Origin of the sequence: Hymenobacter mucosus (assembly GCF_900188255.1) — a bacterium.
Taxonomy (GTDB): Bacteria; Bacteroidota; Bacteroidia; order Cytophagales; family Hymenobacteraceae; genus Hymenobacter; species Hymenobacter mucosus.
This window is the reverse complement of record NZ_FZNS01000003.1, coordinates 57,545-172,887: the sequence shown is the minus strand read 5'-3', so window position 1 is coordinate 172,887 and position 115,343 is coordinate 57,545. Positions and strand designations below refer to the sequence as shown.

97 protein-coding genes (2 of these 97 running past the window's edge) are annotated in these 115,343 nt (G+C 56.6%); 49 read left to right on the top strand and 48 right to left on the bottom strand.

Going from position 1 to position 115,343, the window contains the following annotated elements; translation table 11 throughout:
• On the bottom strand, window positions 1–332 hold the start of the coding sequence (locus tag CHB83_RS07935; protein ID WP_089332232.1) for a DHH family phosphoesterase. 751 nt of this gene lie to the left of the window's left edge; the window shows 332 of its 1,083 coding nt (coding positions 1–332); it begins with the start codon at window positions 330–332; the stop codon falls past the left edge of the window.
• A 116-nt stretch (window positions 333–448) separates the two neighbouring features.
• On the bottom strand, window positions 449–1,855 hold the full coding sequence (gene fumC / locus CHB83_RS07930) for a class II fumarate hydratase (RefSeq protein WP_089332231.1): 1,407 nt from the start codon (window positions 1,853–1,855) through the stop codon (window positions 449–451).
• Window positions 1,856–2,050: 195 nt separating this feature from the next.
• On the opposite strand from fumC, the gene CHB83_RS23495 reads away from it, so the two are divergent.
• Complete coding sequence (locus CHB83_RS23495) at window positions 2,051–2,299, top strand: hypothetical protein (RefSeq protein ID WP_143437043.1); 249 nt, start codon at window positions 2,051–2,053, stop codon at window positions 2,297–2,299.
• A 138-nt stretch (window positions 2,300–2,437) separates the two neighbouring features.
• On the opposite strand, the gene CHB83_RS07920 is transcribed toward CHB83_RS23495, so the two are convergent.
• The 10 genes from CHB83_RS07920 to CHB83_RS07875 form a co-directional block, all read right to left on the bottom strand.
• Entirely contained in the window at window positions 2,438–3,850 is a 1,413-nt protein-coding gene (locus tag CHB83_RS07920; protein WP_089332230.1) for a TonB family protein, read from the bottom strand.
• The gene (locus CHB83_RS07915; RefSeq protein ID WP_089332229.1) at window positions 3,837–4,469 is read right to left on the bottom strand and encodes an RNA polymerase sigma factor; all 633 of its coding nucleotides are present in this window, start codon (window positions 4,467–4,469) and stop codon (window positions 3,837–3,839) included. Before CHB83_RS07915 ends, CHB83_RS07920 begins: the two co-directional genes overlap by 14 nt.
• A gap of 387 nt (window positions 4,470–4,856) precedes the next feature.
• Entirely contained in the window at window positions 4,857–5,630 is a 774-nt protein-coding gene (locus CHB83_RS07910; protein WP_089332228.1) for a porin family protein, read from the bottom strand.
• An 845-nt stretch (window positions 5,631–6,475) separates the two neighbouring features.
• Window positions 6,476–7,789, bottom strand: a complete 1,314-nt coding sequence (gene rimO, locus CHB83_RS07905) for a 30S ribosomal protein S12 methylthiotransferase RimO (RefSeq protein ID WP_089332536.1) — start codon at window positions 7,787–7,789, stop codon at window positions 6,476–6,478.
• Window positions 7,790–8,063: 274 nt separating this feature from the next.
• Window positions 8,064–9,041 (bottom strand): signal recognition particle-docking protein FtsY, encoded by a 978-nt coding sequence (gene ftsY, locus CHB83_RS07900; protein WP_045689233.1) that lies wholly within the window; start codon window positions 9,039–9,041, stop codon window positions 8,064–8,066.
• A 190-nt stretch (window positions 9,042–9,231) separates the two neighbouring features.
• Window positions 9,232–9,393 carry a DUF4295 domain-containing protein gene (locus CHB83_RS07895; RefSeq protein ID WP_072144823.1) on the bottom strand — a complete coding sequence of 54 codons (162 nt, stop codon included), beginning with the start codon at window positions 9,391–9,393 and terminating at the stop codon, window positions 9,232–9,234.
• A gap of 8 nt (window positions 9,394–9,401) precedes the next feature.
• Window positions 9,402–9,584, bottom strand: coding sequence for a 50S ribosomal protein L33 (gene rpmG / locus CHB83_RS07890; protein WP_045689232.1), 183 nt, complete (start codon window positions 9,582–9,584; stop codon window positions 9,402–9,404).
• A 182-nt stretch (window positions 9,585–9,766) separates the two neighbouring features.
• Complete coding sequence (locus CHB83_RS07885) at window positions 9,767–11,341, bottom strand: aminopeptidase P family protein (protein ID WP_089332227.1); 1,575 nt, start codon at window positions 11,339–11,341, stop codon at window positions 9,767–9,769.
• A 289-nt stretch (window positions 11,342–11,630) separates the two neighbouring features.
• Window positions 11,631–11,870, bottom strand: a complete 240-nt coding sequence (gene rpmB / locus CHB83_RS07880) for a 50S ribosomal protein L28 (RefSeq protein ID WP_045689230.1) — start codon at window positions 11,868–11,870, stop codon at window positions 11,631–11,633.
• 95 nt (window positions 11,871–11,965) lie between these two features.
• Window positions 11,966–12,151: a DUF5522 domain-containing protein gene (locus tag CHB83_RS07875; RefSeq protein ID WP_082455538.1), complete on the bottom strand. Its 186-nt coding sequence runs from the start codon at window positions 12,149–12,151 to the stop codon at window positions 11,966–11,968.
• Between the two features lie 14 nt (window positions 12,152–12,165).
• On the opposite strand from CHB83_RS07875, the gene CHB83_RS07870 reads away from it, so the two are divergent.
• Entirely contained in the window at window positions 12,166–12,762 is a 597-nt protein-coding gene (locus CHB83_RS07870) for a hypothetical protein (RefSeq protein ID WP_089332225.1), read from the top strand.
• A 22-nt stretch (window positions 12,763–12,784) separates the two neighbouring features.
• On the opposite strand, the gene CHB83_RS07865 is transcribed toward CHB83_RS07870, so the two are convergent.
• A complete protein-coding gene (locus tag CHB83_RS07865; protein ID WP_045689228.1) occupies window positions 12,785–13,699 on the bottom strand; it encodes an LEA type 2 family protein in 915 nt (304 codons plus the stop codon).
• A gap of 207 nt (window positions 13,700–13,906) precedes the next feature.
• Between CHB83_RS07865 and rocD the strand changes: the two genes are divergently transcribed.
• The 6 genes from rocD to CHB83_RS07835 all read left to right on the top strand — a co-directional run bounded on the left by rocD (window position 13,907) and on the right by CHB83_RS07835 (window position 19,577).
• On the top strand, window positions 13,907–15,157 hold the full coding sequence (rocD, locus tag CHB83_RS07860; RefSeq protein ID WP_089332224.1) for an ornithine--oxo-acid transaminase: 1,251 nt from the start codon (window positions 13,907–13,909) through the stop codon (window positions 15,155–15,157).
• Window positions 15,158–15,230: 73 nt separating this feature from the next.
• Entirely contained in the window at window positions 15,231–15,773 is a 543-nt protein-coding gene (locus CHB83_RS07855; RefSeq protein ID WP_143437041.1) for a hypothetical protein, read from the top strand.
• Window positions 15,774–15,943: 170 nt separating this feature from the next.
• Complete coding sequence (locus tag CHB83_RS07850; protein ID WP_143437039.1) at window positions 15,944–16,171, top strand: hypothetical protein; 228 nt, start codon at window positions 15,944–15,946, stop codon at window positions 16,169–16,171.
• A 234-nt stretch (window positions 16,172–16,405) separates the two neighbouring features.
• Complete coding sequence (gene hemB, locus CHB83_RS07845; protein WP_045689225.1) at window positions 16,406–17,398, top strand: porphobilinogen synthase; 993 nt, start codon at window positions 16,406–16,408, stop codon at window positions 17,396–17,398.
• Window positions 17,399–17,492: 94 nt separating this feature from the next.
• Complete coding sequence (locus CHB83_RS07840) at window positions 17,493–18,005, top strand: GNAT family N-acetyltransferase (protein ID WP_089332222.1); 513 nt, start codon at window positions 17,493–17,495, stop codon at window positions 18,003–18,005.
• Window positions 18,006–18,191: 186 nt separating this feature from the next.
• Window positions 18,192–19,577 (top strand): lysophospholipid acyltransferase family protein, encoded by a 1,386-nt coding sequence (locus CHB83_RS07835; RefSeq protein WP_089332221.1) that lies wholly within the window; start codon window positions 18,192–18,194, stop codon window positions 19,575–19,577.
• A gap of 20 nt (window positions 19,578–19,597) precedes the next feature.
• Here CHB83_RS07835 and CHB83_RS07830 read toward each other — a convergent pair whose 3' ends face one another.
• The 16 genes from CHB83_RS07830 to CHB83_RS07755 form a co-directional block, all read right to left on the bottom strand.
• Complete coding sequence (locus CHB83_RS07830) at window positions 19,598–20,203, bottom strand: hypothetical protein (protein WP_045689222.1); 606 nt, start codon at window positions 20,201–20,203, stop codon at window positions 19,598–19,600.
• Window positions 20,187–21,014: a metallophosphoesterase family protein gene (locus CHB83_RS07825; protein ID WP_045689254.1), complete on the bottom strand. Its 828-nt coding sequence runs from the start codon at window positions 21,012–21,014 to the stop codon at window positions 20,187–20,189. Before CHB83_RS07825 ends, CHB83_RS07830 begins: the two co-directional genes overlap by 17 nt.
• Before the next feature lie 40 nt (window positions 21,015–21,054).
• Window positions 21,055–21,708 carry a hypothetical protein gene (locus CHB83_RS07820; RefSeq protein ID WP_052695327.1) on the bottom strand — a complete coding sequence of 218 codons (654 nt, stop codon included), beginning with the start codon at window positions 21,706–21,708 and terminating at the stop codon, window positions 21,055–21,057.
• The gene (locus CHB83_RS07815) at window positions 21,708–22,538 is read right to left on the bottom strand and encodes a metallophosphoesterase family protein (RefSeq protein WP_089332535.1); all 831 of its coding nucleotides are present in this window, start codon (window positions 22,536–22,538) and stop codon (window positions 21,708–21,710) included. Before CHB83_RS07815 ends, CHB83_RS07820 begins: the two co-directional genes overlap by 1 nt.
• Before the next feature lie 308 nt (window positions 22,539–22,846).
• The gene (locus tag CHB83_RS07810) at window positions 22,847–23,443 is read right to left on the bottom strand and encodes an arylesterase (protein ID WP_089332220.1); all 597 of its coding nucleotides are present in this window, start codon (window positions 23,441–23,443) and stop codon (window positions 22,847–22,849) included.
• 149 nt (window positions 23,444–23,592) lie between these two features.
• The gene (locus CHB83_RS07805) at window positions 23,593–24,204 is read right to left on the bottom strand and encodes a TetR/AcrR family transcriptional regulator (RefSeq protein ID WP_089332219.1); all 612 of its coding nucleotides are present in this window, start codon (window positions 24,202–24,204) and stop codon (window positions 23,593–23,595) included.
• Between the two features lie 70 nt (window positions 24,205–24,274).
• Complete coding sequence (locus CHB83_RS07800) at window positions 24,275–24,955, bottom strand: carotenoid biosynthesis protein (protein ID WP_089332218.1); 681 nt, start codon at window positions 24,953–24,955, stop codon at window positions 24,275–24,277.
• A 78-nt stretch (window positions 24,956–25,033) separates the two neighbouring features.
• Entirely contained in the window at window positions 25,034–26,542 is a 1,509-nt protein-coding gene (crtD, locus tag CHB83_RS07795; RefSeq protein WP_089332217.1) for a 1-hydroxycarotenoid 3,4-desaturase CrtD, read from the bottom strand.
• 125 nt (window positions 26,543–26,667) lie between these two features.
• Complete coding sequence (locus CHB83_RS07790) at window positions 26,668–27,855, bottom strand: class I SAM-dependent rRNA methyltransferase (protein WP_055562568.1); 1,188 nt, start codon at window positions 27,853–27,855, stop codon at window positions 26,668–26,670.
• Between the two features lie 96 nt (window positions 27,856–27,951).
• The gene (locus CHB83_RS07785) at window positions 27,952–28,494 is read right to left on the bottom strand and encodes a hypothetical protein (protein ID WP_089332216.1); all 543 of its coding nucleotides are present in this window, start codon (window positions 28,492–28,494) and stop codon (window positions 27,952–27,954) included.
• Between the two features lie 76 nt (window positions 28,495–28,570).
• Window positions 28,571–29,047, bottom strand: a complete 477-nt coding sequence (locus CHB83_RS07780; protein WP_089332215.1) for an SRPBCC family protein — start codon at window positions 29,045–29,047, stop codon at window positions 28,571–28,573.
• A 305-nt stretch (window positions 29,048–29,352) separates the two neighbouring features.
• Window positions 29,353–30,015: a hypothetical protein gene (locus tag CHB83_RS07775; RefSeq protein WP_089332214.1), complete on the bottom strand. Its 663-nt coding sequence runs from the start codon at window positions 30,013–30,015 to the stop codon at window positions 29,353–29,355.
• Between the two features lie 331 nt (window positions 30,016–30,346).
• Complete coding sequence (locus CHB83_RS07770; protein WP_089332213.1) at window positions 30,347–33,310, bottom strand: DEAD/DEAH box helicase; 2,964 nt, start codon at window positions 33,308–33,310, stop codon at window positions 30,347–30,349.
• A gap of 293 nt (window positions 33,311–33,603) precedes the next feature.
• Window positions 33,604–34,833: an FtsX-like permease family protein gene (locus CHB83_RS07765; protein WP_089332212.1), complete on the bottom strand. Its 1,230-nt coding sequence runs from the start codon at window positions 34,831–34,833 to the stop codon at window positions 33,604–33,606.
• Window positions 34,834–34,925: 92 nt separating this feature from the next.
• A complete protein-coding gene (locus tag CHB83_RS07760; RefSeq protein ID WP_045689212.1) occupies window positions 34,926–35,735 on the bottom strand; it encodes a class I SAM-dependent methyltransferase in 810 nt (269 codons plus the stop codon).
• A gap of 122 nt (window positions 35,736–35,857) precedes the next feature.
• On the bottom strand, window positions 35,858–36,289 hold the full coding sequence (locus CHB83_RS07755; RefSeq protein ID WP_045689211.1) for a ribosome-binding factor A: 432 nt from the start codon (window positions 36,287–36,289) through the stop codon (window positions 35,858–35,860).
• 160 nt (window positions 36,290–36,449) lie between these two features.
• Here CHB83_RS07755 and CHB83_RS07750 point away from each other — a divergent pair, with 160 nt between their 5' ends.
• Window positions 36,450–37,871, top strand: a complete 1,422-nt coding sequence (locus CHB83_RS07750; protein WP_089332211.1) for a hypothetical protein — start codon at window positions 36,450–36,452, stop codon at window positions 37,869–37,871.
• 150 nt (window positions 37,872–38,021) lie between these two features.
• Here CHB83_RS07750 and rpiB read toward each other — a convergent pair whose 3' ends face one another.
• The 3 genes from rpiB to CHB83_RS07735 all read right to left on the bottom strand — a co-directional run bounded on the left by rpiB (window position 38,022) and on the right by CHB83_RS07735 (window position 40,885).
• Window positions 38,022–38,450, bottom strand: coding sequence for a ribose 5-phosphate isomerase B (gene rpiB / locus CHB83_RS07745; RefSeq protein ID WP_045689208.1), 429 nt, complete (start codon window positions 38,448–38,450; stop codon window positions 38,022–38,024).
• Between the two features lie 147 nt (window positions 38,451–38,597).
• The gene (gene tatC / locus CHB83_RS07740; RefSeq protein ID WP_317044784.1) at window positions 38,598–39,455 is read right to left on the bottom strand and encodes a twin-arginine translocase subunit TatC; all 858 of its coding nucleotides are present in this window, start codon (window positions 39,453–39,455) and stop codon (window positions 38,598–38,600) included.
• 137 nt (window positions 39,456–39,592) lie between these two features.
• Window positions 39,593–40,885: a serine hydroxymethyltransferase gene (locus CHB83_RS07735; protein ID WP_089332210.1), complete on the bottom strand. Its 1,293-nt coding sequence runs from the start codon at window positions 40,883–40,885 to the stop codon at window positions 39,593–39,595.
• A 531-nt stretch (window positions 40,886–41,416) separates the two neighbouring features.
• Between CHB83_RS07735 and CHB83_RS07730 the strand changes: the two genes are divergently transcribed.
• From CHB83_RS07730 to CHB83_RS07720, 3 genes are all read left to right on the top strand, one after another.
• Window positions 41,417–43,654 (top strand): beta-1,3-glucanase family protein, encoded by a 2,238-nt coding sequence (locus tag CHB83_RS07730; protein WP_089332209.1) that lies wholly within the window; start codon window positions 41,417–41,419, stop codon window positions 43,652–43,654.
• 302 nt (window positions 43,655–43,956) lie between these two features.
• Complete coding sequence (locus CHB83_RS07725; RefSeq protein WP_045689206.1) at window positions 43,957–44,466, top strand: HAD family hydrolase; 510 nt, start codon at window positions 43,957–43,959, stop codon at window positions 44,464–44,466.
• Between the two features lie 100 nt (window positions 44,467–44,566).
• Window positions 44,567–45,361 (top strand): tetratricopeptide repeat protein, encoded by a 795-nt coding sequence (locus tag CHB83_RS07720; RefSeq protein ID WP_089332208.1) that lies wholly within the window; start codon window positions 44,567–44,569, stop codon window positions 45,359–45,361.
• A gap of 6 nt (window positions 45,362–45,367) precedes the next feature.
• Here CHB83_RS07720 and CHB83_RS07715 read toward each other — a convergent pair whose 3' ends face one another.
• From CHB83_RS07715 to CHB83_RS07700, 4 genes are all read right to left on the bottom strand, one after another.
• Window positions 45,368–46,069, bottom strand: coding sequence for a metallophosphoesterase family protein (locus tag CHB83_RS07715; RefSeq protein ID WP_089332207.1), 702 nt, complete (start codon window positions 46,067–46,069; stop codon window positions 45,368–45,370).
• A gap of 84 nt (window positions 46,070–46,153) precedes the next feature.
• On the bottom strand, window positions 46,154–46,366 hold the full coding sequence (locus CHB83_RS07710) for a hypothetical protein (protein WP_089332206.1): 213 nt from the start codon (window positions 46,364–46,366) through the stop codon (window positions 46,154–46,156).
• 84 nt (window positions 46,367–46,450) lie between these two features.
• Window positions 46,451–46,666 carry a hypothetical protein gene (locus CHB83_RS07705; protein WP_045689202.1) on the bottom strand — a complete coding sequence of 72 codons (216 nt, stop codon included), beginning with the start codon at window positions 46,664–46,666 and terminating at the stop codon, window positions 46,451–46,453.
• 71 nt (window positions 46,667–46,737) lie between these two features.
• Window positions 46,738–47,238, bottom strand: a complete 501-nt coding sequence (locus CHB83_RS07700; RefSeq protein ID WP_089332205.1) for a hypothetical protein — start codon at window positions 47,236–47,238, stop codon at window positions 46,738–46,740.
• A gap of 116 nt (window positions 47,239–47,354) precedes the next feature.
• Here CHB83_RS07700 and CHB83_RS07695 point away from each other — a divergent pair, with 116 nt between their 5' ends.
• The 8 genes from CHB83_RS07695 (at window position 47,355) to CHB83_RS07660 (ending at window position 54,077) form a co-directional block, all read left to right on the top strand.
• Window positions 47,355–47,864, top strand: coding sequence for an NADAR family protein (locus tag CHB83_RS07695; RefSeq protein ID WP_089332204.1), 510 nt, complete (start codon window positions 47,355–47,357; stop codon window positions 47,862–47,864).
• 172 nt (window positions 47,865–48,036) lie between these two features.
• Window positions 48,037–48,297 (top strand): 4a-hydroxytetrahydrobiopterin dehydratase, encoded by a 261-nt coding sequence (locus CHB83_RS07690; protein ID WP_045689200.1) that lies wholly within the window; start codon window positions 48,037–48,039, stop codon window positions 48,295–48,297.
• Window positions 48,298–48,342: 45 nt separating this feature from the next.
• Window positions 48,343–49,080 (top strand): 16S rRNA (cytidine(1402)-2'-O)-methyltransferase, encoded by a 738-nt coding sequence (gene rsmI / locus CHB83_RS07685; RefSeq protein ID WP_045689199.1) that lies wholly within the window; start codon window positions 48,343–48,345, stop codon window positions 49,078–49,080.
• Window positions 49,070–50,755 (top strand): apolipoprotein N-acyltransferase, encoded by a 1,686-nt coding sequence (lnt, locus tag CHB83_RS07680; RefSeq protein ID WP_245855303.1) that lies wholly within the window; start codon window positions 49,070–49,072, stop codon window positions 50,753–50,755. Before rsmI ends, lnt begins: the two co-directional genes overlap by 11 nt.
• Window positions 50,756–51,025: 270 nt before the next feature.
• On the top strand, window positions 51,026–51,820 hold the full coding sequence (locus CHB83_RS07675) for an inositol monophosphatase family protein (protein WP_089332203.1): 795 nt from the start codon (window positions 51,026–51,028) through the stop codon (window positions 51,818–51,820).
• A 202-nt stretch (window positions 51,821–52,022) separates the two neighbouring features.
• The gene (locus CHB83_RS07670) at window positions 52,023–52,220 is read left to right on the top strand and encodes a FeoB-associated Cys-rich membrane protein (RefSeq protein WP_045689198.1); all 198 of its coding nucleotides are present in this window, start codon (window positions 52,023–52,025) and stop codon (window positions 52,218–52,220) included.
• Window positions 52,221–52,347: 127 nt separating this feature from the next.
• On the top strand, window positions 52,348–52,689 hold the full coding sequence (locus CHB83_RS07665; protein WP_045689197.1) for a hypothetical protein: 342 nt from the start codon (window positions 52,348–52,350) through the stop codon (window positions 52,687–52,689).
• A 92-nt stretch (window positions 52,690–52,781) separates the two neighbouring features.
• Window positions 52,782–54,077: an erythromycin esterase family protein gene (locus CHB83_RS07660; RefSeq protein ID WP_089332202.1), complete on the top strand. Its 1,296-nt coding sequence runs from the start codon at window positions 52,782–52,784 to the stop codon at window positions 54,075–54,077.
• A gap of 8 nt (window positions 54,078–54,085) precedes the next feature.
• On the opposite strand, the gene CHB83_RS07655 is transcribed toward CHB83_RS07660, so the two are convergent.
• From CHB83_RS07655 to CHB83_RS07645, 3 genes are all read right to left on the bottom strand, one after another.
• Entirely contained in the window at window positions 54,086–55,063 is a 978-nt protein-coding gene (locus tag CHB83_RS07655) for a hypothetical protein (protein ID WP_089332201.1), read from the bottom strand.
• A gap of 220 nt (window positions 55,064–55,283) precedes the next feature.
• Entirely contained in the window at window positions 55,284–55,901 is a 618-nt protein-coding gene (locus CHB83_RS07650) for a helix-turn-helix domain-containing protein (RefSeq protein ID WP_089332200.1), read from the bottom strand.
• Between the two features lie 74 nt (window positions 55,902–55,975).
• Window positions 55,976–56,998 (bottom strand): SPASM domain-containing protein, encoded by a 1,023-nt coding sequence (locus tag CHB83_RS07645; protein ID WP_089332199.1) that lies wholly within the window; start codon window positions 56,996–56,998, stop codon window positions 55,976–55,978.
• 272 nt (window positions 56,999–57,270) lie between these two features.
• Here CHB83_RS07645 and CHB83_RS07640 point away from each other — a divergent pair, with 272 nt between their 5' ends.
• The gene (locus tag CHB83_RS07640; RefSeq protein ID WP_045689193.1) at window positions 57,271–57,633 is read left to right on the top strand and encodes a hypothetical protein; all 363 of its coding nucleotides are present in this window, start codon (window positions 57,271–57,273) and stop codon (window positions 57,631–57,633) included.
• An 82-nt stretch (window positions 57,634–57,715) separates the two neighbouring features.
• Here the strand turns inward: CHB83_RS07640 and CHB83_RS07635 are convergent, their stop codons facing one another.
• Window positions 57,716–59,182, bottom strand: coding sequence for a TlpA family protein disulfide reductase (locus CHB83_RS07635; RefSeq protein ID WP_179225482.1), 1,467 nt, complete (start codon window positions 59,180–59,182; stop codon window positions 57,716–57,718).
• 365 nt (window positions 59,183–59,547) lie between these two features.
• Complete coding sequence (gene radA, locus CHB83_RS07630; protein ID WP_045689190.1) at window positions 59,548–60,936, bottom strand: DNA repair protein RadA; 1,389 nt, start codon at window positions 60,934–60,936, stop codon at window positions 59,548–59,550.
• Between the two features lie 469 nt (window positions 60,937–61,405).
• On the opposite strand from radA, the gene CHB83_RS07625 reads away from it, so the two are divergent.
• The 5 genes from CHB83_RS07625 (at window position 61,406) to CHB83_RS07605 (ending at window position 68,302) form a co-directional block, all read left to right on the top strand.
• On the top strand, window positions 61,406–62,779 hold the full coding sequence (locus tag CHB83_RS07625; RefSeq protein ID WP_089332197.1) for a hypothetical protein: 1,374 nt from the start codon (window positions 61,406–61,408) through the stop codon (window positions 62,777–62,779).
• Between the two features lie 26 nt (window positions 62,780–62,805).
• Window positions 62,806–63,492 (top strand): phage tail protein, encoded by a 687-nt coding sequence (locus CHB83_RS07620; RefSeq protein ID WP_089332196.1) that lies wholly within the window; start codon window positions 62,806–62,808, stop codon window positions 63,490–63,492.
• A 16-nt stretch (window positions 63,493–63,508) separates the two neighbouring features.
• The gene (locus CHB83_RS07615) at window positions 63,509–64,933 is read left to right on the top strand and encodes a T9SS type A sorting domain-containing protein (RefSeq protein ID WP_089332195.1); all 1,425 of its coding nucleotides are present in this window, start codon (window positions 63,509–63,511) and stop codon (window positions 64,931–64,933) included.
• 164 nt (window positions 64,934–65,097) lie between these two features.
• Window positions 65,098–66,492, top strand: coding sequence for a sensor histidine kinase (locus CHB83_RS07610; RefSeq protein WP_089332194.1), 1,395 nt, complete (start codon window positions 65,098–65,100; stop codon window positions 66,490–66,492).
• A 157-nt stretch (window positions 66,493–66,649) separates the two neighbouring features.
• Window positions 66,650–68,302: an FAD-dependent oxidoreductase gene (locus CHB83_RS07605; RefSeq protein WP_089332193.1), complete on the top strand. Its 1,653-nt coding sequence runs from the start codon at window positions 66,650–66,652 to the stop codon at window positions 68,300–68,302.
• 168 nt (window positions 68,303–68,470) lie between these two features.
• Here the strand turns inward: CHB83_RS07605 and glgP are convergent, their stop codons facing one another.
• Complete coding sequence (glgP, locus tag CHB83_RS07600) at window positions 68,471–70,123, bottom strand: alpha-glucan family phosphorylase (protein WP_089332192.1); 1,653 nt, start codon at window positions 70,121–70,123, stop codon at window positions 68,471–68,473.
• Between the two features lie 380 nt (window positions 70,124–70,503).
• Here glgP and CHB83_RS07595 point away from each other — a divergent pair, with 380 nt between their 5' ends.
• From CHB83_RS07595 to CHB83_RS07570, 6 genes are all read left to right on the top strand, one after another.
• Window positions 70,504–71,961 (top strand): hydrolase, encoded by a 1,458-nt coding sequence (locus tag CHB83_RS07595; RefSeq protein WP_143437038.1) that lies wholly within the window; start codon window positions 70,504–70,506, stop codon window positions 71,959–71,961.
• Window positions 71,962–72,171: 210 nt separating this feature from the next.
• The gene (locus tag CHB83_RS07590; RefSeq protein WP_089332190.1) at window positions 72,172–74,070 is read left to right on the top strand and encodes a glycoside hydrolase family 13 protein; all 1,899 of its coding nucleotides are present in this window, start codon (window positions 72,172–72,174) and stop codon (window positions 74,068–74,070) included.
• A gap of 91 nt (window positions 74,071–74,161) precedes the next feature.
• Complete coding sequence (locus CHB83_RS07585) at window positions 74,162–74,869, top strand: SDR family oxidoreductase (RefSeq protein ID WP_045689950.1); 708 nt, start codon at window positions 74,162–74,164, stop codon at window positions 74,867–74,869.
• Window positions 74,870–74,976: 107 nt separating this feature from the next.
• Window positions 74,977–76,872 carry an alpha-amylase family glycosyl hydrolase gene (locus tag CHB83_RS07580; RefSeq protein ID WP_089332189.1) on the top strand — a complete coding sequence of 632 codons (1,896 nt, stop codon included), beginning with the start codon at window positions 74,977–74,979 and terminating at the stop codon, window positions 76,870–76,872.
• A 177-nt stretch (window positions 76,873–77,049) separates the two neighbouring features.
• The gene (locus CHB83_RS07575; RefSeq protein WP_218823166.1) at window positions 77,050–78,468 is read left to right on the top strand and encodes an MFS transporter; all 1,419 of its coding nucleotides are present in this window, start codon (window positions 77,050–77,052) and stop codon (window positions 78,466–78,468) included.
• Window positions 78,469–78,720: 252 nt separating this feature from the next.
• On the top strand, window positions 78,721–79,761 hold the full coding sequence (locus CHB83_RS07570) for a glycosyltransferase (RefSeq protein ID WP_179225481.1): 1,041 nt from the start codon (window positions 78,721–78,723) through the stop codon (window positions 79,759–79,761).
• Window positions 79,762–79,770: 9 nt separating this feature from the next.
• On the opposite strand, the gene CHB83_RS07565 is transcribed toward CHB83_RS07570, so the two are convergent.
• Window positions 79,771–80,178 (bottom strand): hypothetical protein, encoded by a 408-nt coding sequence (locus CHB83_RS07565; RefSeq protein WP_089332187.1) that lies wholly within the window; start codon window positions 80,176–80,178, stop codon window positions 79,771–79,773.
• 294 nt (window positions 80,179–80,472) lie between these two features.
• Here CHB83_RS07565 and CHB83_RS07560 point away from each other — a divergent pair, with 294 nt between their 5' ends.
• From CHB83_RS07560 to CHB83_RS07515, 10 genes are all read left to right on the top strand, one after another.
• Window positions 80,473–83,532, top strand: coding sequence for a M16 family metallopeptidase (locus CHB83_RS07560; protein ID WP_089332186.1), 3,060 nt, complete (start codon window positions 80,473–80,475; stop codon window positions 83,530–83,532).
• A gap of 224 nt (window positions 83,533–83,756) precedes the next feature.
• Complete coding sequence (locus CHB83_RS07555) at window positions 83,757–87,182, top strand: DUF4175 family protein (protein WP_089332185.1); 3,426 nt, start codon at window positions 83,757–83,759, stop codon at window positions 87,180–87,182.
• A 49-nt stretch (window positions 87,183–87,231) separates the two neighbouring features.
• Window positions 87,232–87,693 carry an ATP-binding protein gene (locus CHB83_RS07550; protein ID WP_045688915.1) on the top strand — a complete coding sequence of 154 codons (462 nt, stop codon included), beginning with the start codon at window positions 87,232–87,234 and terminating at the stop codon, window positions 87,691–87,693.
• Between the two features lie 6 nt (window positions 87,694–87,699).
• A complete protein-coding gene (ybeY, locus tag CHB83_RS07545; RefSeq protein WP_082455542.1) occupies window positions 87,700–88,188 on the top strand; it encodes an rRNA maturation RNase YbeY in 489 nt (162 codons plus the stop codon).
• A gap of 177 nt (window positions 88,189–88,365) precedes the next feature.
• On the top strand, window positions 88,366–89,097 hold the full coding sequence (locus tag CHB83_RS07540) for a GNAT family N-acetyltransferase (protein WP_045688916.1): 732 nt from the start codon (window positions 88,366–88,368) through the stop codon (window positions 89,095–89,097).
• Window positions 89,098–89,432: 335 nt separating this feature from the next.
• A complete protein-coding gene (gene mnmG, locus CHB83_RS07535) occupies window positions 89,433–91,301 on the top strand; it encodes a tRNA uridine-5-carboxymethylaminomethyl(34) synthesis enzyme MnmG (protein ID WP_045688917.1) in 1,869 nt (622 codons plus the stop codon).
• A gap of 104 nt (window positions 91,302–91,405) precedes the next feature.
• Window positions 91,406–92,299, top strand: a complete 894-nt coding sequence (locus CHB83_RS07530) for a class I SAM-dependent methyltransferase (protein ID WP_045688918.1) — start codon at window positions 91,406–91,408, stop codon at window positions 92,297–92,299.
• A gap of 262 nt (window positions 92,300–92,561) precedes the next feature.
• On the top strand, window positions 92,562–94,181 hold the full coding sequence (locus CHB83_RS07525) for an Ig-like domain-containing protein (RefSeq protein WP_089332184.1): 1,620 nt from the start codon (window positions 92,562–92,564) through the stop codon (window positions 94,179–94,181).
• 958 nt (window positions 94,182–95,139) lie between these two features.
• Window positions 95,140–95,631, top strand: a complete 492-nt coding sequence (locus CHB83_RS07520; protein WP_089332183.1) for a DUF4385 domain-containing protein — start codon at window positions 95,140–95,142, stop codon at window positions 95,629–95,631.
• Between the two features lie 62 nt (window positions 95,632–95,693).
• Window positions 95,694–96,179, top strand: a complete 486-nt coding sequence (locus tag CHB83_RS07515; RefSeq protein ID WP_055562577.1) for a hypothetical protein — start codon at window positions 95,694–95,696, stop codon at window positions 96,177–96,179.
• A 202-nt stretch (window positions 96,180–96,381) separates the two neighbouring features.
• On the opposite strand, the gene CHB83_RS07510 is transcribed toward CHB83_RS07515, so the two are convergent.
• On the bottom strand, window positions 96,382–97,782 hold the full coding sequence (locus tag CHB83_RS07510; RefSeq protein WP_089332182.1) for an inorganic phosphate transporter: 1,401 nt from the start codon (window positions 97,780–97,782) through the stop codon (window positions 96,382–96,384).
• A 292-nt stretch (window positions 97,783–98,074) separates the two neighbouring features.
• Between CHB83_RS07510 and CHB83_RS07505 the strand changes: the two genes are divergently transcribed.
• Complete coding sequence (locus CHB83_RS07505) at window positions 98,075–99,592, top strand: glycine--tRNA ligase (RefSeq protein WP_045688921.1); 1,518 nt, start codon at window positions 98,075–98,077, stop codon at window positions 99,590–99,592.
• Between the two features lie 96 nt (window positions 99,593–99,688).
• On the opposite strand, the gene CHB83_RS07500 is transcribed toward CHB83_RS07505, so the two are convergent.
• Window positions 99,689–100,093, bottom strand: a complete 405-nt coding sequence (locus CHB83_RS07500) for a hypothetical protein (RefSeq protein WP_045689352.1) — start codon at window positions 100,091–100,093, stop codon at window positions 99,689–99,691.
• 226 nt (window positions 100,094–100,319) lie between these two features.
• On the opposite strand from CHB83_RS07500, the gene CHB83_RS07495 reads away from it, so the two are divergent.
• Window positions 100,320–102,758: an efflux RND transporter permease subunit gene (locus tag CHB83_RS07495; RefSeq protein WP_045689353.1), complete on the top strand. Its 2,439-nt coding sequence runs from the start codon at window positions 100,320–100,322 to the stop codon at window positions 102,756–102,758.
• 142 nt (window positions 102,759–102,900) lie between these two features.
• On the top strand, window positions 102,901–106,299 hold the full coding sequence (gene ileS, locus CHB83_RS07490) for an isoleucine--tRNA ligase (RefSeq protein WP_089332181.1): 3,399 nt from the start codon (window positions 102,901–102,903) through the stop codon (window positions 106,297–106,299).
• A gap of 196 nt (window positions 106,300–106,495) precedes the next feature.
• On the opposite strand, the gene CHB83_RS07485 is transcribed toward ileS, so the two are convergent.
• Window positions 106,496–108,289, bottom strand: a complete 1,794-nt coding sequence (locus CHB83_RS07485) for a hypothetical protein (RefSeq protein WP_089332180.1) — start codon at window positions 108,287–108,289, stop codon at window positions 106,496–106,498.
• Window positions 108,290–108,656: 367 nt separating this feature from the next.
• On the opposite strand from CHB83_RS07485, the gene CHB83_RS07480 reads away from it, so the two are divergent.
• Entirely contained in the window at window positions 108,657–109,316 is a 660-nt protein-coding gene (locus tag CHB83_RS07480; protein WP_045689365.1) for a lipoprotein signal peptidase, read from the top strand.
• 251 nt (window positions 109,317–109,567) lie between these two features.
• On the opposite strand, the gene CHB83_RS07475 is transcribed toward CHB83_RS07480, so the two are convergent.
• A complete protein-coding gene (locus CHB83_RS07475; protein ID WP_089332179.1) occupies window positions 109,568–110,554 on the bottom strand; it encodes an aldo/keto reductase in 987 nt (328 codons plus the stop codon).
• Window positions 110,555–110,729: 175 nt separating this feature from the next.
• On the opposite strand from CHB83_RS07475, the gene CHB83_RS07470 reads away from it, so the two are divergent.
• Window positions 110,730–112,736: an ABC transporter ATP-binding protein gene (locus CHB83_RS07470; protein WP_089332178.1), complete on the top strand. Its 2,007-nt coding sequence runs from the start codon at window positions 110,730–110,732 to the stop codon at window positions 112,734–112,736.
• Between the two features lie 78 nt (window positions 112,737–112,814).
• On the opposite strand, the gene CHB83_RS07465 is transcribed toward CHB83_RS07470, so the two are convergent.
• Window positions 112,815–113,312 carry a DUF2199 domain-containing protein gene (locus CHB83_RS07465; RefSeq protein ID WP_045689356.1) on the bottom strand — a complete coding sequence of 166 codons (498 nt, stop codon included), beginning with the start codon at window positions 113,310–113,312 and terminating at the stop codon, window positions 112,815–112,817.
• A gap of 32 nt (window positions 113,313–113,344) precedes the next feature.
• On the opposite strand from CHB83_RS07465, the gene CHB83_RS24365 reads away from it, so the two are divergent.
• Together CHB83_RS24365 and rnr are read left to right on the top strand one after the other, a co-directional pair.
• Window positions 113,345–113,560: an ATP-grasp domain-containing protein gene (locus CHB83_RS24365; RefSeq protein WP_179225508.1), complete on the top strand. Its 216-nt coding sequence runs from the start codon at window positions 113,345–113,347 to the stop codon at window positions 113,558–113,560.
• Window positions 113,561–113,733: 173 nt separating this feature from the next.
• On the top strand, window positions 113,734–115,343 hold the 5' portion of the coding sequence (gene rnr, locus CHB83_RS07460; RefSeq protein WP_089332177.1) for a ribonuclease R. 889 nt of this gene lie beyond the right edge of the window; only the first 1,610 of its 2,499 coding nucleotides appear in the window; its start codon is at window positions 113,734–113,736; its stop codon lies off the right edge, out of view.

Below are 115,343 nucleotides of genomic sequence, written 5' to 3'. Positions count from 1 at the left end.
TAGAGCACGGGTACTCCGTACTGCTCCAGCGTGCCGTGGGCATGCACGCCCAAGTCGGTTACAATAAGGGCGGCTGGTTGGAGGGTCAGGAGCCGCTCGTGCGCACTCGGCGTAAGAAACGCATTTTCGCCCTTACCCGACGGCACTACTTCTACCACCCAGCTTGGGTCAATTCGATTCAGCGCCCGTCCAAAGAGGGCGCCCGCCGCTAGTCCATCGGCATCGAAATGACAAAACACAACGATACGGCCACCGGCTGGCACTTGCTTTAAAAAGGCTCGGAAGGGCGCCTCAAATTGCGGATACGCGGGCATGAAACGGGCAGCCCGCATGGTAGCAGGCTGCCCGTTGTTCGTAAACTAAGCAACAGAGGTTATGTTGACGATAACCAGTACCAATATCCAGGCGCTCTTCCCTTGGTGAGAAGGAAAGCCAGGTACTACTCTTGTTACTTCTTAATCTCGCCAACCATGTCTTCGGGCTTGAGCCACTCGTTGAACTGCTCCTCAGTGAGGTAGCCCAGTTGCAGAGCCGTTTCCTTCAGAGTAGAGCCATTCTTGTGCGCCGTTTGGGCAATTTCGGCGGCTTTGTAGTACCCGATGTGGGGATTGAGGGCCGTTACCAGCATCAACGACGAATCTACGTGCTTCTTGATGTTGGCTTCCAGAGGCTCGATACCAGCCGCACACTTATCGTTGAACGACACGCACACGTCGCCGATGAGGCGAGCGGAGTGCAGGAAGTTATAGATCATCAGGGGCTTAAACACGTTTAGCTCGAAGTGGCCGTTCATGCCGCCGATGTTGATGGCTACGTCGTTGCCCATCACCTGCGCCGCTACCATGGTCATGGCCTCCGACTGGGTGGGGTTTACTTTGCCAGGCATAATGCTGGAGCCGGGCTCATTGTCAGGAATGTGCAGCTCGCCGATGCCAGCACGCGGCCCCGAAGCCAGCAGACGAATGTCGTTGGCAATCTTCATCAGGGAGGCCGCTACCGTTTTTAGGGCACCGTGGGCTTCCACAATGGCATCGTGAGCAGCCAGGGCTTCAAACTTGTTTTCGGCCGTGATGAAGGGCAGGCCGGTCAGGTCGGCAATGTGCTTAGCTACATTCTCGGAGTAGCCGGGAGGCGTATTGATGCCCGTGCCAACGGCCGTGCCACCCAGGGCTAGCTCAGAGAGGTGAGCCAGGGTGTTCTTGATGGCGCGCAGGCCGTGGTCGAGCTGAGAAACGTAGCCGCTGAACTCCTGCCCTACCGTGAGCGGGGTAGCATCCATGAGGTGGGTACGCCCAATTTTCACGATGTGCATGAACTGCTCCGACTTTGCCTTCAGCGTGTCGCGCAGCTTCTCAATGCCCGGAATGGTGTTTTCCACCAGAATCTTGTAGGCCGCAATGTGCATGGCCGTGGGGAAGGTGTCGTTCGAGCTCTGCGACTTGTTTACGTCGTCGTTGGGAGCCAGGAACTTCTTCTCGTCGGAAAGCTGCCCGCCGTTGAGCACGTGGCCGCGGTAGGCTACTACCTCGTTCACGTTCATGTTGCTCTGGGTACCCGAGCCGGTTTGCCATACCACCAGCGGAAACTCCTTATCGAGCTTGCCTTCCAGGATTTCGTCGCACACACGGCCAATCAGTTCAGCCTTTTCAGCGTCGAGCACACCGGCGTCGCGGTTGGTGAGGGCAGCGGCTTTCTTCAGGTAGGCGAAGGCGCGGATAATTTCCTTGGGCATCTTATTGATGTCCTGGGCAATCTGGAAGTTGTCGATGGAGCGCTGGGTCTGGGCGCCGTAGTAGGCGTCGGCCGGCACCTGCACGGTGCCCATGGTGTCTTTCTCCTGACGGAACTGGGTCATGATCCTTGAGGGTGAGAAGGTGATGAGGTGACAGATACGGCAGTACCCAGTGAGGTAGTCACGGGCCTGAGGTGGGGCAAAAGTACACAACGCCGTACGGCCCCGCACCGCTACCCCAAAATTCTGCCCGAGTTTGGCCCAGCCCCAGGCGGCTCGGCCCCGTATACCCAGGCTCAACCTGTAATCCCACGTGATATGAGCCCCACGAACTCTTTCGACGCCGAATCGGACGCCCTGTCTGTACAACCCGAAAAGCCAACCACCGCGCAGCCTGCCGCTACCACTACTCCCTCCTCCACCGAGGAAACACCCGTACCCGTGGCTGGCAACGGCGCCCCCGACTATAGCCACGTAGAAGTGAAAACCGAACCAGAGCTCCCCCGCGAGGTAGAGCCTGGCGGCAGCGCCACCGAACCTGAAAGCGGTGGCGGCTACAGCGGCTAGCAATATACTACCCTGCAAGGCGTGAGGTGTCTGCTTCTTGCCAAGACAGGTCCTACAACACGAAGCCCGGGCTCTTGTAGCAAGAACCCGGGCTTCGTGTTTCCTTTATCGTCAGAAAGAGGACTGAAAGCGTTCTGGCTACCGCTCCTCTATCTTAAAGGGGACACTGATTTCAACGGTACGGCTGGTGCGGCGGCCGTTTTGAATAGCCGGAAACCATGCGGGGCCTTCCTGCAGCAGCCGGATGGCTTCAGCGTCGCACTCCTCCGAGAGCTTCTTCACTACTTTGATATCCGATACTTTGCCATCGGTGCCCACCACGAAGCGCAGCTTTACGTTGCCTTCCTGCCGGTCTTCAAGGGCTTTCTCAGGGTAGTCGAGGCTGTCGCGCAGGTACTTCTTGAGGCTGGCATACCCACCGGCCGGCATGGCTCCTACCGCCATAGGGGCAGGCGGTGCATCGCGGCGCACTACCACTACCTCACTGAGTTGCCGGGAGTCGGGGGCTAATGCCAGTGCGAGGCTAGTAGGCTCTGCCGGAACGGGCACTGCCTGCGTAGCATACCCCACGGAGCTAACGACTAGATGTTTCGCCATAGCTGGCACAACTAGACTAAACGACCCATCGGCCGCCGTTACGGTGCCCGTAGTAGCGCCCTCAACTAGGATGGTAGCCCCAGCCATTCCTTCTCCCGATCTTTTATCAGTAATACGCCCTTGCACCAGCTTGGTGCCCGCTACCATTGGGGCCGCAGCCGAAGCTACGGCCGCCATTTTTTGCTTCCCCGCTGCTGGGGTAGCAGCTATGGGCATGGCGGCGGGTGGGATGACGACGGTATACTCTTTGGCTTCAGCAGGCGAGGTAGGATTGGCAGAGTCCATCAGCGCGCTCATCCTCATTATCTCACTACAATTACGTAGTTCTTCTGTATCGATATATTCAGGTTGAGGATCAGAAGCATCTTGCACGGACATCTGCTTGCGAGTCCGGCTCAGGCGCCCGGCGGAGCGCCGCGGGAGCACGAAAGCGTGGGGAGCAGAAGCAGGGCCCGGCGTAACAGCCACAACTGCCGGAATACTGGCCGCTGATTCTGGCAATACCAGTGCGGGAGCAGACGATGGAATAGGAGCCGTTGCAATTGCTTCCCGCTGCTCAGCTACCGGCTGCGAGGCCGTATTTAGTGGAACCAAGCGCAGCAGGGCAAACCACACCACGGCCGCCCCGAGGGTAAGTAAAAGAACGGCGGCGGCCGCTAGCTGCTGCCAGGCCAGCCCCAGGGCTGGCTTAGGCTTCGACTCAGTAGCCAGTTCCTCCACACGGGCCCCGAGACGCCTACGCAGGTCGCCCATACTAGCCTCAGTAACGGCAGCGGGCTGCAGCTCCAACCCTTCCAGAATATCGGCGCACCGGGCGCAGTCTAGGGCATGGGCCTCCACATGGTGCTGCTCAGCGGGTGGGAGCGTCCCGGCCACGTAACGGCGCAGCACTTCCACCGGCAGGTGCCGGCTGGCAGAAGGCATAAGCTCAGAAGTGGGGTTATGGGGACGCATTGGAGGCAGCAGTTGATTGAAGGTGGCGGCGCAGGTTGCGCTTGCCGTTTTGGATGTAGCTTTTTACCGCGTTCAGGTCGAAGCCCGTGAGGTCGGCTATGTCGCGGTAGCTTTTCTTTTCGAGGTAGAACAGCTCCAGGCATTGTCGCTGGCCGGGTGGCAGTTCAGCTAAGGCATGTTCTAGCTGCTGAAGCTGCTGTTCGTGGAGGTCGGCCTCGGCGGGGTCGTCTGTTTCCAGATGCCGAGCCACCACCGATTCCATACCGGCGGCATCCGGAAAGTGAACCACCAGCGCCCCTCCGGCCGCGGGGCCAGCCCGCTGCCGGGCCCGCAACGCCATTAGGCAGTGGTTGCGGGCAGTAGCGTGTAGCCACGGAGCAAAGTTTTCTACCTCGTGCTGACGCAACTTACTCACCAACTGCTCAAACAGTTGCATGACAGCATCCTTGGCATCGTCCTCGTCGCGCAGGTAGCGCCTTGTGATGGCCAGTACTTCCGTCATGTGGCGCTCATAAAGCGCGCCTAGGTCGTGCACATCGCCTTGGGCGTGGTAGCGCCGCAGCAGCTCCGCATCGGATAGCTCAGCAGCAGGCGCAGGACGGGAACGACGAAAAAACATGACGGAATGCAGCGCGGGAACCTGTGCAAGCTACGGCTTCAACGGCGGAAAAGCACGTGCTTCAACACGCTCAAACCAGTGCGTCGGCCGCAGTGGTATCCTTGTAAAATATTTTTTCAGTCGGTGTGGAATTCAGCTTAGCTCAGCATCTGACCAATTACCAAGGTAGCCGGATTCGGCCTGTAAGGCATCTTCTCAGGCTGCGGCGCAGGCAAGCGGTAGTTGCAGCTACTACTAAGCCCGTGGCTCACCCGGTTGCTCTGGCGTTATCACAAGTTGGCGTGTACTATCTCGTGTGCTTATTCCGTAGTGTTTGACGCAAAACAAAAGCCCCACCGAAAGTCGGTGGGGCCTTTGTGCAGGGAATAGGGGAGCAGGAGAGAGTGATTAGAACGAGTAGTTGATAGAAGCCTTGATGACGCGGTTCTGCGCATCGAAATTGTTGTTCTTGTCTAAGGAAGACAATCCGTAGTCGTAGCCAGCACTAACACCTAGGCCCGACTGAGACTGGTAACCCAAACCGCCCGTTACGGAAAAGTCTACTGGGCGGAATTGCTCTTTGATGTCGAAGTCTTGGTTGAAAGCGGAGAAGCCAAGGGCACTAGCATTCACGCGGGCCTTACCAGCTAGCAGCACGGAGGCCTGGGGCCCGGCGTAGAGGTAGAACCCATCCGTAAGGTAGGCCTTTGCTACAAGCGGAATGTCGAGGTAAGCCATGCGTGCCGTGGCCTTCACTCTGGCGTTTAAGAAGTCGAACTGCTCTAGCGGAATACGGCCCGTGAGCACGGTACCCTTCTCGGAGTAGAACACGCCGGGTTCAATGGCAAAGCGAGGCCCCAGCGGCAAAGTAGCGTACAGACCAGCATGGAAACCGGGCTTCATTTCCTTGGTTACGGCACCATTGGTATATCCGGCCAGGTCCATTACGCTGTTCACGGCGTCACCCGACCAGTCAGAAACGTTAAGACCTGCCCGAACTCCAATTTTCGCCCCGCCAGCAGCCGAGGATGAGGAGTAGGAAGTAGATGAACGAACAGGGCGAGCCTGCGCTTTGCCCGTGTAGGCAGGTACACGGTGGGGCTGAATTTGAGCTTGGGCAGAAAAGCTGGAAACAACGAGAGCAGCAGCGGCCAGAAGGCCAGCTATGCGAAAGAATTTCATATTGGAAAGGCGAAAAGGCAGAGAGAAAAAGAGCAAAACCAGCCGCCGCGTTGCGCACCGGCGAATCAGCTGGCCTCTGACCCTCACGATAAAAAAACCGTGCCAAAGCCTGTGTTCCTACCATCTCCTCATACTCGTTATCCCTATCTATGCAACGAGCTTTATTATAAGTGATTCTCAAAAAACATCAATTCCACCCACATAATTATCATAACAAAAAATATTGACTTTACCGAGTTACTTCTGCGGCCCTACAGTATAAAACAGCACCAAACGCGCTGCTGGTGTTAGCTACATTCGTTATTCTATCTTCTAAGGCGCCCCTACTGGCCGGCTAGTTTTAGGGCACTCGTCCGCACCGAAACCTACTTCCTTCGTTTGGCGGTATTGGAAAATTACTGCTTTTTCCGTTGGCGTTAGCTCTCTATTTCGCGCCCAATTCTCTGGGCTATTTCTTTCACATCTGGGGGCTTCCTACTCGTGCTTTTCTTATCCCGACTGCTGCCTTTGGGGCTGCTGGCCGGCGGCTTGTTACTGCCGCTTGTACCCAAATATACCTTTCGAGTTGCTTGCCAAGCCATTATAGCACTGCCCGAAAGTGTACTCTCTTACCTGACACCGATGTCAAAAACGAATCTACACGGCTCCCTCCCCACCACCGGGACATAGATGAGAATACTGCTGCAACAGCGGACTAGCTATATGCCGCGGTGGGAGCGGCCGGGATGGGCTGAGCATGAGTTGAAGCTGCTCAAGGCAGCGTACTTGCTATAAACTTCAAATGCCCACGCTCCTGAGTACGGAACGTGGGCATTTGAGCTAGATAAATACGTGGTTGGTCGGTCCTACACTAGTTTGCCGTACAGGTCGAAATCGGAAGCTTCCGTAATCTGCACCTGCGCGAAGTCACCGAGGCGCACAAACGTGTCTTTAGTGGCTGGCACCAGCACTTCGTTGTCTACTTCCGGCGAGTCAAACTGAGTACGGCCCACAAAGTAGCCGCTTTCCTTCCGATCAAAGAGCACCTTGTGAATCTGGCCTACTCGCTCCTCGTTCAACTCCATCGAAATACCCTGTTGCAACTCCATAATCTGGTCGGCGCGGTCCTGCTTTACATCGGCGGGCACATTGTCTTCCAGTGTGAAGGAATGCGTGTTGTCTTCGTGCGAGTAATTGAAGATGCCCAAACGGTCGAAGCGGGTGTCCTCCACGAACCGGTAGAGTTCCTCAAAATCTTGCTGAGTCTCGCCAGGATGGCCAGCAATCAGCGTGGTGCGCAAAGCAATATCGGGTACCCGCTGGCGGATAGTATCTACCAGCTCAATGGTGCGGCGCTTGGAAATACCGCGACGCATAGTTTTCAGCATGTTATCTGAAATATGCTGCAACGGCATATCCAAGTACTTGCAGATATTGGCGCGCTCGTTCATCACATCCAGCGCATCCATGGGAAACTGCGAAGGATACGCGTACTGCAACCGAATCCAGTCGATGCCGGGCACGTCGGACAAGTAACGCATCAGGTCGGCCAGCTTCCGCTCGCCATAGTGTTGCAAGCCGTAGTACGTCAGGTCCTGAGCAATGAGAATCAGCTCCTTCGTACCCATGGAGGCCAGACGTTTCGCCTCCCTTACTAAGTCTTCGATAGGCCGGTCGACGTGCTTGCCACGCATGAGCGGAATAGCGCAGAAGGAGCAAGGGCGGTTGCACCCTTCCGCAATCTTAAAGTAAGCATAGTGCGAAGGTGTCGTTAGCAAACGCTCCCCCACCAGTTCGTGCTTATAGTCGGCCTCCAGCTTCTTCATTAACTGAGGCAGCTCCAGGGTGCCGAAGTAAGCATCGACCTGCGGAATCTCCTGCTCCAGGTCGTCCTTGTAGCGCTGGGAAAGGCAGCCCGTCACGTACAATTTCTCCAAGCGGCCCGCCTCTTTTTCATCGGCGTAGCGCAGGATGGTATCAATGCTTTCCTGCTTGGCGTTATCAATGAAGCCGCACGTGTTGATAATGACGATGTTGGCGTCGCTTTGCTCGGCTTCGTGCGTCACCTGAAACTGGTTGGCGCGGAGCTGCCCCATCAACACCTCCGAATCGACGATGTTTTTGGAACAGCCCAGGGTGATGACGTTGACTTTATTAGCCTGTTGGCTTCTTACTTTCATGCTGGATTGGGTAGGCAGGCGGCCGGGCAATTTCTTAGAAGTGAGAAACTTGCCCGCTACGGCCTGCGACGAAAATCGGACCGCAAAGGTACGAATCCGGCAACACCTTTTCCTAGGGTGAATGTTCCTTTTACCACTAAGCCCCCTGCCACGTGCCCCATTAGCAACAAGAGCAGCTAGCTTCCTCATCACCATCTATTACTAGGCGGCTCATACACAAATGCCCCGCCGGAGTAATCCAGCAGGGCATTTATTGTTCTGTATACGTTACAGCTTACTTCTTGAACAGGGAGTTTACGAACGTGTGCCGATCAAATAGCTGTAAATCGGTCATTTTCTCCCCTACCCCGATGTAGCGCACCGGTACCTGAAGCTGGTCTGAGATGCCGATAACCACCCCACCCTTGGCCGTGCCGTCGAGCTTGGTAATGGCCAGCGCCGATACTTCGGTGGCTTTGGTAAACTCCTTGGCCTGTAGGAAAGCATTCTGACCAGTACTACCGTCGAGCACCAGCAACACCTCGTGGGGCGCATCGGGAATCACCTTCTGCATCACCCGCTTGATCTTGCTCAACTCATTCATTAGGTTCACTTTGTTGTGCAAACGGCCGGCCGTGTCAATAATTACTACATCGGCTTGCATCTCCACTCCCTTCCGCACGGCATCGTAAGCCACGGAGGCGGGGTCAGTGTTCATCCCGTGCGAAATGACTGGTACGCCTACCCGCTGGCCCCAAATGATCAGCTGGTCAACTGCAGCAGCACGGAATGTATCGGCGGCCCCCAGCACTACTTTCTTGCCCGCCGAATGGAAACGGTGGGCTAGCTTACCAATGGTTGTGGTTTTGCCCACGCCGTTTACCCCCACCACCATTATCACAAAGGGCTGACCGGTGTTATCCGCTCGGTCGAGGATGGCGCGGGAGCCAGTGGCACCGCTGTTACGGTCTAGCAGGTCGGCTATTTCTTCGCGCAAGATGCGGTCCAGTTCCGAGGTGCTCACGTACTTGTCGCGAGCTACCCGCTTCTCAATGCGGTCAATAACCTTCACCGTGGTATCAATGCCCACATCGGCGTGCACTAGCAAGGTTTCTAAGTCATCAAGCACGGCTTCGTCTACCGTGCTTTTGCCTACTACGGCCTTGCTGAGCTGATCAAAGAAGCTGGTTTTGGTTTTCTGCAGGCCTTCATCAAGGGCCTGCTGTTGCTCCTTGCTTTCCTTGTCCTTCTTGAAAAAATCGAAAAGTCCCATGCGGTGAGGATGTTGCGCGCAGCTCCAGCCTAGCGCGTCAATGCTGAGGTTGAACGGCTTGTGGCTGAGCGCTGGAGCGCTAGCCGTTCACCGGGGCACGCACCAGGTATGTCGTGCTAGATACAACGCAAAAAAGTCCCACGCTGGCGGGACTTCTTCACTTCAATTCGGTTGCCACAAAGGCCAGAGATTACTTAACGCCAGTGGCGATGTACTCCTGCACTTTATCAACGGGCACCATCTCTTCCTTGAAGGTGTAAGCGCCAGTTTTCTCCGATTTCACGGCACGGATGACTTTCGCCCAGTCCTTGCCGGTAGCGGTTTTCAGGGTTGCTACTACTTTCTTAGCCATTGCTCAGATTACTTGATTTCCTTGTGAACGGTCATCTTCTTGAGCACGGGGTTGAACTTCTTCAGCTCGATGCGCTCAGGAGTGTTCTTACGGTTCTTGGTGGTGATGTAGCGCGAGGTGCCCGGCTGCCCCGAGTTCTTATGCTCAGTGCATTCAAGGATTACCTGCACCCGGTTGCCTTTTTTAGCCATCTCGACGGGGGTTTGGGATTAAGGACTGCAAAGGTACAATGCTTTTGGGAATTGTCAAACAGTTAATGGACTGTTATTTAGTATTCCCCTAATCTAATACCCAGCAAAAGTTCTTTTGACGACCCTACAAGCTACTATGCACTCTGCGTAACGGCTCAAATAAAAATTTGTGGGTGGTGTATTTAACGCAAATCGGGCAGCTTAAAGTTGTCTAAGACACTGGTTTTAGCCATCATAGCTTCTACCTCTGCCACCGTACGCGGCGCCTCGCGCGACAGATTCTCATAGCCGTTTGTAGTTATTAGTATATCATCCTCAATACGTACGCCAATATTCCACCACTTCTTGTCGCAGGGGCTGCCCTCCGGAATGTAGATGCCAGGCTCCACCGTAATAACGTTGCCAGCCGTGAGCGCACCATTGCTACCCCGGTCGTGCACGTCGAGGCCCAGGTAGTGGCTGGTACCGTGGGGAAAATAGCGGCGGGCTTCATCACTCTTCGTGATGATGCCGAGCTTGATAAGGCCTTGGGCCACTACCTGCTGCGCAGCGGCGTTAGGTGCCTGAAACTCGGCGCCGGGTTTGCAGGCCGCAAAACCGGCCTCTTGGGCGGCTAACACCAGCTCGTAAATCTGGCGTTGAGCGGGGCTAAACTTGCCGGAGGGCGGTATGGTGCGGGTGACATCGGCAGTGTAGCCGTGGTATTCGGCCCCGCAATCCATGAGCAGCAAGTCATTTTTTACCTGGGGCTTGTCGTTTTGCGTGTAGTGCAGAATACAGCCATTGTTGCCAGCGCCCACAATGCTGGGGTAGCCTTCAAATTCGGCGCCGTACTTCTTGTATATGTACTCGTGCAAGCCCTGCACTTCCATCTCTCCCATGTCGGGCCGCAGGTGTTTCATCACTTCCTGCTGCCCCACGGCACTGATGCGAACGGCCCGCCGTAGTAGGGCAAGCTCTTCCGTAGTTTTCACCTCGCGCAATCGGTCCAGCGTTTCATCCAAAAGCGCCGTATCAAATCGGCTGCTGGGCTTGTCGGCAATAGCCTTTTTCCGCTGGGCTTCCGTTTTGGCAGCAAGGTAAGCCTGCACGTACGGGTCTTGTACGACGGCACTACCCATACCCGTAAGGTAAGCTTGCAGCCGATCTGCCCCCGCAAGGCCGTACTGCTGAATAAGCTTGTAGGCTTGGGCAAGGCTTGGATCGAAGTTCGACGGAATAGCAGCCTGCTCCCGGAACGCGGCTACTAAATCGTAGAGATCAGCGGGGTCTTGGGCGTCGTTGCGAACGTCGGTTGGTAGGGGCAGGAAGTGAACCTGGCTAAAGCCTGCCCATTTGATACCCGACTTCAGGAAATTCTTGTTATCGGCCACGTACTGGAGCTGCAATTGCTGTTGCACACCTTCTTTGCCCAACCGACGCCCCATCCACTGCTCGGCTTTGGGGTCACGTGGCTGCACAAACAGGGCTTCCGTTACACCCGCCTGCCCATTGATGGACTGGGGCTCCTTGAACAGCACTAGCACGGCCCCCGGCTCTTCATACCCCGTCAGATAGTAAAAGTCGGGGTGCTGGTGGTAAGTGAAGTCTACATCGTTGGCCCGGTTGCGGACGGGGGCGGCGAATAGCACGGCCACGGAACCAGGGGACAGAGCTTGGCGCACCAGCTCACGACGCTGCTTATGAAAGGCTGGGGCCAAGAAATCAGCGGGGCGGTCGGGGCCAGCGGCGCGCGGGGCTTGCGCTGAAGCGGACATCCCTGTCCCCAGCAAACTAGTGAATAGCAGGGCGGGCAGGAGTTGCCGGCAGGCAAGAGTTGGAAGCAGTTGAAGCATAACAGGACAAAGACCGCGCGCAACCGGCAGCGTTGCGCCAGTAGTCACTTATCAACCACAGAGTACAACGCCAGTACCCGCGTACCAGGACTGGTAAACGCACGTAGCGCGAAGCTTCCGCTCTGCACATCGCCCAAGTTTTCCGAGTAGAAAACCTGCTTGATGCGCTAAGCGGAAGCTTCGCGCTACATTTTTACAGCTTGTCTAAAAGCTAGTAAACGATGAAGCCCTGCTCCTTAGCCTTCTTCAGGACCGACATGATGCCGTTCTTGTTGATGGTGCGGATAGTGCTGGCAGCAACTTTCAGCGTAACCCAAGCATCCTCTTCGGGGATGTAGAAACGCTTCTTCTGCAGGTTCGGGTAGAACTTGCGCTTGGTCTTGTTATTGGCGTGCGACACGTTGTTGCCTACGCGGGTACGCTTGCCGGTCAGATCACAAACTCGGGCCATGGTATCAGGAGCTTAAGGTTTCAATGCTGGAAAAAGGGACGCAAATATCCGAAGTATTTCGATAGAAGCAAACCGAACGGCTGAAAAATAGCGGGTTAGCCCTGTTCCGGCTCGTCAGGCAACTTCTTTTTATGTTGACCACTGCGCCAGGGGCAGTGCCGACAGCCACTACCGCAGCAAGAGCCTCGCCGCAGATGATACTGTTCCGTAAATACCATGAACCCTTCGGGAGTGAAGTAGTAGTCACCGGGTTGGAGGGGTTGCGGGGTGGGGCGCGGCACGGTAGGCAAGACAAATGAAGCAGCAAGGTACGAAGGAGGTGCCGCCCGGACCAGTTGAAAACTTGTTTGGGCATTCCATTGTATCTTCCTGGAAGGGCGACTATTTGCAGGCGCCAGCCATTTTGCTTACTGCTATGCGCTACTCCCTACCCCTTTTATTGGCTGCCACGCTATCGGGCGCGGCCCTGGCCCCACAGTCGCAATCCTCAGCGGCGCTGTCGGCCTTGGTATTACAACTAGCCCAACCGCGGAAGGCGCTGCCTGATCTACCCGTGAAAGAGGCCCGCCGTACCCTCAGCCAAGCTCGGCAGCGCTACCAGCGGGGGCTACCCGCCGGCACCAACCTTTACCTCACGGCCCGCGTGCTTAACGAAGTAGCAGCCCCCGAACCAGTGCTGGTGGCAGTGGATACGTGGCAGGGCAACCATATCAGCGGCCGAATTGTGCGCACCACTGCCGATGGCCGGGCCACCACCGCTACCGACCCCGTAGATTTCGATGAGCCTGCTGTGCTAGACTGGCTGGTGCTCCGCCCCGATGGCGCGGAGGAGGGTAATTACCTTGGCAAGTTTCTGGAGTTAGAAGACCGTTTGGCTTCCCTAGAAGACTAGGCCCTGCCCTAGCTTCTGGCAATTACTCCTTATTCTTTTCCTTCTTCACTACCTCTTTCAAGTCTTTAAGCGAGCCAGAGCTGTTGAAGTTCATAGTCATATCCTTAGGATTGTGCTCACCGGCGGCAATAGTAGCTGAGCCAGTAAGAGTGTAAGGCGTCTTGGCTGCTTTAAATAACCCCTTAAAGGCCACTTTGGGCATGGCTTTCGGCTCGAAGTGCACGTGAATAGGCATCAGTTCAGCTCCTCGTTTGCGGAAAGTCACATCCTTGGTTTCCACGCCTTTCACTTCCATATCATCACTGACGCGGAAGGTGTAGGAAACTCGCCGTACCGTAACCGGAAAGGGGTTGTAGTTGATTACCCGCAGGCTCACAATGGCTTCCCCATTTTTCAGACCTAGGTCCTTCACATCTACGTCGGCTACTTCAATCTTGGGTAGTTTCGGGATGTAGACGCGCTTGGTAACGCGCACCGGAATTTTCTGTGGCCCGGCCACCGGCAAACGGGTATAGAGGTTCATCACCATTTCTACATCCACGCAATCCTGTTGGCTTGTGCGCACCTTACGCTTCAGGTTGTCTAGCTGCACCGAAACGGGTAGGGTCAGGTGCGATACGGAGTCGCCTTGCAAGACGGTTGGGCGGTCTTTGGCTCCCTTGGTTAGCAACTCGCCATCAACTCGGGTTACGTAGCTCAGACTATCAATGCGAAGGGTAACGGGCATCTGGTTGCGCAAGTCTACCTTCATCTGGGCCTTTAAGGTGCTAGATGTGATGTTGTTGACGTTGAGTGAGGCGTTTTCTAGAGTTGGCAGCAGCTCTTTGCCTTTGTCGGTTCTGAAGTACAGGAAGGCAGCTCCTGCGAGTAGCAGGGCCAAGGCTAGCAAGAGGAAGGTTACGACCGGATGCCGGCCGTAAAAAGATTGAGAAGCCATAAACACGTAGGAGGAAGCTGAGCACTAGCGCGAGGCAGGAAGCTCGACACTACAACACATTGTTTCACAATAATTTATAAACACGTACGAGCTATACCCTTCCCCTTGTTATTGTCGAGTTAGCAATTCGTGGTGGCTTACCCTACCCTAGCGTTTTTGCGTAGTTTTGAACTCCACCCAGTATTCCACCTTTTCCTTCCCTGTATCATGCAGCCCACTTCCCCTACCGCTCAGCACAGCCGCAGCCAGGAGCTAATGGCTTTAGAAGACCAGTATGGCGCTCATAACTACCACCCCCTGCCCGTGGTGCTGAGCCGCGGCGAAGGTGTGCATCTTTGGGACGTGGATGGCAAGCATTACTACGATTTTCTTTCGGCTTACTCGGCTGTAAACCAGGGCCACTGCCACCCCCGTATCATTGGGGCCCTTACCGAGCAAGCCCAGAAACTCACGCTCACCAGTCGTGCCTTTTTCAACGACCAACTGGGAGCAGCAGAAAAGCAATTGTGTGAGTTGTTTAACTACGATAAGGCGCTGCTAATGAACTCCGGGGCCGAGGCCGTAGAGACAGCGCTGAAGCTGGCGCGCAAGTGGGGCTATCAAGAGAAAGGCATTGCCCCAAACCAGGCGCTGATCCTCGTGGCCGAGCACAATTTTCACGGCCGCACCACGGGCATCATCTCCTTCTCCACCGACCCCGACTCTACCGGTGGATTCGGCCCGTATAACCCTGGCTACCAGGTAGTACCCTACAACGACCTGGAGGCGCTGGAAGAAGCCTTGAAAGACCCGCATGTATGCGGCTTCCTAGTAGAGCCCATTCAGGGGGAAGCCGGCGTGATGGTGCCCGCCGATGGCTACTTAGCCAAGGCCGCCGCCTTGTGCAAAGACCACAAAGTGCTCTTTATAGCCGATGAGATTCAAACCGGGCTGGGCCGCACCGGCGAACTGCTGGCGGTGTGCTACGAAGGGGTGCACGCCGACATTCTTATCCTGGGCAAAGCCTTAAGCGGGGGAGTACTGCCCGTATCGGCCGTGCTAGCCCGCAACGAAATCATGCTGACTATTCAGCCGGGCCAGCATGGGTCTACCTTCGGCGGCAACCCGCTGGCCAGCGTAGTACTGCGCGCCGCCCTAGACGTGTTGCTAGATGAGAAGCTGACGGCCAACGCTCGGGTTTTAGGCGAGGTATTCCGGGAGCGGATGCGCCGCGTGCAGGCCAAGCGCCCAGAGGTAGTAGAAGAGGTGCGGGGCAAGGGCTTACTCAATGCCGTTGTAATTAATCCCCACGTTGATGGCCGCACCGCCTGGGACGTGTGCGTGAGCTTGATGGAGCGTGGCGTGCTAGCCAAGCCAACTCACGGCGACATCATTCGCTTTGCGCCGCCGCTGGTCATCACCGAAGAGCAGTTGCATGAGGTGTGCGACGTGATTGAGGAAGTAATTATGGCCTTTTAGGCACTGAAACAGTGCTTTTACTTACCAAACGAGCGGACTTCCCTACCTTGGGCAGCCCGCTCATTTTTTACCCATGACGATGATGTTTCGGAAGTACTACCTAGCCCTCTGCGTTGTAGCCCTGGCCAGTTGTCGGAGTGAGCGAGTAGCCTTCCAGTTTAGCCAACCTCGCACTGCTACGGCCGCTACTACAGTTACCGAACCCACACCAGTCACTAGTCCAGTAAAACCACTCCAGGTAGAAGAAGCTCCCGCTACCAGCCCGGTGGCAAGTAGTGCACGTGCGGGGGCGCGCCCGGCGGCCCGGCACCTAGCGGCATTTCATCCAAGAAAGCATAACACCACGGCGGCTCATCGGAGCGTTCGTCCTACGGTAGTTACGCCTCCACCTCGGCAGTTTAGCCGCCCGCGGAAGGCGCTGCTGGAAAACGAAGGTGCCTTTGTGCTAGGGGCGCTGCTAGTGGTGGCGGGCATCACGGCGGGCGTGGTGCTGGGCGGTTGGTTGGGCTTTGGCGTAGGAGCCCTGGTTGTGCTCTTTGGGTACTACTTCCTGGGGGTTGGCATCGGTGGCAAGCACGCGTGGCTTGAGGTATTCCAGGAGTTCTTCAACATGTAAACACGGCCCTTCAGAGGCAGTAGGGTGCGCATCTGCTTAGGTTTTGGAGCCGCTAACCGACGAAACAGCTCGACTGACAGCGCGGGCTGCTGGGTTGACCGAGTTAGGCAGCGGCGGGTACTGAGGGACTATACTTTTGTATCATCACCTCTACCTCAATCCCAATCGTTATGCGTGCTCGTCGTCTGCTTCTGTTTTGCGGTGTAGTATCGATGCTGGCTAGCTGCCAGACCACCCGCTCGGTATTGGCTCCGCGGCCGTTTCAGTCGGTACTGTCTATGGGCAGCCACGACACCAGCGCTACGACTGTGGTACTGATGCACGATTCGCAGGGGCCCCAGGGTACCCGGGTAGTGATGAGTACAGCCGAAGCAGCCAGCTTCAGCTACCACCAATAGCAAGCCACTCCCCTACATACAGAAGGCCGTTTAGTTTTTACCTCGCTCCGGATTTTCACACACCGCCGTACGCCGGGTTGCTCCTCTTACACGGGGCAATCCGGCGTACGTGTTTGCAGTGCTTGCTAACTGCCAATTGCTTGGCTACGATTACGGGGCGTACTCAATAGCAATTTCCGCAACCTTACCTTTGCCTTGGTTGTTCTACCCCGTCTTACCAATCGAAAGCAGCTTATGCCTACTGTCCCTACGCACCGCCCGCGCCGCAACCGCAAGTCTCAGGTTATCCGCGACATGGTGCAGGAAACGCGCATTACCACGCACGATTTCATTTACCCTATTTTTCTCATCGAAGGCCAGAACCAGCAACTGGAAATTCACTCGATGCCGGGTATTCACCGTTTCACTCCCGACCGAATTATTGATGAAATTGGGCGTTGCGTGGAGTTGGGCATCAACAGCTTCGCGCCATTTCCAGCCATCAATGATGCGCTGAAGGACCGCTTAGCCAAGGAGTCGGCCAACCCGGAGGGCCTCTACCTCAAGACGGTAGCCGAAATCAAGCGCCAGTTTCCCGACGTGGTGCTCATGACTGACGTGGCCATGGACCCTTACTCCTCCGACGGGCACGACGGAATTGTAGACGCTGAGTCGGGCGAGATTCTTAATGATGCTTCTTTGGAAGTGCTGGGTCAGATGGCATTGGCACAAGCTCGCGCGGGGGCCGACATCATTGGGCCTTCGGATATGATGGACGGGCGCGTAGCCTGGATTCGTGACGTTCTCGACAGCAACGGCTTTTCCAACGTGAGCATCATGAGCTACACGGCCAAGTACGCCTCGGCTTTCTACGGTCCCTTCCGCGACGCACTCGACTCGGCACCTAAGCGCGGCGACAAGAAAACCTACCAGATGAATTACGCCAACCGGCGGGAGGCCCTGCGTGAGCTAGCTCTTGATGAGGCCGAAGGTGCGGATATGGTTATGATCAAGCCAGCCCTGAGCTACCTTGATATCATTCGGGAAGTGCGCGACAACACCCAGTTGCCCGTAACGGCCTACAATATTTCCGGTGAGTATGCTATGGTGAAAGCCGCCGCCCAAAACGGTTGGATCGACGGCGAAAAGGCCATGATGGAAGTGCTTACCAGCATTAAGCGGGCGGGCGCCGATGCTATCCTAACTTACTTTGCCAAAGAAGCCGCCGAGGTGTTGCGCCGCGGGTAGTACCTGAAAATCACCCGAGCTTTTCACCTGCTGAGTAGGAACGCGCTTCGGCGCGTTCTTTTTTTGCTACCCTTTCACCCTTCCCGTGTTTGCCATGCCGACCTTACTCCGCCTTGCCACTGCCGCTGATATCCCCGCCATTCTAAGCATTGTGCGCCGCGTGGTGCCACTGATGCAAGCCAGTGGCAACCACCAGTGGACGACGGACTACCCCAACGAGGAAGTTTTCCGGCGCGACATTGCCCAAGGTCATTTGTGGGTGGCTGAGTTAGATGGCCGGGTAGCTGCCCTTGGCGCCCTCACGCACAACGACCAGGACCCTGAATACGCGCAGGCCGACTGGGATGCCACGGAGCCGGCACTAGTTACCCACCGCCTGGCAGTAGACCCAAGCGCCCAGGGCCACGGCCTAGCGGCCGCCCTGCTACAGCAAGCCGAGGTGCTAGCGGCGGAGCAAGGGCTAAGAATGCTACGCGTTGACACGAACTCGGAAAATGCGGCTACCCAGCGGCTATTTCCCAAGTTAGGTTACCGTTTCGCCGGCGAAATCACCCTGGCTTTTCGTCCGGGTCTGCGTTTCTTCTGCTACGAAAAGCAGCTGGGGTAACTACCAGTAGAAACGGCCAATGCTCCCGAGAGCTGGTGTGAAAGCACCCAGGGTAGGCATGCGTCTAGCCTACCTAAAACCCTGGCCCAACCAGCACCGCTGAAAAGTCCTTTGTCACGCTCTTTTGGTGGCAACTTCCAGCCTAGCTCCAGAGTACAACCCCGCAAACTTGCCTTTCTTGCGGCTATGCTCTTCTACACAGTCATGAAGCCTCTGGTGCAGGTAGCTCTGCGCGTATTTTTCCGCCAACTGGAGGTGCGCCACCGTGGGCGGCTGCACATGCCGGGCCCCCTGCTCATCACCAGCAACCACCCCAACACGCTGATGGACCCTTTGGTGACGGCCATTAATCGGCGCCAGCCCATTGCGTTTCTAGCCAAGAGCACCTTTTTCAAAAATCCGATTTTGCGCGCAATTATGGAGTCGGGCAACTCCATTCCGATCTACCGGCGGCAGGACCTTGACACTGGGGCCGAGACCCTGACGCCCGCCCAGCTTGAAGCGCAGAATGAGAAAGCTTTTGGCCGCTGCTACGACTACTTTGACCGGAAGGGCACCATCATGATTTTCCCCGAGGGCACGAGCGTGAGCGAGCGACGCCTACGCCCCCTGAAAACCGGTGCCGCCCGTATTGCCCTAGGCGCAGAGGCTCGGCATAACTTCCAGTTGGGCCTGCATATTCTCCCGCTCGGTATCAACTACTTCGATCCGCAACGCTTCCGCTCCGATGTGCTGCTGAACTTGGCCGAGCCCATTCGGGTGGCCGAGTACGCTGCGGCGTACCAGCAAAGTCCTGAAGCGGCGGCCGATGCCCTGACCGAAGAAATTCAGCGCCGCATGGAGTCCCGCCTCGTCATCACCCGCACCGATGAGGAGGACGAGCTGGTGACGCAGGTAGAGCGCACCTTTGGGCAGCACCTCATCCAGGACGACGAAGAAACCTTGTACGACAACTTCCAGCTGAGCCGTACCCTGTTGCAGGCCGTACAGTATTTTGAACTGCATGATGCGGGTCGCTTGAGCGCCATTCAGGAAAAGCTGCGCGCCTACCAGCAGGAGCTACACCGCCTGCGCCTAACCGACGAAGCGCTGGAAACCCCGCCCGCCGGGGGCTCGCGTACCCGGCGCGGAGTGGTGGCGGCCCTCAAGCTAGTGCTGGGAGCCCCGCTGTACGCCTACGGAGCCATCAATAACTACCTGCCTTACATTGTACCCTCCGTAGTAGCTAAGCGCGCCACCGACGACATGGCCTTTGTGGCCCCGGTAATGCTAGTAACAGGCATGCTCACATTTACGCTGGGCTACGCTCTGCAAACCTATCTGGTGCACCACTTCATTACCCACGACTGGCGCTGGACTACGTTGTATTTCATCAGCCTGCCGCTGTCGGGTTTCTATGCGCTGAGCTACTGGAGCAACCTAGCCCAACGCTTGCGCCGCCTACGGGTGCTACGTTTGTTTCGGCGCGAGCGGCCGGTGCTGGAAAGCGTATTACGCCAGCGCACTGAGCTTATCCGTTTGTTGCGCGAGGCAAGAGCAGCTTACCTCGCTACTCATCCGCTCCCAAGCTAATTACCGCAACTTATCATACCTCACCAGCTTTGCTTCGCACCCGCACCTAGCGTTAGGATATCCGTCAGCTTCAAGGCGTGGTTGGTGAGCGCACTGACTAAGTGCAGGTCATTGGTACTCAGCTCAGAATACAGCGCCGTGCGGGCGGGCATAGCGCCTAGCTTGCCCGCTGGCTGGGTATGCGTGAGCCGGACGCCGGCCAAGGCTCCAATTCGGACGGCGGGTGACCACCAATAGTAACCGGGACGGTAGCGGCCAGCCGTATTGTTGGTAAGAAAGTACTGCCGCCCCGTGGTGTAGCTCAGCAGGCCTCCTACCGCTATGGGGCTTAACTGCCACTGGGAACGGCCTAGCGTGGGCGCAAAAGGTATGTAAGTGGTTTTTAGGGTAATAATAGCTGCGGCACGCCCAGCTAAGCGGCGCGGCAGGTAGCCCACCAGCACCTCGGGCTCTACCCGCTGATGGTTAAGGCGGTAGCCCCCGCCCACGGCTACTAGGCCTACCCCACCGGCAAAATGCAGCGTCAGGAAAAACGGTCCGGAACGTGGCATCTCGGTTGTTTGTGCCTGCACAGTTCCGCCCAGGGCCAGCAGCAGGGCAACTCCTACGTTATGCTTGCGGGCCATACTGCACGGTTTCGAGCCGGAACTGGCGCTTGCCCCACAGCGTGATGATGTGGTAGCGGTGCTTGGCGAGGCTGTAGGTAGTAAGGTAGGTAATGCCGTCGTGGTAGGGCTGGCCAGCCGTGAAGCGGTGCACATGGGCGCTTAGGTGCAGCGCCAGCCGCGGCCCGTACTGGCGAACGGCCGCCGTGTACGGAGCTACCAGCGTGGAGTCGAAGTCCTCGTCCATGGGAGGCACATGGCTGATAACAACCGACCGACGCGTGCCCACGGTATCCTGCAGCTGCGTGTGCAGCCAGTCTACATCGGGCACCCTACCGTTAAAGCCATACTCGCGCCCGTTGGTATCAAGGCACACGAACTGGGTACCCTGGTAGCGAAAGGTGTAGTTCAGGGGGCCATACATGGCTTGGTAAATGGCGCGCCCATTACCCACTAAGTCGTGGTTGCCCACAACGGTCAGGTAGGGTACTCGCAACTGCTGTAGGCGCTGGTGTACCCACCGGAACTCGCGGGTCAGGCCAAAGTCGGAGATGTCGCCAGCCACAAACACGAAGTCGATGCCGCGCTGCTGGTTCACGCTCTGCACAAAGCGTTCGGTTTCATCATAAAACCGCTGCGTATCGCCAATGAACACGAACCGTACTGTATCGGTACTTGGCGAGGCAGTTTCCCGTAGGCGCGCTAGGTTGCGGGCAGTTTGGGCACGCTCTGCTACGGGCAAATAGGTTTGGTTGGGGCTGTATTCTACCCATTGGCAGCTACTTAGTCCTGCCAGCCCTATCCATACTGCCCGTGCATACCGTGTGCTCATGTATAACTTGCTTTGCTTGGCTAGCACAAGCTAGCCAAGCTTAAAAGTCAGCCTTTAGTCCCAAGCTCAGCGTGAGAATGTCAACCGGGGAAAGGCCGCGGCGGTTCTGTGCATAGCTCAAGATGTACAGGTCGTTGGTACCCAACTCGTAGTAGAACGAAATGTTACGGGCCCGCCCGCGGGGGCTGGGGTCACGCGCATACGTAATCCGGCTGCCCAGTAAAGGACCAATGCGAGTGTCGGTTGAAAACCAGTAGTAGCCTTTGGTATACTGACCCGGCTCCTCGTCGTTGATGGTGCCGTGGGTGTAGCTGTAGTAAACCCCTACGGTAAGGGGCCGTAGCTGCCACCGTTCCTTTATTGGGATGAGGTAGGGCGAGAACATGAGCTTGGCTGTGGCTATACTGAGGGTAGAACCAGCGTGCTTCTTCGGTACGTAGCCCACGAGTACGTCCAGCTCGGCTCGGTCGCGCCACAGGCCATAGCCCACACCCGCGGCCACCATACCAATGCCACCGCCCGTTTGTACCACGGCGTGGCGAGGACGGTACCAGGGAAGTGGGGCCGGCTGTTGGGCAAGGGCCGTACGAACTTGCCCGGTAGTATCAGGCGGGGCAGTAGCTAGCTCCTGGGCTGCTGATGTCAGCAGGGGCGCAGCAGCCAGAGCTGCTGCAACTACAATGCGCTGTATCATCAGAAAGACACTTCTTTAAGCCGAAATTCCTTGTCGCCCCACACCGTCACAATCAGGTACTTGCGCCGCTCAAAGGCATAGGAATTCACGTACGTGACCCCATCATTGAAGGGCTGCCCCACACTGAATGAGTGCCGATGGGCATTCATCTCAAATACTAAGCGAGGATCCTCGCGCAACGCTTGAGCGTACGCGTCGCGCACAGCCGGGTCAAAGTCATCATCCTGGGGCGGCACGTGGCTGATAATGACGTGGCGCCGCACACTGGCGTCCTGCAACTGAGGCCGCACCCAGTTCATATCGGGAATCTTACCGTTGAAGTTGTACTCGCGGCCGTTAGTGTCGGTCATGATGAACTTCGTGTCGCCGTACACAAACGAGTAGTTCAGGGGGCCAAAAATGGCTTTGTACGCTTCCCGGCCATTGCCGACCTGGTCGTGGTTGCCGATGACGGTGAGGTAGGGAATTTTTAGGTTGCGCAGGTGGTCGTCTACCCACCACATTTCGCGGGCCATACCAAAGTCGGAAATGTCGCCGGCCACAATCATGAACTGCACGCCCGTTTGACGGTTTACACTGGCCACCAGGTCCTTGGCATCGTTGTAAAAGCGCTGGGAGTCCCCCGTATACACAAAGCGCAGGGTGTCACCAGCCGGCAGCGGGGTTGCGGCCAAGGCAGCCAGGTTTTTGGCCGTCAGGTCCTGCTTGTCGCTGGGCGAGCGGTGGTCGTTAGGGCTGAACTCGAGTAGCTCGCAGCCGCTGAGAAGTGCGCCGGCGGCCACCAATGGTAGCCCTAGGCGTCGGTAGGAGAAGAGAAGAGGTAAGAGCATACAGAGCAGCACAAATACAGCAATAGGAAGCCCTAGTCCGAAGATCAGGGCCGCGCTATATACTAGCCAGCTGCTCGTATTGTTGGGCCTGCGGCTTACAATACCTAACCACAAACAGCAGTGCTACGGTAGCGTTTCCAAGGTAGGCGGCCTATATAGGCTCCAAACACACAAAATCCTTTGCTATTGCCCGGCAAAGAATTTGGTTCGTTTCCAGCAGAAAAATACAGTTAGCTACCGTCCAGCTCTCTTTGCTGGCTGGCAAACACTTTGGCTCTTAGCAAGCCTTAAGGGTAGTACCCCATGGGCTATGTAGTGCGCTCCAACACGGGCCGTAGTATAGCCCACACGTTATCTGCCAGTAGCTTTTGGCCCTCCGCATTCGGGTGCACACCATCGGGCAGGTTGAGGTGGCGCTGCCCAATGACGCCGTGCAGGAGGAAGGGGACGAAATCAACTTCGTTCTTCTCTGCCAACTGCCGAAACAGGGCCTTAAATTCTTGGGCATAGTGGCCGTAGCGCCCACCGCCCAGGCTAGCCAAAGGTCCTAGGTCGAAGGGGAACTCCAGGCCCACCAGCACTACCCGCGCCTGCGGGTACTGGCGGCGCACCTCATTGAGAATGTGTTGGAGGTTTTGGGAAGTTTCGCGCACCGGAATGCCACGCAGCGCGTCGTTGGCACCTAGTTCCAGCACAAACACGTCGATGGGATTTACACGATCTAGCACGGAGCCAATGCGCTGGCGCCCACCGGCGGTAGTTTCGCCGCTGATACCGTAGTTCAGCGCCTTATACGGCAGGCCGAGCGCATCTATTTTCTCTTGAATACGAGAAGGAAACGACTCGCTACCGCGCAACTGGTAGCCAGCTGTGAGGGAGTCGCCAAAAAACACGATTTGTTGCATAGGCTATTCGTAGCGGCCAAAGCCGCTGCTAGCCATACGCACAAGTGCAGTATCGGGCTGCCTATAAGCCAGCAGAAACCTACTGCCCGCTTACTTGGCAGGTGCCACCGTCGGGCTTGTGTATACCAACCTCTGCGTAAGGAGGCAGGCTAAATACGGCCGAAGAGTGGTGATGCCAGGCGAAGCCCGGAGTCGGTGCACAGGCCCCGGACGTAGTGGTGATAGATGTTACGATACACTTCCGCCTGGTTGGTATGATCGGGAGGGAAGAACTTTTCGTCGATCAGGAGATTGAATTGCGCCAGCATGATGTGCGCAATCAGGGGAGCATCAAGGTCGGCGCGGAACTGCCCCTCCTGGATACCTGCTTGAATGAGGCGCGTGAGCAGCGGGGAGGAATACTCGTAGAGATGCTGCTGAAGAAGCTCCCACGAATCGGGGTAGTGCTCCCGCATCACGTGGTAGTCGTAGTGGGGCGAGCGACGCAACTCCTGTACGCTATGGTGCAGCAGGGCCAGCAAGCACTCAACGGGGGTAGCCAGGTTCGCAAATAACTGGTCGTGCTCGGCGCGCTGGCGCTGCATGCTCCGCTGGGTAGCCTGGTATAGTAGGTTGCTCTTGCTCCCAAACAGCTCACGGAATACCGTGGGAGTAAGGTCGAGGGCAGCGGCTAACTGTTCTTCATGTATCAGGCCCACTCCCACTTGGCAGAAGATGTCGTTAGCCCGGTCGAGAAGTTGGTGGAGTAAGATTTCCTCCATATGAAAACATCAAAAATTCTAGGCTGATTTCAATCCCCTCACGCTAACTCAACCTCAACGCTATTAGTGCCTACAACAACATACTCAAGCCGAAAAAAAACAGCAGTTGCAGCATGTACACGAAAGGAACCAGCTCGTTACGCTTGTCAAACTCCACGCGATTAAAATACACTTGCAAGATAAGCGCTACCAAGAACCAGCCCTTAAAATTTTGCAGCGGAATTACATCGTACTGCCAAGTCCAGAAGTCGTAGCGCACAGCTACGGGCTCCAAGCAAACATCCATACCCACCAGAAGTAGGGCTGCTACTACGGCCCGCAGGAAAGCCGGCAAGGGCAAACGCAAGGCCAGGACACCAGTCATATAAGTGAGCATTAGCCAGTTAAGACCAATGATAAGGGGCGTCTGCTGCCACTTCAGGCCCAGCGTGGCTCCGTACTCATACTGCCCAAAGATCTTGCCGGTACTAACCCCGACTACTTCCACAAAGAAACCTACCAGGCTTACTACCAGGCAGAAGCCCCAAAAGGCAGGGCTACGGTCGCGCTGAAAGGCGAATAGCAGCCCGGCGGTGAGCAGCAGGTTCAATGGTACAAACTGCAGGTAGAAGGAAGGGTCTTTGGAGAAGGCCATTCCGAGGAAACCAGTAGTGTGAAAGAGCAGCAGCACGCCCTGGGCTAACCGCAGGTTCCGCACGGAGGCGGGGGCGGCAGTGGCCGGGAGCGGAGGGTGTTGCGTTGGATCAGACATGAAGACGTATCAGTAAGCAGCAAGGAAGTAGCCCGGCTGAGCGGGGCAATGCACCAACATTGCCCCGCTCAGCCGTTCTTACTTTCCAGTAGCAATTAAATCAGAAACAATGCGCGCAGAAAGAAGGCAAAGGGGAATACCACCGCCAGGGTGCACCGACCCTCCACAAAAGTACAGCCCATCTATCTGCCGCGAAAAATTGGGGTGGCGTAAAAATGCCGCCAGGGTGTTGTTACTTGAGCTGCCATACAGCGCCCCCCCAAACGAGGATGTGCGCAGCTCTATTCCGGGCGGGTCCCACACGTGCTCCGCCCGAATCAGCGGCTCAATGTTGGTACCCAGGGCATAGCTCAGGCGACTCAGCACGGCTTGGCGGGTACGTTGCACCAAGGTCGGCCAGTCCTGGCCCTGGTCGTGGGGGACGTTGACCATCACAAACCAGTTTTCGTGGCCAGGCGGAGCATCGGCGGGACTATGCCCAGAGGTGATGTTAATGTATACGGTAGGGTCGTCGGCTATTGTCTTCTGCTGGAAGATGGCATCAAACTCCCGCTTATAATCGTCGGAGAAAAAGATGTTGTGCACTCCCAGCTCCGAGAAACGCCGCCCAATACCCCAGTAGAAAATCAGCGCCGACGATGACCGGGGCTGACGCAAGGTGCGCTCGGGGGCCGGGCGGCCGGGCAGCAGGCGGCGGTACGTAGGCACCACGTCCATATTGCTCACTACCAAACTCATATCATACACATCCTGGGTGGTGCGTACGCCGGTTACACGCGGGCCCGCCGTGAGAATTTCTACTACCGGCTCCTGGTACCGGAACTGCACGCCCAACTCACTAGCCAGCTTCACCAGGCTTTCCGCAATAGCATAGATGCCGCCTTCGGGGTAGAAGGCACCCAAACCGTGCTCCAGGTGCGGAATGAGGCTGAGCGTAGCCGGCGCTTGGTAGGGGTCGGAGCCGTTATAGGTAGCAAACCGGTCGAAGAGTTGCACGAGGCGCGGTTCGCGCGGAAAGGCCTCCTGGTGACGCTGGTGCATGGTGCTGGTCAGGCCCAGCGTGGGCAGCGCCGACAGCGCTTTCAGAACATCCGGGCTGAGGTAGGTTTTGGCTTTGTGCAGAGACTTTTGCAGGAAGGTATCGGCAGTGGCCTCGTAGGCGCGGCGGCTACGGCCAAGAAACTCGCGTACTGCCGGGGCCGGCACGTTCAGCTTCTGCTCTACCTCAGCCGCAAACCGCTCTTCATCGGCCCAGGCTGTGAGGTGGGTACCATCGGGGAAGAAGTACTGAGTGATGGGATCGAGGCGCTGGTAGCGGAAGTAGTCTTGCGGGTTGCGGCCAGCTAGTTGAAACAGCTCATCGACTAAGTGGGGCAGCGTAAACAACGAGGGCCCACCATCAAACCGGTACCCGCCGGGCAGCTCTAGCTGGTGCATCTTCCCCCCAAACGATTCCTGGGCTTCAAATACCGTTACGCGGTGCCCTGCCAACGCTAGCCGCACTGCCGTAGCAATACCACCAATACCGGCCCCAATAATAGCTACGGGTTGCTTGGGTGCGGAAGAGCGCGCTGAGGAATGAGCCACAAAAGCGAGATAAAAGAAGAGCTAGAAAAAGGCAATGGAAGCTTCTACGTAGAAATACCCATAACGAAGAACGCGCCGAAGCGCGTTCTTACACAAGGTGCTACTACTAAATGTTTTTGCAGGTACTACTCCACGGCTAGCACCAAGCCTTTCAGATATTCACCTTCGGGGTGGAAGAGGCTCACGGGGTGGTCGGCTGGCTGGGTAAGGCGGTGCAGAATGCGGGCAGGGCGCCCCGCTTCAATAGCCGCCGCTAGCACGGCTCCCTCAAACAACTCAGCCGATACTACCTGGGAGCAACTAAAGGTGAACAGTAGCCCACCAGGCGCAATCTGGCGGATACCAGCCGCATTCAGACGCTTGTAGCCCATCAGGGCGTTATGGCGAGCTGAGAGGTGCTTAGCAAAGGCCGGCGGGTCCAGCACTATAAGGTCGTACTGGTTGTGGCGGTCTTTGAGAAAAGTGAATACATCTTGGGCGTAGGCTTCGTGCCGGTTTTGGAGGCCCGTGAGGGCAGCGTTACGCTCCGTTAGCTCAATGGCTTTTTTGCTGGAATCGACCGAGTGTACTAGCTCTGCTCCGGCTTCTAGCGCGTAGGAGCTGAAGCCGCCCGTGTAGCAGAATGTATTGAGCACGCGGCGGCCGGGAGCGTAGCGGGCCAGCAAGCTCCGGTTGTCGCGCTGGTCGATGAAAAAGCCCGTCTTCTGACCCGTTTCCCAATCGACGGCAAAGGGGTGGCCGTTCTCGTGCACAATGTGCTCTTGGCCGTTGCTTTCCCCGAAGAGGTACCCATTTTGAGCTCCAGGAGCGGCTTTTACCGGTACCGTTTCAGCACTCTTGTCGTAGATGGCCCGCAAGCCAGGCACCGCTGCCTGCAACGCCTGCGCAATAAGCGGACGGGCTTTGTACATGCCGGCACTATGTGCCTGCACTACAGCCACATCACCATACACGTCAATAATCAGACCGGGCAAACCATCACCCTCGGCGTGCGCCAAGCGGTATACGTTGGTGTTGCCCTGCCCCGTGAGGCCCAGCCCCTCCCGAAGCAGGTAGGCATTGCGGATTTTTGCTTCCCAGAACGCGGCGTCCGGTAGTTGAGCCTCGGGGCCGAAGGCAAGCATGCGCACGGCAATGGAGCCGGGAGCGTAGTGGCCCACTCCCAGCAGCTCACCGTTGGCAGCTTGCACGGCTACTACTTCGCCCTCTACTACTTCGCCCTGCATCCGCCCAATAGCGCCCGAAAACACCCACGGGTGCAGGCGACGGAGGGACTGATCTTTACCGGGCTTGAGGGTGACGGTTGCAGACATGAAGGTAGGTCGTTAGAAAAATGGACTACAAAGGTAGCCATAGCGCTTGAGGATAAGCGGGATTTCCTGGGTCTTGCCAAGAAGCTTTTCTATTGGCTAGCCGAAGGGGTCGAGGTAGGCAACCAGGATAGCCAAAGCCGACAAGCCCGCTAGAATAAGCCACACCGGCCCACCCCAGATCAGCAGCCCCAGTAAGCTAATGGGCAGCACCACTAGTCCCAGCACGCCCAGCACGGTAGTACCCAATCCCACTTCAGAAACGTGGCGAGGTCCGGCAGCATGCTGCACCCGCTGCGCCGCCGGCTGAGTTACCAGAGACACTAGCCGCTGGTGCACCGCTGCCCGCGCCACTACCTTACGCAATTGCCGATGTACCTGCCGAGGCTTGCGCGGCTCCTGGGAGGTAGGCTGCCCCACCACGAGCGGCGTGGGCGCCGGAGCGGGTAGGCTTGCCGCTTCTACCGCTGCCGGAGGCAAAGCAGGCGTACCAACGTGCGCTAGGCGAGACGAAGCAGGGGGCTGAAACTGATAGGCAGACTGAGCACTGCGGCAGCTAGCAAACAGCAATAAGCCCACCAGCGCCATTGTCAGGCGGGAAAGCAATTGTGCGCGGCGGGTAGGAGTAAACGAAATAGGCATGGGCAATACCGGGAGGAGAGACAAGCTACACTACTTGCTGCGAACCTATACGGGAGAGGTAAGAAGCGCGCTGCCCCTACCGATCAGTTTTCGCGGGACTTGCTTGGCCAGGCTTACCAAACCACCGCCGGTAGATGGGACGGCGCCACGCAAACTGGGCCCACATAGCTGGATATAGCAGCACATCCAACGCTCGTAGTCCCGTTCGGTATTCCAAGTCCTCCACAATGTAAGTCCCCCCGCCTGCAGCGGGCTGCATAAGGTGGCGGTGGCGCCAAAAGCGCAACGGGGGCGGCAGCTTTTGACCTTCATCTACAAAGAAGTATGTTCCATCGGGCTGGGTACCGTGGTCAGTTATCAGCGAAGTCCAGGGGTAGCATAACCGACCGGCTCCCAATTCAATGTGCACCTCGTCGCCGCGGTGGCACCCATCGAAACGCCGCAAACGGAAAGGTGGGAATGGGGGCGCTAAGTCAAGAAATAACTCCCGGGTAAAGCCCTGCCAGACTTGCGCAGGCGTAGCAGCAACGTGGGTGCGAAGGATAAGGTGCATATACGTAGTACCGCTGCTGCCAAAGCTTTGTTCGGGGGCTCCGCTTCGGCAAGGACTGTAAGCAACGGTTGCATAATGCTACCCCCTTGGGCCACCTCGACAAAAACTGCCCGAGCCCAGCGCTATATCAGATAACACAGCCGTGGAAATCATGAGAAGCGCCTAGCCAACTGCACCAGCGCTATGCTGGCAAAGCTGGCTATAGCTCCCAATTAGTGGATTAGTACCGGCAAGCTTATAGTGCCTTCCGCTAGAGCCGCTGCGTAATAGGCCCATCTATTACTGCCCTTGTAAGTTGAAGCGACCTAGAAGCTGTAGGTAAGAGTTGGGGTAATAGTCACCATCTCAAGGGTAGTAACCGAAATCAGATAGTACCCACGTGCCCGTAGCCCTAGCCGGAAGTGCGTATCGATGGGCCGGGAATATTCAAGGCCCGCTACTACTCCGGCTTCCTCAGCGTAGCTATTGCGGCGGTTTATTTCACTTATGTACGTAGTAGGCCCCGTTCGTAACGATTGGGAAGCGGTAGTCATGTAGAGCAGCCCGGCGTGATACTTCCAGTTGGAGTTCCGGCTAAATTGTCGCTCATACACCACCTGAGAAGCATTGTTGAGGTATCGAATTCGGAAGTCTGTTGCCGCCGCGTAACTTGATACTCCGAAGAACTGTGTGAAATGCACTAGCCGAGAGTTGACGCTGCGGGTGTACTCCAATGCCACGGAGCTGCCTGGGGTAAGCCTGTAGGCTACTGCTCCGCCGCCAGCCGTACCCAGGAAGTTGGTGCGGGTATACTCCCCACTCGACTCATTTACCTGCGAAGAAGTGAAGAAATTACCATTAACGCCGTAGTGCGCCTGAACGCTAAAGCGGCTGCTAGATGACCCTGCTTCTTGGGCACGCACACTAGTCGCGGCAGTGAGCAGCAACCCTGCTACGGCCGTGGTACACGGCAAGAGTGAATAGTTCATATGGCACAAAGGATATGTAGTGAGAAAGAACGCGTCAAGCTGCTATTCACGTCATGCCGGTGCACACGCATCACCCCGGGCCTTGCCTACTGCGGCATGAACCAGTGGGTGTACTCACAATTGACCTGAGTATAGGCTACGGCACTCGGGTCACAACAACCTGAGTGAAATAGCCTCGCTGGATCAAGCCAAACCTGCCGCCAGACCGAGTGTGCTGGCAGAGTACGCAGTGCAGCACATGTGCCTTTACTTCAACTCCCACCGGCTTATGAGCCTCGAATAAACCTATGTGGGAACAGCTACTACAAGATAGACTTGCAACGATAATGGCCTACCCTAGCAGTTCTTCAATATCCTCTTTGGTGAGGCTCTTAATGATGGCTTCGTCGGTAGTAATCAGGTCCGTAACCAGCTGAATTTTCTTGTTTTGCAAGGCCAAGATCTTTTCTTCTACCGTGTTCTGGGTAATGAACTTGTAGGTGAAGACGGTGCGCTGCTGTCCAATGCGATGGGCACGGTCGATGGCCTGGGCTTCCACGGCGGGGTTCCACCACGGGTCGAGGATAAACACGTAGTCGGCAGCGGTTAGGTTGAGGCCTACGCCCCCAGCCTTCAGCGAAATCAGGAACACCCGCAGGTCTTCGGTTTCTTGAAAGCGGGCTACTTCCCGGTGCCGTTCCCGCGTGTTTCCGTCTAGGTAGGCGTACTCAATCTGACGCTCATCCAGCGAGGCCCGCACAATATCCAGGTGCTTTACAAACTGACTAAACACCAATACCTTATGCCCTTCCGATACTACGTTCTTAATCATGCGCACTACCTCCCGTAGCTTGCCCGACTCGTGGGCGTACTCCTCGTCGGCCATGCGGGGATGGTTAGCAATTTGGCGTAGCTTCGTGAGGCCTTGTAGCAGCATGAACTGGGTGCTAGCCGTGCCGTGTTCCTCTATGCTCTGTAAGATCTTATTACGGTAGAAGCTCTTCGTTTCCTCGTAGCAATGCTGCTGCTCCTCGGTCATGGGGCAGTAGCTTAGCTGCTCAATCTTGTCGGGCAGTTCGCGGGCTACCTGGGCCTTGTGACGACGCAGAATGAAGGGCTTGATGAGCGTGTGCAGACGGCGCGTTTTTACTTCGTCTTTGCCTTTCTCAATGGGCTTGAGAAACTCCTTGCGGAAAAATGCCTGGGTACCCAGCAGCCCCGGATTGATAAAGGACATCTGCGACCACAGGTCCATGGTGCTGTTTTCTACGGGCGTACCCGTGAGAATAAGACGGTGACGGGACTGTAGCCCCCGCACCGCTTGCGAAGTAGTAGAGCCTGGGTTCTTTATAGCCTGCGACTCGTCTAAGATCACGTAGTCGAACTTGTAGGTTTTCAGCAGCTCGGCATCTAGGCGCACAATGCCGTAGGAAGTCAGCACCACGTCGTAGTCGGCAAACTGCTCCACGTTTTTGTCGCGGTAGGTCCCTGTGTAGATGAGCAGGCGCAGCGTGGGCGTAAACTTAAACGCCTCCGTCATCCAGTTGTACACCAGGGAGGTAGGCATAACCAGCAGAGAGGCTGAGCCTTTGGCAGCACCACTTTCCTTGCGGTGAAGTAGCATGGCCAAGGTTTGCACAGTTTTGCCCAGGCCCATGTCATCGGCTAGGCAGCCCCCAAAGTGATAGTCCTGCACAAAGTGGAGCCAGTTGTAGCCGGCTTTCTGGTAGGGCCGCAGCTCACCCCGGAATGCGGCGGGTAGCGGCCGATCTTCCACGGCTTCAAACTCCCGGAGCTTCTCCAGCTTGCGGCTCATGAGCACGGTAGCCAGGTTGCCGTTTTGCAGGTCCGATACCAGTGCCAAGTGGTGCTTGCGCAGAGTAAGCGCATGGTTGTGCTCCTCGGAAAAGGCAAACAGCTCTAAGTACTGCGTAAACCACTCTTCCGGAATAATGGCAATTTGCCCGTTGGGAAGGCGGTACTCGTGGCGCTTGTTGAGGATGTAAGGGCGCAGCTTAATAAACGGAACCTCAAACTCTCCGAAATACACCGTGCCGTGCACGTCAAACCAGTCGTTGGTTTCCGTAATACCCACTTGCACCGTAACCGCCCCAATAAAGTAGTCTTTACCTGACGTGGGACCTTGCTGCACTGTAAAGCCCAGGCGGGTCAGGTCATCGGCGTGGCTGTGGAGCCAGCGAAAAGCGGTAGCTTTTTCCAGCACAGCGCGGCCATTGCGCACTTCCAAAGCCCGGTCGCGCAGCTCCCCAATAATCTCCTGCTCCCGGTCGAGGTTGCGGATCAGCCGGTGAAAGATGTAGTTGTCTTCCTTCTTTTCCAGCTTCACACACACCCGCTTGTCGTGGGCGGTGTGCACCGTGTGGTCGCCATAGCGGAAGCTTAAGTCGAAGTGGATATGATCTGAAACTGGTGCCTCAACGGTGGCAGTAGCCACGGCAGTACTACCCCTCCTGCCTTGGGCAGCCGTGGCCGGCCGCGGGGTAGTTACTACGCCAGGCGCATCGGAGAAAGTAAGCTGAGGACGGGCAACGTAACGCTCCGAGCGAATATAGAATCCGCGGGCGTGCACATCAAACGACTCTACTAGGGGCGCCACAAAGCGCTGGAAGTAGCTATCCTCTACCTGCCGGGGAATGACAATAAACTTCTTGTTGAGAAAGGGCTTGATTTTCTTGCCATCCACGTCGTTGTGGAAGTTGTGCAGGGTATCACCCAGGAGCAGCCAGGCCGGCCGCTCACACACGATAACCGCATTCTTGTACTGAAAATCAAGCTTTTGCCCCTGATACTGAATGGTAGGAAAGTAATGGGTGCTGTCCTCGTTGCGCCGGAAATGAAACAGCACCGAAGCGGGCTCCGGTGCTACCTGCATCTCGCGCCACGTGGGTTCACCATCTTTCCCCATGATGAACACGCACTTGCCTTGCAGCCGGTCCAAAATCTGACCCATGCGCTCCTGCACGTAGGTACAAATGGCTTCTTGCAGGCCTTTGTCGCCCTTGTCGGCGTCGTAAATCTTAAGGAAAAAGTCGGCTGGCGTTATCTTTTTGGGCCAGAACTCCTTCATCACCACATCCTGCTGAATCTGATCGGTGAGAGCTACTAGCTCGAAGTCCGTTTCATCCAAGCCATCGGCAAACTCCGCGGCGTTTTTGGCAGATACTGTTTGGTGTTGAAGCGTAAGCTGACCCCGTTGGTTACGCTGGACAACATAGGATTCGAATAAGTATCCTAAATACTCATGCTCGAGTAACGAATAAACAATTTGAAATGGCTGTGAAGTAGAGACCTTCATAGTCGACAGTAGTAATGCAATGTGAATGTAGTAATAATTGCTAATTAGCAGAATTTTTCATAAAAAGTAAAAAATATTCAAAGAATAATTACATTATAAAGACGAAGCTGCCTTTACCTATGCTGAACACCTGCTTGAGGTAGATGAATACACAGCATGGCAAGGCCATACGGCAACATTACCGGTTACTATTAACCCGCCTGGTATTGAAGAAGTACTATTTCAGCTTAGTGGCCTTGAACTTGCAGCCGAGGCTTTGGCACTCGTATTGTTCAGTTAGCAAGCTACTTGCACTATAGGTTCTCGCGCACATCCAATTGGGAGGCGTTGAGAGCAGGCCGAATAGACACGGCAATAGTGATGACAATGATAGCTACGCTAGTGAGCACAATGTCAGAGAATTTCATTTTTACGGGATACGAGTCGACTACACTAGTAGCCATACCCATACTCACCAAGCCAAAGGTCTGCTGAGCCCAGCACAAACTCACCCCTAGCACGAGGCCGGTGAAAGCACCGACTAAGGCGACAATAGCCCCTTCAAACAAGAAAATGTTGCGCACGTTGCGAGAACTGGCTCCCATAGCCATGAGTACGGCTACGTCCTTCTTCTTATCAATCACCAGCATGGACAGGGAGAAGAAGATATTGATGCTGGCAATAAGCAGAATGAAGGCGAACGTGATGAAGACAAACATCTTTTCTACCTCAATGGCCTTGAATAAGCTCACGTGCTGCTCGTCGGAATCCAGCACTTTGAAGCTTTTCCCGAGTACTTGATGCAGCTTATTCTTGACGGAACTGATATCGTAGCCCTCACGCACTTTCACCTCCAAAGCCGTGCGACGGTTGCCGTAATGCAGGAGATTTTCAGCAAAATCCAGCGGCACAAACACGTAACTGTCGTCGATGTGCTGCTCAATTAGAAACACCCCACCAGCCAGAATGCTTTGCTCGTTGAAAGCCGTTTCGGGGTTAAAGGACAGGGTTTTCTTCTGGATATTGCGCGGGTACAGCAGCCGCAGAGGCGCAAAGCGGTTATCGAGGGTAATGCCCAGCTCGTGCTGCACCCCGGCCCCTACAAGGGCATAGTCGGTGCCGTTGCGGCGCAGGCGGTGGCTACCATCTACTATTGAAGAATCAATGTCGCTCTGGGCGTAGTAGTTATCCGATACCCCCTTCATTTTCACTACCATCTGCCGGTCGCGGTGCTGAAGCAAGGCGTTGTCCTCGATGACTTGCGTAACCAGCGCCACCCCGGGAGTTTTGGTTAGGCGCGCCAGAAGGGGGGCTTGCAGCTCAAACGACTTACCCTGCACGGCAGTAACAACTAAGTCGGGGTCAGACTTGCCGTAGAGGCTGCGCACTAGGTCTTCCAGACCGTTAAACACGGACAGCACGATAATCAGCGCCATCGTACCCACCGCCACGCCAATCATGGAGATATTGGAGATGATGCTGATAATGTTGCGCTTCTTCTTCGAGAGAAAATAGCGCCGAGCAATGAGCAAGGGTACGTTCACGTGCGGGGCGCGGGCGAGCTAGTGGAGAGGCGAGATATAGTTACTGCGTAAGGGGTACGCCGGAGCAAGATACGCCACTACGCGAAAAAGGTCTATTTCCAGGCTTTGACAATGAGGCCCGTACCAGAATCGTGCTTCACGTTCGCGTCAAACCAGTTCAGAATGAGGCAGAACGGAAACGTCACGAGGTAATAAAATGGTAGCAGCAGGAAGAACAGCTTCGACTTGCCCAGCATAAGAATAGGGTATTTCATGCTTAGGCGCCACGATATCTGCCCCGGCTCGCCGTAGCTGTAGCGGGCTTCGATGCGCTCAAAACCGGCGGTGCGCAGCTTCTGCTGAATCTCGTGGATGTTGTAGCCGTCACGTACGTGCTCCTCAATAAAGGACGTTTCGCCGTCGGCATGCACGTCGGAGCCACCCTGGTCAGAAGGGGTGGAGATGAGCAGCATCCCACCGTCTTTCAGGGAAGCGTGGATGTTGCGGAACACCTCCACATCTTCCAGAATATGCTCCATCACGTCCACCGACAAGGCTAGGTCAAACGTATTGGGCTGCTGATACAGGACGAGGTCTTGCACGGCAAACTGCGCATTGGTGCGCCCAATTTCCCGGAAGAAGCGGTTGGAGTCAGCCACCTGTTCATCTTTCACATCTACGGCCAGAATCTGCCACTTACGGCTCAAGCCCGACAGCCAGTAGGTGTATTGGCCGTAGCCTGAGCCGGCGTCTAGAATATTGAGGGCCTCGGTGGTGCGTCCCTTGGACCACTGGCGCAGCTCACGGTGCACGTGCCACGTGCGCAGCAACAGCAAATCAAGCAGGTGATAAAAAAGGCGACGCAGCAATGGCGTGCGGTTGAAAACTTCGCCGAGCGACTTCTTAATCGGGTCGTAATACAAGGGAACTGTGCTTTTTAGTGAGCTGGTGATGTAGTGAGTTGGTGATTTGATGAGCTGGCCCTAGCGCAGGCATGCACTAGTAGCCAAGAACTCACTAAACCGCAGATTCACTACCCCGCTAGTTACTCGTCTTCGTCGGCGAAGAGTTTGGGGCGTTTCGGGGCGTCGGGGCCAGTAGCGGCGTCATCGTCGGCAGCCGTAGCTGGCGGAATGTGCAGGTCGCCAAATACTTTGTCCATGTGTGCAGCGTAGGCGGCCGAGTCGTCCACAAAGAACACCAGGTCGGGCACGATACGAAGCTGCTGACGCACGCGCTTAGCCAGGGCCTGCCGAATGATCTTCAGGTTGTCCTGCACCAGGGCCAGCAGGTCCTCGCTGCTACCCGTCAGCAGCAGGCTTAGGTACACGCGGGCCACGCCCAAGTCGGGTGATACCCGCACCAGGTTGATGCCGGGTGCCATGCCCGTAAACAAGTGGGGCAGATCACGCTGAAATACGGTAGCCAGTTCCTGTTGAAGTAGGCTGGCAACTTTTTGTTGTCGTTTGCTTTCCATAAGAATCCGCAAAGATAAGGAGGTGTATTAAGTAATTGGGTAATAAGGTAAGAGGAGAGGGCCCCGCGGAGCTAAAGCCGGGCCGGCAGCACTAGGGCCAACACCGGGACTCTGTACCTTTGTTCTCCCTAGTACCACCTCTCGTCACTTCTTTCCGCTCTTGCTTCAATTTTTTAAAAGCTCTCTGCCCACGCGGCTGTTTGGTCTGCTCTTGCTGGTGCTGGCCTTGCGGCTACCCTTGCTGTGGCTGGGCATTCCGCTCACCCCCGCCGAACTGCGGGCGCTGCTGATTGGCGAACGGCTGCACGAGGGTGCCCGGCTCTACCACGACCTGTACGACAGCACCGCTCCGCTGGCGGCGGGCCTGTTTGGGCTGCTTGATTTGGTGGGCCAACGCCCGCTGTGGCTGTACCGAGTTTTGGCGTTGGCCCTACTCGTCTTTCAAGCGCTGCGCTTCAACTTCGTTCTGAACCGGGCCGATGTGCACCCGGAGCGAGGCTACGTGGGTGCCCTCACCTACTTGCTGCTGGGCAGCATTACGGCGGAGCTGGACACGCTCTCACCCCTTCTCCTGGGGCACACCTTTCTCATTGCTGCTCTCAGCGCCCTGCTTCCTACTTCGCGCGAAGGCTACGACAACCGGCGCCTGTTCCGAGCGGGATTTTTGATAGGGGTGGCGGCCTTGTGCTACCTACCGCTGGCCTTGTTTCTGCTGGTAGGCTTATTTGCCGTTATCATCTTTGCTGCTAATACCTTCCGCAGCTTTTTACTACTGCTGTGCGGCTTCCTGTTTCCTTACGCCGTAGCAGCTACCTTCTTTCTATACGCGGAATCCTTACCGGAATTCGCGCAGTTTCATTTGCAGCCCACTTTGCAGGGGTTGGTGAGCGAAAAAGACGGCATACCGCTGTGGGTGCTGCTGCGCCTGCTCATTCTGCCCGCCTTATTGCTGCTGCTGGGCATTGGGCGCAGCTTCACTACTTCTTTGGGGCTGGTATTCCAGATCAAATTTCAACAGATGATGTTGATTTGGCTGGTGGTAACCATAGGCATTGCCGCCGCCGGCAAGGGTATGGCCACGGGCACCTTGGTACTTATCCTACCTCCCCTCACCTATTACAGCCTGTTCCTGTGGCAGAAAGTGCGGCGCTCCTGGATACCAGAGCTGCTCCTCCTTCTAGTTATTGGAGCGGTGGTAGTTGTGCGCTACCGGGCAGTACTGCATCTGGAACAAGTGCTGCGCATCCCAGCGGAGAGCCACTATGCTATGCAGCCCCACCCACGCTACGCCTTTCTACAGGGCCAGCAACTGCTCGTACTTGGTCCCGATCAACGCCCCTACGTGCAAAATCAGTTGGTTACTCCCTACCTCGATTGGCAGCTTGCCCAAGTCGATTTTGGCCACTTGCGGGAGTATAATGCGGTATTCCGGCTAGCGCAGAATTTTGAGCCCCGCCCCCCCCAATACATCATTGACCAAGCGGGCCTACTACCGGAGTTGCGCTATAAGATTCCGGCTATCTTCGGTCGTTACCAGCCAACTAGCACGCCAGGAGTGTACCGCTTAGCAGCCAACAAGTAAGGCTTGCTGTATGCCAGCAGAAGTGCCTTGCTAGCCCATTCCGCCGCCTTGTGGTGCTGACATAAAACGAACCCCGCTCCCGCAAGCTGCGGGAACGGGGGTGGTTCTGTAACTAGGCCATTGCTGCGTCAGTGGCAACGTTAGGCATAATTAGCAGCTAATCTTGTCAATTCGGGTTTGGTGACGGCCACCCTCGAAGGCAGTAGTTAGGAACTCTGTGAGAATGGCACGAGCTGTTTCTTCGCTCACGAAACGGGCCGGAACGCACACAATATTGGCGTTATTATGCTGGCGAATGAGAGTAGCTACCTCCGGAGTCCAGGCAAGGCCCGCCCGGACCCCCTGGTGCTTGTTGGCCGTGATGCACACACCATTAGCCGAACCGCACAGCAGAATACCCAGTTCGTATTGGCCACGCTCCACGGCCAGGGCCAGGGGATGCACATAGTCGGGGTAATCAACGGAAGCATCGGAATGGGTACCGAAGTCCTGCACTTCATGGCCTGCATCCTGCAGCCACTGAACTAGTTGTTGTTTGAGGTCGAAGCCAGCGTGGTCGGAGCCAATAGCAAGTCTCATGGAAAGCTAATGAAGATAGTAGAACGGTGAGGTAGCACAAGCTACTGCCTAGCTGGTCAAAAGTAGGCAGTAACCAAAGAAAAAGGTGCTGCCGTGTTCGGATAACCTACACAGCAGCACCCTGCTTTCTTACTGTTCTCGGAAGCGCTACGCGATACCTTTGTTTTCAGCTAGTTGGGCGTTGAGAGAAGCCGTTCGGTTGCGGCCTACCACCCGGGCAATGTTGATGCTAAGCTCGTACAGCAGCAAGATGGGGATGGTCACGATAATCTGCGCCGATACATCGGGGGGGGTGATGATGGCCGCCAACACCAGAATTACCACAATGGCGTGCTTGCGGTAAACGCGCATAATCTCGGGGGTAATCAGCCCCGCCTTGGCCAGGAAGAACACAATCATGGGCAGCTCAAATACGAAAGCGCAGGACAGCGACATGGTGGTGAGCGTACTCAGGTAGCTCTGCATGTCAATCTGGTTTTCGATAGTAGGGTCCACCACGTAGCCAGCCAGGAAGTTGATGCTCATGGGGGCGGCAATGTAGTACCCAAACAACAGGCCCATGGCAAACAGCACCGACACGAAGAACACCGCTCCTTGGGAATTTTGGCGCTCGTGCGGGTACAAACCCGGCTTGATAAAGCGCCACAGCTCCCAGAATAGGTAGGGGAAGCCCAGCACTAATCCTACAATGAAGCTAGTGCTAATGTGCATGGTGAGCTGCCCGCTCATCTCACGATTTTGAATTACAAAGCCGATCTTATCAATGCACAGGTCGGGGGCACCAACCCAGGCACCAAACCGGCAGAACATCCGGTAGGTCCAGAAGTCGGCGCGGGAAGGCCCCAGAATCAAGTCGTGAAAGAGAAAGTCCTTGGAAAAAAAAGCAACGGTAGCAAATGCTACCACCGCAATTGCCGCCCGGATGATGTGCCAACGCAGGGCCTCCAGGTGGTCGATAAAAGACATTTCGTGCTGGTCGCCCAGCGCGGGTTGAGTTGGGTCCACAGAAGGGGGCAATGAGGGTATGAGCGAATGATAAACTGGTGGCGGAGCAAAAAGACAAACGAAAACCAGCCTCAACAGGATGCTGTCGGACCGGTTTTCGTTTTGTTCTTTACCTAACTACGCAGGCATTCACTTAGTTAAGCAAATAGTGGGTACTGCTGCATCCACTCGTTGATTTCACCCCGCACCCGGCTGATGCGGGCATCATCGGCGTTATGGGTGAGCACCTCGTCGATGAAGTCAACGATGCGCGCCATGTCGGGCTCCTTTAGGCCGCGCGTGGTAACGGCAGCTGAGCCAATGCGCATGCCGCTGGTCACGAAGGGCGACTTGTCGTCGAAGGGCACCATGTTCTTATTGATGGTGATGTCGGCCTTGATGAGGGTGTTCTCGGCCAGCTTTCCGGTGAGGCCCTTGCTACGCAGATCAATCAACATCAAGTGGTTATCCGTGCCGCCGGAAATAATCTGATAGCCGCGCTCCACGAAGCCGTTGGCCAAGGCCTGGGCATTCTTGATGATCTGGTGGGTGTAATCGGTGTAGGCGTCGCTCAGGGCTTCTCCAAAGGCAACGGCCTTGGCGCCAATCACGTGCTCTAGAGGGCCGCCCTGGGTACCGGGGAACACTGCCCCGTCGAGCAGGCTGCTCATCATCCGAATTTCACCCTTGGGCGTTTTCAGGCCGAAGGGGTTCTCGAAGTCCTTGCCCAGCAGAATGAGGCCGCCACGAGGACCGCGCAACGTCTTGTGGGTAGTGGTGGTTACAATGTGGCAGTGGTCGAACGGATTGTTCAACAGGCCTTTAGCAATGAGGCCACTGGGGTGCGAAATGTCGGCTAGCAGCAGAGCGCCTACTTCGTCGGCTGCTTCACGCAGGGCCTGGTAGTTCCAGTCGCGCGAGTAGGCCGAGGCGCCACAAATGATGAGCTTGGGCTGCTCGCGGCGGGCGGTTTCCTTTACTTTCTCCCAGTCGATGAGGCCCGTTTCGGCCTCCACTCCGTAGAACGACGGCTTATACAGCTTGCCCGAGAAGTTCACGGGCGAGCCGTGGGTCAGGTGGCCGCCGTGCGAAAGGTCGAAACCTAGAATCTTGTCGCCGGGGTTAAGCACGGCCAGCATTACGGCCGCGTTGGCCTGGGCACCGGAGTGCGGCTGTACGTTTACCCACTCTACGCCAAACAGTTCTTTGGCGCGGTCAATAGCCAGCTGCTCAATCTGGTCTACAATTTCGCAGCCACCGTAGTAGCGTTTGCCGGGCAGGCCCTCGGCGTATTTGTTGGTAAGGATGGAGCCCTGGGCCCGCATCACTTGCTCCGACACGTAGTTTTCGGAGGCAATGAGTTCAATACCGTGCGTTTGGCGCTCTTTCTCCTTCTCAATCAGGTTGAAGATGGCGGTGTCGTGGGCGAGGGTGGTGGCTTGCGTTTCCATGCTGCCAAAGGTAAGCGTAAAAGGTGATGAGGTGATGAGGATAATGTGGTTAGCTGATTGAAGCCAGCTACTACCTTCACCAAGTCCCTAGTGTGGAGGTAGCAACTCGCAAAAAACCTGTTACAAAATTTGGGCATGCACTGGCGATGTAGCCAGCGGCGGCGTGTGGCCTAACCGCATGTGCTGCAACACCGCTTATTACAAAGAGTATCTCCCGACCCGCGGCTACATGTGTGCTACCTCCCGCCCGGTTGTGGGCTAGGTGATTGGGCCGCATACACAGCAGGCGAGAGCCACTGGTAGAGGCCTTTTCTTCTCTCTAAAACCCACTTACATTTCCCCAGTCCAATCCGCTGGCTGCCAGTAGGTAGCCCCATTGGTTGGGCAGTCCGCCCCGGCGGCTCTGCGCGTCTTGCTCAGCTCATTCTTCCCTTGCTCCGCTTTCAGTTCTGCTATTCCTGCTGGCTGCTACCTCGGTAGGTGCTCGTCAGTGGGCCTGTCCAATCCATTCCCACCACAACCAATTTACCCATGAAAAAACCTACTCTTCTTTCACTGCTTGCGCTGTTAGTTGGAGTGCTACTGCCCTTAAGCAGTTGGGCTCAGGGCAGTATTCCGTTCACCATTGCCAACAACTCGCCCTACGCCGATAACACACTCTTTGTGGCTATTGTGGGTATTGACCCCACTGGCAACCACGTGTGGATTAACGCCCAAACCGGAGCCGTTACGCCCATGTCTTCGTCGTACAACACGGTGCTGGGGCCCACGTATAACGGCAACACCGGACCCGGGGCCAACTCGCGCTATGCGGCCTGCTTTACCCGCCTGAGCGACATTCCGAACAAGACGTTTACCCTGCCCTACATTGCGGGGTGCCGGGTGTTCATCTCTCAGGGCCAGCAGTTGTACTTCTACTTCTTTGGCGCATCTGGCTCGCCCTCAGGCTACGCGGCACCCAACGCTCAGAATCCCAACGACCCGAACCGCGGCATCCTCTACGAATTTGTGGAGCTGACCAACAACGCCACCGGCTTCTACGGCAACACTACCCGCGTCGACTCTTACAAGTACCCCATGGGCCTGGAGCTATTCGGCAATGGCTACCAGAAACGCACCGGCGAACTGAAAAACCACGCCGACATTGTGGCCGCTTACAAAGCTAACGTACCCACTGAGTTTCAGGGCACGGTAAACAGCAGCACGGGCGAAATCACGTTCCCCTCCAAAACAGCTGCCTTTGCCGATGGCACCAACGGTACCACGCCCGGCCCATACGGCAACTACTTCAAGAGCTACATCGACGCCATTTGGAACAAGTACAAGACCACGGACCTCATCTTCTACGCCGGCAACGCGGGCGTATTTAAGGGCCGCGTAGATGCCAACGACCGGCTAACGGTGGTGGGCCAATCGGGTGCTTTTGCTGGCCGCACGGGCATCATCAACGGCCGCCCTACCACGCAAATGGCCTTTGAAGGCAAGGGCCTGCTCGACAACCGTGTGGGCGACGGTGACTGCGACTTAGTGGTGCAGGCCCAAATGACCGCCGCCATCAACCGCCACGTGGTGGACGTGACTACTGCCAATCCTGGCCAGCAAAACTGGTACGACGCCACCCGGTACTACCAAGCGGCACCCGCCAACTACTACGCACGCTTCTGGCACTTACCCGGCATCAGCGTAGACAACCTCAGCTACGGCTTCGCCTACGACGACGTGAACGACCAGTCGGCCACGCTGCACACGCCCCAGCCAACCAAGGTGGTGGCTACCTTCGGCGGCTATGCGGGCACCACGCCCCCAGCCGCTTCCGCCGTGGCTACACTGTATAAGGACTGCAACTACACCGGCACCGCTGTGGCCTTACCCACCGGCGACTATACCCTGGCCTCCCTGCAAAGCCGCGGTATTCTCGACAATGATGTTTCCTCGCTGCGAGTAAACAGTGGCTATGAAGTGGTGCTCTATGAAAACGATAACTTCAGCGGCGCCTCGCTCACAATAGGGAGTGCCGGCAACGCTTGCCTTGTAAACAATGCGTTGGGCACCAGCAACTGGAACGACAAGGCTACCTCCCTGCGCGTGCGCACTGCCGCGGCCGCCTTTAGCGTGCTGTTGCAAGCTGAAAATGCTAACGTAAACAGCGGCATGACGGTAGAAACCACCTCCGATACCGGCGGTGGCCAGGATATGGGCTACGTAGACGCCGGCGACTACTTGGTATTCAACGGCATCAACTTCCCTACTACCGGTTCCTACACCATCGAGTACCGCGTGGCCAGCCCCTCGGGCGGTACAGTATCATCAGACTTGAATGCAGGGGCCATTCAGTTGGGCAGCACAACCATTCCTGCTACCGGCGGCTGGCAAACCTGGACCACGGTTTCCAGAACCGTGACCGTTAACGCGGGTACGTACAACTTTGGCGTGTATGCCCAAACGGGCGGCTGGAACATCAATTGGGTGCGCATCACGAAGGTAGCCACTGCCGCCCGCACCACCCTGGCCGCATCGGCGCCCGCCAAGCTTACGGCCAATGACGCTTTGCTCTACCCCAATCCTGTGGTTGATCAGGTACACTTGGCAGGTAGCCAGCTCAACTTAATAGGCAGCCGGTACCGCATCCTCGACATGCGCGGCCGCACCATCAGCAGCGGCGCTTTCGACCGTGGCACGGCGGAGGCTACTACTCTGCCCCAGGGCATGTACCTGCTGGAAGTCAACACGAAAGATCAACAAACTATTACCCGGCGCTTCACTAAATAAAACAACTTAGCTGCCCTACAGCAGGCTACCCACGGGTTGGGTAGCCTGCTTTTTTATTATGACTAGTACTCAGGAACTGCTTTGGGCCGAGTAAAGATGCAAGCTGATAGTCCTGGTGTGCCGCCGCCGGGGCGCACTAGCAGAAAGCTGCCCGCAAGATGCCTGACTTGCGGTACAAAACGGCAGTGGCACCCAGTCAGCACGAAAGTTATCGGACTATTCCGTTCTGATAGGCAGGTAGAAAGATGAGCGTTTGCTCTAAATCGATGGTCGTTCAGCCGGTTCCCTCGTATCTTGCCCGTATGAATACGCCCCAGCAGCTCGCCGAAGTTTTAACTAGTCTCCGAGTCGGTAACCAGTCCTTCCTGATGAAGTTCTATGAGGAGAACCGCGACTTATTTGCGCGTTGGGTGCGCCGCCAGCATACCCTAGAGCTTGCGCAGGCCCACGAACTGCTGCGGGCTGTGCTGGTAGACTTCTACGACCAAGTGTCGGATGGCCGCCTTACCAAGCTCCCGCCCGATTTACGGGCCTTTGTATATGGTATGGCCGACGAGCGGCTACGAGCAGGACAGGCGGCTATGGTGCTACCCGTAGCCGAGGCGGGGCGCCGTCAGCATTTGCTGGGCTTGTTTCGGCAGCTTTCCGCCGACTGCCAGAAAGTGCTGGTGTACTTTTACTTCCGTGGTTACAACTTCGAGAAGGTAGCTGGCAAGATGGGCTTCGCCAATGCTAACGTAGCCCGCATGCAAAAGGCCGGTTGTGTTCGGAGTCTCTACGAGTTGCGCCGCCGCGCCGAAGCGGCTGGGTAGTAGCCGCTGGCTAACTGCTTCTACGTAGCTTCGTCCCGCATTTATATCAATTTACGCTGGTCCTGCTTAGGCCTTCTTCGCTTTTTCTCTGGTTCCTCCCATGATGCCGCCCGCCCCCGACTTGCACCCCTACTTGGAAGAGCTAGAACGCTTTTCGGATGGGCAGATGACCGTTGCTGAGCAGGAAGATTTTGAACGGCGCCTAGAGCAGGATGCGGCTCTCAACCACGCCTACCAAACCTACCAGCAGCTTACCGCCGACCTCCGTTGGGTAGCCGGGCATGAGACGCTGCGCATGCGCCTAGAAGCTATTGACCGCCGCCTCGACCAGCGCCACCGAGCATTGCAGCGCATGGAGCAGCAGGAGCGACGCAAGCAGGTTCGGTGGGGGTTGGTAGCGACTATTGCTGCGGGCGTACTGGTAGTAGTGTGGCTGGTGCTGCGTCCTTCCTCTTCGCAAGCCACCGACTGGACCAATTACTACGTGCCCGATGCTGGCTTACCCCAAACGGCGCTAGGCTCTAACCGTCCGCTGCTGGTAGAGGCCATGCAATACTACCGCGAAGGACATTACCCACAGGCTCTCAACTCGTTACAACGCGTACCCAACAGTGCCCTAGGTCAGGATACGTTGCTGTACTACAGTGGCATCTTTTTGCTAAGCCAGCAGGATGCCGAACGGCACGAAGAAGCCCAGGCCCTTCTCCGGCGCGTGGCTCAGCAGCCCAATTCGGGCTTGGCCGCCAAGGCGCGCTACCACTTAGGTATGGCCTACTGGCGCACCCAGCAGCCAGAGCTGGCCCGCACTACCCTAGAAACCGTAGCCGCCGAAGCCACCAACCCGTACCAGCAAGCCGCCCGCCGCATCCTACAAACCGACGCATTAACCAATTAGGTACAGCTACCCGCGGTGAGCAATGGGGTACTCTGGTTCTATGTTGGGCTGTAGCGTCAGGTGAAACGCGTCGAGTTCTAGCGCTGCTAGGTGCCGTAGTTCTTCGTTGTGGCGGTACACGCAGCCCGTATCCAAACCAATGGCCTGGGCCTGGTGCTTTACCTGCTGCTGTACACTAGCGGTGGGGCTGGGCACGTGCCCGTGCAGTAGGCGCTTGCCACCTAGGCGAGAAGCATCAAACACAAACTGTTTGGTATTGAGCATAGTATGCCAGTCCTGGCGCATTTCTGCGGGCGGTAAGCGGAAGTTGAAGCCCGCATGCACCAAAACAAAATCTGGCAGTTCGTACTGATAGGGCAGATTATTAAGCCAGCGCAAGTAGGATTCCGGAATAGCCTCCGCCGCCGCTACCCCAAAACTGTCGAGCGTAAGCTGTCGGTCGTGGGCGGAAGCCCACAGCAGATGCTGGTGCCCATGAGCCGCATCAAGCAGTTCTTGGTCGTGGTTGCCGCGCAGACACACTACCTGGTAGCCGCGCTCAGGCAGCTGCATCAGGTAGTCGAGTACACCGCAACTGTCGGGGCCTTTGTTTACGTAGTCGCCAAGCACATAAAGCTGGTCTTGGGGGCGCAGTTTCAGCTTTTCTTCGACTAAGTGCCGAAACGAGTGGAGACAACCGTGCAGGTCGGTAGTAACGTAGCGAGCCATGGCGTAGGGAGCAGGTTATTCGGCGGATAAATCAACAAAAAAGCACCGACGGTGGCCGGTGCTTTTTTATACGGACAAGGACGACTAGCTATAGCTTCCTTTTCCAGAGTCTGATTTGCTACCGCCCCGGTTGGGGTGCGTTTGCGGTGCGTCTGCGGCATCGTCTTGCAGCTTCTGCTCTTCCGATTCGCTACGCTCATTCACGGACAGCGACTCAGCTTTCGACTGCCCGCCAGAAGACGGTGAGCCTTGATGCTTAGCCGACTGCGAGCTGATTTGATTTCCTTCTTTAGCCATGATTCTTGGAGGTAAGGGTGGGAAATGGCCGCCACTTCACCAGAATCCATGCCCTGGTCAATCAGCTAAGCCTTATGCTACTTATTAGCTATAAGCGGGCTTGTCGAGGTCCGGCTTATCGAGATTACGGTTAGGATGGCGCAGGCCAGCGTCTAGCGCTTCTTGTTCTAAGCGGTCCTCCGTTTGCGGGTCTAGGTCGTTTACGGGCATGTTGCCCGCAGCTTTCGGCTGCTCCGATTGGGTGGGGCTACCGTGGTTTTCCTTGGACTGCTGGTTGGTATTATTGCTTTTGTACGGCATGGCAGTAAGGGGTTAAGCGTTTGTTTTCGGTAAGAGTGCAGGGCAGAACGGCTGGCTAAGAACCCTAGCAGCTATATCTGGATGCCGCTTTCGTCGGCGTTGGGGTCAGTCAGGTCGGCATTAGTGCCCTGGCGGGCTAGTTCGTCGTTGTTGGGCTGGATGGTTTCCATCTGGTCCATACCCACGCGAGAGTCGGGGTCTTCCATTTCGTCGCGGCCGGAGCGGGCATCATCAGCATCCAGCTCATCCACGGGGCGGCGCGTTTCCAGTTCGGGGTCCTGGTCGTCGGGCAGGTCTTGGTTTTCGCGGTCCGGGCGTCCCTCGGCGCTATTGCGCATGTTATCTTGAGGCGGCTCAATACGGTCGGCGTCGCGGTTCATCGAGGTGGCCGTCATTCCAACGCCACTGTCAGTACCGTAGCCTTCTTTTCCTTCGCGGTTGCCAAAGCCACCACGGGCAGCTTCGTTCTTGGGTGGATCAGCACCCGGAATGATATGTCCAGCGGCCAGTTCTTCGTCCGTCGTGTCATCATTGATGACGCGCACGGGGCGGTTATGAGGGTCAGTTGCCATGGGAATTGTCGGTTTCTGGTTGGAAGAGAGTGTAAGGGTTGTACTCCGGTTTACGGATTTGGGTTTAGGTTTGGGGTAGGCAAGCGCACGTGTAAAATTGCCGCCCTGCCTCGGCCATGTCTAGCATCCCACTACCTCCAATCCGCTCAGTGGAAGCGCTTCGCCAGTATCTTGACACCGGCGCAGCACCCAAATACTTATTTTTCTGGGGCCATACTGCTCAGCCAGGCCGGCCGGTAGGTAGGGAAGTTTTCAGCCAATGGTACCCTGCGCCCTTTGCCCTCGACGGAATCTCGTACGCAACTACCGAGCAGTACATGATGGCCGAGAAAGCTCGGTTTTTTGGTGACGAAGCTACTCGCGCTGCTATTTTGGCCTCCACTCACCCAAATCAGGCGAAAAAGTTGGGTCGCCTAGTGCGGAACTTCGATGAAGCACGCTGGGAAACAGTGCGTTTTGCTACTGTGGTCAGAGGCAATGAGGCTAAATTTAGTCAGCAGCATCTTCTCCAAGAATACTTGCGGGCCAGCGGCACACGGGTATTGGTAGAAGCTAGCCCAGTTGATGTTATCTGGGGCAGCGGCTTGGCACCAGACCACCCCAACGCCAGCACTCCGGCCAAGTAGCCTGGGCTTAACTTACTAGGCTTCGCACTGATGGAGGTGCGCGAGCGGTTAAGGTAAGCAGCACACAGAGCCGACAACGTAATTGGCCTACTATGAGCATCGGCTATTTTACGGCCAGTAGTAGCTCACCCAAAATAGTCTATTTGCTTTTCGCCCTTTTACCTACTTGCTTATGTGGCCCGAACACGACAACGCGCTGACTCGCAGCTTCCGCTTCAAGGATTTTAGAGTGGCCTTCAGCTTTATGTCTGATGTAGCGGAGGAAGCGGAGTACCAAGACCATCATCCGTGGTGGAGCAATGAGTACAACGTGGTGAGCTTCCGCCTGCGCACCCACTCTGCTGGCTACGTAGTGACGGACAAAGACCGGCAGCTGGCCGCCGCCATCGACCAACTCGCCGCTGAGTACGACGGGGCAGTAGTGGAGGCGTAGACTCAGCCAAACCAGGAGGGCCAAAGCGCGTTACCTTTGTTGCCTATGACAACTGTTGCTCCTACGCTGCTATACCTCGTGCCCACGCCCATCGGCAACCTGGAGGATATTACCCTGCGCGCCATTCGGGTGCTGGGCGAGGTAGACACGGTGCTAGCCGAAGACACCCGCACCAGTGGGCGCCTTTTGCAGCATCTGAATATCAAGAAGCCCATGCTCAGCTACCACCTCCACAACGAGCACCAGCAAGTGCAGCGCCTCTTGGAGCGCTTGGAGAAAGGTGAAACCATGGCCTTGGTATCGGATGCTGGTACGCCAGGCATTTCGGACCCAGGCTTTCTACTGGTGCGCGAATGCCTGGCCCGGGGCCTAAAGGTAGAATGCCTACCGGGGGCCACGGCCCTGGTTCCGGCCTTGCTGAAGTCGGGCTTCGGGGCCGAGCGGTTTACGTTTGAGGGGTTTCTGCCGGTGAAGAAGGGCCGCCAAACGCGCCTGAAAGAACTGGCGGCGGAAACCCGCACCATGATTTTCTACGAGTCGCCCCACCGCATTGTAAAAACCCTGGAGCAACTGGCCGAGGTGCTGGGACCCGAGCGGCCCGCTTCCGTGAGCCGGGAGCTGACCAAGCTGTTTGAGGAAACCGTGACGGCACCGCTTGCCGAGTTGGCCGCGAACTTTGCGGGGCGTCAAGCCATTAAAGGAGAGATTGTATTGGTGGTGCAAGGCCAGAAGGAGGAGCGCACCAAAGAAGACCGCTATACCGACGAACATCGTGCTGACTAAATCTGCTGCTCCTGCCCCCTTTGTAGCCGGCGGGGCCGAATACACGCCTACCCGCTTGGCTTCCTGGCTCCCTACTTTGCTGGCGCTGCTGGGAGCCTTCTTGCTGTGGCTTGGCTGGCCCGTACACCCCGCCGCCCTGGCTGTGGTGTTATTGGTAGCCTGGGTGCCCTACCTGCGCATGGAGCAGGTACTCACGGAGCGCGGGGCCAGCGGCTGGAAAGTATGGCGCTATGGATACCTGCTACTAGTGCTCTGGAACGCCTTTACTACCTATTGGGTAAGCTACAGCACGCTAGGCGGGGGCATCACGGCAGTGGTTTGCAATGCCCTGCTGATGAGCTTGCCGCTTACGGCCTTCTACCACACAAAAAAGCGTTTCGGACCGAAGCTCGGCTACCTTTCCCTACCTATCTACTGGCTTGCCTTTGAGCAGCTGCACTTGCACTGGTTTCTCACCTGGCCCTGGCTAACGCTAGGCAACGGCTTTGCGCAGGCTAACTACTTGGTGCAGTGGTACGAGTATACCGGCTTTCTGGGTGGCTCACTCTGGATGTGGATGGTCAATCTGTTGGTTTTTAGGGCGTGGTTTGGTCGCCAGGGAGTAGCGCCCTGGTCGTTTGGGCAGGGCCGTTTCCGGTGGGTAGCGCCGGTACTTGCTACGGCAGTACCAATAACTATTTCCTTGGTCATTGGCCGCACCTATCAGGAGAAAGGCCCCGCAGCCGAAGTGCTGGTAATTCAGCCCAACGTGGACCCGTTTGAGGAGAAGTTTGAGGGAGGCTCTCGCTTTATTCCGCACGCCGAGCAGCTAGCCCGCATGCTCACCCTCACGGAGCAAAACCTTACCCCGCAAACCAAGCTCGTCCTCTGGCCTGAAACCTCCCTGGATGAAACCTACCCCGAGGAAACCTTTGAGTCGCACCCCAATGTGTACCGCATTCGGCAGTGGCTGGCCCAGCACCCAGGTGTAGAGCTGATGACGGGCCTTACTACGGCCGTGCGCTACCCTAGCAAGGAGGCTGCCAGCCCCACTGCCCGCTTCCGCGAAGACGTGGGCTACTACGACATCTTCAACGCGTCGGTGCACTTCCGCACGGCCAGCGGCCCCGCCGAGTTCTACCACAAGAGCCGGCTCGTACCGGGCGTAGAGGGCGTGCCCCCGTGGCTGTCGGCCTTCGTGATTGACCTGGGCGGCGCCGCCGGGGGCCTCGGCTCTCAGGCCGAGCGTACCGTGTACCAAACTGCCACGCCCGGCTTGCAGGTGGCTCCGGTTATCTGTTACGAATCGGTGTACGGCGACTTTGTGGGCGAATACGTGAAGAACGGCGCTTCACTCATCGGCATCATCACCAACGACGGGTGGTGGTCTGACTCGCCGGGCCACAACCAGCACTTGCAGTACGCTACCCTGCGCGCCATTGAAACCCGCCGCGACATTGCCCGCTCCGCCAATACGGGTATCTCCGCCTTCATCAACCAGAAAGGCGAGATTACTCAGCAAACGGCTTGGTGGGTACCTGCTACCAGCCGAGCTACCGTACACCTCAATACCGAGCAAACCTTCTACGTCCGCTACGGGGAGCTCATTGGGCCTGCCTGCCAGGTATTAGCCGTGCTACTCCTGGTGCTGACGGTAGTACGGGCCCTGCTCAACCGCCACACCTTGGCCGCTTAGCTCCCCTCACCAGGGCGAAAGAGGCAGTGGCTCAGCAGTACGGCGTGGCGCCAGCAGACTGGCAGCCAGTTCCCAAGCTTTTATTAGAATGCCAACACGACTGGAATGCGCCGGTTCGCGTAAAAGGCCGTTGTGAAGGTGCACCGCAGTTAGGTCCCTTCAAGAGGCTGGTTGCTGGCTAGTAGTTGCCGTTTGAGGTTGCTGCTTTCATTCAACTACGCATCTTTGCAACTACACGGCCTTCGCTACTTTCGAGGTCATACTTTACTAATGGATTACAACCAACTCAGCTTTCAACTGGCGGCCGTAACGCGGCACGCGGGCCAGTTCATTCGCCAGGAGGCGGCCACATTCAACCGCAGCCACATCGAAACCAAAGGCGTGCACGACCTCGTGTCGTACGTAGACAAGGAAACCGAGAAGCTGCTCGTTGCTGGCCTGCGTGAAGTGCTACCCGAGGCCGGCTTCATTACGGAGGAAGGCACGGAAGGGGCCGAGCGGGCCGAGGAGTACAACTGGATTATTGACCCCCTGGATGGCACCACCAACTTTGTGCACGGCCTACCCGTGTACTGCGTGAGCGTGGGCCTCATCCACCACGAAGAGTTGGTGGCCGGCGTTGTGTACGAAGTAGTGCGCGACGAATGCTTCCGGGCAGCCAAAGGCGCTGGGGCTTTCTGCAATGAAGTTCCCATTCACGTTACGGACGTACCCGACCTGAACAACTCCCTGATTGCTACCGGCTTCCCTTACACTAACTTCACCCAGCTCAACGAGTACCTACAGCTGCTGAGTGCCTTTATCCAACGCTCCCACGGCGTGCGCCGCGTGGGCTCCGCCGCCGCCGACTTGGCCTACGTAGCCGCCGGCCGCTTTGAGGGCTTTTTCGAGTTCAACCTCAATTCGTACGACGTGGCCGCGGGCATATTGCTCGTGCGCGAAGCGGGTGGGCGCGTTACGGCTTTCCTGGAAGAAGGCGACCCCCTCTTTGGCCGCCAGGTAGTAGCCAGCAATGGCTTGGTGCACGAGGAGATGCAAGGCATTATCCGCGAAACCTGGAAGTAAGCCAACCAGCGGGTAGCTAGCGAGTAGTTGCCCAGCTTATTGTGACTAGCTGGAGAACCTGAGGCGGCCAACAACTGGCTACTTCAGGTTCTTTTAGTTTGTAGCTTTACGAAGGCCAAGGAGGTAGGTGTGGCAAGCTTCGGGGCTTGAGAACTAGTAGACTATCAAACTTTTCCGGGGTTGTCGTAGTTTTGTGCGCATTATGTGGCTGCAAACTCTCATCATCGCATTGCTTTTCGCCGGGGCGGCCTTCTACGTGGGGCGTATTTTCTGGCGGGCGTTTTTTGATAAAAGCCAAGCTGGCTGCGCCAAAGGCTGCGGCGGCGCGTGTTCCGTCATCGACGTGGACCGGCTGCAGCGGACCATTGAGGCCACGGCTGCACGCAAGGCTGCTCAGTAAGGCGCCATATTTCTTCTTTGTTGGGTATAACCCGCCCCCGCACTGGCTACGTATAGCTGCTGCGGGGGCTGTTTTTTGCCTCCCTTCCTAGCCGAACTCCCTTTTCCATTTCCAAACGCCCCTCCTCATGCAAGACAAAGAAGAAGAACGCTCCCTCGTCAACGTAGAAAACAAGCTCAGCAAAGACGGCTTCACGGCAGATTTCCGAGTAACCGATGGGCGCCTGTTTCCCTTCGGCGACGACCGTAGCAAAGGCTATGCTCCCGAGGAGGTAACCATTGTTGACTTTTATCGCTTCGAGGGTGAAAGCAACCCCGACGACATGTCCATCCTGTATGCCTTGCAGACTGCCGATGGCACGAAAGGCACCATCTCCTCAGCCTACGGCACCTATGGCGACTCTGACGCACTAGACTTCCTGAAGCGAGTAGAGGACATGGGTAAAAACCTGGACAAGAACCACAAATAAGTGGTTTCTACCCTTCCTATTGCTCTGCGCACGTGCGCCCCGGATTCGTTCGGGGCGCACGTGCTGTTTCTGCCCCACCCAATCTCAACGCTATGAAAATTTCGCTGCCTACCCATCCTCTCCGCACAGCCCGCGACCTTGACCCGCTGCTGGAAGCCATCGGCGACGCCCGCATTGTATTACTGGGGGAGGCTTCCCACGGCACTTCCGAGTACTACACCTGGCGCGCGGCGCTGTCTAAGCGGCTAATTCAAGAGAAGGGCTTTCAGTTTATTGCGGTGGAGGGCGACTGGCCCGATTGCTTTGAAGTAAACGCGGCCATTAAGCAGGAGGAAGCTACCTACGGCACCGCCGCCAAGCTACTCAGCACGTTCAACCGCTGGCCTACCTGGATGTGGGGCAACTGGGAAATTGCGGCGCTGGTAGACTGGCTGCATCAGCACAACAAGCAGCTCCCACACGAGCAACGCGTAGGCTTCTACGGGCTAGATGTGTACAGCCTGTGGGAGTCTCTGCAGGAGATTCTGCACTACGTGGAAAAGCAGGGCGACGGAGCCGTACAGGCCGCTCACCGAGCGTTTCAATGCTTTGAGCCTTACGGTGACGACCCGCAGGAATATGCTCACGCTGTGGCGTTTGTATCGGATGACTGTGAGGATGAGGTGACGGACATGCTGCGCGCCCTGCGTAAGCAGGTAGCCAGCCAGCAAACCAATGGCCTACTGGACCGGGAACAGAAGTTCAATGCCGAGCAGAATGCCCTGGTAGCCGTGAATGCCGAGCGCTATTACCGCGCCATGATTAAAGGTGGGTCGGCCTCTTGGAACGTGCGCGACCAGCACATGATGGAAACCCTTACCCGCCTGCTCGACCTACACGGGCCTGATAGCAAGGCCATTATTTGGGAGCACAACACCCACATCGGCGATGCGCGCTACACCGACATGCGCCGCGAAGACATGGTAAATGTGGGGCAGCTCACCCGCGAAGCGTACGGTCGCAACAAGGTGTTTGCCGTGGGCTTCGGCTCCTACCAGGGGTCCGTTGTTGCGGGCCGGAAATGGGGTGCCGCCCCCGAAACCATGACCGCTCCGGAGGCTACTCGCGGCTCCTGGGAAAACCTGCTGCACGAGCAGCTACAGGGTGAGAATGCCTTGCTCTTCTCTCATGAATTGCGCGACAACGACGCTCTACGGCAGCCCATTGGGCACCGTGCCATTGGAGTAGTGTACCGGCCGGAGTTCGAGCGTTTCGGCAACTACGTACCCTCCGTAATACCCGAACGCTACGATGCCTTTTTATTCCTTGACCAAACCCAGGCGCTGCATCCCTTGCCTACCCACCAAGACGAGCACACGCCCCCAGACCTCTATCCCTGGAACTATTAACTGGCCTGCTATTGATGCACCAACCCGAACCGCCCGCCCCGCACATCCAGAACGATGGTGCGCTCGGCAAATGGCTCGTTGCCCAGCATACCGCCCATACCTGAGAAGCGCATGAGGGCGCTTTGCATAAAGCTAGTGCCCTCAATGTAAGTTACGGTGTGCAAGGGCACGGCTACCTGACCTAAGCCCAGAGTAGCGGCCGTAGCAACGGTGTGCGCCGTGAGAGTAGTACCCAGGGAGTTTACGGCGGCGTGCCGAACGCGAGCTTGTGGCTGAGCCATTTGCTCCCAGGTAGCACGGCTCGTCAGGAGGGCAAAAGCGCTGCTGCCGGAATCAAAAAGGAGCTGCCGGGGCTTGCCTTGCACAGCTGCGTTGAGCATCACCCGCCGGCTGGCAAAGTCTAGGGGCACGAAAACCGTCTGGCTGGTTAGGCTAGTGGGTACGTCGGCGCGCAGGCTAAACTGCCGGGTGCTGTAGTTAAGCACCAGCACGCGCCCCTCCAAGGCATCCGTACCCAGGGTGCCGATAATGAAGGGCTCAGTCGAGTCGGCCGGTAGGGTAGACCTACCGTAGTCCAGCACTTTGATTTTGCGGGCCTGTACGCTGCCACTGCCCAGCCCAAACTGGAAGTTTCGCACCGTGTCGGCTTGGGGTAGCAGCGTTTGGGTAGTGGCAGGGTAGCGGCCCCGCAGAGCAGCCAGCGACCTAGCATAGAGTATAGAGGTAGGTGCACCTGTGTCAAACTGAAAGTAGCAGGTACGGGGGCAACCGGGCAGCCGGGCAGGCACCAGCAGCGCCGCATGCGCCACCACGGGCTGGGCCGTCGAGTCGGCCTTCCACACGAAGGTACAGGTAGCCGGGAGGCCCGTCACCGAGAGCTGATTAACTCCCGGCTCAAACTTCTTGCGCATGTAGAAATAGCCTCCAATACCGCTAACCAACAGCAGGGCAAGTACGACAAGCAGGATGTTGCGGAAGAGTTTCATGGCGGGGTAGTGGGGGTTGGTTTGTGAAGCTAAAGTAGCTGCCTCACTGCCCTCAGTATTGCGTCATTTACCCGCCATTTACCCGCCATTCGCTTCATCTTATTAATATACAGGTACTTGCAATACAACCTGTCGTTAGCACAGCCAGGCCTATGTACACTGCATTACCACTTTCCTGTGAGTTGAGGTCATTGCTTATCCCTGATTGCATTTCTCTGTGTCAGAACCGGAAGCGGTAAATAGCTAGCTGGCCCCGGCGTAATTGCCACTGATAGTAACCCACCGTTCCTAAGTTGAGCAGGTAGGAAGCCACGAACACGCCGAGGTACAAGCCTGGTAGCTTAACGTGGTAGGCATGCGCCCATAGCTGCGCGGCGGCGGCCAATCCGTAGGCCAGAAAGCAGCCTACCTGCCATAAGGCCTGAAATCCCAGCACCCGGCGGCCCACCTCGGCGGCATGTTCTACGTGGTGGCGATGCTTCTGCCAGAGCATCCAGGGTAAGATGAGATTCAATAGAGGAAAAACCAGGAAGCTTAGGGCGCTTAAGTTGAGCAGCTGTAGAAACTGCGGATCGGGGCGCAGCGCGGGGTGCGCTTCCATGGTCGGCGGTGCTACCACTGTTTCGATGGCCGGCGCTACTTCGGGTTCCGGGCGGAACGCTTCCAAGGGTACTTCCAGGGCCGCAGCCAAGGCTTGTAGCGTGTAGCCGCGCGGTACGGTGTCGCCTTGCTCTACTCGCTGAATGGTGCGTAAACTGACCCCCGATTGCTCCGCCAACACTTCCTGCGAGAACCCCTTACTCTTGCGGATGGTAGCAACACGAACGGCGGAAAACATAGTATAGCATGAGCACGTGGAAGGCTGGCAACAAGATAAGCGCCAACTAGCTTCCTCACGTCATGCCCTTACGCCTAGCCCCATACTTTGGTGCCCTCGGTGCAGTTGCGGCACATCTCAATCTGGTCGCGGCCCTTGAGTAGGGATGCCCGAAAGCGCTGATATTTGGGGCCATGCCAGAGCTGGCGGAAGGTTTGCTGCTTCAAGTCGCCGAGGCGGTACTCGGCGTCTTTGTCAAAGCAGCAGGGCACTACCAAGCCATCCCACGTGACAACGCAGCTGTGCCACATCTTCCAGCAGTGGTTCACCAGCTTGTTCTTGATGCTCCAGGAGCCATCCACGTTGTTTTCGTAGCGCGAGTAGTAATCGATAGTAGGAATGAGAGGAGAGCCGTTTTGGTAGTCGTATATCTGCGCGGTCTTAAACCACACATCATCTACGCCTAGCTCCTGGGCTAGGCGCTTGGCGTCCTCCAGCTGGTGCTCATTGGGGCGCACCACCAGAAACTGAAATACCACCCGCGGCGTCTGCGAGTTTAGCTCCCGCCGCCACTTAATTAGGTTGCGGGTGCCCTCCAGCACTTTGTCTAGCTTACCACCCACGCGGTACTGCTGGTACACGTCCTGGGTAGTACCGTCGAGGGAAATAATGAGTCTGTCAAGGCCGCTTTCCACCGTGCGGCGGGCATTCTTATCGTTGAGGTAGTGGGCGTTGGTGCTGGTGGCGGTGTAGATGCCTTTGTCGGAGGCATACTTCACCAAGTCCAGGAAGTTGGGGTGCAGGTAAGGCTCGCCCTGAAAGTAGAAAATCAGGTACCACAGCCGCGACGCCACTTCGTCGATGGTCTTGCGGAATAGCTCATCGGGGAGCATGCCCGTGGGCCGCGTGAAGGAGCGCAGGCCGCTGGGACACTCCGGGCACCGCAGGTTGCAGCTGGTAGTAGGCTCGAACGACAGGGCGACGGGCAACCCCCAATGGCGGGCTTTCCCAGTCAGCTTGCTTAGCAAGTAGCCACCCGTTACTTGGGTAGCATTCCAGAGCCGCCGCGGGGTAGCTTTCGAAACAAAGTTAAGTCCGTCGGTGAGGAGTGAGGCCATGTGGACAGCAAAGGTAAACTGCCACGATGAACCAATGGCGCTGATGAAACAGCCCGCCCATCAAATCAGCTGCCGAGTTGTGCTCTCATTCCATTTTACTCGTCTAAAACTCTGGCTACCAATGCGCTTTTTTTGGCACCAAAGTCAATTTGTAGGTAACGTCTGCTATAGCAGAATGGAAAATCAGTTCTTTCTATACTAATAATATTAGTAAATACAACCTAATAGTATTAGCTCTCGTTTAAGAGCCAACAACCACGCAGCTATACGACATGAAAATTCCAGTTGAAAAAGGCCAAGAAAAAGGCTTCTTACCCGATGGCCGTCACACCGTTGAAATTACCGACATTCAAGAAGGAACCAGTGAGCACCAGAACGTACCCTTCTTTGCTGCTCGTATGGAAAACGAGGATGGCTTTGTAACCCAGCGCTTCTATACGTCGCCCAACGCTATGCCAATTCTACTTTCGTTGTATGCCGCCGTTGGCATCCATCCAGAGGCTGGCAAAGACCTGGATACCAAGCAGCTTCTCGGTAAGAAAGTATCCATTGAGGTAGGTGAGCACAGCTATGCTGACCCAGCTTCTGGCAACGAACGTTCCATCAAGCAAGCTACTGGCTTCCGCACTGCCTAGGCATCTGCCGCGCCAAGTACGCAAAAGCGCCGCCCATATATGTGGGCGGCGCTTTTGGTATGTAGCAACGACAGGTGAAGTACTACTGCTTGCCAACAGCCGGTAGGGTGCTGCTGTAGGTGCCAGCCTTACCGAACGACTCCTTAATCTCGTCAATAGCAGCTCGGCTGCTTAAACGCTTTGGCTTGGTATTGAGAAAAGTACCATCTTCTGCCAGCAAGAAGTAAGACGGTACATCTTGCACGGCATAGGCCTTAGCCACGGCTGAGCGCATACCACCGGCGGCGCGCACGTGCACGCCCGCCAGCTTTTTGCTCACTACTAGCTGCTTCCAAGCACCATCGTTGTCATCCAGGGCAATGTTGAGGAATACGATGTTCTTACCATCAAACTTCTTCGCCAGCTCGGCGGCATAGGGTAGGTCGCGCAGGGCCAGGCCGCTCGTAGTACGCCAGAAGTTGATGTACACTAGTTTCCCGGCGAACTGACGTAGGCTTACTGTGTCGCCAGTGGAGGATAGCAGGTGGAAATCGGGGGCAGGTGCTCCAATAGCGAAGGCCTTATGAGCCTCGAAATCCTGCTGCAATACGGGGTAGTACTCGTTCTTGGGGTCTATGCTTCGGAAGTCAGCTAGCATGGCAGCCGACTGCTTCACGTGCCCAAAGCGGAACGACTCCTGCATCACCCGGCCCATAATAATTGGCCGTACCGGGCCGCTCAACTGATTCTTAGCCAAGTCATAACATACCTGGTAAAAGTCGGGACTGGAGCGCTGCTTGCCAGCGTTGATGGCAGCGTAGTGAATGTAGTTGAGCAAAAACTCGTGGTACTGCTCACTCTGCAAGGCCTCGGCATTCGTGAGCAGGCTCTTGTCGTTCAAAAAGTCATAGTAGGTAGGCGAGAGCTTCAAGCGGCTCTCGGTGGCTACCACCTGCTCGCGTAAGTCCTGGAACGTGAGGCGGTCGTTGGCGTAGCTGTAGTCTATTTCTGCCTGGGCATACTGCTTAAAGGCGGGGGTTAGCTGAGCATCTTCGCTGTAGCCTTTCAGAAACTTCTGTTCTTCCTTCCGGCGGTAGTCGAGGAAAGAGATAAAGCCCGGCTCGTAGAGCATGATGTTATCGGGCAGAACCTGAAAGCCGTCGTTTTCGACAAACTTATCGTCTACTTCTGCCAGGTAGGTGTTGGCTTCGGCACCGCGGCCCTTAAACCGGACACTGCTGGCTAAGTCAGAACCCTTGAAGCGCACATCCAGTTGATTACCAGGCTCCAGAAACAGGCCGGCTACGTCGTCGCCGTATACCAAGTCGGCCCGGGTAGGGCCACTTACGTTCACCGCCAGCCGAAACTCACCTTTGTCGTCCAGGCGAGCGTAGGTGATCTGCTCTTTCGGATCAAGCGGGTTTTCGCGAATTGATACGGCTACGGTATCGGCCGTGCGGCCACTGACTTTGCCAGTCAGGACCACCGTACCCTGGGCATAGCTGGCCAGCGGCGCAGCTACCAGCCCAACCCAGAGCAGCGCGGTAGTGAGGAAAGATCTATGGGCCATCAGAAAAAGCGGAGTTAGTGAATTTAAACTTCCAACACCCGAGCTTAACAGACTTTTCAGTTCAGGTAAATCGCGGTAAAAGTCAATTCTCATGCCGAAGATACGGCATAAAGAAAGAGAAAGTCCAATCCGTTAACGCTCTTTTTTCGTAACCTGTGCCGAAGCACAAAGTTTTGAACGCTGCCTATTGCCCTTGCTCCTGGCTTTGTAGGCTTCTACTTTCTAGGAAATGTGGTGGTGCATTCCTTCCTAAAATGTTCGTATTGAAGCTGGATTTGAGCTTTTCAGAACGGTATTTAGAAAAATGGGTTGGCCGAAACTGTGTTCAGCCAACCCGCTTACATGTGCCGCGCTACCAGAAGCAACTACCCGAACAAGCCCGTCAGAACGTCATCTAGGCGCCCCGCAGGGTGCACCCGAATACCATAACGGGCTAGCTCTAAGCCCTTGGCGTTAAACTGAGAAATGTACATCTCCGCAAAGCCCAGCTTCTCCGCTTCGGAAAGGCGCTGATCTAAGCGGCTTACGGCCCGGATTTCTCCACTCAGGCCTACCTCCGCCGCTAGGCATACTTCACCGGCAATGGGCACGTCGTTGAGGGAGCTGACTACGGCCGCGCACACGGCCAGATCGAGGGCTGGGTCGTCGAGGCGCAGGCCGCCCGCAATGTTCAAAAACACGTCGTGCTGGCCTAGGCGCAGGCCGCTGCGCTTCTCTAGTACTGCCAGCAGCATTTGCAGGCGTTTGGCGTCGAAACCGGTGCTGCTGCGCTGGGGCGTGCCGTACGTGGCGGGCGTCACTAGGGCCTGCACTTCCACCAGCAGCGGACGGTTGCCTTCCAACGTAGCCCCAATAGCCATACCGCTGAGGCTTTCTGTGCGCTGGCTCAGCAAGATTTCCGAGGGGTTGCTGACTTGCCGTAGGCCCGAACCCTGCATCTCGTAGATGCCCAACTCGGAAGTAGACCCAAAGCGGTTCTTGATGGTGCGTAGCAATCGGTAGGAGAGGTGCCGGTCGCCTTCAAACTGCAGCACGGTATCCACCATGTGCTCCAAAATCTTGGGTCCCGCAATGGAGCCATCTTTGGTGATGTGACCGATCAGAAGCACTGGCACGCCGGTATCCTTGGCGTATTTTAGCAGCTCAGTGGTGCACTCGCGCACCTGGCTGACGGAACCTGCCCCAGCCTCCACCAACGAGGAGTGTAGCGTCTGGATGGAGTCGATGACCACGACATTGGGCTGCAACTGGTCGATCTGTCGGAAAATGTTTTGGGTACCCGTTTCGGTAAGGATGTAGAGGCCAGGATGCTGCTTGCCCAGGCGCTCAGCCCGCATCTTAATCTGCTGCTCACTTTCCTCCCCCGATACGTAGAGAATCCGAAGCTCGCGCATCTGCATGGCAATCTGCAACATAAGTGTGCTTTTACCAATGCCTGGCTCGCCCCCAATGAGCACCAAAGAGCCCGGAACGAGGCCCCCACCTAGCACGCGGTTCAACTCACCGTCGCGGGTGTTCAGGCGCGATTCTTCTTCGTAGAGGATTTCACCTAGCGGCTTTGGCTTGGCTGCCTTGTTGGTAGCACCTACCGCAGTACCAGCTTTCCAGGCCGTAGCTGCCGTGGCGGTGTCTGCCTTTTCCACTACCTCTTCCACGTAGGTATTCCACTCGCCGCACGAAGGACAGCGGCCAATCCACTTAGCCGATTGCGCGCCGCAGTTCTGACAGAAATATAGGGTCTTGATCTTGGCCATGTAGGTAAGAAGCGTAAACTAAAGAAATGCGCAGCGCGGCTAAAAAGTTTGGTAAGAAACGGGTTTTTGGCAGGAGTTCTGTAGCCTGAATACGGCAAGTTTCTGCGCGGCTTGAGCAGTAGTACCACCGTAGGTGGGAAGGCCCTCAGGTTTCCGATTTTGGATGTTTCGGCTTATTACTACTGTTCTGGTTGTAACGTACTATCGGCTTACATCAGAAGTACGCTGAGCAATTTGAGGACTATTAACACTTTATATATAAAAATTCATATACAACGAGTCTGTAACCCGGAAGTGAACCTACTAGCTGTTTTAACTTCTTAAGTAACAAGTAAAAATGAGCTAATTGTACTTATCGTATACCTATGTAAATACATCAATAATTGAACTTAGTATTGTGGTCGAGATTGGGTAGGGCACTCTACAAGAGCCTACTACAAACGCCTATTTTCCCCTCTTACCAACCTATATGCAATCTGTTTACCGCATTGTGCTGGGGCTCTCACTCAGCACCTTACCTCTTGCTGTTCATGCTCAATCCGTAGGCGTGGGTACGACTACCCCCGACGCCAACGCGGCCCTGGATATTTCGGCCGGGGCCGGGAACAACAAAGGCCTGCTAATACCACGCATGACGGAACTTCAGCGCACCGCCGTCACGACAACGTCGGAAGGTATGCTTGTGTACCAGACCAACGGTGCGCAGCCGGGCTTCTGGTACTTCTCGGGCGGCGTGTGGGTAGCCCTACCTTCGGGCGTAGCTTCCGGCTCGGGCTGGCTGCGCACCGGCAACTCCGGCACCGACCCCGGCACCTACACGGGAGTAGGCCAGACCACGAATTCGGGCACCAGCTTTCTAGGCACTACCGACAATAAAGACCTCGTATTCCGGACGGGCAATGCCGAGAGGTTCCGCATCACTACCGATGGCTCGTTGTACAGCCGTTCTACCTTCGGCCTGATTCTCAATGCCCGGGATGCGCCCATGCTCACACGCGGTTGGGACCCCTTCACAGCTGGGGATTACAACGGTTTAGGGCGCTGGGGCATGTTTATGCTTTCTAGTCGTTTGGCCCTGGGTATTCCCTCCAACATCGGTTCCTTTAGCTGGGTGACGTGGAATACAAACTCCAGTATTGATAAGACCCTGATGACCTTGCAAAACGGTGGCAACCTGGGCATCGGCATCACAGATCCTACTACCCGGTTGAGCGTGGTAGGCACGGGTAGTGCCAATCCGTTTACTTCTGGGGCGGCTCAAAGCGCAGGCCACATTGCCCGCTTCCGCGACAACGGCGACGTAGCACTGGACCTGGGTAGCAGCGGCGCCGATGGCAACTGGCTGCAAAGCACCAATCCTACCAACCTAAGCACCAATTATGCCCTTCGCCTGAACCCCAACGGCGGCAACGTAGGCATCGGCACTGGTACGGTGGCGCCTAGCGCCAAGCTAGAAGTAGCTGGACAAGTAAAAATTACGGGTGGCACCCCCGGAGCCGGCAAAGTACTAACCTCCGATGCCGCTGGTTTGGCTACTTGGCAAACGCCCGCGGCCAGCGTTAGTAACATGCAAACCACCAACACCTTTGCCATTCCTACTACCGGCACCGGTACGCTGAATGCTACTACGGGCGTGGTAATTCTGCCGAACAACGGCGGCGCTAATGGCGGCATCACGCTGGGTGCCGGCGTCAATGGCCAAACCCTGACCATCACCAACCTGGATGCTGACGCCGTGAGCATTACGAGCACCAGCGGCACAGGCAGCGTATTGCCCAATTATGCCGCCCAGTTCGTGTACGTGGTGAACGGTACCACCAGCGGCTGGTTCCGCGTCAACTAATTCTTACTTCCAGATCTTCCTCTCTTATGCGACTACTCGCTACTTCTACAGGTATTACATCAGCTCCTTCCCAGACCCAAAATGAACCGCAGCGGCGCGGCTGGCTTAAGCGCTTTGGGGCTTTGCTGGGCGGCAGCCTACTGGCCGGAAAAGCCTTGGGCGAAACGCGGGGCGTAGCCTCTACCCAATCCTATGAACCGCACCTAGGCGAAATTGCCATCTTTGGCTTCAACTTCGTTCCCAATGGCTGGGCAGCTTGTAACGGTCAACTATTATCCGTTAGCGAAAACAACGCCTTGTTCTCCCTGCTGGGTACTACCTACGGGGGCAACGGCCAAACAACGTTTGCCTTACCAAATCTGGCCGGACGTTTTCCCCTCGGCTTCGGCCAAAGTTTCTCAGGCGCATCACACGTCCAGGGTGAAATGGCTGGCACCGAAACGGTTACCTTAACAACAAGCCAAATGCCTGCGCACACGCATAGCATGACTGCTACTACGGTGGCTGGCAACACAAATAATCCTAACGGAGCCCTGCTGGCGAATGATGGGGCAGGGGGCGCCCAATTTTCGACTGCTGGCACGTCTGATGTCACGATGCAGAGCACATCTATTGGGCCGGCCGGCGGCAATCAACCGCAGAATAACATGCCGCCCTACTTGGCTCTAAACTTCTGCATTGCCCTTCAAGGCATTTATCCTTCTCGTGGCTAGCCCTCAAACCCATAAGATGAAGTTTTTCTACTCTCTTTTAGGGCTGAGCTTGTTAGCTGAAGCTGGCGTTGCCCAGTCGCTTACCAACAACGGAGGCATCCTCACGGTGCAGTCGGGAGCGACGCTGTACGTACCGGGCACCCTGGATAACAAAGCAGGTAGCACGCTTACCAACGCGGGTACGCTGCAGGTACTGGGCAACCTTACCAATGCAGGCACCACCACGTCGGGAGGGGTGGTACTGCTAAGCGGCAGCGCGGCCCAAACCCTCACGCCTGGCGGAGCTACCCTGGCCCGGCTGGAAGTAAACAACGCCAGCACCCAGGGCATCAGCGTACCCGCTGACCTCGGTATCAGTCAAGAGCTGAAGCTCACCAACGGGATGGTGCGCACGGCACCCAACGCTACCATCAGCCTAACCGCCGCCGCCAACGTGACGGGCGAGGCAGCGGGCCGCTATGTGCAGGGCAACCTACGCGTAACGCGTGATAACGTGACTACGGCCATCAGCTTCACGAATAGTGCCACCATTGGCGGCAACGGGCAGAACTTGGGGCAGGTAACGGTAACGCGCACGGCCGGCCTCACAACGGCCGGTGCTAGCTACGGCACCTTCGGCAACAACAAAAGCATCGACCGCGTCTGGACGGTTACGACAACCCAGGCTCCTACCGGCGCCGTACCCATCACGCTTTCGTGGCTGCCCGACAATGACAACGGCCTGACGGATTTCTCTCGCGTGCTAATCTGGCGGCAGGCTACTGCTACTGGCCCCTGGACGGGTGTTGGCACTGGGGCCGATGCTTCAACTACCCGCAGCATCAGCACCACTACTACGTCCCTGGACCGGCTCACCATCAGCAATTTCCTCAATCCGCTACCTGTAGCTCTCCTTCAATTCACGGCCGAGCGCCGGGCAAACGATGCCTGGCTGCACTGGGCTACGGCTTCGGAGAAGAACAATGCCCACTTCGAGGTTGAGGTAAGCCTCGACGGCCACCAGTTTCAGAAGGCCGGGCAGGTAGCCGGGCGCGGCACTACTCTACAGCGCACCGATTACGAGTATACCGATGCGCACATTGCCCGCTACGAAGCAGGTATTGTGTACTACCGATTGCACCAAGTAGATACCGATGGCACGGGCTCCTACTCGGCCGTGCAGGTGGTAGCCGTAGACCAGGCAAGCCAACTAACGGCACAGGCTCATCCCAACCCGTACAACAACGAGCTGTTTGTACGCATGGCCCTACCCCAGCCCGGCGCTACTACCCTCACACTTCACGATGCCCTGGGGCGGATACTGTTGGCTAAACAACTGACCCTGCCCACTGGCGTTTCGGAGGTAGCCCTACCCGAGGCGACTACGCTGCCACTCGGCATTTATTTCATTACGATTCGGCAGGCGGGTACTGCCCGCGTGGTGAAGGTGGTGCGAGAATAGGCGCTTCGGTTTTTCCTAAACGATACAGCCAGGTTTCCTGTTGGGAGCCTGGCTGTTATGTTTGGGGCATCTGGTACAGCTGCTCGCGCTCAACACTGGCCGACCTTATTCTGCTTTGCGGATGCGTGCTGCGTTTCTTTCCTGCTCCTACCTTACTTCCCGCTATGACTGCTGCCTCACTTACCCCCGAAGACCTTACCCGCCTGCCCACCTTCGCGGACTTGCCAACCGAGACCATCACGTGGCTGCTGGAACACGGCGAGCGGCGCGCCTACGCTTCCGGGGATGCGGTAGTCCAGCCCGGCGACGAGGCCGAGTACATGATGGCCGTCCTGACCGGTGGCCTGCAATTCTTTGTGGTGCGCAATGGTAATCGGGAGCCGGCCTTTCGCATTGGCGCGGGCCAGGTGAGCGGAGTACTACCGTACTCGCGGCTGCGTATCATCCAAGGCCTGAGCTTAGCTGTGGGCGAAACGGTGCTGTTTACGTTACACCGTAGCCTCTTTCCCGCCTTAGAGCACGAAAGTCCGGAGCTTGTGCAGCGCCTGGTAGGTCTTATGAGCGACCGGGCCCGCCAGGAGGCGCGCACCCAGGAGCGCGACGACAAGCTGCGCGCCTTGGGCAAGCTCTCGGCGGGGCTAGCCCACGAGCTAAACAACCCCGCCGCCGCCATTATGCGGGCCGCCGAAGCCCTGGATGCTCGCCTACGGGCCAAGCCCGCCCAACTAATTGCCTTATTGAAGCACTGCCCCGATCCGACGGCCCTGGAAATGCTGGCTACGTTGGCTAGTGCACTTCCGCCCTCACTGCCCCAACGCACATCCCTGGAACGCGCTGACGTGGAGGACGAGCTAGCAGACTGGCTAGAAACCCAGCAAGTGCCGGATGCCTACCTACTAGCGGCGGGCTTACTAGATGCCGGCCTTACCCACACCGAGCTGCAACCCGTAGTGGCAGCCTTACCAGCTCCCTCACGCGCCACGGCATTAGCCTGGCTGGAAGGGCAGCTGACCACTTTGCGCCTAATGCACGACGTGCAGGAAGCGGGCAGCCGCATTACTACCCTCGTCAGCAACGTGAAGATTTACAGCCACATGGACCGCGGCACCGACTTTGCCACCCTGGATGTGCACGCCGGCCTCGACAGTACCGTGAACATCCTGGGCTACTGCATGCGCGAGGAGAAAGTGACGCTTGTGCGCGACTACGCCCCCAGCCTGCCTCCCATAGTAGGGCAGGTAAGCAGCCTTAACCAAGTATGGACAAATCTGATTGACAACGCCATTGATGCGCTGCCGCCCGGCGGAGAAATCACGTTGCGCACCCGTCCAGACGGCGACTTTGTGCGGGTGTGGGTAATTGACAACGGACCGGGTATTCCGCCGGAAGTACTCCCGCGCATCATGGAGCCCTTTTTCACTACCAAGCCCGCCGGCGAGGGTAGTGGCCTGGGACTAGACATTGCCCTGCGCATTGTGGAGCAGCACGGCGGCCGGCTAGAGGTAGAATCGGAGCCGGGCCGCACGGCGTTTTGCGTGTGGCTACCCCTGAAAAAGTAGCGTTAGATTGCATAGATACCAGCATAAATAGGATGAAAGTGTAGCTTCGCTGGTAGCTTTCTCCCGTCAGCCCGGCAATGCACTTACTCGTTGCTGCTTTCCTAGGTTCCCTGCTACGGTCTGGCTTTCGGCTAGGCCTCTTCCTCTTGCCTCTGCTATGAAAAAACCTGTCCTGCTTGCCGTTGATGATGACCCGCAGGTGCTAAATGCCATTGAGCGGGACCTTCGCCAAGAATTTCGGCGCGACTACCGGGTATTACGCGCCGCTTCCGGCGAGGAAGCCCTGGCTACCCTGCAAGAGCTTCAGCAACGAGATGAGCCGCTGGCCCTCGTGCTAGCCGACCAGCGCATGCCTGGCTTGCAGGGAGTGGAACTGCTGGAGCAAACCCGTCAGCTGTTCCCCGACGCTAAGCGCGTGCTCCTGACGGCCTACGCCGATACGGAGGCGGCCATTCGCGCCATTAACCAAGCTCGCCTCGACTACTACTTGATGAAGCCCTGGGACCCACCCCAGGAGCTGCTCTACCCAACCCTTCACGACTTGCTCACTGCCTGGCAAGTCAGCTACAAACCGCGGTTTCAGGGCGTCCGCCTCATTGGGTTCCAATGGTCGCCGCTGTCCCACGAGCTCAAGGACTTCCTGGCCGGCTATCTGGTAGCCTACCAGTGGCTTGACTTCGAAACCAACCCCGATGCCCAGCTACTGCTTGTTCGGAGCGGCTACACGGCGGCCGATTTGCCGGTGGTGATTTTTGAGGATAACACCGCCTTGGCTAACCCTACCCGCACCGACATTGCCGGCCGGCTAGGTCTCGCCCAAACGGCCTCCCAAGACCTGTACGACGTGGTGGTGATAGGAGCGGGGCCGGCGGGGCTGGCATCGGCCGTGTACGGCGCCTCAGAAGGGTTGCGCACGCTAGTAATCGAGCGCCAAGCCCCGGGTGGGCAAGCGGGCACCAGTTCCCGAATTGAAAACTACTTGGGCTTCCCCACGGGCCTCAGCGGTAGCGAGCTGGCGCACCGAGCCTGGATGCAAGCCATTCGCTTGGGCGCTGAAATCTTGGCCCCCCAGGAGGTTACGGAGCTATGCGTACAAGATGGCTACAAGGCACTGACACTCAGTAACGGTAGCGAAATAAGAACGCGCGCTGTCGTGATGACTACCGGCGTCAGCTACCGCACGCTGGAAGTACCAGGCATTCATGAGCTTACAGGAGCCGGTGTGTACTACGGCGCTGCCCGCACGGAGGCCCGCACCTGTGAGCAGCAGGATGTATACATCGTAGGCGGAGGCAACTCGGCGGGGCAGGCAGCCATGTACCTGGCTACTTACGCCCGCCGCGTGTTTATCCTCATCCGGGGCGAGTCGTTGGCCGCCTCTATGTCGGCGTATCTGATTGAGCAGCTGAACCAAACTCCTAACGTCGAGATACTACCGTACTCGCAGGTAGTAGGCGTGCGCGGGCAGGACCACCTGGAAGAAGTTGTGCTGAATAACAATGGGACCGAGGAAGTCCGTCCGGCGCGGGCACTGTTCATCTTTATCGGGGCCAAGCCTAGCACCGAGTGGGTGTGCAAAACGGTGGTGTGCGACCATAAAGGCTACCTCCTTACCGGCCGCGACTTAGTAACGGACCCGCGCTACGCCGAGGCCTGGAAGCATAACCGGGAGCCTTACCTGTTGGAAACCTGCGTACCCGGCGTATTTGCCGCCGGCGACAGCCGGGCCGGGGCTATGGCCCGCGTGGCCTCTGCCGTGGGCGAGGGCAGCATGGCCATTAAGTTCGTGCACCAGTACTTGGATGAGTAGGAGGTAGGGAAGCCGGTAATGGATGGGTTTGCCTATCTCCAGAACGTCATGCTCAGTATGACGACCAAGGCTTTTTTAAACACATAAAAGCCCGTCATTCTCGGCAAAGCTTAGAATGACGGGCTTTTTGGATGGACTGGAAAGTGGCCTAGGTCACCCCATCAATTACTACTTAGCGTTGTACATGCGCTCGTAGTACTCGGTAGCCATGCGGTGCGACTCGAACTCGGGTTCTACCTCACGCATGGCAGTTTTGGTCATTTCCAGGAACTTAGCGGGCTGGCCGTAGTACAGCGGAATGATGTCGTTTTCAAGTACATCCAGCACGTTGGTGGCCTCAATGTCGTCCTTCACGTGGTCGGGCTGGTTGATGTCGGTATGCTCGATGATGAAGCCGTTTTCGCCGTGGCGCACAAACTCCGGAATCCAGCCGTCGGCAATGCTCAAGCTTAGGGAGGCGTTCATGGCGGCCGTCATGCCGCTGGTGCCGGAGGCTTCGCGGGGGTAGCGGGGCGTGTTCAGCCAGATATCAGAACCCTTTTTCAGCGCCGCCGACAGGGCCAGCTCGTAACCCGTTACTACCGCGCAGTTGTTCAGATTCTTCACCTTAGCAATGATGTCGTTGAACAGCCCAATAGCGCCGTAGTCCTTAGGGTAGGGCTTGCCCGCCCATATTACCTGCACGGGACGGTCGGCGTTGTTCACAATTTTCTGGAACCGCTCGAAGTGGCGCAGAATCAGGTCGGCGCGCTTGTAGCCGGCAAAGCGGCGGGCCCACACCACCGTCAGCACCTCGGGGTCGAGGAGGGTGCCGGTTTGGTCGGCCACAATCTTGAACAGCTCCTGCTTCAGCTCCTTCTTGCGGGCCAGCAGGGCGGCATCGTCGTTGGCCTTCAGGGCTGCTTGCATGGGCTTGTCGCGCCAGTAGGTACCATTCTGAGAGTTGGTGATGGCAATGATGGGGCTGATGCCCGCATTCTGGCCCCACATGTCGTTGGCTACCTCGCCGTGCACCTTCGATACGCCATTGCTGATGCGGGCAAAGCGCAGGGCCGTGAGGGTGTAGTTCAGGCGCTCATTCTCAATTAGGCCAAGGCGCTGCACTTCCTCCAGCGGCACGCTGCCAAAGAACGACATGTCGTGCAGCAGCTTTACAGGATGCTCCTCGTTGCCAGCCAGTTCGGGCGTGTGGGTTGTAAATACCAAGTGCTTCTGCACTTCCTCCAGCTTGCGACCAAACTTCTCGTAGAGGTAGAACGCCAGTGGCAGGCCGTGGCCCTCGTTGAGGTGATACACTTCCGTCTGGCGACCTAGCTCGTCGAGCAGCCGGCCACCACCCACGCCCAGTAAAATGCTCTGGGCTACGCGGGCAGCCGTGTCGGCGTCGTAGAGGTGGTGGGAGATAGTGCGCGAGATGTAGTCGTTTTCGGGAATGTCGGTGGTGAGGAAGAACATGGGCACCGTGCCGAACGTCTCGGGAGCCAGATACATCGCCTTCACCAGCACCTGGGCATTGTGAATTTCGATGGGGAACACAATGCCGGTATCCTGCAGGAAGCTATAGGGCTTGATGCGGAAGTCGGCACGCATGCTTAGGTCTTCGTTGCGGCCTTGGTCGTAGTAGCCGAACGTCCAGAGAATGCCAATGCCCACTAGGTTTTGCTTCAGCTCGTAGGCTGAGCGCATGTGGGAGCCCGCCAGGAAGCCCAGGCCACCGGAGTACGTTTTCAGCGCCTGATCCAGCGCAAATTCCATTGAAAAGTAAGCCGCCGGCGTGGTGAACTCGGGGGCGGGGGTGTACATCTGAAAGTCAAATGCCATGTGAGCGAAGTGGATCTGGTGAGAGAAGAAGCGGCTAGGCCGCGCGGTTGAACCCAAGTACGGATTCAGACCCAAAAAAAGCGGAAAACTGCGGACCGCTCAGGTCCTGCCTAGCTCAGACCGCTAAAATGCAAACCTGCCATTAAGAAAAGGCAAACCAGCACCATTTGATAGGTACTACCCACAAAGGGCAACAGCTGCTTGCTACCAAGCCTGCGCTGGGCAAAATACAACCGAATTACTATACTAACTATTTCATATACTGTTACTTTAATAATAATTCTATAATACTGAAAGTTACTGCTGAGCCTTTCGGTCTGGTAATTTCGCTGCTTAAACCCTCTTCTAACCTTTCCATTTTCACAACCAAACCCTACTCCATGAACCGTTCTTTGTGCTGGCTTACGGCCTCCATGCTAAGTTTCGCTGCCCTGTCGTGCGCTAAGCAGGACTTGCAGCCTGCCACTCCCGCCATTACTGCATCGGCTACCACCGACGTGAGCAGCGCAGGCTTCCCCGAAGGCTTTGAAAACGGTACCAAAACGGCCTATACCACGGGTTCCGTCACGCTCGGCTCCGGCTCCTGGACCCTCAACGATGCCCTACTCGGCAATACTACCGCCGACCCGAAAACTGGTAGCCAGTCGGTGCGGGTGCGCAATACGGGTAGCATTACCATGAACTTCAATGCCACTACTGGCGCGGGTATTGTAACGGTGCAGCACGCCCTGTATGGCACCGATGCCAGCTCGCAGTGGGAGCTGTGGGTAAGCCAGAACAGTGGCAGCACCTACGTCAAAGTGGGCAGCACCATCACCACAAGCAGTGCCAGCCTCAGCACCGCCTCATTTAGCGTGAACCTGAGCGGCAGTGTTCGTTTGCAGATTCGTAAAATCTCGGGTGGCACCAACCGGATCAACATCGACAACGTGACGATGGAGCAGTACGGCAGCACCGACGGCGGTGGTACTACGCCCCCGCCCACCACGGGAGGCAAGAAGTTTCTCTTTGATGGCTCGCACGGAGAACTGGCCGGCAACGCCGACTGGGTACTGGACGTGAACAGCGGCATTGCCTCGCGCTACCCCTCGCCGGCCCAGAGCGGCATCACCAGCACTACCGCCGAAACGTATTGGACCGGCGCTATTTCGGCCTGGGGTGTGGCCCTAGCCAAGCAAGGCCACACGGTAGAGCAGCTACCCGCAGGTACGGCCATTAGCTACGGCAACACTGCCAACGCCCAGGACCTGAGCAACTACAGCGTATTCGTGATTGATGAGCCCAACGTGGTGTTCACGGCGGCTGAGAAAACGGCCATTCTCACCTTCGTGAAAAACGGCGGCGGCCTGTTCATGATTTCCGACCACGACGTATCGGACCGCAACAACGACGGCTGGGACTCGCCAGCTATCTGGAACGACCTGATGCGAAACAACTCCGTGCAAGCCAACCCCTTCGGCTTCTCGGTGAACCTGGACAACATTGTGGAGAACAGCTCCAACGTGCTGGCTAGCACTACCAACCCCATCTTACGCGGCTCTCAGGGCACTGTGTCCCAGCTGTCTTTCCACAACGGGGCTACCATGACGCTGAACCCTACCACCAACAGCACGGTGCAAGGCCTTATCTGGCGGAGCTCGGCCACGCAAGGCAACAACAGCGTGATGGCCGCCAGCTGCACCTTTGGCACGGGCCGGGTGGTTATCATCGGCGACTCTTCCCCCGCCGACGACGGCACCGGCTCGCCCGGCAACACCGTATACGACGGCTGGAATGAGAACCTGAGCCACGCCCGCCTGCACCTCAATGCCTCACTCTGGCTAGCTAAGCTCCAGTAATTTCGTCTGTGTCGTTCTACTCTGGGAAGCCCCGTTGTCTGCTGAGCAGATGGCGGGGCTTCTGCCTGTTTTGATGGTGCACGTACGGGCTACTCGTCAACTAACCACCGACACTAGTTAACAGAACACCACTGTGGGGCATTTTGGGTAGATTACAACAGCCCGTTACCGCCGTACCTTGGCAGTCCTAATCCGAATTCCCACTACGCCATGTCTTCTTCCCGCATTTTGCCCCTATTGGCTGGCGCCCTGTTGGCGGCCGCAGCACCTTCTCTTGCAGTTGCCGCTCCGGCTCCCAGCGCGCCCCTAGCGGTGGCCAAAGCCGCCAGCACCACGCGCATCGACCCTACGTTTTGGTGGGTAGGCATGAAAAACCCCAAGCTGCAACTGCTGGTGCACAGCCCCGGCATTGCCGACAGCAAGCTAACGATGGCGGCCTACCCCGGCGTAACGCTGGAAGGCACTCAGAAGCTAGAGAGCCCTAACTACCTGCTCGTAAACCTCACCATTGCCCCCGATGCCAAGCCAGGCAAGCTGAAACTGAACTTCACGGGTGGCAAAACCAAGCTGAAGTACGACTACGAGCTGCGCGCCCGCAACACCACCGACAAAAGCCGGGTGCAGGGCATCAACAGCTCCGACTTCATTTACTTCCTGATGCCGGACCGCTTTGCCAACGGTGACACGAAGAACGACGTGGTGAAAACCATGCGCGCCCGCACCGTAGCCCGCGACTCCATGTATTCCCGCCACGGCGGCGACTACAAAGGCATTGAGCAGCATTTCGACTACCTAAAGTCGATGGGCGTAACGGCCATTTGGCCCACGCCAGTGGTGGAAAACGACATGCCCAAGGCCAGCTACCACGGTTACGCCGTAACGGACTACTACAACTCAGACCCGCGCTACGGCACCACCGAGGAGTACGCCCAGTTTGTGCAGAAAGCTCACCAGAACGGCCTCAAGGTGATTCACGATGTGGTACTCAACCACATGGGTAGCTACAACTATCTGTTTCTCGACCAGCCTGCCAAGGACTGGATCAACCAGTGGCCCAACTTTACGCGCAGCAACTACAACTCCTCGGCCCTCAACGACCCCTACGGCTCCAAGCTCGACCGGGACTTGTACAACAAAGGCTGGTTTGACACGACCATGCCCGATGTAAACCAGAGCAACCCACTGGTAGCTACTTACATCATCCAGAACTTCATCTGGTGGGTTGAATACACTGGCCTCGACGGCTACCGCATCGACACCTACCCGTATTCCGACCCTAAGTTCCTGATGGATTGGGGCAAAGCGCTGCTGGATGAGTACCCCCAGTTGGGCATGTTCGGCGAGGCCTGGGTAGGGAGTACCGCGCAGCAAGCTTTCTTCGCCCGCAACATTTTGCCGCCCGTGGATGGCTTCAAGAGCAACCTGCCCGGCGTGCTCGATTTCCAGTCGAACTACGCTATTCAGGATGCCTTGAAAGAGCAGGCCAACGTAACCAAGCTCTACGAAGCCTTACAAGGCGACTGGCTGTACGAGGACGCCACCCGCAACGTGGTATTCATGGATAACCACGACATGAGCCGGGTATACTCGGTGATTGGGGAAAGCCTGCCCCGCCTGAAAATGGGCTTTGCTTGGCTACTGACCACCCGCGGCATTCCGCAGCTCTACTACGGCACGGAGATTCTGATGAAGAACTTCTCGAACCCCGATGGCCTGGTACGCGCCGACTTCCCCGGCGGCTTTGCCGGCGACAAGCAGAACAAGTTTACGGCGGCCGGCCGCACGCTCCAGGAAAATGAGGCCTTCACCTACGTAAGCAAGCTGGGCACCTACCGCAAGGCTCATCCGGTGTTGCAAACCGGTAAGCTCATGCAGTTCATCCCCCAGGATGGCGTGTACACCTACTTCCGCTACAATGACCAAGGTGAAACGGTAATGGTGATGATGAACTCCAGCAAGGATGAAAAGACGGTGGACGGGGCCCGCTTTGCCGAGCGCCTAACTGGCTTTAGCACGGGCACGGAGGTAGTATCGGGCGCGGCAATTTCCGACTTGAAGACGTTTAAAGTGCCGGGCTGGTCGGCTTTGGTAGTGGAGCTGAAGAAGTAACCGGCCTCATGGCAGCGGGAACCTGCGCCGTTCCTGCTACCTTATGCGTAGTAGTCTACCGGTTCAAATTTTCAGTGTAAGCCTCATTCTCATGAACGACTTAACCGACCAAGTAGCCATCGTCACGGGGGCCAGCCGCGGCATCGGCCGTGCCATTGCCTTGCTGCTCGCCCTACAAGGGGCCAAAGTAGTAGCCGTAGCCCGCAGCGCCGAGGAGTTGGAAGAGTTGAACGCCAAAACCCACGGCCTTGCCATTCCCGCCGACGTGTCGGCCGAGGAAGATGCCCAGCATATCATCAACGAAACCCTGAGCCAGTATGGGCGCCTGGATATTCTGGTGTGTAATGCTGGCGTGGGTTCGTTCAACCTGCTCGAAAACTTTGAGGCGGCCGAGTGGGACCGAATCTTTGACATCAATGTGAAAGGCACCTTCTTGCTCTGCAAGGCGGCCGTGCCCCACTTCAAGGCCCAGGGCCGCGGCCACATCGTCGGCATTGCCTCCGACGTAGCCAAGCGCACCTTTGAGCATGGCACCGTGTACGGAGCCAGTAAGTACGCGCAGGATGCAATGCTTGGCTCCTTGCGCAAAGAGCTGCGCCCCCATGGCGTGAAGGTAAGCACCATTTACCCTGGCCTGGTAGACACCTACTTCAACGACTCGAAGCCCGGTGCCGCCGACTCCGAAAAAACCCACCTGCGGCCCTCCGACATTGCCCAGGCAGTACGCTACATACTAGAGGCTCCGCCCCACGTGGTAGTGGACGAGCTAATGATTCATCCCATGACCCAGGAGTGGTAGTGCCCTGGTGAAACAAGAGGCTTGTTGGTCTGGCGGCGCAGTTTGCACGCTTGGGCTGGCAAGCCTCTTGTTTCACTAGGGCACAACTTCCCCGGCATTTCCACTGTATGAAACACTTCTTCTTTCCGGCAGCGCTGGTAGCGTGGGGGCTAGGTGGCTGCACGGCCTCACAGCCAACGGCTACTACTTCCTCAGCTACTTCGGCTGCCGTATCTACCACCGCACCGCCCGCGCCGGCGGCGCCAAGTGCTTCTGCCGTGTCTGCTACCGACTCGAACACCACTGACGAACAGCCCCAGGACCACAAGCTGGTAATCTACCAGATGATGACGCGCCTGTTTGGCAACAAAACGGCCGCGAACAAGCATTATGGCACCCTGCAAGAAAACGGGGTGGGCAAGTTCAACGACATCAACAACACTGCTTTGCAGGCCATCAAGAAGATGGGGGTAAGCCATGTGTGGTACACCGGCGTGCTGGAGCACGCTACCATGACGGACTACACCAAGTATGGCATTCTGCTAGACGATGCCGATGTGGTGAAAGGCCGCGCTGGCTCGCCCTACGCAGTGAAGGACTACTACGACGTGGACCCCGACCTGGCCGTGAACGTGAAAACGCGCATGCAGGAGTTTGAGGCCTTGGTGAAGCGCACCCACGACAACGACCTTAAGGTTCTCATCGACTTCATTCCCAACCACGTCGCCCGCACATACAAGTCGGATGCGCACCCGTCGGGCGTGGTAGACCTGGGCGCCCAGGACGACAAGACCAAGGCCTTTGTGCCTAACAATAACTTCTACTACCTGCCCGGACAGTCATTTGTGGTGCCAGCTGGCTACCAGCCGCTGGGGCCGCTAAAAGGGCCGCGGGAGGATGGTAAGTTTCAGGAAGTGCCCGCCAAGGCTACCGGCAACGACGTATTCTCGGCCACGCCCAGCGTGGATGACTGGTTTGAGACCATTAAGCTCAATTACGGCGTCGATTACCAGAACGGGCGGCAGCAGCACTTCTCGCCCATTCCCGACACGTGGCTGAAGATGCGCGACATCCTTATCTTCTGGACCAAAAAGGACGTGGACGGCTTCCGCTGCGACATGGCCGAAATGGTGCCCGTAGAGTTTTGGGCCTGGGTGATTCCGGAGCTGAAAAAGGTGAAGCCTAGCCTGGTCTTCATCGGCGAAGCTTACGACGCTAAAACCTACAAAATGTACATTGAGCGGGGCCACTTCGACTACCTCTACGACAAGGTAGGCCTCTATGATGGGTTGCGCCGCCTCATGCGGGGCGAAGGCAACACTGAAGAAATTACCCGGGTATGGCGGGAGGAAAGCCGGGGCTTCTCAGGCCACATGCTGCGCTTTCTGGAAAACCATGATGAGCAACGCATTGTGAGTAAGGAGTTTGCGGGCAACCCTCGCGCTGCTATTCCAGCCATGACGGTATCGGCCACCTTGGGCACGGGCCCGGTGATGCTGTACTTTGGGCAGCACGTAGGCGAGCCCGCCCTGGGCTCGGAGGGCTTCTCGGGTGCCGATGGTCGCACTACCATTTTCGACTACTGGGGCGTGCCGGAGCACCAGAAATGGATGAACGGCGGCAAGTTTGATGGAGGCCGCCTCAGCGACGACCAGAAACGCCTTCACGACTTCTATACTCGCCTGCTTACTCTATCGGCCAGCAGCAACGCCATCAGGCAGGGCCAGTTCTATGAGCTGCAAGACGCCAACAACCTGGGCCAGGAGTACAATAAGCGGGAGGTGTATACCTACGTGCGCTACACGGACAAGCAGCGCCTACTGATAGTGGCCAACTTTAGTCTCAACCAAACCTACCGCCCTACCTTGGTTATTCCGCGTGAGGTGCAGCAGCGTATGGGCCTCAACCCCGAGCACGCCCATACCTACACCGATCTGCTAAACCAAGCGCCGGCGGTAGAGTCTCTCCGCCTGACGTTGGCGCCGCAAAGTGCCTACATTTTCGAAATCAACGAAAAGAAGTGAGGTGAGCCAAAACGGCACGGTTCTGCTAGGTAGGGCCGAAGCAGCGGGCTGGCCTTACCCAGGTACCCTGGGCTGGCTAATAGGCAAGCTGCTTTGGCCCACTTGCAGAACCTTCTGTTTTATTTCAGTATCTCGTCTCCTTCTTACCTCTCACCTCTCTAATTCCCACCACACCCCATGGCAATCAGTGCAGCGGCGGCTCCCACTAGCGCCCGCGAAAAACCCCGCCTGAGTTTCTGGCAGATCTGGAACATGAGCTTTGGCTTCCTGGGCATCCAGTGCGGCTTTGCGCTCCAGAACGCCAACATGAGCCGCATCTTTGAAACGATGGGCGCCAACCCCGATGACTTGGCTTTCTTGTGGCTAGCGGCACCCATTACGGGTCTGCTGGTGCAGCCCGTTATCGGCTACATGTCGGACCGCACATGGAGCCCCCAGTGGGGCCGTCGTCGGCCGTATTTTATGGTGGGTGCCATTCTAGCGTCGCTGTCGCTGCTGGTAATGCCCAACGTGTCGGCCCTGTGGATGGCGGCGGGCATGCTGTGGGTAATGGACTCCAGCATCAACATCAGCATGGAGCCTTTCCGGGCGCTGGTGGGCGACTTGCTACCTTCCAAGCAGCGCACGGCCGGCTTTGCCTTCCAGACCTTTCTTATTGGCCTGGGCTCCATTGTGGGCTCCTCGCTGCCCTGGGTACTGACGCACTGGTTTAATATTTCCAACCAGCCGGAGCCCGGCCATATTGCTCCTTCTCTGAAGTATGCCTTCTACGCGGGCGGTCTGCTGTTCCTGCTGTCGGTGCTCTGGACGGTGTTCAATACCAAAGAATACCCACCAGACAACCTCGCCGAATTTGAGGAGGAAAAGCGCCGCACCGCTGGTTTGGCTAACGGCTTCCGTGAGTCTTTTATGGGTATTTTCCACATGCCCCGCACCATGAAGCAGCTGGCGCTGGTGCAGTTCTTCACGTGGTTTGGCCTCTACGCCATGTGGATTTATACCACCCCGGCTGTTACCAGCCACATCTACCACACCACCGATACTACCTCCAAACTCTACAACGAGGGTGCCGACTGGGTAGGTGTGTGCTTCTCGGTATACGGGGGCGTATCGGCCATTTTTGCGCTGCTGTTGCCTTTGGTAGCCAATGCTACCAGCCGCCGCTTCACGCACTTAGTATGCTTAGTAGCAGGCGGCCTCGGCTTGGTTTCGATTTTCTTCATCCAGAATCCTAACCTGCTCATTCTGTCCATGATTGGCGTAGGTATTGGCTGGGCCAGCATCTTGTCAATGCCTTATGCTATGCTGGCGGGTGCTTTGCCGGCCAACCGCATGGGGTACTACATGGGTGTGTTTAACTTCTTCATTGTAATTCCGCAGAGCATTGCGGGAGTAGTGCTAGGTCCCATCACCAAGCACTTGTTTCACGACCAAACTATCTATACCATCGTTCTGGGCGGCGCATCACTGGTTATTGCCGGTCTGCTTTCCTTACGCGTCGAAGACGCCGATGATGAGCGCGAGTTGGAGGCTGAACCCGTTACGCTACCCGCCGCTGCCTACGACGCTCCGGTAGAAACCGATCCTCGGCTGTAACCGGCAGCCTTCGTACTAGGCTAAGCGCCTCTTTCTCTTGCAGAAGGAGGCGCTTCTTTTTTGGGTGGCCTCCGCATTTATACGGACGGCGGCTATGTAAAATCAGCATTTACCAGGCAACGCGGAGCTATCAGTTGGCCGTATGCCTGGAAGTAAAGGCCTCAATTAAGTAGTACCTCTATAGCGAAGGCGTGTATGGTGTTTCCGGCGGTTTTCTTTGGCCTGTTTTTCAGTGTGTTTATAGTGGTGCTTGTGCTAGCACTGTGGCCTCGCCGGAAGCTAGTAGATGTGGGAGCCCGGCCCCGCGTAAGCATCTTAATTGCAGCTCGCAACGAGGAAGCTACAATTGAGCGTTGCCTCACGGCCTTATCGCGCCTCAATTACCCGCCGGAGCAACTGGAAATACTGATTGGGGATGATGCCTCTACCGACAACACGGCCGCTATTGTAGCGGCTTTCATTGCCAACAAACCTCAGTTTCGGCTGCTGTCTATCCGGCAGCGCCTAGGCACGGCTCGCGGCAAAAGCAACGCTCTAGCCCACTTGTGCCGGGCTGCTACCACCGACCACCTGCTGTTTACAGATGCCGATATGGCAATGCACCCCGACTGGGTGCAAACCATGCTAGCAGCAGCCCCAGCCGGGGTAGGTATCGTGACGGGTATTACAACGGCGGGCGGCCCGCTATTTGGCCGCATGCAGGGGCTCGACTGGCTGTTCGGCTTGAACATCATCCGCGTACTCTCCGACCGGGGCCTACCCATTACTGCGGTGGGCAACAATATGCTAGTAACCCGCGCCGCTTACGAGTCTATTGGTGGCTACGAGGCCCTAGCGTTTAGCATCACGGAGGATTTGCAGCTGTTTGACAAGGTAGTAGCCCAGGGCTGGGGATTCCGCAATATCATCCACCCAAAAGCGTTAGGCATCTCGGTACCGCAACCTACTGTGCGCCACTTGCTGCAGCAGCGTAAACGCTGGATGAAGGGTGCCACTCGCTTACCTTGGCAGCTTGGTGTATTGTTCAGTTCCTACGGGTTCTTTTACACAGTGCTGGGCTGGCCCGGCCTGCTACCCCTACCTCTTATTGGGGCGCTGTATGCGGCCAAGGTAGGGTGCCAAACGTTGTTCTTGGCTATTACGCTCCGCCAAGCCGGGCATCGGGAAAACCTGGGCGTGCTCTTGCTCTACGACGTGTATTTACTGTTCATGTCCTTGGCGGTGCTGGCTTACACGTGGTGGCCTTCGCCCATTCAGTGGAAAGAACGGCGTTACCGGTGGGCTGAGGGATAGCAGAGGCGCTTAGCCTTGCTGTAGCCACTGCTGGGCGGGTAACTCCTCCGTGAAAACCCTGATTTCCACTGCTGGCGCCAGCGGATTGTTTTGGTCGAGTTCCAGAAGGCGTGGACGCAGAATGTCGGCGTGGTAGGGAGCCGTGAAGTAGGCTATGCGACGAGTTGCCGTAGGCAGGGCTTCGATAAACAACGTCCGAAACTCGTGCAGCACCCACCGAAGATCCTTCACTTCAGCCAGGCCCCGGCTGCGCAAGTCAATCATCCACCGGCTTACTTGCTCTTGCTGAGCCAGTTGCAGTGCTTGGCGGTAGCCCTCATGATGCTCGTTTGTGGTGGCCGGCCGCGTCCAGCGCAGAAATAACGTCTGCAAATCGGAGCGGTACGAGAGGCGGATGAAATCGGGCAACAGCTGCATGAGGGGCAAAGTAATTAGCAAATATACGGCGCTTCGCCCCCTAGTTGACGATCAGACTAGGATAAGTTATTGTCTCTATTTAGCCTGCTAGTAGAGGTAGCAGCGCAAATAACGCACGGCTTGCCCCTGAATAGTAAGCCCCAACTGAACACGTTGTCTCCCAAATAGGAATAGCTGTTTCGCTGCCAAAAACAGCCGAGTGTGCTGCCCCGTACCGACTGCAACCTTCCATGAATGGCATTTGTCTTTCGGCACGTAACTTACGGCACACATCTCACTTCTATTCCCGTTATAATGACCCGCAACCATCTGTTGCTTCTCGGCCTAGGCGCTTCCCTAACGCTACAGCCGGCTTTTGCTCAGCAGAAGAAAACGAGCACCACGCCTAAGCCTACTACCGTAGCCAAAGCTCCTAGTGCTACTTCTGGCGGCGCCCGCCTCGTAGAGAAAGTAACCCGCAAGGGCAATGAACTGGTGATTCCGTACGAGAAATACGTGCTGCCCAACGGCCTCACCCTCATTGTCACGGAAGACCACTCCGACCCCTTGGTGCACGTGGACGTGACCTATCACGTGGGCTCAGCGCGGGAGCAGATTGGTAAGTCGGGCTTCGCGCACTTCTTTGAGCACATGATGTTTCAGGGCTCCGACCACGTGGGCGACGAGCAGCACTTCAAGCTGGTGTCGGCGGCTGGTGGTACGCTAAATGGCTCGACGAACCGCGACCGGACCAACTACTACGAAACCATTCCGAATAACCAGTTGGAAACAGCCTTGTGGCTGGAAGCCGACCGCATGGGCTTTTTGCTGGATGCCGTAACGCAGCAGAAGTTTGAGGTGCAGCGCTCCACCGTGAAAAACGAGCGGGGCCAAAACTACGACAACCGTCCCTATGGGCTGGCTTCGGAGAACGTAGCCCGCACGCTCTATCCCTACGGCCACCCATACTCCTGGCTGACCATTGGCTACCTCGAAGACCTGGACCGTTCCAACGTGAACGACCTCAAGAACTTCTTCCTGCGCTGGTACGGCCCCAACAACGCCACCCTTACGGTGGGCGGCGATGTGAAACCCCAACAGGTGGTACAACTGGTAGAGAAGTACTTCGGCTCCATTAGCAAGGGCCCGGCCGTGGCAGCGCAGAAACTACCCGCACCCAAGCTGGCCCAAGACCGCTACGTAAGCTACACCGACAACGTGCGCTTTCCCATGTTGCAGATGGTGTTCCCAACGGTGCCTAGCGGCCACCCCGACGAGTTTGCCCTCGACGCATTGGCGGAAATCATTGGGCAGGGCAAAAACTCTTTGCTTTATAAGAACCTGACGAAAACCCAGCAGGCGGTACAGGCGTCAGCCTACAACAGCACCTCTGAGTTAGCGGGCGAGTTTACCATGGTGACGCTGCCTTTCCCCGGCAAAGGCCTCGACAGCCTGGAGATTAAGCTGCGCCGTACGCTGAGCGAGTTTGAGCGCACCGGCGCTACCGCCGAGCAAGTGGCACGCTTCAAGGCTAGCACCGAGTCTCAGATGGTAAATGGGCTTTCCAGCGTGAGCGGCAAAGTAAGCCAGCTGGCCGCCAACCAAACGTATTTTGGCAACCCCAACCGGCTGCCTGAAGAACTTAAGCGCCTGCGCGCAGTGACCCCCGCCGAGGTAAACCGCGTGTACAACCAGTACATCAAGGGCAAGCACGCCGTGATTCTGAGCGTTCTGCCCAAAACCGGTGGTGCAGCCCCCGCCAAGGCCGACAACTACACCGTATCGAAGGAAGGCTATAAGGCTCCCGACTACGGCTATGAAGGCCTCAAGTATGTAAAGGCAACCGATACCTTCGACCGGGCTCAGCAGCCCAAGGCGACTACCAACCCCGTGGTGCAGGTGCCCGAGCTGTGGCAAACCTCCTTCCCGAACGGACTGCGGGTAATGGGAAGTCGCAACACCGAGATTCCATCGGTAACCATGCTGCTGACCATCCGGGGCGGCCACCGCTTAGAGCAGAACATGCCTAACAAAGCCGGCATTGCCTCCCTCACGGCCGCCATGCTGAACGAAGGCACCACCAAATACACGGGTGAGCAGTTTAGCTCGGAGCTCGACAAGCTGGGCAGCTCTATCCGGGTAAGCAGCGGCGACGACAACACCACCGTGTACGTGCAGAGCCTCTCTAAGAACCTGCCCGCTACCATGAAGCTGCTGGAAGAGCGCCTGCTCCATCCCCGCTTCGACGAGGCCGACTTTGCCCGCATCAAAAAGCAGACTTTGGAAGGCATTGCCAACCAAACCACGCAGCCAGTAGTCATTGCCGATAAGACCTATTCGCGCCTAATTTACGGGGTCAACAACATCATGAACGTGCCTACCAGCGGCACCACGGCCACCGTAACCGGCCTGACACTGGACGACGTAAAGCAATTCTACGAGCAAAACTACGGCCCTAACATCAGCTACTTGGTAGCCGTGGGCGATGCCGACCAGAACACCCTCACCAACCAACTGGGATTCCTCAAGACCTGGACCCAGAAGAGCGTGACCATGCCGGCCGGTGAAGTAGCGCCCAACCCCGACAAAACGCGCATCTACTTTGTGAACAAAGATGGCGCGGCGCAGTCGGAAATTCGGGTGGGCTACCTCTCGCCCCTCACTTACGATGCCACCGGCAACTACTACCGTGCTTACCTAGCCAACTACCTGCTGGGCGGCGCCTTCAACTCCCGCATCAACCTGAACCTGCGCGAGGACAAAGGCTACACCTACGGCGCCCGCTCGGGCTTCCAGAGCAGCCGCTACGTAGGGCCCTACACGGCCCAGGCCGGCGTACGCGCCGATGCTACGGCCGCTTCGGTAAAGGAGTTCATGAAGGAAATTCAGAACTACCGCAACGGTATTACGGACGAGGAACTACAGTTTCTGCAAGCTTCAGTAGGCCAGAGCGACGCCCTGCGCTACGAGACTGGTCAGCAGAAAGCCTTCTTCCTGTCGCGCTTGCTGGAGTATGACCTCTCCAAAGACTACGTGAAGGAGCAAAGCGAAATTCTCAAAAACCTGAAGAAGGAAGATGTGCAGGCCAGCGCCCAGAAATACCTGCCTACCGACAATATGTACATTGTGGTAGTCGGCGACCGGGCTAAAGCTTTTCCCGGCCTCGCGGAGCTAGGCTACGAAGTAGTGGAACTGGATACGGAAGGCAACCGAGTAGCGGCGGCCGCCGCTCCTGCAGCCGCACCGGCAGCTGTAACGCCCGCCGCCGAGGCGGAGAAGATGAAGCTGAAAACCAAGGACGCTAACGGCAAAAAGGAAAAACGCAAAGCCAAAGCCGACAAGCAGAAAGACAAAGCGAAGGACAAAGCTGAGTAAGCCTTCGGTGTGCGTAAATAGAACAGCCCGGCTCCGGTGGAGCCGGGCTGTTCGTTTATACTTGGTTGGGAGTGCTGGGGGCGGGCAGTGCTTTCTTGCTGGCAGCCACTGGCTAGCGGAACAATTTACCCCCCGGCCTGCGTCGTTCGGGTAAGAACGTGAACCCGTGCAGCCGCCGGGCCTAAATGCGTATCTTTCCCAGGTCCGAATATGGCCGCAGATTTATGGTAGTGGATAAAGACCCTGCAACAACCCGGGCGTTAGACGACGTGCTGGCCCGGCTTGATGCCTTTAAGCGTAAGTTTTATCTGAGTTTGCTAGTGCGCGGTGCCCTCGTGGCCGCCGGGCTACTGCTCACCCTGTTTCTGGTATTCAACCTGCTCGAATACTTTCTCTACCTGCCTACGTGGGTGCGGGGAGGATTGCTGTTCGGGTTCTTGGGCCTGACGGCCTACGCCTTTGCCCGCTGGATCTGGCAGCCCCTGGCTGCCCTCACCAACCTGCGCCGCATGCTTTCCGACGAGCAAGCTGCACGGAGGGTAGGGGAGCTGTTTCCGCAGGTGCAAGACCGCCTGCTCAATGCCCTGCAGCTCCGGGGGCAAGCCCAGGAAAATGCCCTTTTGGCTGCCAGCCTGGAGCAGCGCGCTGCCCAGCTACAAGGCATGGAATTCAGCCAGGGCATCGACATCAAAACCCAAACCCGGCCGCTGTGGAAGTACGTGGCTATTCCGGCCGCCGTAGTAGTAGCCGTGCTGCTTATTTACCCGGCGCTGTTTGTGCAGGGCACTAACCGCATTCTGCACTACAACCAAAAGTACAGCCCACCCGCGCCGTTTCGGTTTGTGGTGGAAAACAAGAGCCTCAAGGCCTTTAAAGGCGAAGATTTCACGCTGGATGTGGCCGTAGAAGGCGAGGCTTTACCCAACGAAATCAGCATTGTATACGGTGGGCGCGAGCGGCGCCTGACGCGGGAACAGGGCAACCGGTTTCGCCATCAGTTCCGGCAGGTGCAGCAAGATGTAGCCTTCCAACTCACAGCCGCCGACGTCACTTCTGCTGAGTATGACCTGAAGGTGCGCGAGCGACCCAACCTGCGCGACTTTGCCGTGCGCGTGACCTACCCCGCCTACATCGGAAAGCCTACAGAAACCCTGCGCAACGCCGGCAACCTGACGGTACCCGAAGGCAGCACCGTGCAATGGGAGTTCAGCACCCAGGCTACCGACCAGTTGCAACTACAATTCCGCAACCCTACCGAAACCCTGACGGCCGAGCCCAACGACGACCTGTTTCGGGTGACGCGTCGCGCTACCCGTAGCCAAGACTACACGGTGCGCCTGCAAAATCAGTTTAGCCCCAACCGCGACCCTATTCAGTACCAGCTAACCGTGGTGCCCGACCAGGGCCCTGAGGTGACACTGGAAAGCTTTCAAGATACGACCTCCCTGCGCTACCTTGCTCTAGGAGGCAACGTGCGCGACGACTACGGGCTCTCCCGCCTGCAACTGCACTACCGCGTACTCAGCAAGGCCCACCCCAATGCGGCTTATCAAACGCGCGCCTTACCCTTGGGTAGCGGCTCAAGCCAGGGCTATGCCTACCAGTGGGATGTGCGCCCGCTCAACTTAAAGCCCGGCGACCGGCTGGAGTACTTTGTGCAGGTATGGGACAACGATGGCGTGCACGGCCCCAAGTCGGCGCGGAGCCGGGCTGCGGAGTTCCGGCTGCCTTCCCGCACCGAAATGCGCCAGCAGCTAGCTTCCCAAAGCCAAGCTATGCAAAGCCAGATGAGCAAGTCGGAGCAGGAGTCGAAGAAGATGGAGCGGGAGCTGGCCAAAGCAGAGGATAAGCTGAAGGTGAAGCGCGACCTGAACTTCCAGGACCGCAAGCAGCTCAAGGATATGCTGGACCAGAAGCAGCAGATGGATCAGGCTCTCAACGACCTCAAAAAGCAATTTGAGCAGCTCCAAGAGCAGCAGAACCAGCTCAACCCCGAGAAAAATGAGGAGCTAGCCGAGAAAGCCAAGGAGCTGCAAAAGCTGATGGAAAGCCTCTTGGACCCCGAAACCAAGAAGCTGTACGAGGAGCTACAGAAGCTACTGGAACAGCAGCAGGACCAAAACCAGCCCGAAATGCAGAAGCTGCTTCAGCAGCTTGAAAACAAGGAAAACACCTTGCAAAAGGAATTGGAGCGGGCCCTCGAAATGTTTAAGCAGCTACAGTTTGAGCAGAAGCAGGATCAGGCCCTGGAAAAGCTAGAGCAGCTAGCCCAGGAGCAGCAAAAGCTGGCCGAGGAAACGCAGAAGAACGATAAGAACTCGCCGGAAGCGCCTCAGGACAAAAACCAACAGCAGCAAAAGCAGCAAGACCTCAAAGAAAAGCAAGCTGAGCAGCAGCAGCAGTTCAATGAACTGAAGCAGGACCTGAAAGACATGAAGGAGTTGGATAAGCAACTCGACGACCAAAACGGGGCCGATGAGATGAAGGACGACCAGCAGCAGGTAGACGACCAGCAGCAGGACAGCCAGGAACAGCTTTCCAAAAACCAGAACCAGAAAGCTAGCCAGAGCCAGAAGCAGGCCGCGCAGAAAATGCAGCAGATGGCCCAGAAGATGAAGCAGCAGATGAACGAGGAAGAATCGGACCAGCAGCAGGAAAACATTGACGACCTGCGCGACATCCTGGAAAACCTTATCAAGCTCTCCTTCGACCAGGAAAACCTGATGAAGCAATTCCGCACCGTGGACCAGAGCGACCCGCGCTTTGTGCAGCTCGGCCAAACCCAGCGCAAGCTCAAGGACGACGCCCGGGTAGTGCAGGATTCTCTCTACGCCCTGGCCAAAAAAGTCTTCCAGATTCAGTCATTTGTGACCCGTGAGGTAGGCGAGATGAACGGCCGCATGGACGAAAGCCTCGACCAAATTCGGCAGCGCAACGTGGGGCGGGCTACTAGCTCGCAGCAGCTAGCCATGACCAGCATGAACAATTTGGCCCTGATGCTCAATGATGCCCTCCAGCAGATGCAAGAGCAGCAGCGCCAAAGCCAGAGCCAGCAGCAACAGGGCGGGGGCAAGTCGGGCCGTAAAAAGAAGAAGGGCAGCGCAGCCGGCGAAGGCCAGCTGGGCCGTATGCAGCAGCAGCTCAACCAGCAGATTCAGCAGTTGCAGCAAAGTGGCAAGCAGGGCCGCGCCATGAGTGAGGAGCTAGCCAAGCTGGCCGGCCAGCAACAGATGCTGCGCCAAGCCATGCAGGAACTAGAGCGTATGCAGCAAAAACAGGGCGCAGGCAAGCCTGGCAGCAATAAAGACGGCAAAGGACAGGATGGAGCCGGCGGCCTCGGCGACGTAAAAAAAATGATGGAACAAACCGAAACCGACCTCGTAAACAAGCGGCTGACGGAGCAGACCATTATGCGCCAGCGTCAAATTCTGACCCGATTACTGGAAGCCGAGAAATCGGCTCGGGAGCGGGACCAGGATGACAAACGCGAGGCACAAACGGCCCAGAACCGTCCGCCGGTTTTCCCGCCTGCGTTCAACCAATACAAGCGTCAGCAAAACCGTCAAACCGAGCTCTTGCGTACTGTACCACCCGCCCTCACGCCGTACTACCAGCGGGAGGTAAGTGAATATTTTCAGAAAATGAAGTAGCGTTCAGCTACTTTTACCGCCCCTACGCCGCCTTCCCCCTTACTTTTCTATGAAGCAGGTTAAAATTCAGATTCCGTCGCTGGTCGAGAACATCCGCGTAGTGGAAAGTTTCATCGACAACTCGAAGGATACCTTTCACATTGAGGATGACATCTACGGCAATATCATGGTCGCCGTCACGGAAGCCGTGAATAACGCTATCCGCCACGGCAACAAGTTCGACAAAGACAAGAATGTCTTTCTCTCATTGCAAGTGGACAAGGACCGGGTGAAGTTTGAGGTAGAGGACGAGGGCGAAGGGTTCGATTATACGAATCTGATTGACCCTACCGCGCCTGAGAACCTCGAAAATCCCGGTGGCCGTGGTATTTTCTTAATTCGTCACTTGGCCGACGAAGTAGAGTTCCAGAAAGAAGGCCGCAATGTGCAGCTGACTTTCCTTTTAAATTCTCCCCAGGAAGCGTCGTCCATCAACGGTACCGAAAACGAACCGGCTGCCGCAAACCTATAATCCGGCATGAACCAGCTGCCCCCCGACCACGACGAGGAGTTCGACGATGATACCGTGCACGAGCACGAAAATCACGGTATCGAGTTTTTGGTTGAAGATGTGGAATTCGAACTGAGCGACGCGGAAGCGCTGACCAGTTGGGTTGAACGTGTAGCTGAGGTACACGAGTACGAGATTGTACAGCTCACCTACATCTTCTGCTCCGATGAATACCTGCATAAGGTAAACATGGAGTACCTCGACCACGATACGTACACCGACGTCATCACCTTCGACAACGCCGACACCTCGGACATCATCGAGGGCGACATTTTCATTTCCGTGGAGCGCGTGCGCGAAAACGCCGTGCAGCTCGGGGTGCCGTTCGTAGATGAGTTGCACCGGGTAATGATTCACGGTGTGCTCCACCTGCTTGGCTACGCTGATAAGGATTTGCTAAGCCAAACGGCCATGCGCAAGAAAGAGGACTACTGCCTGTCGTTGCGCACGTTCTAAGCGAGCTATCCTTGTTCCTTTTGCCTATACGAAAACGCCCGCTAGTGCAGTGGGCGTTTTTTATGTTACTACCCAGTACCTTGCGCCTACACGCACCCCACGGCAAGCCGCTGTAGGTGGGTAGCAACTCGCCCTTTTCTAGTTTTTGCCCGTTAGCCTCTCTTCCGCACATCTTGCATGGCCGCTACTCCTTCGCCTACGCACATCCTCCGGGGCGACGCACTGGATTTCTACTTAAGCCAGGGCTACTACCGGATGCACCAAGACTTGTTCACCTGTCGGTTTTTGCCCATCAACAACGACTTGTATACGGTGCATTGGCTGCGAGTAGTGCTGGAGCATGTGCACTACGGTCCTGAGCAGCGCAGACTATTGCGCCTCAACAAGCAGTTTTCGGTGTTCCTGCGCCCTTTCAGCCTTACCCAGGAGTACGAAGACCTATACGCCCTCTACCGGGCGTCCATCACCTTCGATGCTCCTGAGACGATAGAAGCCTTTTTGCTAGCGGGGGCCACGCACAATGTGTTTACAACTTCTGTGTTAGAGGTGCGCGACGGCCACCAGCTTATTGCCGCTGGCATATTTGATACGGGCGCCCGTAGCATTGCCGGCATCATGAACTTCTACCACCCCAGCTACCGGAAACACAGCCTGGGCAAATATCTCATGTTGCTGAAAATCAACCACGCTTTGGCCCACCAAAAAGCGTACTACTACCCGGGTTACTTGGTGCACAACTACCCGAAGTTCGACTACAAGCTGTTTCCGTGCTTGGCCGCCACGGAGGTGTTCGATAGTGCCATGAGCCGTTGGCTGCCGTTCTCGTGGGACGTGGTGGCAGCCCAAGCCGCTGACCTACTGACTTCCTGGCCCCCAGAGTTTCTGGACGATACGGAGGCCCAGCAGTAGTCTGTCGTAGGAAGAGGCCGCTAGCTCGGTGTTGGGTGCGTACTGTGCTTTGCAGACCCAGCCCCTAGCAACTGGAACAAAAACGCCGCCGAGTGCTTATCTTTGTGCACGTGTTGAGCGTGTTGCGTCCGCCTTTCTGAATCTGATTTCTTTCGAAACGCCTGCTCACTTGCGGGCGTTTTCTGTTTGAAGCGGTGCGTAGCTCCAGCTACGCGTTTCATTGAACGACTGCAGGCGCTTCCTGTGTTACCCCCGAACGATTCTGTCAGCTTCTAGCTGATCTATAGTTCACCGATGCGCAAAGCTGGAGCTTTTGCGCTACTGCCTACCCCGCCATGTTTCAGCAAGAAGAATACGACGTTATTGTAGTAGGAGCCGGCCACGCCGGATGCGAGGCCGCCGCGGCCGCCGCCAATATGGGCTCCAAGGTCTTACTCGTGACGATGAACATGAACACCATCGCGCAGATGTCGTGCAACCCAGCCATGGGCGGGGTGGCCAAAGGACAGATTGTGCGCGAGGTGGATGCCTTAGGCGGCCAGTCGGGCATCATCACCGACAAAACCATGATCCAGTTCCGGATGCTGAACCGCTCGAAGGGCCCTGCCATGTGGAGCCCCCGCGCCCAGTCGGACCGCATGCGTTTTGCCGAGGAGTGGCGCCTGACCCTAGAGCAAACTCTGAACGTGGACTTCTGGCAGGAAGCCGTACTAGGCCTGGTCGTAGAAAACGACACGGTAGTGGGAGTGAAGACGCAGTTGGGGATTGAGTTCCGCGGCAAAGCTGTAGTACTCACCAACGGCACCTTTCTCAACGGTCTTATCCACATTGGCGAGAAGAACTTCGGCGGCGGCCGGGCTGCTGAGCGCGGTAGCACTGGCATTACAGAGCAGCTGAAGGAGCTAGGCTTTGAGGCAGGCCGTATGAAAACGGGCACTCCGCCCCGCGTGGACGGTCGCAGCCTGGACTACTCCAAAATGGAGGAGCAACCCGGCGACGAGATTCCCAGCAAATTCAGCTACCTCGACACGCCGGCGCTAGTGAAGCAGCGCCCTTGCTACATCACGTACACCAACTCGGAGGTTCATGAAATCCTGAAGGAGGGTTTCGAGAAGTCGCCCATGTTCCAGGGGCGGATCAAAGGTTTGGGGCCGCGCTACTGCCCCAGTGTAGAAGACAAAATCAACCGCTTCGCCGACAAGGACCGCCACCAGATTTTTGTGGAGCCCGAAGGCTGGAGCACGGTGGAAGTATACGTAAACGGGTTTAGCTCCTCGTTGCCCGAAGACGTGCAATACCGCGCGCTGCGCAAAATTGCGGGCTTCGAGAAGGCAAAGATGTTCCGCCCGGGCTATGCCATTGAGTACGACTTCTTCCCGCCCACTCAACTGCACCTAACCCTGGAAACCAAGCACATCAAAAACCTATACTTCGCGGGCCAGATCAACGGCACTACGGGCTACGAGGAAGCTGCTTGCCAGGGCCTGATGGCTGGTATCAACGCGCACAACCGCGTCCACGGTAAGGAACCCTTCATCCTGAAGCGGAGCGAGGCTTACATTGGTGTCCTCATCGACGACCTGGTAAACAAAGGCACCGACGAGCCTTACCGCATGTTCACGAGCCGTGCCGAGCACCGTTTGCTGCTCCGCCAAGACAACGCCGACTTGCGCCTTACCCCGCTCGGGTACGCCCTGGGCTTGGCCTCGGAGGAGCGTATGGACCGCGTGCGGGAAAAGGAAACCCAAACCGCCGAGGTGGCCAAGCTGCTGAAGACATATGCCATTGAACCACAGGAAATCAACGGGTGGCTGGCGGAAATAGGCTCGGCTACCATCCACGAGAAAACGCGGGCGGTTAATCTGCTTCGTCGTCCGAATGTGGACTTAGCTGCCCTGGCCCAGGTACTGCCCGGCCTTACCCTAGCCTTGTCGCCGTACCGGCCCGATGCTTTGGAGCAAGCTGAGATTCTGGTAAAATATGAGGCGTACTTGGAGAAAGAGCACCAGCAAGCCGCCCGCGTGCAGGAGCTGGAAAACTTCACCATCCGGGGCCGCCTCGATTACAAGGCCATGCCTGCACTTTCGCACGAGGCCCGGGAGAAGCTACTCAAGATACAGCCCGAAACGCTGGGGCAAGCCGCGCGCATTAGTGGCGTGAGCCCCGCCGATGTTTCGGTGCTGATGGTGTACCTTGGTCGGTAAATTAGGAAAGGCGCCGGAAGCAGAAGACGCGCGCGAATGGTGCTGCTCACCTCGTCTTCGTCTTGCTTCTGCTTCCGGCATCCTCATGTTTAAGTCAACGCGTAGTGTCTTACGAACGTCTGGAGAAGTGCCCAGTGTGCGGCAAAACCGAGCTACAAAACAAGCTCGTAGTTGAGGATAAATCGGTAAGTAAGGAGAGCTTCGCCATCCAGCAATGCGCGGCGTGCTCCTTTCAATTCACGAATCCTCGTCCAGACTTTGCCAACATTGGCCGCTACTACGAGTCCGAGGAATACGTGTCGCACAACAGCGGGGCAGGAGGGGTTATCAACCAAGCCTACAAGGTGGCCCGCTTTTTCACCATGCGACGCAAGGTGGCTCTGCTCAATAAGCAAGCGCCGCGCAAAGGCAAGCTCCTAGATTATGGTTGCGGTACGGGTCACTTTCTGGCGGCAGCCAAAGCCAGCGGCTGGCAGGTAGCAGGCTTAGAGCCTAACCCGCGGGCCCGTGAGGAAGCCTCCCGGCGGGTAGGACAGCCCATCGGTATGGAGAGCTTACTCACGTTTGAACCTGGTTCATTTGAGGCCATCACGCTGTGGCACGTGCTAGAACACGTTCATGAACTGAACGATACCTTGCAACAGCTCATCCGTTTGTTGAAGCCCGATGGCGTCCTCATCATTGCGGTGCCGAATGTAGATAGCCTTGATGCCCAGCACTACCGCCAAGACTGGGCAGCGTACGATGTGCCCCGCCATCTGTACCATTTCAGCCCCAAAACCATGACCCAACTCCTCAAAAAGCACAAAATGACGGTGCGTGAGGTGTTGCCCATGATGCTGGATGCCTACTATGTGAGCATGCTAAGCGAAAAACACCGGGCGGAGCGCGGCGGCGGCTTACTGACTGTGCTAAAAGCTGGCTACAAGTCAAACCAGTACGCGGCCCAGCACGATGGACAGTATTCAAGTCTGATCTACGTTGTGGCCCGACGCTAGTGTCACGTACACTTTGCTGCCACAGTAGGGTAGGGGAGGGGCTACGCTCCCGAGTATCAAGCTGCTAGCTTTGCTGCGGGAGCCGGCCTAGTAGCCAGCGGCCGGGGGGCGCATTCCGTGCATGCTTCTTATCTAGGGTAGGCCCTACCTTCGCTGAGCTTCGGCTGGGGTAGCATACGCTGCGCCTACTGTTCGTCGTTTCTCCTGTTTTTGGTACGCTCTTTTGTTGAGGAATACTCCTCGCGCCATCTTGATTTCAGTAATGTCCGCTCGCGCTAGTTTAGTTCTGTTGCTTACGGCTGCGGCCGGTTTGGGAGGTTGTGCCGCTATCAGCTCGCCGGAAGGTGGCCCCCGGGATGTGGAAGTACCTAAGCTTGTTAGCTCAATCCCGGCTAACGGCGCCCGCAACGTGAAGGCCCAATCTGTGCGACTGATCTTTTCAGAACAAGTGCAGGTGAAAGACTTGCAGAAGAACCTCATCATTGCTCCCCTAATCAGCAACGACAACCCGTACAAGGTGCGCGAAGACCGCACGTCAATTACGCTGCTGTTTGACAAGCCCTTCGCCCCCAACACTACCTACTCATTCAACTTCGGCAATTCCATCAGCGACATTACCGAAAGCAACATTGCCGCCAAGGCCGTAGTCAGCTTTAGCACAGGTGCGCAGCTTGATTCTGGTTCGGTGCGTGGCCTAGTTACTGAGCCTCTGAGTGGGCAGCCCGTAGGCGAAGCATCAGTGCTTCTGTACCCTACCTCTGATACCACCACTGTGCGCACGGGCAAGCCCTACTACCTGGCTCGCACGGATAAGGCAGGCGCGTACGAGTTTCAGAACCTGAAGGAAGGCTCCTACAGGATTTTCGCCATTCTCGATAAAAATCAGAGTTCCCGCTACGAGGACGGCGAACGGATTGCTTACCTCCCCGAACCTATTATAGTCCGGCCCGGCCTCGACTCCCTCAACCTGCTGCTGACCCGCCCCGACCAGCGGCGCGCTTTGGTTACTGGGCAAAAGCCTGGACCTACCGACTTCCGGGTATCCTTTAATGAAGGTGTGGAGAAAGCTACCATCACGCCGCTGGGTGCTGCAACGGCCCCGGCCAATCTCAATGATGCCATTCAGTTTGCGGAGCGCGGCCGAACGGCTATTCTGTTCCGCACGGCGGCTCTCGCCGAGGGTCGCTACCTATTGGCAAGCACCGATAGTGCCGGCAATACCGGTCGAGACACAATTTCGGTTCGCTTTCAGGGCACGGCGCCTACCCGCCGCGGTGCGCTGTACTCTGTAGAGGGCTCTCCGCGTGAAGTGTACCGCCAAGGTCAAGTGAAATTTGAATTCACAGAGCCCATCCGCATTGCGGCCAACAAGCCTTTTGCCGTTCTGACCGAAGACTCCGTAAAGCAGCGCCCCCTACGCCTGCCCCAAGATGGTGCCCTCAGCCTCGACCGTTCTACCCTAACCATCCCAATTAATACCAAGGCGCGCAAGACCATTAGCATTCTGCTGGACAGTACTGCCATTGAGAGCGTAACTGGCCGCCGACTCGGGATTAAGCCTCTGCGCCTGCGGGTGAGCGAGCAAGCTACTACCGGCACCCTAAGTGGTCCGATTCGCACGAAGTACACCCGCTACATTGTGCAGCTCCTTGATGCCAATGGGCAAGTGCTGGCTTCCTTAGACAGCCCCAAGGCTACCTACCATTTCGATTATCTCGCGCCGGGGCCCTACAAATTGCGCGTACTTATTGATGCCAACCAGGACGGCCGCTGGCAAGGTGGCGACCCAGAATTTAAGCGGCTGCCAGAGCCCGTATACCTACTCCCTAAGCCCATTCAGGTGCGTGCCAACTGGGACCAAGTAGAAACGCTCAGCTTTTAGTACCAGCGTTGCAGAACGTAAGCGCCCGGCTTCCTTTAGAAGGAGCCGGGCGCTTTTGCGTTTAGCCATGGGCAATGCATGTACTATCCTGCATCCAACGCAGGGCAGCGTGAGCCATTCAGCTAGTAGTTCTGCTGATAGTCGGCTGTCCTAGTCGGCCTTCTATCCATAATCCTATTACTCACTATATAGGAGGGTGTGCAGCTAGATATCCACACCCATAAATCTGCATTGGGGTACGCAGGGGCGCTTTTCGGATTTTGAAAATCGTAATCCACATAAGTTATCCACCTATCTGCTTGATGCTGAAATAATCCGTGGATAACACTGGGGAAACATGGGGATAACCCGTGGAGAACTTGCGGACAAGTTTTTTTGGATGGTGACAACCCGTAACAGGAGGCCACTGTGGGGATAGTACGGTGGATAAGGGTGGACAACTTTCCCCCGATAATCACACAATCCACACCTATACACAGCTGTGGATTGTGGATTTGTGCAGAACCCCTGTGGATTGTGAAAAACTCGGTTATGAATCTTTGTATCAGCTACTTACTATCCACATACCCTGTTGATAGACGGTGGATAAGCTAGTTATTGTGCACATGTTATCCCCGCTGTGCATAACCTCCGTTTCTTATCCACTTATACACAGCCCTAATGGCAGGAGACAAAAAGAAATTTTAAAAAAGAAGAATTTAAAAAGTTATTAACTGTGTGGAAAAGCTCGGCTCCCTTCTCCCTTCGGAAGTCAGTTGGGCAAAGCTGGAAAGTAAGAGCAGGTAGGGGGCAGCTTCCGGCTTCTTTACTTGAGCTAGCTTACGGGCACCACGAGTTATGCCCAAGGCGTGTGGATAAGCGGCGGGCACCAAAGCAGCTTTTGATTTTTGACAGGGGATATCCACAGAGTAGGTGTTGGCGTATACTAGGCTTGCCTCCTGTGATGGCCCCTTATCTCATGCCCTTCGATTACACGCTTGATTTCCGCACTGTAGATTTCCGGCAGCACCCGGAACTGTACCGCGTAGGTAAAGGCGAGCAGGGGGTACTGCTAGTACAGCCCTATAAAGGGGAGATTCTGCCCCACTGGCGCTTTCGTACCCCCGAAGTGGCACAGGAGTCTAGCGAAACCATTTATAAGCTCTTTGAGGCTTATTTAGAGGCCAACGACTTTGTGGGAGCCGACATGGCCCGAAAGTTCTTGCAAATGGGCTTCACCCGGTCGCGTCGCTACGCCAACCACAAAGGCGGCAAAAAGTACGACGGCCCAGTTCCGGCTGATAAAAAAGGCCAGAGCGGAGCCCATGGCCGCGACGAACTACCACGGGCTCCCGAGGATCCGGAAAAAGCGGAAGCTGCCCGCATCTTTAAGCAGAAGTGGGACCAGGCCAAACAACATCCCGCTTACCTTGCCCAGCGGCTTGAATTCGAGACTCGCTACGGCAAGTGACAACCCTTGTCTACCTTTACTCCCACCCTTTTTACCCATTTACCATTCCTCACATAAGCCATATGCAAACATCCAGCAACCAAGCGGCCAGCACGGAAGAAAATGAAATCGTCCTCGGCAAAGGAATGGGTCCGCTCAAGTTCGGTGCCTCCATGGATGAGGTGCGGGCCCTGATGGGCGAGCCCGAGGAGATTGAAGAGTCGGAAGACGATGACGAGTTTGAACACCAAGCGTGGAACTACTTGGAAGAAGGCTACTCTCTGTACTTCGACCGGGAAGACGACTATCGCCTCAGCTGCATCGAAACCGACCACCCCGGCATCCGGCTGTACGGCGAAGCCATTCACGGCAAAACTCCCGAGGAAATTCAGGACCTCATGAAGCGCCACGGCCACGAGCAGAGCGACGTAGAGAAAATGGACACGGGCGAGATGCGCCTCTCCTACGAGAAGGAAATGATTGACTTATACTTCGATGAGAACCAGCTGCAGTTTGTCAACTTCGGCGTGTTTATCAACGACGATTTGGAAGTACAGTGGCCAGCCTAACTGAGTTATCCACATTATCCACACTATTTAGTGTGCATAAGTGGATAAGTTGGTAGTGAATCAGCCCGTTAGCCAGCAGGCATTAGCTAAAATACCTTCGTTTTCCCAACCTGGTGAGCTAGCTTCAAAATGAGTAAACAAAAAGCCCGCCCCGAATTTCGGGGCGGGCTTTTTGTATGATTCTAAGACTAGATGAGCTAAGCTATAGTACAGCTCGGAACAGCAAAAACAGAGCTCCTGACAAGAACATGGTAACGGGCAAGGTAAGCACCCAGGCCAGGGCAATATTGCGCACCATCTGCGGGTTCAAGTTCTTGATGCCACGGTTGGCGACCATGGAACCAGCAATGGCCGATGACAATACGTGGGTGGTAGATACCGGCAAACCAAACTGGGTGTTTACCCCAATCATGGCCGCAGCAATCAGCTCCGACGAAGCGCCCTGGGCGTAAGTTAGGTGCTCCTTGCCGATTCGCTCGCCAATAGTTTTCACAATACGCTGCCAGCCAACCATAGTGCCGATGCCCAACGACAGGGCCACCATGAACGACACTTGCCACGGAGCATAGTCGGTGAAGGCGCGCATTTCGGTAATGCCTTGCTCAAACGTTGTGCGGTCAACGGTGCTAAGGGGTAACTTGTCGCTCGAAGTGAGTTTCTTGGCGCGGTTGTTCAGCAGCAAAATGGCTTTGCGAATCTCGAAGCGTGCCGACTCGGGCAGCTGCTTCACGTCGGTTTTGCCGGCAAAAATCTGGTCGAGGCTATTAGTTTGCGTCCTGATATCGGCTAGCAGTTGGCTGTCTGCTTGGCTGAGACCAGCGGGGTTTATTTTGCCCATTACCGTCTCCACCTTGTTGAGGGAGTCGCGCATGTCTAAGGGATTCAGCTTCTGATTGAGGGCAAAATGCACGGGCACAATGCCTATCAAAATCAGCATGATCAGGCCCACGCCCTTCTGCCCGTCGTTGGAGCCGTGGAAAAAGCTCACTAGCGTGCAGGTAGCAATCAGAATCAGGCGAATCCAGATGGGTGGGGGCTTGCGCTTGTGCGGCTCCTTAAAGATGCCCTTGTTCGCCACGAAGCGCTTTAACAAGAACATCATGATGATGGTAAGCGAAAAGCCGAAGATGGGGCTAATCAGCAGCGAAGCCATGGTTTCGCCAGCCTTGCTCCAGTTGATAGCCGCATTGTGGGAGTCGGGGAGTAAGGAGAAGGCAATACCCACGCCCAGAATAGACCCAATTAAGGCGTGCGACGACGACGACGGCAGGCCGTAGTACCAGGTACCCACGTTCCAGATGATGGCCGCAATAATCAGCGCCCCAACCATAGCAATGCCATGGTACACATTCTGGTCGACCAGGCTTTCTACCGGTAGAAGGTACACGATGCCCATGGCCACCGCAATACCGCCCGTGAGTACTCCGATGAAGTTCCAGAAGCCCGACCACACTACCGCTACCCAGGGCCGCAGGGCATTGGTGTAAATAACGGTAGCCACGGCGTTGGCCGTATCGTGGAAACCGTTGACGAATTCAAACGCGCAGGCCGCTACCAGACAAGCCAGCAGCAGCAACAGCACATGAGGCTCTAAGCCAAACATAAGGGGGAGATTTGTGAAAATTAAGTTTCGGCAATCAAAGGTAGTGCCGCCCGAAAGGGGCGCAAGATTATGAAATTGTTATGGGAGAAGCATGGAAGCGCCCAGGTTGAGACGCTAAACGCAGGAATATTCAACAAGTTGACTTTAATGCGGCGCATGCCGCAGCATCCGCTACTTTTGCCAATACTTCCCGAAATGAGGGGTTGGCAGAGCGTAAATCCTGACCGTATGCGGCCATCGGCCCGTACGCGGCATGTCTACTTTTTGCCTTTCGCCTCCTACTTTTTTATTCATGAGTAACGCCCAGCAGAAACCCACTACGGCCGAGAGCACCCTGGCCGATATCGTGTCGCACGCCAAGGAGTATGGCTTTGTCTTCCCTTCCTCGGAAATTTACGATGGCCTGGCTGCCGTGTACGACTATGGTCCGTATGGCGTAGAGTTGAAGAACAACCTGAAGCAGCTGTGGTGGCGGGCCATGACCCAGCTCAACCAAAACGTAGTAGGCATTGATGCTGCCATCTTCATGCACCCAACCACGTGGAAAGCGTCGGGGCACGTAGATGGTTTCTCCGATCCGCTCATTGATAACCTCGACAGCAAGAAGCGCTACCGCGCCGACGTGCTGGTAGAAGACAAAGCCGCCGAGTACGAAAACGCGGGAGACAAGGCGCGTGCCGATGCGTTGCTAGTAGAGTTGGGCCGCTTGCTTACCGAAAACGACTTGGCGGGCGTGAAGCAGCTCATCTTAGATGAGAAAATTCTGTGCCCCATCAGCAAAACGGCCAACTGGACCGAGGTGCGTCAGTTTAACCTGATGTTCTCCACGCAGGTAGGCGCCGTAGCCGGCGATTCGTCGCAGATTTACCTGCGCCCCGAAACGGCCCAGGGAATCTTCGTGAACTTCCTGAACGTGCAGAAGTCGGCGCGGGCGAAGGTGCCCTTCGGTATTGCTCAAATTGGTAAGGCCTTCCGCAACGAGATTGTGGCCCGCCAGTTCATCTTCCGCATGCGGGAGTTCGAGCAGATGGAAATGCAATTCTTTGTGCGCCCTGGCACCGAAGGCGAGTGGTACCAGCAGTGGAAGGAAACGCGCCGCCGCTGGCACGAAGCCATGGGCCTACCCGCTGCCAAGCTCCGTTTCCATGACCACGAGAAGCTGGCTCACTACGCCAAAGCTGCCGTTGACATTGAATACGAATTCCCCTTCGGCTTCAAGGAAATTGAGGGTATCCACTCCCGCGGCGACTTCGACCTGACTCAGCACCAGCAGTACAGCCGCAAGAAGCAGAACTACTTCGACAACGATGTGAACCCCGAAACGGGTAAGCCCTACGGCAACTACGTGCCCTACGTGGTAGAAACGTCCGTGGGCGCCGACCGTTTGTTCTTGGCTACCCTCTGCCAGGCCTTCCAGGAGGAAACCATTACGGAGGGCGAAGGCGAGAAGCAGCAAACCAAAACGCGCAAATTGCTGAAGCTGCACCCCGCCGTAGCGCCCATCAAAGCGGCCATCTTCCCGCTGGTGAAAAAAGATGGCCTACCCGAGAAAGCCAATGAAATCTACAACAGCCTGCGCCATGACTTTCCGCTGGTAGTAGAAGAGAAGGATTCTATCGGTACGCGCTACACACGCCAAGACCTTATTGGGACGCCCTTCTGCGTGGCCGTCGACCACCAGACCCTAGAAGATAACACCGTGACCGTACGCCACCGCGACTCGCGCGAGCAAACCCGCATGCCCATTGCTGACCTGCGCGCGTACATTGGCGAGGCTGTGAGCTTTGCCCGCATTTTTGAGCAGCTGTAAGAAGAGCGTTCTTCGCTAACAGAAAGGCCCCCGGCAGTACTGCCGGGGGCCTTTTGATTGGGTGGAATAGGAGCGGAGTAAGGTGGGGCGTAGCGCTTAGTTCTCGCTGAGCCACGCAGTGGCATCACGGCGAGATGTGAAATAGTTGAACTCAACGTGGGCCGGTGCAATGGCGCCACTACTAGCTGAGTAATTACCAATTTGATACTGGTACTGGCCTTCCGATACGACGGCGGCGATGAACAGGGGTTGGTGGTGATGAGCAGGTAGCGCCTCAATCAGCGGCAATAAAATCTGCTCCGTTTCATCTTCGGTAGGCGGGGCGTTCCGCTTTAAGTCAAGCAAGAGCTTACCCACATTGTGCTCTAGCATCTGCTTCAAGGCCCGCTGGTATGCTTCCCCGAAGGAAACGGATAAGCGCGTGGCGTTGTAGCTAAGATGCAGAGTCTGAGAAGCCGAATTGTACGTCAAAGAGGCCTCAGGAGTCTGAAAAAGAGTCATTGGCAAGGAAAGGAAAGACCCAGGGCCTGGCAAAATGCAATTATGGCACCGACCAAAACCGTAGGATGGGGCTATTTACGTGTAGAGTTACATTTACAGTTGTCTATATCTGAAATAAATATGCACACCGCCTGCCGAGGTTGTTTTTAGACAACGCCCAGACTCCTTGGTTTAATGGCTGAGGCTCATGCCATAGTTGCGTACCTTTGCTGCATTTTAGCAGCCTATGTGGAGAAACCTCGCCCTGTTTGTCATTAAAAACCGCCGGCTCCTGATTGGGCTGCTGGCCGTTATCACGGTATTCATGGCCTGGGAGGCCCGCAAGGTTGAAATGACGTACGACTTCGCCCAGGTCGTTTCGCCCGACGACCCGGACATGATGTACTTCCAACGCTTCAAAAAGAAGTTTGGTGAGGATGGCAACGTGCTCGTGCTGGGTATGCAAGATAGTTCGGTGTACCGGCTTGGTAATTTCAACGAGCTGCGTACGCTCACCGATACCCTCGCCAAAGTGCGCGGCGTGAATGGCGTATTGAGCGTAACGCGCCTGCCCAAGCTGGAGAAGGATACCCTGACGCGCAGCTTCCGAGCGGTTCCCATCTTCCGACGTTTTCCCCAAACCCAGCCCGAGCTAGACTCCTTAATGCGGATTGTAAACGCCCAGGAGTTCTACAAAGGCCAGCTGATTTCGCCTACTACCGGTGCCACGCTGCTGGCCCTCACCATGGACCCGAAGTACCTAAACTCCAGCCGCCGCGAGGCCGTGATGCAGGAGATACTGGGGCATGCGGAGCGCTTTCAGAAGAAAACCGGCATCAAAATGCACTACGCCGGCCTGCCCTACGTGCGGGCTACCATGACCACGAAAGTGGCGGCAGAGATGAAACTGTTTGTGGGCCTGACCATTGCCATGATGGCCCTCACGCTACTCATGTTTTTCCGCACCTGGTCGGCCGTGGTCTTTCCCTTGCTCATTGTGCTCATCGTTGTTACGTGGTGCATTGGCTCCATGGTGCTGATGGGGTACAAGATCAACCTACTTACGGGTCTGATTCCGAGCATCATCATCGTTATTGGCATCCCGAACTGCACGTACCTGCTTTCCCGCTACCACTACGACTACCGCAAATCGGGCAACCAAGTGCTGGCTATGGCCCGGGTAGTGCGTAAAATTGGGCTGGTAACGCTCATGAATAACACCACGACAGCCGTGGGCTTCGTGGTGTTTTGCTTCACCAACATTGCCATTCTGTTTCAGTTTGGCGCGGTGGCTACTATCAATATTTTCGTGGCGTTCATGGTATCGTTTATTCTGATGCCTATCATCTTCACGCTGCTGCCCCCGCCCACACCCAAGCAGCTAGAGCATCTGGAAGCCAAGCCCCTAACCAAGCTACTGGAGTTCTTCGACTACCTCGTGCTGGAGCGTCGGCGCACCGTGTACTTGGCTGCGTTGGCCTTTGTAGTGCTGGCAGCCTTTGGCGTGAGCAAGGTAAAATCGGTGTCTTACATGGTAGACGACCTGCCCAAGGATTCGTCGGTAAACTCCGACTTGAAGTTCTTCGAGCAGCACTTCAACGGGGTGATGCCCCTGGAACTGGTAGTTGATACGGGCCGGCCCAAGGGCTTGCTGAAGCTAAAAAACCTGGAGCGCATCGACCGCCTAGAGAAGTTCTTGCGCACCCAACCCGTACTTACTACCCCTGTCAGCATCGTAACCTTCCTGAAGGGCTCTACTCAAGCGTTTTACAACGGCAGCCCCGAGTACTACCGCCTCCCCGATAACTCGGAGAAGAACTACATCTTCAGCTACCTGGCTCATTCGCAGTCTACCAAAGGCAGCGAGGGGCAGCTAACCAGCAAGCTCTTGCGTTCCTTCACTGATAGCACCATGCGGGAGGCGCGCATTTCCTTGAAGATTGCCGACATCGGCTCCCGCAACCTGGATACTCTGCTGAGCAACCAGATTCAGCCCCAAATTCGCCAGATCTTCAACGGTACGGGCATGGATGTGAAGCTGACGGGTACCACCATTATCTTCACTAAGGGCAACGAATACCTGATTGGCACGCTGAAGGAGAGCTTGCTCATCGCCTTCGCGCTGGTGGGCTTAGTAGTGTTGATTTTGTTCCGGAGCATCCGGGCCGTGTTCTTCACCCTCCTGCCCAACTTCTTTACGCTCCTGCTCACGGGCGGCATTATGGGCTACTTTGGTATTCCGCTTAAGCCCAGCACGGCCCTGATTTTCAGCATTGCGCTCGGCATCGACGGCGACAACTCCATTCACTTGCTAGCCAAGTTCCGGCAGGAAATGGCCGCCAACGGCCGCCGCGTGAAAGCGGCTATTACCACCACGCTTTCTGAGGCAGGTACCAGCATGATTTACACCAGTATTGTGCTGTTCTTGGGATTTTCGGTGTTTGCCTTCTCTGAGTTTGGTGGCACCAAAGCCCTCGGATTGTTGATGTCGGCTAGCCTGCTGATAACCAACTTTTCTAACCTGATTCTGCTACCCTGCTTGCTCGTTACCTTTGAGCACGGCAAGGACGAGGACATCATTGACCAATCCGGTATTCGTCATTACGATGATAACTACCACGAAGAAGATGATGACCTAGAACTCGACCTGAACCGCATGCAGGTGCAGCCCAAACTGAACGGTTAGACCATATCCATACCACCATCATGCGGAACGCAGCCACAGCATTTCTACCCCTTCGTAAAGGCTGGCTAGCGGTGGCTAGGTTGAAGTAGAAATGCTCCAGCCGCGCTCCGCCTGACGTTCTGATACAACGACCCTCCCCACAATGAACTACCCCGAATACAAGCAGCCGCTCAACTACGGCCAGGTCGGCACCGATATCCTGGCGTGGTGGAAGCAGAACGGCATCTTTGAAAAGAGTGTGAGCACCCGCGAAGGGAAGCCCACCTTCGTATTTTATGAAGGTCCGCCTTCGGCCAACGGCGCCCCCGGCATTCACCACGTGATGGCCCGGACCGTGAAGGACATCTTCTGCCGCTACCAGACCTTGCTGGGCAAGCAGGTAAACCGCAAAGGCGGCTGGGACACCCACGGCCTGCCCATTGAACTGCAGGTAGAGAAGGAGCTAGGCATCACGAAGGAGGATATTGGTAAGAAAATCAGCATTGAGGACTACAACCAGCGCTGCCGCGAAACCGTGATGCGCTTCAAAGCCCAGTGGGACGACCTCACTGAGAAAATGGGCTATTGGGTTGACCTCGACGACCCTTATATCACCTTCGAGCCCGAGTACATTGAAAGCTGCTGGGCCTTGCTCAAGAAGCTTTACGACAAGGGCCTGCTCTACAAAGGCTACACCATCCAGCCTTACTCACCGGCCGCTGGCACTGGCCTAAGCTCCCACGAGCTAAACCAACCCGGTACCTACCGCGACGTGAAGGACACGACCATCGTGGCCCAGTTCAAGGTGAAGCGCGACGAGAAGTCGGAGACGCTGTTTGCGGCTGGCACTGACGACGCGCCCCTCTACATCCTGGCCTGGACGACTACACCCTGGACGTTGCCTGGTAATACAGGCCTGGCCGTAGGAAAAAACATTCCGTACGTGCTGGTGCGTACCTTCAATCCCTACACTTACGCGCCCATTCGGGTGGTGCTGGCGGAGGCATTGGTGAGCCGCTACTTCTCAGAGAAAGGCAAAGACGCCTCCCTAGAGGACTTCAAAGCTGGTGACAAGGTGCTGCCCTGGCGCATTGAAAGTCAGTTTAAAGGCTCCGACTTAGTGGGCATCCGCTACGAGCGCCTATTCAACCAGGAAGCTGGCTTCCCCGCTTTTGAAGGGGAAGAGCGTGCCTTCCGCGTTATCCCCGGCGACTTCGTAACGACTGAGGATGGTACGGGCATCGTGCACATTTCGCCCACGTTTGGCGCCGATGACTTCAAAGTCGCCCAACTCAACGACATCCCCGCACTTATCGTGACGGATGCCGAGGGCAAGCCTACGCCCATCGTGGACCGTACCGGCCGCTACGTGCAGCAAATGGGTGAGTTTGGCGGCCGCTGGGTGAAAAACTACGACGGCCACGACCAAAGCGGCGCCGACTACAAGACTCTTGACGAAAGCATTGCCATCCGCATGAAAGGCGACGGCACGGCCTTCAAAGTGGAGAAGTACGAGCACACCTACCCGCACTGCTGGCGCACCGATAAGCCCGTACTGTACTACCCCCTGGACTCTTGGTTTATCAAGACCACGGCGGTGAAAGACCGGCTCATCGAACTCAACAAAACCATCAACTGGCAGCCTGCTAGCACTGGCACCGGCCGCTTCGGCAACTGGCTGGAAAACCTGGTAGACTGGAACCTGAGCCGCTCGCGCTATTGGGGCACGCCCCTGCCCATCTGGCGCACCCAAGATGGCTCGGAAGAAATCTGCATTGGGTCGGTGGAGCAGTTGAAGCAGGAAATTGACAAGGCCGTAGCGGCTGAAGTGATGACCCACAACCCCTACGCCAACGGGGAGAAGATGGACCTGCACCGCCCCTACGTGGACGACATCTTCCTAGTGTCGCCCTCGGGCCAGCCCATGTACCGTGAGTCAGACCTCATCGACGTATGGTTCGATAGCGGCGCCATGCCCTATGCCCAGTGGCACTACCCGCTGGAGAACCAGGAAGTGTTTGAGAAGAATTTTCCGGCTGATTTCATTGCCGAAGGCGTGGACCAGACCCGCGGTTGGTTCTTTACCCTGCACGCTCTGGCCGTTATGCTGGAGGACTCAGTGGCTTACAAAAACGTGATGGCCAACGGCTTGGTGCTGGACAAGAACGGCAACAAGATGAGCAAGCGCCTCGGCAACGCCGTAGATCCGTTTGCTACCATCAGCCAATATGGCCCCGACGCTACGCGCTGGTACATGATTGCCAACGCCCAGCCCTGGGACAACCTAAAGTTCGACCTCGCTGGCATCACGGAGGTGCAGCGCCGTTTCTTCGGCACGTTGTTCAACACCTACTCGTTCTACGCCCTCTACGCCAACCTTGATGGCTTCCAGGCCACCGAAACTGACCGGGTGTCCCACGCTGAGCTAAGCGAGCTGGACCGCTGGATTTTAAGCAAGCTCCAGTCCTTGATTGTGGAGGTACGGGGCTATTACGATGGTTACGACCCCACGAAGGCTGCCCGCGCCATCCAAGATTTCGTGACCGATCAGCTTTCCAACTGGCACGTACGCCTCTCGCGCCGCCGTTTCTGGAAGGGTGAGCTGACCGCCGACAAACGCGCCGCCTACGAGACCCTGCAGGAATGCTTGGTAACCGTAGCCCAACTTATGGCTCCTATTGCGCCTTTCTTCGCCGAATGGCTCTATAAGAACATGACTGATGGCCTACGTCAGGAAGGCAACGCCCAGCGTTGGAGCGCGGAATCGGTGCACCTCACGCTGCTAGTGGAGGCCGACGAAACCCGCATCGATAAGGCCCTGGAGGAGCGTATGGAACTGGCCCAGCGGATTTCCTCGCTTACCCACTCTCTGCGCAAGAAGTCCGTGCTGAAAGTGCGCCAGCCCTTGCAGCGCATTCTGGTGCCCGTGTTCAACGATACTACCCGCGAGCAGGTAGGCAAGGTGGAAGACCTGATCTGCGCTGAGGTGAACGTGAAGCACGTGGAGTTCCTTGACGATACCAGCGGGGTGTTGGTAAAGTCGGTGAAGCCTAACTTCAAGCGCCTAGGCCAGCAGTACGGCGCCAAGCTGAAAGCCGTAGGCGCCCGCATCCAGCAGATGACCCCGGAGGAAATCAGCACCCTTGAAAAAACCGGTCAGCTGGCCGTAGAAGTGGATGGGGAAGCCTTTACCCTGGCTCCCGACGACGTGGAAATCCGCACTCAGGACCTGCCTGGCTGGCTCGTAGCCACCGACGGTCCTCTCACGGTAGCCCTCGACGTGACCCTGACTGAGGAGCTGCGCCAGGAAGGTGTAGCCCGCGAGTTGGTGAACCGCCTCCAGAACCTGCGCAAAGACAGCGGCTTGGAAGTGCAGGACCGCATCCGCGTAACCCTGGGCCAGCAGCCCGAGCTACAAGCCGCCGTACAGTCGTTCGGCGACTACATCCGCGAGGAAGTACAAGCCCTGGCCCTGAACTTCGCGCCAGATGTAAACGGCGGTTCCGTACTGGAATTTGATGAATACAACGTGCCCGTGCAGCTTGAAGTAGCACAGAGCTAATTTACTTGCTATCAGAGCCAAAGAGGCCGCGGAACATATGTTTCGCGGCCTCTTTTTTGGAAGCCTTAACCAGAAGTCCTGCTGAGCTTGCCGGAGCATTTCTCTCTAGATAATCAAGTGGCTTAGGACCGACTCAACAAAGCGGGGGAGATACTTCGGCAAGCGCAACAGGACGTTCCTGGGAATCATGTAAGCCCTACTTTACCACCAGCTCCTTGCGTACTTCTTCTTTTTGCTTCTCTGAGAGCACGCGGTATACATATGTGCCCGGCACTAGGCGAAGCGACAAGGCGTCCTCTGACGGTCGCAATTCATGGGTGTAAATGGGCGAAATGTCCTCCCGCACGGCTAGCTCCGGTTGCAGGTAGAGTTGCACCATCCGGCGGCCCGTAATGGCGGTAGACCTGTATGGGCGCACGTCCAGGGAAACTAGCTGGGCGTCGGTGGCATCAGCATAGGGCAGGGGGAGTTGGCCTAGGTCGAGGTTGTTGCGCACTACTATGTCGTTTTCGGGGTAGGGAGAGAGGCGCTGACCCTTGCGCAGCTTGTATACTACCTGGACGGTGCCGGTGGGTACGGCTGCTAAGTTACTACGTGCTTCATTGCTCATGCGCGCTTGGTTGATACTTAGAATGCGCCAGCCCGTAAGGTCGATGAAGTGCTGCGCCATCCATTTTTTCTGAGCTTGACCGGGCATAACGAGACGATTTATGTGGGAGCCGCCACCGTACACGAATACCTTGGCCGCAGGGTCGTGGCGCACGGCATTGTACAGATTGGTAGCTTGAGCCAGCTCTCGCTCCTGCTTTCCACGGACCGCCTCGTAGGCCACCAGGGTAAAGCCCAGCTTACGGGCCGTCCGGATGAAGTTAGCGTATGTGGCCTCGCGGGTGTAAAACCCAGCTTTCAGCGGCAGCGGGGCAAGGGTACTGGCGGCTGTGTCTTCCAGCGTTTCCAGGGCCAGATAGCGGAAACCCTGCTTATACAGGCCCGGCAGCAAGGCCGCTGCCAGCGCCCGGTGCCGGCCAAAGGTGTGAGACTCATTCAGCATCACGGCCTGCACACCGGCCGCTTTTCCTAGAATTTCTGGCACTGCATCTAGGCTCACGAGGGTATCGGTAGGGGCTGGGTTGGAGCTGCGTGCGGTTTGCGCGGGTGAGCTAGACGCCGGGATTCTGATGTTGTCCCAGCCCTGTTGTAGGAAATATTCCACCGAATCGGTGTTGCCGGCTATGGCGTGGTACTGCTGCAGCATCTGCCACAGCATCCCATCAATGCTTGGGTCGTTGCCCGTGGTGAGGGCGTGCCGGCTCTGAGCCAGCGCCGACAGCGGAGCCAAGTAATCACCGTTCGGCCGACTCAGAAATGCATCATTGGCCAACCGTACTGGCGAAACCACCCGTGGCCAGCGACCCTTTTGCACCGAAGGGAACGTGAACGTCACAAACTCCGCATCCATTTCAAAGCTACGGTCGCGTATGGAGGTAGTGGAGCGTGAACTGGCCTCGTCAGTAGCCACCAGGTACAGCCAACTCTGCTTATCAGGCAGCGGCGCAGCGTATTCCATCAACAAATCCTGACCCACGGTGTCCGTGCGTTGGTAGCGCCCAATGCCAGTTTCCTGGAAACCCAGGGCGTGCCAGGCAGGGTTGCCTGTTATGCGCAGACCACGCAGACGGTAAGTAGGCGTTAGATTGGTTTTGCCAGTAAAAAGGACTGCTGACTGGCGCCGCGAAAAGCCCAGCTTTTTTAGGCGCCCTTTCGTCACCTTGTCCGGTCGGTTGCGCGGCTTTAGGTCTACATCGTAGTCGCCATTAAGCAGCAAACTAGTATTCAACTCCCGGTTGTACAGCGTGGTTGTCATGGTCTGCTGCTGCTCATTACTGCGCGTGAGTGAGTGTGGCGCGGCGCAGGCACCTAGGCCTGCAGAAAGGGCAATTAGAAATACTCTAACTGGCAAGTGCGAAAGCTGTTTCTTGCTGATTAACATAGTGATAGCGGGTATATGGATGCTGAATGGAAATATATAACTATAAATTTAGTTTGAAACTACGGCACTTTATTTTCCTTCGTCAACCTAAGATTTTCTGGCTTTGTAAGCACTGGTTCGGCCTTACGCTTCTGTTTGAACTCTACCCAACAAAATCCCCGGGAAACTGCCCGCCGCCGCTGACCCGAAAAAACGTTTGTTTACAGTAAGTTTGCCTTTTCGAAAGCGTTTAGCATAACGTCGTACAAACCCTCAAAAAATGGGTTTATATCGGCACAAAAGCTACCTCAGAACATATACCAACGACGCAGAGGCTGTAGTAGGGCGCTACGCAGCGGAGTCAAAAATTCTGCGTCACTTTGTGCTTATGAAGTACTGGAAATACTACCTGGTGGCGCTGCTGGTCATCGTCATTGATCAACTCTCAAAATGGGCGGTGCACCGCTACATGCCCATGGGAATGCCCGGCGAAATTCCGGTGTTCGGCGACTGGTTTAAACTGCATTACACCCTCAACCCAGGTATGGCGTTTGGCGTCGAGCTACCCGCCCCCTACGGCAAAGTTATTCTAACCCTGTTCCGGTTGGTGGCCGTGACAGGCATTACGTACTACATCTACCACTTGTGGAAGCAACATGCTCCCAGCGGGCTTCTAGTATGCATTGCCATGATTCTGGGCGGTGCTATTGGCAACCTAGTGGACTCTATTTTCTACGGCGTGCTCTATAATAATGCTCCTTTTAGCGCGCCTACTCCGTGGCTGCATGGGCAAGTAATTGACATGCTGTTTGTAGACTTCCCCGATGGCTTTTTCCCCGCCTCGTGGCCCTGGATAGGCGGCGAGATTATCCCTGACTTTCCCATCTTCAACATTGCCGACTCTTGCATTTTTGTGGGCGTAGTGCTGATTCTGATCTTCCAGAACCGTTTCTACGGACACCAGTTTGAAGCGGCCCACCCCGTAGCGGCCGACGATGTAGCCGCTGCCCAAGCCCGCCGCGACGCGGAAGCTTCAGAAGTAGCGTAGCACACAACCTCATACTTACAGTAAAAAGGCCCGCTGGAGCAATTCCAACGGGCCTTTTTTATGCTGTATGGTTGCCTGAACTAGGTAGCAGAACGAGAGAGCCTCATTCCGAGCGTGATGGAGCAGCCTCGTGAGTTAATGCTGTTACCTTGACCAAACGGCATGAGTAGGATGTTTGGCTAGGCTACCCTCGGGTTCGATAAGTTCCGCGTGATATTTAATCAGGTTTGCTCTAGTCCTGGGTTGCCTCTTTACCACAGAGTATGCACGAGGGGCTTGATACGCTGCTCGTAAATAGTACGCACGGCTTGCAGTTGCTCGGTAGTAAGGGCTGGTAGCTCGGCAGCGTGCAGGTTAGATTCCAGTTGGCTGGGCTTAGAGGCACCTGGAATTACGCAGCTGACTTCATCGAACATGAGTACCCAGCGCAAGGCAATAGGGGCGAGGTTGGGCTGGTCAGGGAATACCTTTTTCAGCTCCTCCACGGCGGCCAAACCAGTCTCGTAGTCCACGCCCGAAAAGGTTTCGCCTTTGTCGAAGGCTGCGCCGTCGCGGTTGAACTGGCGGTGGTCTTCGGGGGAGAATGTTGTTTGGGGTGAGAACTTTCCTGTGAGCAGGCCGCTAGCCAGTGGCACCCGCACAATCAAGCCCACATCGTGGCGTTGGGCTTCCTGAAACAGCAACTCCGTTGGGCGTTGCCGAAACATATTGAAGATAAGCTGAATGGTAGTAACGTTGGAAAAGGTGAGGGCTTTGAGGCCTTCTTCCACCTTTTCCACACTCACCCCCAGGTTCAAAATTTTACCTTCCTCCTTCAGCCGGTCAAATAGCTCGAAGATTTCAGGACGGTAGAACACCTCGGTAGGAGGGCAGTGCAGCTGAATCAGGTCGAGCGTTTCCAGCTGCATATTGCGCAGGCTGGCTTCCACAAACTTGCGAAGGACGTCGGGCTGGTAGGCCTCGTTGGTGTGTGGCTGAAGCTGGCGGCCACACTTGGTAGCCACGTACACCCGTTCGGAGCGGCTGCGAACCAGTCGGCCCACAGCCTTTTCGCTTTCACCGTCGCCGTACACATCGGCCGTGTCAATGAAGTTGATGCCGGAGTCAACGGCGGCATTGAGGATAGAATCGGCAGTTTCGTGGCTGAACGGGTCGCCCCATTTGCCTCCTACCTGCCAAGTGCCCAAGCTGATTTCAGAAATATTGAATCCGGTTTTACCAAGTTTGCGGTACTGCATGTGGGTTATTTGAGGTGAGTGTATGCTGTCATTTCTAGTAGAGCAAGCCCTAGGAATCGGCCTAGTGCCACTCCTGAGTTCCTTACTCTACTAGGAGTGGCATACGTTAGACTTGCACGGGAAGCTACTGCCTACCTGCCTATCTTTACTTTTTTCCGCCTCGTTCTTCGTCGCCGTGTCTCAGCCCATTCTCTCCGTTCGCAACCTGACCATCGACTTTGCCAGCCACCGCGGCAATACACGGGCCGTGGCCGACATCTCCTTCGATTTGCATCGGGGCGAAACGCTGGCTATTGTAGGAGAGTCCGGCTCGGGCAAGTCGGTTACCTCACTGGCACTAATGGGGCTGATACCCCTGCCGCCCGGCCGCATTACATCCGGTGAGGCGCGGTTTCAGTCGGAAGTACTCGGAGACGTAGACTTGCTCAAGCTTTCCGACGAACAGCTGCAGCAAGTACGCGGCAACGACATCAGCATGATCTTTCAGGAGCCCATGACCTCCCTGAATCCGGTGTACACGTGCGGCAGCCAGGTAGTAGAAGCACTGCGCCTGCATACCAGCCTCAATGAGAAGGAAGCCGCCGCCCGTACCGTGGAGCTGTTCACGATGGCCCAGCTTCCGCGCCCTGAGAAAATCTTTAGCAGCTACCCTCACGAAATCAGCGGCGGCCAGAAGCAGCGCGTTATGATTGCCATGGCCATGGCCTGTAACCCCGCCATCCTCATTGCCGACGAGCCCACTACCGCTCTCGACGTGACGGTGCAGGCGCGTATGCTGCGCCTCATCGACGACCTGCGCCGCCAGCACAATACTGCCGTGATTTTCATTACCCACGATCTTGGTGTAGTAGCAGAAATTGCCGACCGAATTTTGGTGATGTACCGTGGTCGGGTAGTGGAGCAGGGGTCTGTACTCGACATTTTTACTAATCCGCAGCACCCCTACACTAAGGGCCTTCTGGCTTGCCGACCAAAACTTTCGGTAGGGCGAAAAAAACTTCCCGTAGTAGCAGATTTCATGCGTGAAACAGCCGATGGATGCTTTATTGCCACTGAAACTGAGTACACGCAAGTGCTTGCTAGTGAAAGCAGTGAACCAGGGCAGATAAACCCTCAAAACAGCTCTCAAACTACCAAAACGTTCCCCGTGGAACATTCTGTTTCACGCCCTGTGGAACCGCAGTTCGGCTTAGAATCGGCTCCTAGCCTAGAATCAGGCCAGCCCTTGTCGTTTACCAATGGAGGTGCTGTAACTCCCGCCTCTTCCGAAGAACGAGTTGCGCCAGCCCCCGCTACCTTCACGGATACCAATAGCTCTGTAGGGGTTGCGCCACCCTCCCAAGTAGCAACTATTCAAAGGCCCCTTTTGCAGGTCGAAAACCTGAACGTGTACTTCCCAATTCGCAAGGGCTTCCTGCGGCGCACTACAGAGTACGTGCGGGCCGTAGATGGCGTGAGCTTCGACATCTACCCCGGCGAAACGGTTGGCTTGGTGGGAGAGTCGGGCTGCGGGAAAACTACCCTCGGGCGGACGTTGCTGCGACTAGTTGAACCAACGTCCGGTAGTATCCTGTTTGAGGGGACGGACCTCGCGACCCTCCCGGCCGAACAACTGCGGCAACGGCGTCGGGAGTTTCAGATGGTATTTCAGGACCCTTACGCGGCCCTGAACCCAACGATGACCGTGGGCGAAGCCATCTTAGAGCCCATGCGAGTGCACGGTGTAGGAGGCTCCAAGCAACAGCAAAAGGAGCGGGTGATAGAACTCCTTCGCACGGTGGGGCTCAAGGACGAGCACTACTTGCGCTATCCTCATGAGTTCAGCGGGGGGCAACGCCAGCGGATTTGTATTGCCCGGGCGTTGGCTCTGCAACCCAAGTGCATTATCTGCGACGAGTCCGTTTCGGCCCTCGACGTATCGGTGCAAGCCCAGGTGCTCAACTTACTCAATGACCTCAAGCGCGAGTTCGGCATCACCTACCTCTTTATCACCCACGACCTCTCGGTGGCCCGCTTCATGAGCGACCGACTGCTTGTAATGCGCCAGGGAAAAATAGTTGAGAGCGGTCCGGCTGCCGAGCTCTATGCTAACCCCCAGCACGACTACACGAAGCAGTTGCTGGCCGCCATTCCGAAAGACGAGCCCGCCGATATTCGCGCCGCGGTAGCAGATAGGGCATAGGAGGGAAGGACACTCCACCATCGCGTCATGCAGAGGCAGAGCACCTCTTGCGCTGAGGTTGCTGACAGCAACAGCCGTCTAGTGTAGCAATGGTGTCACTAGCTCAATAACGCGGTCCATTGAAATGCCATGCTGTTGGTCTAATGTCAGCGGATGGTTCGCTTCAATTACCTCAACTCGTGGAATGGTGCCAACCGGTTGGGTATGGACAAGAGTACGGATATTCAATGTGTCGGCATAGCCGGGGATGACCGTTTGCAGCCAGCCGAAATAGGGCGGCTCATTCACCCGGTCCGGTTCATTCCATACCTCGTTCGCTCGAATGAAGTTGGTTTCGCTTAAAGAAGTCCAGACGTTCCAGCAAAGTGGTTCGAATGAATCATGTACTGGAATTTCGATGCGGGCCCGAATGAAGAAGTGTTCCTCATCCACTACGCACAAATCACGCGTCAATTCGACCCGTTTTGTCCTTTCGGCTGGTGGCACGCTGAAATAGAAGTCGGGGAAATCTGCTCCAAAGCACATAGGTACTTCTTCGTGAAATTCGCCGCAAGTGGAACAAGTGAATCCGGGCATAGCCGTTTACATAGGTTGAATACGTTTCTAAAATTAGACAGCCAGTTGTTGTAGTTACTCCGCTTCAGTCGGCACTTTTTCTGCTGTGCCCTCGTTTGTTCTATAGCTTGGATGTAGCCATTACCGCGGCAGGGCATCCAATAGTTGTAGAGGTAGGTGACGGCCAGGTGTCCTACCTAAAGGAATGGGGCGTAGCCGAATTTGGCCGTACCGTATTGCGGGCTATAGCTACCCTAACTCAACCGTAACATCCCATTTTCGGCTAGAAATAGTTATTCGCCGATATATTCCGTATCATCTTTTCGAAGCTCGATTTCGAGCTGGATTACTTTACCCGGGAAACCTCGTAGTACTACCAGTTTCCCACTCATTCAACCCCGCCGCCTGCGAAAAAGACAACCACTGGCGGCCTGTTTTCTACATGAAAGAAAAAGACGAATCTGCTGCCCCCCGCGCCCCTCGCGCGAAGGCAGCTCGTGGCGACAAGGCCGCCGCGGCCCCCATTTCCAAAGACCTTGTGTTTCGCATTTTTCGCGACAACCCAGGCAAAGTATTCGCCTACCGCCAACTCTCCCGCCGCTTAGGCGTGACGACGAAGGAACAGCGCGAAGACATTTTCAACCATCTTAAAGCCCTAAAGAAAGCGGGCTTGCTTACCCTATTACAGAACGACGACTATCGGCTGACAGATGCTGGTGCTGCGCAGGCAGCCACCGAGCCGGCTAGTGGCCGTAAGACGCGCCGCAACGAGCGAGAGCCCTTCGCCGCAACCGGCCGCCGTGGTGGCCGTCCGGTAGAAACGGAGTTCGGCCAGGACCCCGTGGTACACCGTCGGCGCGAAGCCGGCTTCGATTTCCCCGATGCTGACGAGCCAACTACTACCCGTCGGCGGGTTCGCCACGAAGAGGCTGGCGAAACCATTACGGGTACTGTGGCGCTGGCTACCGACAAGTACGCCTTCGTCATCAGTGAGGAAAGTGAGCAGGACGTACGGGTCTTTACCGACAAGCTGAGGTTTGCAATGCACGGCGACACGGTGCGGCTGCGCCTGCGTGGCTCACGCGACGGCCGCCCCGTGGGCGACGTAGTGGAAGTGCTTAACCGGGTACGCCCTGAACTGGTAGGCCGCCTGCACATGCAGGGCGGTATTGGGTTTGTGAAGCCCGATAACCGTAAGGTGTACTTCGATGTGTTTGTGCCCTATGAGAACCTACATGGGGCCGTGCATGGGGAGAAAGTGCTGGTGCGCATTGCTGAGTTTCCGGAGAATGATGCCGGCCACCTGCCCGTGGGAGAAGTGGTGCGCAGCTTCGGTCAGGCCGGACAAAACGAAGCCGAAATCAACGCCATCATGGCCGAGTTTGGGTTGCCGTTTGAGTTCCCCGCCGAGGTAGAAGAAGAGTCGGAAGGTATTCCGATGGAGATTCCACAAAGCGAGATTGAGCGCCGCCGGGACTTCCGCAACGTCACTACCTTCACCATTGACCCTGTTGATGCCAAGGACTTCGACGATGCCCTTTCCATTCAGCAGCTCGAAAACGGGCACTGGGAAATTGGTGTGCACATTGCCGACGTAACACACTATGTGCGGCCGGGTATGGCCCTGGAAAAAGAAGCGCGCTACCGAGCTACCTCCGTGTACCTCGTAGACCGCGTAATTCCCATGCTGCCCGAGCGCCTATCTAACGGACTCTGCTCCCTGCGCCCCCACGAAGACAAGCTGACGTTCTCGGCCGTGTTTGAACTCGACGAGAAAGGCAAACTCTACAACTCGTGGTTTGGCAAAACCATCATTCACTCCGACCGGCGCTTCGCTTACGAAGAAGCTCAGGAGCGCATCGAAGGGCTGGAGGCAGACTACACCGCCGAGATTCAGTTGATGAATAGCATTGCCAAGAAGCTCTGCGCAGCCCGCTTTAAGCAGGGGGCCATCAGCTTCGAAACGCAGGAGGTGAAGTTCAAGCTCGACGAGCAGGGCAAGCCGCTGTATGTGTTCGTGAAGGAGCGTAAGGACGCCCACAAGATGATTGA

Excerpts from the sequence above, each read along its gene's own strand:
- CHB83_RS07840 (WP_089332222.1), top strand. The coding sequence starts at position 17,493 with ATGCCGACCTTACTCCGCCTTGCCACTGCCGCTGATATCCCCGCCATT.
- CHB83_RS07805 (WP_089332219.1), bottom strand. The coding sequence starts at position 24,204 with ATGGAGGAAATCTTACTCCACCAACTTCTCGACCGGGCTAACGACATC.
- CHB83_RS07695 (WP_089332204.1), top strand. The coding sequence starts at position 47,355 with ATGTCTAGCATCCCACTACCTCCAATCCGCTCAGTGGAAGCGCTTCGC.
- ftsY (WP_045689233.1), bottom strand. The coding sequence starts at position 9,041 with ATGGGACTTTTCGATTTTTTCAAGAAGGACAAGGAAAGCAAGGAGCAA.
- rsmI (WP_045689199.1), top strand. The coding sequence starts at position 48,343 with ATGACAACTGTTGCTCCTACGCTGCTATACCTCGTGCCCACGCCCATC.
- CHB83_RS07485 (WP_089332180.1), bottom strand. The coding sequence starts at position 108,289 with ATGTTAATCAGCAAGAAACAGCTTTCGCACTTGCCAGTTAGAGTATTT.
- CHB83_RS07475 (WP_089332179.1), bottom strand. The coding sequence starts at position 110,554 with ATGCAGTACCGCAAACTTGGTAAAACCGGATTCAATATTTCTGAAATC.
- CHB83_RS07670 (WP_045689198.1), top strand. The coding sequence starts at position 52,023 with ATGTGGCTGCAAACTCTCATCATCGCATTGCTTTTCGCCGGGGCGGCC.
- CHB83_RS07855 (WP_143437041.1), top strand. The coding sequence starts at position 15,231 with ATGACGATGATGTTTCGGAAGTACTACCTAGCCCTCTGCGTTGTAGCC.
- CHB83_RS07780 (WP_089332215.1), bottom strand. The coding sequence starts at position 29,047 with ATGCACCTTATCCTTCGCACCCACGTTGCTGCTACGCCTGCGCAAGTC.
- CHB83_RS07690 (WP_045689200.1), top strand. The coding sequence starts at position 48,037 with ATGTGGCCCGAACACGACAACGCGCTGACTCGCAGCTTCCGCTTCAAG.
- CHB83_RS07560 (WP_089332186.1), top strand. The coding sequence starts at position 80,473 with ATGACCCGCAACCATCTGTTGCTTCTCGGCCTAGGCGCTTCCCTAACG.
- CHB83_RS07555 (WP_089332185.1), top strand. The coding sequence starts at position 83,757 with ATGGTAGTGGATAAAGACCCTGCAACAACCCGGGCGTTAGACGACGTG.
- rpmG (WP_045689232.1), bottom strand. The coding sequence starts at position 9,584 with ATGGCTAAAAAAGGCAACCGGGTGCAGGTAATCCTTGAATGCACTGAG.
- CHB83_RS07790 (WP_055562568.1), bottom strand. The coding sequence starts at position 27,855 with ATGTCTGCAACCGTCACCCTCAAGCCCGGTAAAGATCAGTCCCTCCGT.
- CHB83_RS07580 (WP_089332189.1), top strand. The coding sequence starts at position 74,977 with ATGAAACACTTCTTCTTTCCGGCAGCGCTGGTAGCGTGGGGGCTAGGT.
- CHB83_RS07615 (WP_089332195.1), top strand. The coding sequence starts at position 63,509 with ATGAAGTTTTTCTACTCTCTTTTAGGGCTGAGCTTGTTAGCTGAAGCT.
- rpiB (WP_045689208.1), bottom strand. The coding sequence starts at position 38,450 with ATGAGACTTGCTATTGGCTCCGACCACGCTGGCTTCGACCTCAAACAA.
- CHB83_RS07775 (WP_089332214.1), bottom strand. The coding sequence starts at position 30,015 with ATGAACTATTCACTCTTGCCGTGTACCACGGCCGTAGCAGGGTTGCTG.
- CHB83_RS07895 (WP_072144823.1), bottom strand. The coding sequence starts at position 9,393 with ATGGCTAAGAAAGTAGTAGCAACCCTGAAAACCGCTACCGGCAAGGAC.
- CHB83_RS07675 (WP_089332203.1), top strand. The coding sequence starts at position 51,026 with ATGGATTACAACCAACTCAGCTTTCAACTGGCGGCCGTAACGCGGCAC.
- CHB83_RS07870 (WP_089332225.1), top strand. The coding sequence starts at position 12,166 with ATGAAGCAGCAAGGTACGAAGGAGGTGCCGCCCGGACCAGTTGAAAAC.
- CHB83_RS07825 (WP_045689254.1), bottom strand. The coding sequence starts at position 21,014 with ATGAGCACACGGTATGCACGGGCAGTATGGATAGGGCTGGCAGGACTA.
- CHB83_RS07770 (WP_089332213.1), bottom strand. The coding sequence starts at position 33,310 with ATGAAGGTCTCTACTTCACAGCCATTTCAAATTGTTTATTCGTTACTC.
- CHB83_RS07590 (WP_089332190.1), top strand. The coding sequence starts at position 72,172 with ATGTCTTCTTCCCGCATTTTGCCCCTATTGGCTGGCGCCCTGTTGGCG.
- CHB83_RS07815 (WP_089332535.1), bottom strand. The coding sequence starts at position 22,538 with ATGCTCTTACCTCTTCTCTTCTCCTACCGACGCCTAGGGCTACCATTG.
- CHB83_RS07480 (WP_045689365.1), top strand. The coding sequence starts at position 108,657 with ATGAAGTACTGGAAATACTACCTGGTGGCGCTGCTGGTCATCGTCATT.
- CHB83_RS07915 (WP_089332229.1), bottom strand. The coding sequence starts at position 4,469 with ATGTTTTTTCGTCGTTCCCGTCCTGCGCCTGCTGCTGAGCTATCCGAT.
- CHB83_RS07725 (WP_045689206.1), top strand. The coding sequence starts at position 43,957 with ATGAATACGCCCCAGCAGCTCGCCGAAGTTTTAACTAGTCTCCGAGTC.
- CHB83_RS07910 (WP_089332228.1), bottom strand. The coding sequence starts at position 5,630 with ATGAAATTCTTTCGCATAGCTGGCCTTCTGGCCGCTGCTGCTCTCGTT.
- CHB83_RS07605 (WP_089332193.1), top strand. The coding sequence starts at position 66,650 with ATGAAAAAACCTGTCCTGCTTGCCGTTGATGATGACCCGCAGGTGCTA.
- CHB83_RS23495 (WP_143437043.1), top strand. The coding sequence starts at position 2,051 with ATGAGCCCCACGAACTCTTTCGACGCCGAATCGGACGCCCTGTCTGTA.
- CHB83_RS07505 (WP_045688921.1), top strand. The coding sequence starts at position 98,075 with ATGAGTAACGCCCAGCAGAAACCCACTACGGCCGAGAGCACCCTGGCC.
- rocD (WP_089332224.1), top strand. The coding sequence starts at position 13,907 with ATGCAGCCCACTTCCCCTACCGCTCAGCACAGCCGCAGCCAGGAGCTA.
- CHB83_RS07920 (WP_089332230.1), bottom strand. The coding sequence starts at position 3,850 with ATGCGTCCCCATAACCCCACTTCTGAGCTTATGCCTTCTGCCAGCCGG.
- CHB83_RS07650 (WP_089332200.1), bottom strand. The coding sequence starts at position 55,901 with ATGTTTTCCGCCGTTCGTGTTGCTACCATCCGCAAGAGTAAGGGGTTC.
- CHB83_RS07820 (WP_052695327.1), bottom strand. The coding sequence starts at position 21,708 with ATGATACAGCGCATTGTAGTTGCAGCAGCTCTGGCTGCTGCGCCCCTG.
- CHB83_RS07885 (WP_089332227.1), bottom strand. The coding sequence starts at position 11,341 with ATGTCCGCTTCAGCGCAAGCCCCGCGCGCCGCTGGCCCCGACCGCCCC.
- CHB83_RS07710 (WP_089332206.1), bottom strand. The coding sequence starts at position 46,366 with ATGGCTAAAGAAGGAAATCAAATCAGCTCGCAGTCGGCTAAGCATCAA.
- CHB83_RS07655 (WP_089332201.1), bottom strand. The coding sequence starts at position 55,063 with ATGAAACTCTTCCGCAACATCCTGCTTGTCGTACTTGCCCTGCTGTTG.
- CHB83_RS07785 (WP_089332216.1), bottom strand. The coding sequence starts at position 28,494 with ATGCCTATTTCGTTTACTCCTACCCGCCGCGCACAATTGCTTTCCCGC.
- CHB83_RS07565 (WP_089332187.1), bottom strand. The coding sequence starts at position 80,178 with ATGCAGCTGTTGCCCGATTTCATCCGCCTCTCGTACCGCTCCGATTTG.
- glgP (WP_089332192.1), bottom strand. The coding sequence starts at position 70,123 with ATGGCATTTGACTTTCAGATGTACACCCCCGCCCCCGAGTTCACCACG.
- CHB83_RS07850 (WP_143437039.1), top strand. The coding sequence starts at position 15,944 with ATGCGTGCTCGTCGTCTGCTTCTGTTTTGCGGTGTAGTATCGATGCTG.
- rpmB (WP_045689230.1), bottom strand. The coding sequence starts at position 11,870 with ATGGCCCGAGTTTGTGATCTGACCGGCAAGCGTACCCGCGTAGGCAAC.
- CHB83_RS07575 (WP_218823166.1), top strand. The coding sequence starts at position 77,050 with ATGGCAATCAGTGCAGCGGCGGCTCCCACTAGCGCCCGCGAAAAACCC.
- CHB83_RS07700 (WP_089332205.1), bottom strand. The coding sequence starts at position 47,238 with ATGGCAACTGACCCTCATAACCGCCCCGTGCGCGTCATCAATGATGAC.
- ybeY (WP_082455542.1), top strand. The coding sequence starts at position 87,700 with ATGAACCAGCTGCCCCCCGACCACGACGAGGAGTTCGACGATGATACC.
- CHB83_RS07645 (WP_089332199.1), bottom strand. The coding sequence starts at position 56,998 with ATGGCCTCACTCCTCACCGACGGACTTAACTTTGTTTCGAAAGCTACC.
- CHB83_RS07640 (WP_045689193.1), top strand. The coding sequence starts at position 57,271 with ATGAAAATTCCAGTTGAAAAAGGCCAAGAAAAAGGCTTCTTACCCGAT.
- CHB83_RS07735 (WP_089332210.1), bottom strand. The coding sequence starts at position 40,885 with ATGGAAACGCAAGCCACCACCCTCGCCCACGACACCGCCATCTTCAAC.
- CHB83_RS07705 (WP_045689202.1), bottom strand. The coding sequence starts at position 46,666 with ATGCCGTACAAAAGCAATAATACCAACCAGCAGTCCAAGGAAAACCAC.
- CHB83_RS07755 (WP_045689211.1), bottom strand. The coding sequence starts at position 36,289 with ATGGAAAGCAAACGACAACAAAAAGTTGCCAGCCTACTTCAACAGGAA.
- CHB83_RS07720 (WP_089332208.1), top strand. The coding sequence starts at position 44,567 with ATGATGCCGCCCGCCCCCGACTTGCACCCCTACTTGGAAGAGCTAGAA.
- CHB83_RS07515 (WP_055562577.1), top strand. The coding sequence starts at position 95,694 with ATGCAAACATCCAGCAACCAAGCGGCCAGCACGGAAGAAAATGAAATC.
- CHB83_RS07520 (WP_089332183.1), top strand. The coding sequence starts at position 95,140 with ATGCCCTTCGATTACACGCTTGATTTCCGCACTGTAGATTTCCGGCAG.
- ileS (WP_089332181.1), top strand. The coding sequence starts at position 102,901 with ATGAACTACCCCGAATACAAGCAGCCGCTCAACTACGGCCAGGTCGGC.
- CHB83_RS07835 (WP_089332221.1), top strand. The coding sequence starts at position 18,192 with ATGCTCTTCTACACAGTCATGAAGCCTCTGGTGCAGGTAGCTCTGCGC.
- CHB83_RS07510 (WP_089332182.1), bottom strand. The coding sequence starts at position 97,782 with ATGTTTGGCTTAGAGCCTCATGTGCTGTTGCTGCTGCTGGCTTGTCTG.
- CHB83_RS07610 (WP_089332194.1), top strand. The coding sequence starts at position 65,098 with ATGACTGCTGCCTCACTTACCCCCGAAGACCTTACCCGCCTGCCCACC.
- CHB83_RS07550 (WP_045688915.1), top strand. The coding sequence starts at position 87,232 with ATGAAGCAGGTTAAAATTCAGATTCCGTCGCTGGTCGAGAACATCCGC.
- CHB83_RS07495 (WP_045689353.1), top strand. The coding sequence starts at position 100,320 with ATGTGGAGAAACCTCGCCCTGTTTGTCATTAAAAACCGCCGGCTCCTG.
- CHB83_RS07595 (WP_143437038.1), top strand. The coding sequence starts at position 70,504 with ATGAACCGTTCTTTGTGCTGGCTTACGGCCTCCATGCTAAGTTTCGCT.
- CHB83_RS07830 (WP_045689222.1), bottom strand. The coding sequence starts at position 20,203 with ATGGCCCGCAAGCATAACGTAGGAGTTGCCCTGCTGCTGGCCCTGGGC.
- CHB83_RS07620 (WP_089332196.1), top strand. The coding sequence starts at position 62,806 with ATGCGACTACTCGCTACTTCTACAGGTATTACATCAGCTCCTTCCCAG.
- CHB83_RS07500 (WP_045689352.1), bottom strand. The coding sequence starts at position 100,093 with ATGACTCTTTTTCAGACTCCTGAGGCCTCTTTGACGTACAATTCGGCT.
- CHB83_RS07625 (WP_089332197.1), top strand. The coding sequence starts at position 61,406 with ATGCAATCTGTTTACCGCATTGTGCTGGGGCTCTCACTCAGCACCTTA.
- CHB83_RS07660 (WP_089332202.1), top strand. The coding sequence starts at position 52,782 with ATGAAAATTTCGCTGCCTACCCATCCTCTCCGCACAGCCCGCGACCTT.
- CHB83_RS07810 (WP_089332220.1), bottom strand. The coding sequence starts at position 23,443 with ATGCAACAAATCGTGTTTTTTGGCGACTCCCTCACAGCTGGCTACCAG.
- hemB (WP_045689225.1), top strand. The coding sequence starts at position 16,406 with ATGCCTACTGTCCCTACGCACCGCCCGCGCCGCAACCGCAAGTCTCAG.
- mnmG (WP_045688917.1), top strand. The coding sequence starts at position 89,433 with ATGTTTCAGCAAGAAGAATACGACGTTATTGTAGTAGGAGCCGGCCAC.
- CHB83_RS07665 (WP_045689197.1), top strand. The coding sequence starts at position 52,348 with ATGCAAGACAAAGAAGAAGAACGCTCCCTCGTCAACGTAGAAAACAAG.
- radA (WP_045689190.1), bottom strand. The coding sequence starts at position 60,936 with ATGGCCAAGATCAAGACCCTATATTTCTGTCAGAACTGCGGCGCGCAA.
- CHB83_RS07540 (WP_045688916.1), top strand. The coding sequence starts at position 88,366 with ATGGCCGCTACTCCTTCGCCTACGCACATCCTCCGGGGCGACGCACTG.
- CHB83_RS07730 (WP_089332209.1), top strand. The coding sequence starts at position 41,417 with ATGAAAAAACCTACTCTTCTTTCACTGCTTGCGCTGTTAGTTGGAGTG.
- CHB83_RS07585 (WP_045689950.1), top strand. The coding sequence starts at position 74,162 with ATGAACGACTTAACCGACCAAGTAGCCATCGTCACGGGGGCCAGCCGC.
- fumC (WP_089332231.1), bottom strand. The coding sequence starts at position 1,855 with ATGACCCAGTTCCGTCAGGAGAAAGACACCATGGGCACCGTGCAGGTG.
- CHB83_RS07800 (WP_089332218.1), bottom strand. The coding sequence starts at position 24,955 with ATGTCTGATCCAACGCAACACCCTCCGCTCCCGGCCACTGCCGCCCCC.
- CHB83_RS07715 (WP_089332207.1), bottom strand. The coding sequence starts at position 46,069 with ATGGCTCGCTACGTTACTACCGACCTGCACGGTTGTCTCCACTCGTTT.
- rimO (WP_089332536.1), bottom strand. The coding sequence starts at position 7,789 with ATGAAAGTAAGAAGCCAACAGGCTAATAAAGTCAACGTCATCACCCTG.
- CHB83_RS07465 (WP_045689356.1), bottom strand. The coding sequence starts at position 113,312 with ATGCCCGGATTCACTTGTTCCACTTGCGGCGAATTTCACGAAGAAGTA.
- CHB83_RS07865 (WP_045689228.1), bottom strand. The coding sequence starts at position 13,699 with ATGGCTTCTCAATCTTTTTACGGCCGGCATCCGGTCGTAACCTTCCTC.
- CHB83_RS07525 (WP_089332184.1), top strand. The coding sequence starts at position 92,562 with ATGTCCGCTCGCGCTAGTTTAGTTCTGTTGCTTACGGCTGCGGCCGGT.
- CHB83_RS07635 (WP_179225482.1), bottom strand. The coding sequence starts at position 59,182 with ATGGCCCATAGATCTTTCCTCACTACCGCGCTGCTCTGGGTTGGGCTG.